The organism is Cellulomonas sp. Root137 (assembly GCF_001426725.1).
GTDB lineage: Bacteria > Actinomycetota > Actinomycetes > Actinomycetales > Cellulomonadaceae > Cellulomonas.
This window is the reverse complement of sequence record NZ_LMFG01000001.1, coordinates 1-113,992: the sequence shown is the minus strand read 5'-3', so window position 1 is coordinate 113,992 and position 113,992 is coordinate 1. Positions and strand designations below refer to the sequence as shown.

Genomic DNA, 113,992 nt, shown 5'->3' with positions numbered 1-113,992 from the left:
GCGGTGGTGCCGGTCGGCTCGACGCGGTCCCCGTAGGGCCACTCGGCGTCGTCGTACGGGGTCGTCGCCACGGACGCCAGCACCCGGCCGTCCGACTCCTGCACCCCGCGCAGCCGGAGGCTCGCGACGTCGGCCCCGCCCGCCAGGTCGACCGACTCGACGCAGAGCACCTCGGGACCGCGCTCGACCACGACGCAGCCGCGGACCGCGTCGATGCGCGGGTCCGCGCTCGAGACCCGGGGCGCCATCGGCAGGTGCAGCTCGACCACGTCGCCCGCGGCGAACCGCCGGGTGACCGCGACGGTCCCGGCAGGTGCCGGCTGCTCACCCTCGGGCGTGACCATTGTCGCGCCCTGCGCCCACGCGGGCACCCGCAGGCTCAGCGTCCAGGGCCGGTCCTCGGTCGCCACGACGCTCACCCGCACGACGCCGTCGTGGGGGTACCCGGTCTCGACGTCGAGCTCGATGCGGCGGCCGTCGGCCAGGCTCGTGCGGATCCGGGACGGCGCGTACTGGTGCAGCTGGAGACCCTCGTCGTCGGTGGTCGCCACGTAGGCCGCGAGGCTGGCCAGCGTCCGGGCGACGTTCGGCGGGCAGCAGGACACGGCGAACCACGGCGCGCGCAGCGACGACGAGGCCCGGGGGCTCGCGACGTCCGTCGGTGGGACCGTGCCGGGGACCCGCTGGTGCAGGGTGTTCGTGTAATAGAACTCGGTGCCGGCGTGGGACGGGGACGTGGCGACGACGTTGAACAGCGTGCGCTCGATCAGGTCCGCGTACCGCGGCAGCCCTTGCGCCAGCAGCAGGCGCCACGAGAACATCACCGAGCCGACGCCGGCGCAGGTCTCGGAGTACGCGCGGTCCGGCGGCAGGACGAAGTCGTCGCTGAACGCCTCTCCCTCGTGCTGGGACCCCTGCCCGCCGGTGACGTAGGTGCGGCGGGCGACCGTGTTCTCCCACTGGGTGGTCAGCGCGGCGAGCAGACCGTCGTCGTCGGTCTCGACCGCCACGTCCACCGCGCCCGCCGCCAGGTAGTTGGCCCGCACGGCGTGCCCGCGCAGGACGGTCGCCTCCCGCACCGGCACGTCGTCCTGGTAGTACGCGCGGCCGAGCTCGATGTCCGCCAGGGTCCCGGTGCCGCGGCGCTCGACGAACAGTGCGGCCTGGTCGACGTACCGCCGGTCGCCGGTCACCCGGCCCAGCTCGGCCAGCGCCGGCTCGATCTCGGCGTGCCCGCACACGGACTCGATCCCGCCCGGGCCGAACGTCTCGACCACGTGGTCGGCAGCCCGGCGGGCGATCCCGAGCAGGCCGTCGTCGGCGTCGGGACGCGTCCGCGCCCGCGCGACCGCGGCCTGGAACAGGTGCCCGTAGCAGTACAGCTCGTGGCCCCACTCCAGGTCGCTGTACCGGGGGCGCTGACCCGTCCGGCCGAACATGGTGTTGAGGTAGCCGTCGGGCTCCTGCGCGGCACCGATGCGTCCGACGAGTGCCCGGAAGCGGCCGTCGAGGTCGGCGTCGCCGCCGCGGCCGATCTCCCACGCCATGGCCTCGAGCAGCTTGTAGACCTCCGAGTCGGAGAACTCCCGCCCGCCGCGGTCGAGCGGCAGCGCGCCGGCCACCGCCCGGTCGAAGTTGCCGATCCAGCCCTCGCGCTCCATCCAGTGCTCGATGTGCGCGAGGCTCGCGGTCGCGTTGACGGCCTGCCGCTGCGCCCAGAACCCGCCCGTGATCTCCACCTCGCGCAGGCCCAGGGGGCGCAGGGTGCCGCGGGACGGGGCGACGGGGGTGGCGGCGGTCGTGGTGGTGGTGGTCATCGTCATCCCTTGAGCGCACCCGACATGAAGCCGCGCACGTAGTGTCGTTGGAGCAGGAGGAAGAGCACGATGCAGGGCAGCGCCAGGACGACGACGCCCGCCTCGGTGGCGCCGTAGTCCACGACGCCCTGCACCTGCACGCGCAGGTTGGCCACCGCGAGCGGCAGAGTCAGCTTGTTGGAGTCGTTGATGAGGATCAGCGGCGCGAAGAAGTCGTTCCAGGCGGCCAGGAACGCGAACAGGCCGACGGTGATCAGGCCGGGCCGGACCGCGGGCAGCAGCACCCGCCAGAGCGCGGAGAACGACGAGCAGCCGTCCACCATCGCGGCCTCGTCGAGCTCCCGGGGGATCGACTCGAACGAGATGCGCATCATGAACGTGGAGAACGGCAGCTGGAACATGGTGAGCACGAGGGCCACGCCGACCAGCGAGTTCTGCAGGCCGAGCGTGTTGAGCAGCACGTAGAGCGGGATCAGCAGGGTGGCGTACGGGACCATGAGGATGGCCAGCGTCAGCATGAACAGCGCGTTGCGGCCGGGGAACCGGAACCGCGCGAACGCGTACCCGCCCAACGTGGAGATGGCGAGCGTGAGGATCACGCACAACCCGGAGACGATCACCGAGTTGGCGAGGTACTGCCAGATGCCGGCCTGGTAGTGGGCGAGCGTGACGTAGTTGCCGAAGCCCCAGCCGTCGACCTGACCCGTCCCGGGTTTCGGCGACACCGAGGCCACCGACGTCCAGACCAGCGGGAACAGGAAGATCACGGCGAGCGCGCCGGAGAAGACCCAGAAGGGCGTGCGCAGCGCGAGGCCGGCGATCGTGGTCGGCGGAGCGGACCGGCGGACCGGGGGCAGCTCCGCGGTGGGGTCCGCGTGCGTGACGGTGGCGATGGTCATGTCGGCCCCTCAGCTCTCGTCCGAGCCGCGGAACGCGCGCAGCTGGACCACGTTGATGACCACGAGCGCGGCCAGGACGAGCACGGAGAGCGCCGCGGCGACGCCCAGGTCGTTCTGGCCCTGGAACGCGACCGAGTAGATGAGCTGGACCACGGTGATCGTGCTGTTGTCCGGACCGCCCTTGGTGAGGATGTAGAACTGCTCGAACGCCAGTAGCGACCCGGTGACGCACAGGATCGTGGTCAGCGCGAGGGTCGGCTTGAGCAGCGGGATCGTGATCTTGCTGAACGTGTGCCACCGGTTGGCGCCGTCCATGCGGGCCGCCTCGTAGATGTCGCCGGGGATCGACTGGAGCCCGACGAGCATGAGCAGCATGTAGAACCCGGCGTACCGCCACACGATGAGGAACAGGGTCGAGGCCAGTGCCGCGTCGGGCGAGCCGAGGAAGCTCCAGCCCATCCGCTCCATGAAGGGCGCCAGCGGCCCGGCCAGCGGGGAGTACAGCACGTAGAAGAGCAGCGACGCCGACGCCAGGCCGAGGGCGCTGGGCACCAGGAACGACGTGCGCAGCAGCCCCTTCCAGCGCGACGACTCCTGCACCATGAGCGCCAGCCCGAGGCCGAGCGCGATCAGCAGGATGGTCGCCAGGATCGTGTACTTCAGCGTGAACACCACGGAGTCGACGAAGAACCGGTTGTCGACGGCGGCGGTGAAGTTGTCGGGGAAGTTGATCCCCTGGTCGCCCGAGAGCAGCGGCCACTTCGACGCGCTCATCCGGAACACGAGGGCCAGCGGCACCACGAACAGGACGAGGACGAACAGGGCGGTCGGGGAGGCGTAGGCCCAGCCGCGCAGGCGGTGGCCGTTCGTGCGTCTGCGGGTGGGGGGTGGTGCCGGGCTGGTGGCCGTCTGGACGGTCATCGGAGGAACCTCTCGAGCGTGGTCGGTCGGGCGGAGAGGTGGGGTGCCGCAGTGCCCTCCGGCACCCCACCGGTCGCGGGCTACTGCCCGAGCACCGCCGTGATCTCGTCGTTGTCCGCGTCGACGTTCGCCCCGTCGCCGAGGACCGCGCCGCGCACCAGGGTCAGCCAGGGGCTGCTCGGCGCGTTGAACGCCTGCTGGAAGTTCAGCGCGACGGGGGTGTCGCCCTGGCCGGCGACCTCGTTGATGGTCACGAGTCGGGGGTCCTTGGCGGCGTACTCGTTGTCCGCGAAGTCGGCGCGCGACACGACGTCGTTGTTCTTGGCCAGCACACCGACCTGCGCGTCCTCGGACATCATCCAGGACAGGAAGTTCCAGGCCTGGGCCGCGTTCTCGGAGTCCTTGGAGACGCCGATGCCGTCACCGCCGACGAACGTGGAGGCGCCGCCCTCGGGTCCGGGGATGCCGGCGACGCCGACGTCGAAGCCGGTGGTCGACGACAGCAGCGTGGCCGGGTAGAACATCAGGCCGACCTTGCCCTCGGTGAAGCCGGCGGTCCACGTCGGACCCGCCTCGTCCTCGGACGACGGGAGCACCGCGCCGGAGTCCCAGAGGTCCTTCCAGGTGGAGTAGATCTCCTTGGCCGTGTCACTGTTGAGCAGCGACTCGGTGCCGTCCTCGTTCATGACCTGCTCGCCGTCGGCCCAGACCGACGGGAACCAGGTGAACACCAGGCAGCCGCCGCAGTTCAGGCCGGTGGCCGTGCCGTAGGTGTCGGGCTTGTTCAGCGCCTGCACGGCCTTGGCCGCCTCGGCGTACTCGGTCATGTTCGCCGGCGCCTTCTCCGGGTCGAGCCCGGCCTCGGCGAACAGGTCCTTGTTCCAGAACAGCATCGACAGGTCGAGCACGAACGGCAGGACGTGCTCCTTGCCGTCGGCGGTCCCGGCCGCGAGGTGGCCCTTGTTGATCTGGTCCTTGAAGTCCAGCCCGTCGATCTGCGCGGTGAGGTCCTGGAACAGGCCCTGCTGCACCCAGTTGGGCACGTAGACGATGTCGGCGGCGAACAGGTCCGGGAGGCCGTCGGAGCCGGCGGCGGCGCCGACCTTCGCGACGTAGTCGTCGTTGGGCACGACGGTCAGCTCGACCTGGTTCTCGTGCGAGTCGTTGTAGGCCTCGACCAGCAGCTTGGCCTGCTTCTCCAGGGGGGCGCGGGTCCAGAGCGTGAGCGTGGTGCCGTCGTCGGTCCCGTCGGGGCCGGCCGAGACGGCGGGCCCGTCGTCGCCGCTGTCGTCGGCACTGCTGCACGCCGCCAGGCCGACCAGCAGGCCGGCCGTCACGATCCCGGCGGCCAGGCGGGCCGATCGGGTGCGGGTGATCCTCATGGGCATCTCCTCGTGCTCTTCGTCGAGCGGGTGCCGTCGTCGGCACCGCGGGGGTCCAGGGGCGAAACCCTTGTCGGTGAGCGAGTCCGAGGAGGCGGAGCAAGCGGGTCCACGACGAGCCGGCGACGCCACGACGTGCACGTCGACGAGCAGGTCAACGGACCGACCGTTTCCCGAAACTCACCGAAAAGGTTTTCTGAACGTAGTGGGGCGCGGCTGGCGCGTCAACGGGTTCCGGCAGTTACAGTTCGATCACGAACGGCACGAGGAAGCACGAGGAGGTGGTCCCGTGGCACGCTCCGAACCCGGTCGCGCGGTGACCCTCACGGACGTCGCGCGCCTCGCCGGGGTCTCCGTCGCGACGGCCTCGAAGGCCCTCAACGGCCGCGACCAGGTCAAGGACAGCACCCGCCAGCGCGTCGTCGAGGCCGCGGAGCGACTGTCGTTCACCCCCAACCCGCTCGCCCGCGGCCTGCTCGCCGGCCGCACCGGCACCGTCGGCCTGCTCACCAGCGACCTCGAGGGCCGGTTCGTCATCCCGATCCTCATGGGAGCGGAGGACGCGTTCGGCGCCGGCCAGGTCAACGTGTTCCTGTGCGACGCCCGCGGCGACACCATCCGCGAGCAGTACCACCTGCGGGCCCTGCTCAGCCGGCGCGTGGACGGGCTCATCGTCGTCGGCCGGCAGACCGACCCCCGCCCGTCGCTCGGCCACGCCATCCCGGTGCCCGTGGTCTACGCGTACGCCCCGTCCGACGACCCCTCCGACCTGTCGATCACGCCCGACAACGTGAGCGCCGGTCGGCTGGCGGTCGAGCACCTGGTGGCCTGCGGGCGCACCCGGATCGCCCACATCACCGGCGAGCGCGCCTACGCGGCCGCCCGCGACCGGGCCGACGGGGTCCAGGCGGCCCTGCACGCGGCCGGCCTCGAGCTGGTCGGCGACGTGATGTACAGCGAGTGGTCCGAGCGGTGGGGGCGCGACGCCGCCGCGGTGCTGCTGGCCCGGCACCCCGAGATCGACGCGGTGCTCTGCGGGTCCGACCAGATCTCCCGCGGTGCGCTCGACACGGCCCGTGACCTCGGCCGGACGGTGCCCGACGACGTCGCGGTCATGGGGTTCGACAACTGGGAGGTGCTGACCACCAACGCGCGCCCGGAGCTGACCAGCATCGACGCCAACCTGCAGCAGCTCGGCCGCACCGCGGCGCAGCGGGTGTTCGCCGCGCTCGACGGCGTCGACATCGGGTCGGGCACGGAGTACGTGGCCGGCCGCCTGGTGATCCGCGGCTCGACGGTCGCGCGGCGCTAGGCCGCGCGGGAGGTCGGTGGCCGATGGCGCCCGAGCAGCCGGTCGAGGTACGGGTTGCTGAAGACGCCCTCGGGGTCCGCCTCCGCTCGGACGCGCTGCGCGTCCGCGAACCTGGGGTAGAGCTCCCCGAGCTTGTCGGCCTCGAGCCAGTGCATCTTGCCCCAGTGCGGGCGGCCGCCCACCTGGGCGACGATCCGCTCGACGGCGGCGAAGTACCGGGCGAACGGCAGGCGCAGGTACTGGTGCACGGCGACGTACGCCGTCTCGCGCCCGTGCGCCGTCGAGAGCCACAGGTCGTCCGCGGCGGCGAACCGCACCTCGACCGGGAACGGGACGCGCTCGCCGCTGCCCTCGATCCACGCGTCGATCTCCCGCAGCACCGGCACCAGGTCCTCGCGCGGGATCGCGTACTCCATCTCGCGGAACCGGACGCGTCGCGGGGAGACGAAGACCTCGGCGGACGGGGCGGTGTAGCGCCGCGAGGACAGCGCGCGCGCGGCGAACTCGTTGATCGAGGCCGTGGTCGACGGTGCGAGGGTGGCGATGCCGTTGGCCACCGAGAACAGGGCGTTGGACAGCAGCTCGTCGTCGACCCAGCCCCGCACCGGGTTCAGCGGGCGCACGTCGTCGTCGGGCACGCGGTTGTTGCGCTTGGTGAGCGCGCGGCGCGTGTGCGGGAACCAGTAGAACTCGAAGTGGTCGTTGCCCTCGACGAGGCCGTCCGGACCGTCCAGCCGCTCGAGGACGTCCTCCAGCGGCCACGGCTCCTCGCGGGCCTCCAGCCGGTACGCGGGCACCACCTCGAGCGTGACGGCGGCGAGCACGCCGACGCTGCCGAGGCCCAGGCGGGCCAGCTCGAACAGTTCGGGGTTCCGGGTGGGAGAGGTCTCGACGACGTCGCCGGTCGCGGTCACCAGCCGGGCGCCGACGACCTGCGTCGCCAGCCCGCCCAGCCGGGCGCCGGTGCCGTGCGTGCCGGTCGAGATCGCGCCGGCGATGGACTGCTTGTCGATGTCGCCGAGGTTGCGCATGGCCAGGCCGTGCTCGGCCAGCAGGGCGTTCAGGGCGCCCAGCCGGATCCCCGCGCCGACCGTGACGTGCGTGGTGCCGTCCGGCCGGGGCGCGACACGCTCGAACGCGTCGAACGCGTCGAGACGGATCTGGACGCCCTCGGTGACCGCGACGGGGGTGAAGGAGTGCCCACCGCCCACCGCCCGGACCCCGAGCCCGTCCCGGGACCCCTGACGGACAGCGGCGACGAGTTCCCCCAGGTCACGGGGGTGCTGCACGCGGCGCGGCGTGGCGCGCGCGGTGCGCGCCCAGTTCTGCCAGGTGCCGGCGGCCGACGATCGTCCCATAATGGTGAACCATCGTCCTGGGCGAATGTCCAAGTCAAGTGCTCAAACTCCTTGACTATCGTGACAAGTGCTATTGAACTGTGTGGTGGGGGAGGCATTGGCCTCGTTCGCCGGTCGGGGGTGGCCGGTGGGGCCGTCGCCAGAGGGAGGGGACCCTGTCATGAACCGCTTGCCTGTGGCCGAGAGACGCGAGCAGCTCATCGAGGCTGCGCTCGCCGTCGCGAGCCGGGACGGCATCGATGCTGCCACCGTGCGCGCCGTCGCCGCCGAGGCGGGTGTCTCGCTGGGGGTCGTGCACTACTGCTTCCAGGACAAGGACGAGCTCCTTCGCGCGATGGCCCATGCCATCACGACCGCCAACCTCGAGCGGAGCCTCGGCGAGCTCCCGCAGCAGGTCGCCGACCCCGAGACCGTCATCGAGGGCGTGCTCGACGCCCTGTGGGCAGGCATCCGTGACTCGCGCGGCCCCCAGCTGCTCAGCTACGAGCTGACCACGTCGTCGCTACGGCACTCCGAGCTCAACCAGGTCGCCATCGAGCAGTATCGCGGCCAATGGGCCGCCGCCGAGCAGGTGCTGGACCTCGTCGAGCGCACCGCCCACGTCGGCTGGTCGGCGCCGCGCGGGGCCATCGCGCGCGCCGTGGTCGCCGTCATCGACGGCTACTCCCTGGCGTGGCTCGTGGACGGGGACAGCGAGGCAGCCCGCGCGGGGTTGCTGGCCTTCGGCCGGTACCTGTCCACCATGGCGGTGCCCGTCGCGCTCGAGCCGGTCGGCGCGGACGCCGTCGGCTCCGGCGACGTCGCCGCGACCTCGGCGTGACCGCTCCGGCGTCGGACGTGTCGCCCGTGTCCACGGCGATCCGTCACGCCCGCCTCGCCACCTCCGCGGGCTTCGCCGCGCAGGGCTTCGTCTACGCGGTGCTCCTGACCAGCCTCGAGGGGTTCAAGGACCGGTACGGCGTCGACGACGGGCAGATCACGCTCGTCGTCCTCGGCGTGTGCGTCATGGCGGCGCTCGGCACGCTGGTGGCCGACCGGGTGGCCCGCTCGCGCGGGGGGAGCCGGGTGGTCCTCGGGGCCGGCCTCGTGATCGTCGCGGCGTCCGTCGTCGTGGCCGCCGTGGCGCCCGGCTTCGCCCTGCTGGCCGCCGGCTTCGCGGTCTACGGGGTCGGGCTTGGCATGGTCGACGCCGGCACCAACATGCAGGCCGTGGCGGTCCAGCGCGAGTACGGGCGGTCGCTGCTGACCGGGTTCTACGCCTCGTGGTCGGCAGGCGGCATCGTCGGAGCCGTCCTGGTCGCGGTCACCACCGGCCGCACACCGACGGATCCCGTGGCGGTGGCCCTGCTGTCCGGGACGCTCGTGGCGGGCCTCGCGGCCGTCTGGGTGCTCCGGAGCGCGTGGCGGGGTCGCGGCCCCGCCGGTGTGCACGCGGACGGCGTCGCCCGACCCGACGAGGCGCTGGCCGTGCCGGTCGGTGCGGGCGAGAAGCCCGTGGTGCCGTGGGGCGCCGTCCTGCTGCTCGGGCTCGGGGTGGTCGCCTACTACGTCGCGGACACGGCGATCTCCACCTGGAGCACCATCTACCTCGGTGACGTGCTGCTCGCGGCCGCATCGTTCGCGCCCCTCGGGTACGCCGCCTACCTCACGACGACGCTGGGCTCCCGGCTGGCCGGCGATCCCCTGGTGCGCCGGTGGGGCCGGGTGATCGTCCTGCGCGTCGCGGCGCTCGTCGGTGCCGTGGGGCTCGTGCTCGTCGTCGCGGCCCCCGGGCCCTGGGTGGCGCTCGCCGGCTTCGCGGTCGCCGGTGCCGGGCTCGGTGTCATCGCGCCCCTGTGCTTCTCGGCCGCCGGAGCGCTCGCTCCTGGGCACGCCGACGCGGTGGTGGCGCGGCTGAACATCTTCAACTACGTCGGCGCGGTGCTCGGCGGCGTGCTGGTGGGTGCCATCGGCAGCACCTCGTCGCTGCACTACGGGTTCCTGGTCCCGATCGTCCTGGTGGTCGCCGTGGCCGTGCTCGCGGGACGCTTCGGGGTGACCCGGGAAGAGGGTGCGCGGGCCACCGCCGACTCAGGAGCGGGTGCGTGACGCGCACCCTGGGCGACCGCCTCGACGAGGCGACGACGGGCCTCCCCGCGCCCCTCGCGGTGGTGGACCTCGACGCCCTGGACGCCAACGCGGCCGACCTGGTGCGCCGGGCCGGCGGGACCCCGATCCGCGTCGCCAGCAAGTCGGTGCGCGTGCGGCACGTCCTCGAGCGGGTGCTCGCGCTGCCCGGGTTCGCCGGCGTGATGGCCTACTCGGTGCGCGAGGCGCTGTGGCTCGTGGCGCAGGGCGTCGACGACGTGCTGCTGGGCTACCCGAGCGTCGACACCGGGGCGCTCGACGCCCTCGCCGCCGACCCCGTGGCCGCCCGCGCCGTGACCCTGATGGTCGACGACGTGACGCAGGTCGAGCTGGCTGCCCGCGCCGCGGACGCGCACGGGTCCATGCTGCGCGTCTGCCTCGATGTCGACGCCTCCCTCAAGCTGCGGCTCGGGCCGGTGGTCGCGCACCTGGGCGTGCGGCGCTCGCCGGTCCACACGGCCTCCGACGCGGGCGCGCTGGCCGCGGCGATCGCCCGCCGCTCCGGCGTCGACGTGGTCGGTGTCATGTTCTACGAGGCCCAGGTGGCCGGGCTGCCCGACTCGTCCCCGGCCGTCCGCGCGATCAAGCGCCTGTCCATCCGGGACCTGGCCGTCCGCCGGGCCGCCGTCGTCGACGCCGTGCAGAGCGCGGTCGGCCACGAGCTGACCCTGGTGAACTCCGGCGGCTCCGGCTCGGTGGAGACGAGTGCCGCGGACCCGGTGGTCACGGAGGTCACCGCGGGCTCCGGGCTCTTCGTGCCGACCCTGTTCGACGCCTACCGCTCGTTCACCCCCCGGCCGGCCGCGTTCTTCGGGCTCGACGTGGTGCGGATCCCCGGCCAGGGCTACGCCACGGCGTTCGGCGGCGGCTACATCGCCTCCGGTCCACCCACCGCGTCCCGCCAGCCGAAGCCGGTGTGGCCCGCGGGGCTGGCGCTCACCGGCCGCGAGGGCGCCGGCGAGGTGCAGACGCCGCTGCGGCTGTCCGGCGACGCGGACCTGCGCGTCGGCGACCGGGTCTGGTTCCGGCACGCCAAGTCGGGCGAGGTGATGGAGCGCTTCGAGCAGGTGCACCTGGTCCGCGGCACCACGATCGAGTCCACGGTCCCCACGTACCGCGGCGAGCAGCGCACGTTCGGCTGACCCACGACGTCCGAGCATCCGGTCGTCCCGACGCTCACTTCCTCGGACGTCACGGAAGGTCATCTGTAGCGTCCGAGCATGTGGTCGCCAGGGCGCTCAGATGCTCGGACGTCGGGGCTGATCGGCGTGTGAAAGGCGCGGGGGTTCCGCGCCGGTAGCCTTGACCAGTGACCCTGCGCCTCTTCGACACCGCGACCCGGACGGTGCGTGACTTCGTCCCGCTCGTGCCGAACGAGGTGGGCATCTACCTGTGCGGGGCCACGGTGCAGGCGCCGCCGCACATCGGGCACCTGCGATCGGCCATCGCGTTCGACGTCCTGGTCCGCTGGCTGCGCCGCACGGGGCACCGCGTGACGCTGGTGCGCAACGTGACGGACATCGACGACAAGATCCTCGCCAAGGCGGCCGACGCCGGTGAGCCGTGGTGGGCGTGGGCCACCGCGAACGAGCGCGCGTTCAGCGCGGCCTACGACGCGCTCGGTGTGCTGCCCCCCAGCCACGAGCCCCGTGCCACCGGCCACGTGCCGGCGATGATCGAGCTGATGGACCGCCTGGTCGAGACCGGGAACGCGTACACGACCGGCCCGGGCGACGTGTGGTTCGACGTCCGCTCCTACCCGGAGTACGGCGCGCTGACCAACCAGCGGGTCGACGACATGGTCCCGGCTCCCGACGGCACGGTCGACGACACCGCCAAGCGCGACCCCCGCGACTTCGCCCTCTGGAAGGCCGCCAAGCCGGGAGAGCCCGAGACGGCCGCCTGGGACACCCCGTTCGGCCGCGGCCGGCCGGGCTGGCACCTGGAGTGCTCCGCGATGGCGCAGCGCTACCTCGGCGACGCGTTCGACATCCACGGCGGCGGACTCGACCTGCGGTTCCCCCACCACGAGAACGAGCAGGCCCAGTCCCGGGCGGCCGGCTACGGGTTCGCGCAGTACTGGCTGCACAACGGCTGGGTCACGCAGGGCGGCTCCAAGATGAGCAAGTCGCTCGGCAACGGGCTGCTGGTCACGGTCGTGCTGGCCAAGGAGCGGGCGTCCGTGCTGCGGTACGCCATGACGGCCGTGCAGTACAGCTCGATGCTCGAGTGGTCCGACGACACCCTGCGCGAGGCCGAGGCGACCTGGGACCGGCTGGCCGGGTTCGTCGAGCGTGCCGCCGAGAAGGTGGGGGTGGCCGACGACGCCGAGGTGGCCGCGGTCGCCCTCCCCGACGAGTTCGTGACCGCGATGGACGACGACCTCAACGTGCCGGCCGCGCTCGCGGTCGTCCACGAGCACCTGCGGACCGGCAACTCCGCGCTCGCGCGCGGGGACCTGGGCGAGTCCCGGGACGCGATGGTCGTCCTGCGCGCGATGCTCGACGTGCTCGGCCTCGACCCGGGCGGCAGCCAGTGGCGCGCCCACGGCAGCGACGCCCGGTACGCCCGGGCGCTCGAGGCCGTCGTCGCCGCCGAGCTGGAGGCCCGCGCCCAGGCGCGCGCCGCCCGTGACTTCGCCACGTCCGACGCCATCCGGGACCGCCTCGCCGCGGCCGGCATCGTGGTCGAGGACTCGTCTTCCGGAGCGCGCTGGTCACTTGCCGCGCGCACCGACATTACTGAGGAGAACTGAACATGGCTGGAAACTCCGAGCGCCGCGGTGCCGTCCGCAAGGGCAGCTCCAAGAAGGTCGCGAGCGCGGGCACGGGCGGCAAGAACCGGCGCTCGCTCGAGGGCAGGGGACCGACGCCGAAGGCCGAGGACCGTGAGTACCACCCCGCACACAAGGCGAAGCTCGCCGCCGAGCGGCGCGCGGTCGCGGGCACCCGTGGCACGTCCGGTCGCCAGTCGGCCGGGGCGAGCCGCAGCGCCGCCGGGTCCAAGGGCGGTCGCAAGAGCTCGACGCACGAGATCGTCTCCGGCCGGAACTCGGTGGTCGAGGCCCTGCGCGCCGGCATCCCGGTGTCCACGGTGTACATCGCCTCGCGGCTCGAGGGCGACGACCGCACGCGCGAGATCATCAGCGCCGCGGGCAACTCGAACTACCCGCTCCTCGAGGTCAGCCGCGCCGAGCTGGACCGGCTGACCGACGGCTCGGTCCACCAGGGCGTCGCCATCCAGGTCCCGCCGTACGCGTACGCGGACGACGACGACCTCCTCGACGCGGCCGCGGAGTCGGACCGACCGGCGCTCATCGTCGCGCTCGACGGGGTGACGGACCCGAGGAACCTCGGTGCCGTGCTCCGGTCCGCCGGGGCGTTCGGCGCCCACGGCGTCCTCGTGCCCGAGCGGCGCGCGGCGGGTGTCACCGCATCGGCGTGGAAGGTCTCCGCGGGTGCGGCCGCACGCGTGCCGGTCGCCCGGGTGACCAACCTGGTGCGCACCCTGCAGAGCCTGAAGTCCGCGGGCGTCTTCGTCGTCGGCCTGGACGGCGGCGGCGACGTGTCGATCACCGACCTGCCCTACGCCTCCGACCCGCTGGTGCTCGTCGTCGGCTCCGAGGGCAAGGGCCTGTCGCGGCTGGTCCGCGAGCAGTGCGACGCGATCGCGTCCATCCCGATCACGTCGGCGGTCGAGTCGCTCAACGCCGGCGTCGCCGCGGGCATCGCCCTGTTCGAGGTGTCCCGCCAGCGCGCTGTCTAGGTGAGGGGACGCGTCAGCCGATGAGCTGGTCGCCCTCCGGGATCTCGCCCGCCTGCACGCCGAGGATCGCCTGCTCGTCGGGGCGCGTCGGCAGGATGTTCTTCACGTAGCTCTTCGCCGCGTTCTTCATCGCGACGTCCCGGCCCTGCTGCTCCGACAGGTACCAGCGGTGGTCGAGCAGCTCGTGGTAGATCTGCGCGGGCTCCAGCTTGCCGCGCAGGTCCCGCGGCACGCTGCGGACGGCCGGCTCGAAGATCTCGGTCAGCCAGTCGTGCGCCACGAACGACTCGTCGTCCCGCTGGCGGTCGGTGGCGGCGCGGAACTCGTCGAGGTCGTTGAGCAGGCGGCGCGCCTGGTTCTCCTGCACGTCGAGCCCGGTGAGCCGCATGAGCCGGCGGGAGTGGTGCCCGGCGTCGACGACCTTGGGCTGGATGCGCACGCTGGTGCCGTCGACGTCCGTGGTGATGTCGAGCTCGCCCACGTCGAAGCCGAGGTCGTTGAGCCGGTCGATGCGGGCCTGCACGCGCCAGCGGTCGCCGAACGTGAAGGACTCCGACTCGGTCAGCGCGCGCCAGAGCTCGCCGTACCGCTCCGCCAGGGCGTCCCCGATGGCGACGGCGTCGACGTCCTCCTCGAGGAACTCGCCGGCCTGCAGGTCCATGAGCTCGCCGATGATGTTCACGCGGGCGACCTCGAGGTCGTAGCCGCGCTGCCCGTCGGACAGCTTGTCGTGCAGGTCTCCCGTCTCGGCGTCCACCAGGTACGCGGCGAACGTCTCGGCGTCGCGGCGGAACAGGGTGTTCGACAGCGAGACGTCGCCCCAGTAGAAGCCGACCAGGTGCAGCCGGACCAGGAGCACGGCGAGCGCGTCGATGAGCCGGGTGGCGGTGTCGGGGCGCAGCGACTGGCTGAACAGCGCGCGGTACGGCAGCGAGAACGACAGGTGCTTGGTGATGAGCACGGCCTCGAGCCGCTCGCCGTTGACGTCGCTGCGTCCGGTGATGACTCCGACGGGCTCGACGCTGGGCACGTCCAGGCGGCGCAGCTGGCGCAGCAGCTCGTACTCGCGGTAGGCCACGGTCTCGCCGATCTCCTTGACCGCGACCACGCGGCCGGACATCTTGGCGAACCGCACGATGTGCCGGGAGATGCCGCGGGGCAGCGCGGCGAGCGTCTCGGCCGGCCACTCCTCCAGCGGGATGTGCCACGGCAGGTCGAGGAGGGCGGGGTCGGGCGAGGCCGCGGTGATCTGCAGGCGCTGCGGCGTCGGGCTCATGGTCCGATCCTCTCAGAGAACGCCCACAGCACATGCGACAGGGCGGCCCCGGCCGAAGCCGGGACCGCCCTGTCGGGACTGCTCAGATCAGACGGCGATCCGCTCGCCCGAGCCCGCGTGGAACAGGTGCTGCTCGTTGTCGCGGATGCGGATGTAGATCGTCTCGCCCTTGGCGGGCACCTGGCGGGGGTCGACGCGCACGATGACCTGCGCGTCGCCGGCACCGGAGTGCACCGCGTCCGCGCGGCCGAACTCGTTGGTGAGCGAGCCGTACACGAACGCGTCGGAGCCGAGCTCCTCGACGATGTTCACGATGACCGGGATGCCGTCCGGGGTGCCCTCGGGCACGACGTCCAGAGACTCGGGACGGAAGCCGACCGTGACGTGGTTGCGGTCGTCCTCGGTGAACTGGCCGATGACCGAGCGCGGCACGGCGACGCGGGCGCGGCCCAGGTTGGCGACGCCGTCGAGCACGGGGAACGTGCCGATGTTCATGGCGGGCGAGCCGATGAAGCCGGCGACGAACACGTTGGCCGGGGTGTCGTACATGTCGCGCGGGGTGCCGACCTGCTGCAGCAGGCCGTCCTTGAGGACCGCGATGCGGTCACCCATGGTCAGGGCCTCGGTCTGGTCGTGCGTGACGTAGACGGTGGTGACACCGAGACGACGCTGCAGCGACGCGATCTGCGTACGGGTCTGGACGCGGAGCTTGGCGTCGAGGTTCGACAGCGGCTCGTCCATGAGGAACACCTGCGGCGAACGCACGATGGCGCGGCCCATGGCGACGCGCTGACGCTGGCCACCCGAGAGGGCCTTCGGCTTGCGGTCGAGGTACTGGGAGAGGTCGAGGATCTTGGCAGCCTCCTCGACGCGCTGACGGATCTCCGCCTTCGGGGTGCCGGCGATCTTGAGCGCGAAGCCCATGTTGTCGGCGACCGTCATGTGCGGGTACAGCGCGTAGTTCTGGAAGACCATCGCGATGTCGCGGTCCTTCGGCTGGACGTCCGTGACGTCGCGGTCGCCGATGAGGATGCGGCCCGAGTTGACGTCCTCGAGGCCCGCGAGCATGCGGAGCGACGTGGACTTGCCACAACCGGAGGGGCCGACGAGGACGAGGAACTCGCCGTCCTCGATGTGCAGGTCGAGCGAGTCGACAGCGGGGCGCTCAGTGCCCGGGTAGACCCGGGAGGCCTTGTCGAAAGTGACCGTTGCCATGGCTGATCAATCCCTTCACCGGCAGGTACGTGCCGGACGATCCGTAGTGAAGAGTGTCAAGAGTGTCCTCGATGACACGGGCACCGGAAGGAGCGTCGTCCTTCGGTGACCCGGGGTCATCATGCCATACCGGTGTGGACCGTCCACACCGCGCAGTGACACGCACCACGTTCAGCCCAGCACGATCCCCGACCCGTCACGGAACCGGACCAGCAGGCGGCCGGCGTAGTCGGCGACCTGGTCGATGCCGGCCGGATCGCCCGGAGTCAGCCGGTTCAGGTCGACGCTGAGAGCCAGGCGACCGTCCGCGAGCTCGAGCCCGTGCAGCGTGCGGTCGGGGGTGACGACGACCACCAGCGACCCGTCCGTGCCCAGGTAGGCCGGTACGGCGCCCACGGGCACGGACCACCGGACCTCGCCGGATCGGGCGTCCCGCGCGACCACGTCGGCGCCCTGCGCGACGTGCACCACGCCGTCGACGAGCAGCGGTTCGCCTCGGACGCCGTCCGCGCGCCAGAGCTCGTCGCCCGTGACGGCGTCGCGAGCCACGAGGGCCACGCCGTCCCAGCCGCCGTCGTCCCCGGTGAGCAGGACGACCCCGGGCGCGGTGCCGTCGTCCACGGACAGCCGGGCGGGCAGCTCGCCCACCGCGACGCGCGCCCCCGCAGCGGTGACCAGGACGCCCGCGGGCACCGCGAAGTTCTGCCAGGGCATCCAGACCAGCGTGCCGGAGCGGCCCAGCTCCGCCCAGCCGTCGGTCGCGACCGTGACGTCGCCCCGAGGCGACCCGTCGGCGCCGAACAGCCAGGCGTGCCCGCTGTCGGTCAGGAGCACCCGGTCGTCGTCCGCGGCGAGAGCCGGCTCGGAGCGGAACACGTCGTCGCCGATCCGTACCTCGTGGACCTGCGGCACCACGGGCGTGCTGCTCCGCCACTGCACCGACCCCGTCGTGGGGTCGGTCGCGGTGAGCGTCCAACGCACGCCACCGCGCCCGTCCTCCGCAGGCGTGGCGCGCACCAGGAGACTGTCGGTCGCCGCCCAGAGGGTCCCGGCCGGCACGGTGGGTGTCGCGAGGACCGAGCCGGTGGCCGGGTCCAGCACTGCGAGCGGGGTCGCCGCACCCCCGGACGCGACAGGGGAGACCTCGGCGGCGCAGACCGCCAGCGGTGCGTCGTCCGACCGCACGACGGTGCAGCGGACCCAGACGGAGGGGAACTCGGAGCGACCGCCCGGCGGGAGCGCCGCGTCGAGCGAGAACGGCGCGGACCACCGCTGGTCGCCGGTGTCGGGGTCGGTGCCGCGCAGGGTCACTCCGCCCGGGTGGTAGTCGGCGCCGACCGCCCAGCCACCTGCGCTGTCGCCCGCCACGAGAGTGCCGACGCCGGGCGCCCACCGCCACAGCACCCCGGGTGGGTCCGCGAGGGCGCGCAGGACGCCGGGCACCTCCGCGAGGTACCGCAGCCGTGCGCGCTCCCGGGCGTCCAGCCACGACTGCACGCCGAGCAGGACCAGCACGAGGGCGACGACCGTCGCGGTCACCCGGGCCGCGGGGAACCGCCGGCTGCGGTCACCGCCGTCAGGGGCACGGAGCCCGTCGAGCTCGTCGAGCTCGACGGGTGCGAGGTGCGCGGCATGCCCGACCGGCGCGCTCATCGCTCACCCGAGGACGGCGACCGAGCCGCTGTCCATCCACACGTACAGCCGGGGGTCGTGCCAGCCCGACCGGAAGCCCTGCACGAAGACGGTCGACCGGTCCCCGGCCACCTCCTCGGACAGGTCGGTGCTCCACGCCAGCTCCCCATTGCGCAGCGAGTACGCCTCCAGCGTCACGCCCAGCCCGGGGACCAGCAGGTACGTGCCGTCGGTCGACAGCTGGTGCGCCAGGCGCTCGAGCGGGGTCCGCCACAGCACCTCGCCGGTCGCGGCGTCGAGCGCGCGCAGGGAGTCGCTGGTGGCCACGTAGAGCGTCCCGTCCAGCATCAGGGCGGCGACGATGGTCCCCGGCAGGTGCCAGAGGCGCTCGCCCGTGGTCGCGGAGCGGCCGCTGAGCCCGTCGGTCCCGTGCCCGCCCTCGCCCACGGTGAGCACCACGCCCGGCGCGGAGCCGTCGTCGACCGCGAGCCAGCCCGCCGCCTCGTCGACAGGGATCTCGGTCCCGTCCTCCAGCAGCAGGGTGCCCTGGTAGAGGTCCGACGACGTCCAGGTGCTCTTGATGAACACCCCCGCCCGGGCCGGCTGCAGCCACGACGCGGGCTCGAGCGGCACGTCCTGCACCAGCTCCCCGCCGGAGGTGAGGACCCAGGCGTGGTTGTCGACACCGACCACGATCCGGTTGTCGTACGTCTGCAGCGAGGCCACGGTCGTCCCGGACAGCCCTTCCGGGCCGTCGTCCCGGCTGACGACGTCGGTGGGCGGGGAGGTCCAGGTCCAGCGGGTGTCGCCGCTGACGAGGTCGGTGGCCGTGACCGCCCAGCGGACCGCGGCGCCGTCGTCGGTCGCCCTCGTGGCCAGCACCATCGCGTCGTCCGTGAACGCCAGCCCCGAGCCGCCGTCCACCACGCGCTCGGCCAGCAGGCTGCCGTCCTGCGGGTCGAGGATCCAGACCGACGACGGGGGGATGCCCTGCACACCCTCCCCGTACTGCTGCGAGACGCACGCCGCCACGTGCGCGCCCTCGTGGCGGACCGCGCTGCAGGCGATCCAGAGCTCGGGCGAGGCGCTCGTGGGTGTCGGCTGGGGCGTGGGCAGGTCCACCGGGGTGGCCCAGGCGACGACCCCGGTGTCCGGGTCGAGCCCGACGACCGAGGGGGCGCCGTCGGCGGCCTGGATCCCGCCGACGAGCACGCCGTCGACCATCGCCCCCGACTGCAGCGCGGCTGCCAGCTGGGGGTCCGCACGCCAGATCACGCCGATCGACGCGTCGGCCGGCGGCACGACGCCGGGGATGGCCGCGAGCGCGGCGAGGCGCGCGGCCTCGCGGCGGTCGATGACGAGCTGGGTGACCAGGAGAGTCGCGGCGAGGACGGCGGCGGTCGGCACGAGCGACCGGGCGTGGCGCCGCAGCCAGGTCCGGGCGGCCACCACCTCGTCGGGCCGCTGAGAGGGGGCGGCCTCGTCGAGCGTGACGTCGACACGCCGCCCCGGCACCCCGGCCGCGGACGACCGCACGGGCTCGTCCACGGTCTCGACGAGCTCGACCTGGTGCATCCGGCCGGGCATGTTTCGCACGCTACGCCTCGGTCGTGCGGCCGACCACAGGCCGTCGGCGGCTGCTCAGAGCCCGTCGGCGAGGACCGCGAGGGAGGCCACCAGCGCGTCCGGGCCGTCGACGCGGAAGCGCGCCGCCGTCTCCCCGGTTCCCACCTTCACGGTGAGGTCGTCGTCGCGGAGCGCCTCGAAAGCGTGCTCGTCGGTGACGTCGTCGCCGGCGTACAGGACCACCGGCGCCCCGAGCTCGTCGCGCAGCGCGGTGAGGGCTTCGCCCTTGCTCGCGCGCAGCACGGAGATCTCGACGACGTCCTTGCCGTGCAGGACCCCGGAGCCGAGCCGCTCCCCGAGCGCGATCGCCTCCTCCTCGGCCGGGCGGGCCACGGAGTCCTCGGCGAGCCGGGTGTGCACGACGACCGCGGTCGGCTTGGTCTCCACCCAGACGCCGTCCCGGCCCCGGGTGATCCGGGCGGCCTCCGCGCCGAGCGACGCCAGCCGGTCCGCCTGCTCGTCGGTCAGCCGGACGACGTCGCGGTCGAGGCCGAACGTCGTCACCCGCGCCCGCTCCGCGCCGTGGCTCCCGATGAGGAACGTCCCGGGCGGCACCTGGGCCAGCGTGTGCAGGTCGTGCATCGCGCGGCCGGACACCAGCGCGAGCGCCACGCCGGGCGTCCCGGCCAGCCGTTCGAGCGCGTCGATGCCGTCGGGCAGGATCCGGGACGCGGACGGGTCGTCCTGCAGCGGGGCCAGCGTGCCGTCGAAGTCGAGGGCGACCAGCAGCGGGCGGCGCGACGAGTCAGCCGCGAGGGCGCCGAGCGCGGCGGTGAGGTCCTCAGCCACGGCTGGCTCGCACGGGCACCGCGTTCAGGGCGGCCAGGAAGTCCTCGGACCAGGCCACCACGTCGTGCCCGAGCACGCGGCGGCGCAGGCGGCGCATCCGCTTGCGGGACTCGCGGCCGTCCATGTGCACGGCGTACGTGATCGCGTCCTTCATCCCGTCGATGTCGTGCGGATTCACCAGCACCGCTCCTGTCAGCTCGTCGGCGGCGCCCGTGAACTCGGAGAGCACCAGCGCGCCGCGGTCGTCGGACCTCGCGGCGACGTACTCCTTGGCGACCAGGTTCATGCCGTCGCGCAGCGCGGTGACCAGCATGACGTCGGCCGCCAGGTACAGCGCCGCCATCTCCTCCATGGGGAACGACTGGTGCAGGTACTGCACCGGGGCGTGACCCACCTGCCCGTAGTCGCCGTTGATGCGGCCGACCAGCAGCTCGACGTCGTCGCGCAGCGTCTGGTAGGCGCCCACGTTCTCCCGGCTCGGGCTGGCCACCTGCACCAGCGTGGTGCTCTGCGGGGACAGGCGCTCCTCGGAGAGCAGCTCGCCGTAGGCCTTGATCCGGTGCCGGATGCCCTTGGTGTAGTCGAGCCGGTCGACGCCCAGCAGCAGGTACTCGGGGTCGCCCAGCTCGCGGCGGATCTGCAGCGCGCGCTCGCGGACGGCGTCGGTGCGCGCCAGCTCGTCGAACGCGTGCGAGTCGATCGAGATGGGGAAGGCGGCGGCGCGCACGTGCCGACCCGGCCCGGTGTGCCCGTCGGGCTCCGCCAGGGTGACCATCTGCCCACGCGTCGTGAGGTCCGTGAGCCGACGCACGGTGCGGACGAAGTTCGCGGCGTCACCGGCCCGCTGGAACCCCACGAGGTCCGCCCCGAGCAGCCCCTCGATCACCTGCACGCGCCACGGCAGCTGCGCGAAGAGCTCCAAGGGCGGGAACGGGATGTGGTGGAAGTACCCGATGCGCAGGTCCGGCCGCAGCGCCCGCAGCAGCTGGGGGACCAGCTGGAGCTGGTAGTCGTGCACCCAGACCGTGGCGCCCTCGGCAGCCTGCGCAGCGGCGGCCTCCGCGAAGCGCTGGTTGACCTTCCGGTAGGAGTCCCACCACTGCCGGTGGAACGCCGGCGGTTCGATGACGTCGTGGTAGAGCGGCCACAGGGTGTCGTTGGAGAAGCCCTCGTAGAACTTCTCCAGGTCGTCCTCGGAGAGCACCACCGGGATCAGCTCGGTGCCGTCGACGTCGAACGGCTCGAGCTCCAGGTCGGGTGACCCGCCCCAGCCCACCCAGGCGCCGGACGTGGTCGCCATCACGGGAGCGAGCGCGGTCACCAGGCCGCCGGGGGAGCGCGTCCAGGTGGGTTCACCGTCGTCGTCGAGACTCACGTCCACGGGCAGCCGGTTGGCGACGACGACGAAGTCGTAGCCGTGCGCGGGCGCGTCGGTAGGCACCAGATCAACTCCTCGGGTCTGCGTCCGACCCTATCTGTGCTGGTCGGACCGCGCGTTGCCGGGCGGGGTGGCGAGGGCTCCGGCTACGGTGCGGGGATGGAGCGGATGGGGCTGGAGCCCGGGACGGAGATCGGCGGATACACCGTCGTCGCTCCCCTGGGCTCGGGCGGCATGGGGACGGTCTACCGCGCGGTCGACGGCGGCGGCGACGCGGTCGCGCTCAAGATGCTGCACCCGCACATCGGGTCCGACGCCGTCGCGCGGGACCGGCTGCGCCGCGAGGTGCACGCGCTGCAGAAGCTCCGGCACCCGGGCGTCGCCGCGATCCTCGACGCGGAGGCCGACTCGACCGAGGCGTTCCTGGTCACCGAGCTGGTGACCGGCGACAACCTCGAGGAGCACGTGCGCGAGCGCGGCACGCTGGACGCCGAGCAGCTGCTGGACCTGGCCGAGGGGCTGCGCGACGCCCTCGTGGCGGTGCACGGCGCCGGCGTGGTGCACCGCGACCTCAAGCCGTCGAACGTCATCGTCGGGGACGACGGACCGGTGCTGATCGACTTCGGCATCGCCCAGGCCGCGGACGACTCCAAGCTCACCGCCGAGGGCATGGTCCTCGGCACGCCGGGCTACCTCGCGCCCGAGCTGCTGGACGGCGACGAGCCCGACGAGGCCTCCGACTTCTGGGGCTGGGCGGCGATCCTGGCGTTCGCGGCCACCGGTCGGGACCCCTTCGGTACCCGCCCGCTGGAGGCCGTGCTCGCGCGGGCCCGCTCGGGGGACGTCGACCTCGCCGGGCTCGGGCCGCTGACCACCGCGGCGCTGCGGCGCGCGCTCGCACCGGTCGCGGCCGACCGCACGTCCCCGGACGACGTGCTCGCCGCGCTCACGGTGGTCGTCGCGGAGGGCGAGTCGATCGCCGACGAGACCGACACCGCGGTGCTCGTCGCCGACGACCTCGTCGGCACCACCGTCCTGGCACCCGAGCCGGCCACCGTGGCTGTCGCCGCGAGCGCCGTGCCTCCCGCGGTCGCCAACGACGGGCACACCCGCGCGTTCGACCCGACCGCCCTCGAGCCCGTCGGGGCTGACGAGGAGTGGGACGAGGACCCCGAGGACCCCGACGGGGTCGACTGGATCAACGACGACCTCGACGCGTCCGAGGAGCCCGAGCCCGAGGGCTCCGGCTACGAGCGCCCGCCCGCCCGCCGCCGCTGGGGCACGCTGCTGGCGGCCGCGCTGCTGCTGGGGTCGGCCGGTGCCCTGTACCCGGGCGTGACGCTCATCGTGTTCGCGGTGCTGGTGGTGGTCGTGCGGACCGTCGGGTCCACCGTCGAGGCCATGTACGGGCGCCGGGAGCGCGCCGGGGTGCGCCGCTCCGACCGGGCCGTCGCCGCCGCCACCCTGCCGTGGCACCTGCTGCGCTCGCTCGTCGGGCTGATCCCGTCGCTCGTCGTGGGGGCCAGCGTCGTCGTCATCCTGCTCGGACTGTCCTGGTGGCTGATCGGCGACGGCCGCTGGGTGATCGGCGACTCGCCCTCCGGGCAGGAGCCGCAGGGCCTGACCGCGGCGATCCTCGTCGGCTCGATCGTCCTGATCGGCGCGGCCGTCGTCTGGTGGGGTCCGCTGTCGCTGATGACCCGCATCGGCGCCCGCCGGGTGCTCGCCGTCGTGGCGCCGGGCCGCACCGGCGCGCTGGTCGCCACCGTGGTCCTGCTGGCGGCCTCCGCGGTGTTCCTCGCCCAGATCTTCAGCGGCAGCGAGATCACGTGGGCCCCGCTGCCCACCCCCGTCCTGCCCTGAGCCGTCTCGCCATGCGGGACCCTTCTGGCGCGCCGTCGCGTCACCCTCTTGGGTGAAGGCTCGGCGGTCAGGGGAGGAGCTCAGGCATGTCGCTGGAGGCAGAGGTCGACGTCGTCACCGGGCGGCGCAGCAACGGCGACCTGGTCCGGTTCGACCACCGCACGGGATCGCTCGGCGTCTACCGCGGCGACGTGATCGTGGCGTACTTCCGTCCCGACGAGGGCTACGAGTACTTCCTGCGCGAGATCGCCAAGTGACCTCGTTCGACGACGCCTTCACCGCGGTGGTCCGCGCCCGTGGCGTGTGGCGCGACGACACCCCGGCCTCGGTGCTCGAGCGCTGGTCCAGCTTCGTCGCCGAGTGCGAGCACGGCTACCGGGGCGACGAGTTCGCCTACGCCAACGAGGCGATGTCCCGCACCACGCTCCAGGCGGCGCTGACCGACCCGTCGCTGGCCGACCGTCCCGAGCTGGCACTCCTGCGGCGCCGGGTCGAGGCGGTCGACGCCCGGTTCCGTCCGCTGCTGGTCGAGCACGCGTTCCCGCGGATCGACCCCGACGAGTGGTGGCTGCGGGGGATCGTGCGGCGCGCCGGTGGGCGCCTGGCGCAGGACTGGAAGCGGTCGTTCGGGTTCGACATCGAGGTGGTCCGGCGGCCGCGTCCGTCGTGACGAGGCCCGGATCCTCAGCCGCGCCCCCTACGCTGTGCCGCATGACCGCGCGACGAGGGCCGCACCGCGCCGTCGCGCGCCTGTCGCTCGTGTGCGCGGTCGTCTTCGCCGGGCTGGCCGCCGCGGTCGCCGCCGAGGGTCGCGTGCTGCTGCACGACTGCGTGAGCGCCGGGGGAGTCCTCGGCCCGCTCGGGCTGCGCCTGTCCGTGCTCCGCGACGCCGCGGACTGCCCGGAGGGCGCCTACGGCCTGGGCACGATGTCGCAGGGCGCCGTCGTGCTGCTCAGCGTGGCGGTCCCCGTCGCGGCCCTGTACCTCCTGCTCACCGCGTGCGGCGTCGGGCTGTCCGCCCTGCTGGTCCGCGCGGCCCAGCAGGTCCGCCAGCTCGTCGGCCGTGCCCTGCGGGGCGGCCTGCGCGGCGCCCGACCGCTGCCCGTGGCGGTCCGGGTGCGCACGGTGCTCCAGCCCGTGGTGCCGGCGTGGACCGACCGGGTGCTCGTCGGAAGCATCGCCAGGCGGGGTCCACCCGCGGTGGCCTGACCCCCACCCACCCGCTGTCCCCCCCGTCCCACCAGGAGCACCCATGCCCACCAACGACCCCAAGCCCACCAAGGCGGTGCGGCGCGACGAGGCTCGCCTCAAGGCCGCGCAGATGCGCAAGGAGCAGGAGAAGAAGGCCAAGCGGAACCGGATCCTCGCGATCACCGGCCTCGCCGTCGCCGTCGTCGCGCTCGTCGCCGTCGCGTTCACGATCGTCAACCAGAACAAGGCCAACGAGGCCGCCAACTCCGACGTCGTCTACGGCCAGGGTGCCGAGAACGTCGTCGCACCCCTGCTCACCGACGTGACCTCACCGGCCCCGGCCAACGACAAGGGCGGCATCCCGGTCAGCGGCCCTGCCGCCGAGGACGTCGGGACCGTCGGCGACGACACCGTCGACCTGACCGTCTACTTCGACTACATGTGCCCTTACTGCGGGCAGTTCGACACCACGAACTCGGCCGACATGGAAGCCATGCTCGAGGAGGGTGGCGTGACCATCACGTACCACCCGATCTCGATCCTCGACCGGCTGTCCGCGGGCAGCTCGTACTCGACCCGCACGGCGAACGCGACCGCGATCGTCGCCGACCAGTCCCCGGAGCACCTCACCGCGTTCGTCACGGCCCTCTTCGAGGACCAGCCGGCGGAGGGCACCTCGGGTCGCTCCGACGCCGAGATCGCCGAGGTGGCTGAGTCCGTCGGTGTCCCGGCGGAGGTCACCGCGACGTTCACCGACACGGTGGACGGCACGTTCGCCACCCAGGACGAGGACGCGGTCGACGGCACGTGGCGGACGTTCGCCCCGTGGGTCGCCGCGGCGACCAACCAGGCCGGTCTCGACCTGCCGCAGCTGTCCACCCCTGCCGTGCTGATCAACGGCACCGCGTTCAACGAGTGGCAGACCCCGGGCGCCCTGAAGCAGGCGGTCGACGCCGCCAAGTCCTGACCCTCGGACGACCGGGCGCTCCCGCGGGGGCGCCCGGTTATCCTGGGCGCGCCCGCCTCCTTAGCTCAGTCGGCCAGAGCACCTGTCTTGTAAACAGGGGGTCATCGGTTCGAATCCGATAGGGGGCTCCATCGCCACGCCGCGGTCGTCCCGCGGTCGCCGGCCGTTCACCTGCACCGAGCACGATCGTCCCCATGCGCGTGGAACGAGCACGGTCCACCTCCCGGGCGATGTCGATCGCCGAGCCCGTCTACGTCGTCGAGTTCTGGACGAGCAGGGACGACGGCGAGCAGTGGCGGCTGCTGGACGCCGAGGACGTCGACGACGTCGTCGACTGGGCACGACGCCGGCAGCAGGGCCGCGTCCTGGCCGTGAGCGTCGAGCACCACGACGAGTACGGGACGTCCGTGCTGCGGCTGCTCGGACCTGCCCGCGCCGTGGGCGGGTCCCTGCGCTCGGCGTGACCGGCGGCGTCAGGACAGTCGCTCGAGGTACTGCAGGATCAGGCCCTCCCGCAGGGCCCAGGGCGACACCTCGAGCTCGTCGACGCCGAACGCCCGCATGGTCTCGGAGAGCACGATCCCGCCCGCCACGATCTGGAACGTCCGGTCGGCTGTGATGCCCGGGAGGGCCGGTCGCGAGTCGGCGGGGAGGCGGGCGAGGCGCGGGACCCAGTCGTCGAGGCCGGACCGACGCAGCAGCCGCCGGTCCTGTGGCCCGACCCCGTCCGCGAGCGAGCCCGCCAGCCGGGCCAGCGAGCGGATCGTCTTGGACGACCCGACCACGTGCGCCGGGTCGGGGCGGCCGGCGAAGTTCACGCGGGCCTCGGCCAGCTGCGCGCGGACGTGCGTGCGCAGGGCGGCGAGCTGGTCGGCCGTCGGGGGGTCGTCGTGCAGGAAGGACACCGTCGAGCGACCGGCCCCCAGCGGCAGGGAGAGGGCCACGTCCGGGTCCTCGCTGCCCCCGGCGGCCAGCTCCAGCGAGCCACCTCCGATGTCGAGCAGCAGGATCTCGCCCGCCGACCAGCCGAACCACCGCCGCACCGCCAGGAACGTCGAGCGCGCCTCGTCGTCGCCGGTGAGCACCTGCAGGCGGACACCCGTCGTGGACTCCACCAGGTCGAGCACCTCGGGACCGTTGCCGGCCTCGCGCAGGGCCGACGTCGCGAACGGCAGAAGCTCGTCGATCCCGGCCGTGGCACCCGCGGCGACGGCCGCGGCGACCGCGTCGACGACCGCGCGGACACCCTCGGGGCTGATGGACCCGGACGGCTCCAGGTAGCGCATGAGCCGCAGCACGGACCGGTGCGACGACTGCGCGACCGGTGGGCCGCCGCGGTGGGCGTCGACCACGAGCAGGTGCACGGTGTTCGATCCGACGTCCAGCACTCCGAGTCGCATGGGTCGCACGTTACGGGCGCGAGCGCACCCGGTGCAGTCACACGAGGTTCATACCGTGGTCATCCGGAACTTTCCGGAATGTCTGGTGCCGGTCGTCTGCGAGGAGTTCGCTGGATGCATGAGACGCACCGCAGCACTCTCTGTCCTCGCGGCGGCCGTGACCGCCGCCCTCCTTGCCCCGACGCCGGCGATCGCCGGTGACCGCGGTGGTGACCAGCACGGCCGGCACACCGTCGTCCAGCCCACCCTCGTCGCTCGCGCGACCCTCTCCGCCGACTTCCTCGCGCCGGGACCCCCGTCGGGAGCTCTGGCCACCCCGGCCAACGGTCGGCAGGGTCCGTTCGCCGGCCAGGTGATCCCCGGGTTCTCCGGCATGGTGGACGCGGGGGACGGCACGTTCTGGGCGCTGCCGGACAACGGGTTCGGGACCAAGGCCAACTCGGCGGACTTCCTCCTGCGGATCTACCACGTGACGCCGCAGTGGACGAGCGGGCAGATCGAGGTCGGCGAGTTCCTCTCGCTGCGCGACCCCGACCACAAGGTCGACTTCCCGATCGTCAACGACGCCACCCCCGACCGCCTGCTCACCGGCGCGGACTTCGACGTCGAGTCCGTGGTCCGCGCGAAGGACGGCAGCTTCTGGATCGGCGAGGAGTTCGGTCCGTTCCTGCTGCACGTCGACGCGACCGGGAAGCTCCTGGCCGCCCCCGTGCCGTTCGTCGGCGGCAAGTCGCCGCAGAACCCGTACCTGCAGGCGGGCGAGACGCCGAACGTCCGGGCCAGCCGCGGGTTCGAGGCGCTGGCCGGCTCGCGCGACGGTCGGTTCCTGTACCCGATCACCGAGGGCACGTTCGTCGACGACGCGCAGCAGCGCCGCCGGACGATCTACGAGTTCGACACGACCACCGGCGCATACACGGGCCGGACGTGGGCGTACCAGACGCACCAGGACGCGAACGTCATCGGGGATGCGTTCCTCACCGGCAAGCGCGAGCTCCTGGTCATCGAGCGCGACGACTTCCAGGGCGCCGCGGCGGTGATGAAGCGGGTCTACCGGATCGACCTCGACCGGACCGACGCCGACGGCTACGTGCGCAAGACGCTGGTGCTCGACGCCCTGAAGATCGCCAACCCGGACCACCTGGGCGCCGGCGACGGGTACGGCACGGACGACCCGTTCTCGCTGCCGGTGCAGTCGTTCGAGACCGTGGTGCAGCTGCGCGACGGCCGGCTGCTCCTCGCCAACGACAACAACTACCCCGGCAACGCGGCCCGGATCGCGGGCACCCCGGACGACACGGAGCTGGCCCTCGTCGATCTCCGGCAGGTGCGCGCGCCGAAGGCCGGGGACGTCACGGTGGTCGGTCACCGCGGTGCCAGCGGCTACCGCCCGGAGCACACGCTCGCGTCGTACGAGCTCGCGATCCAGCAGTGCGCGGACTACATCGAGCCCGACCTGGTCTCGACGAAGGACGGCGTGCTCGTCGCCCGGCACGAGAACGAGATCAGCGGGACCACCGACGTCTCCGCCCGCGCCGAGTTCGCCGACCGCCGGGCGACCAGGACGATCGACGGGCGCAGCGTCACCGGCTGGTTCACGGAGGACTTCACGCTCGCCGAGCTGAAGACCCTGCGGGCCAAGGAGCGGCTCCCCGCGGTGCGGCCCGCCAACACCGCGTTCGACGGGCTCTACGAGGTCCCGACGCTCGACGAGGTGCTCGACCTCGGCCGGCACTCGGTCAGCTGCGACGGGCAGGCGGTCGGGGTGTACCCCGAGACCAAGCACCCGACGTACTTCGACTCGATCGGGCTGTCGCTCGAGGAGCCGCTGCTCGCCCAGCTCACCGCCGCCGGGCTGAACGAGAAGCGGTCGCCGGTGATCATCCAGAGCTTCGAGACCGGCAACCTGCGCGAGCTCGACCGGCTGACGAAGGTTCGGCTGGCCCAGCTGGTCGACTGCTCGGGTGCGCCGTACGACCTGGTCGCCGCCGGTGACCCACGCACCTACGCGGACCTCGTGACGCGCACGGGCCTGCGGGAGATCGCCACCTACGCCGACGGTGTGGGCCTGTGCAAGGACAGGATGATCCCGCGGAACCCGGACGCGACCCTCGGGACGCCCACGTCGGTCATCCGGGACGCCCACAAGGTCGGGCTGGAGGTCCACGGCTGGACGTTCCGCCGGGAGAACCAGTTCCTGCCGGCCGAGTTCCGCAGCAGCGCGGACCCGAACGCCGTCGGTGACCTGGCCGGGGAGATCCGCGTGTTCGTCAGGGCCGGGATGGACGGGCTGTTCAGCGACAACCCCGACATCGCGGCGGCCACCGTGGGCTGACGCCCGGCGCGCGAGGGCCGGCTCCCGGAGACGTTCTCCGGGGGCCGGCCCTCGTCGCGCTGCCCCCAACGGGTGAATTCGGCGTGCGCACCAAACGTTCGTCTCCGGGAAATCTGACGGAAACGACACGTGTGTCACTCTCGAGAGCGAGCGTCCCGAGGCCCCGGTTCGAGCTTGGCTCCCGGGCCTCGGGGTGCCCCGCGAGACCCCACCCCCGATGCCGGTGAACTGAGGAAGCGATGAACCCACGACACGACGTCCTGGTGATCGGCGAGGCCCTGATCGACGTGCACGACGACGGCATGACCATCCGTGAGCGCGTCGGCGGCAGCGCCGGCAACATCGCCGTGGGGCTGGCCCGGCTCGGCCGGGACACCCTGCTGCACACCGCGATCGGGCGCGACGAGCGCGGCGACGACATCACCGCGTACCTGACGGCGTCGGGCGTCGGCCTCTCCGACTCGTCCGTGACCCAGGGGAGCTCGTCCGTGGCCCGCGCTGTGCTCCGCGTCGACGGCTCGGCGCGGCACGACTTCCGGATCCACTGGGCGCCCGCGGCGGACGCCGGCGACTCGACGGCACGCTGCGTGCACGCGGGCTCGGTCGCGGCCTACCTCGAGCCGGGCGCCGGGACCGTGCTGGACCTCGTGACCCACGCGTACGGCCGGTCGCTGATCACGTTCGACCCGAAGATCGAGCCCGCCCTCGTGGGCGCACGGGAGGACGCCCGGCGGCGCACGCTCCAGTTCGTCGAGCTGGCCGGCATCGTCAAGGCGAGTGAGAGCGATCTCATGTTCCTCTACCCGGACGACGACCCGGTCGACGTCCTGCGCGACTGGATCGGCCGCGGGCCCGACCTGGCCGTGCTGACCCGGGGTCCGCGCGGCGCCTCGGCCGTCACGGCACGCGGTGTCGTCGATGTGCCGGGCATCTCCGTGCTCTACGCCGAGGCCGGTGTGGGCGGGGGCGACGCCTTCATGTCGACGCTCATCGACAGCGCGCTGACCCTCGACGCCGACTCGAGCATGCGCTGGCTCCGCTCCGGGGCGCCGGTGGTGGAGCAGGTGCTGGAGCGCTCGGTGCAGGCCGCCGCGCTGACGGTCGCCCGCCTCGGTGCGGTTCCCCCCACCGCGGACGAGCTCGCGTCAGCCGGCGCCTGACCTCAGGCCTTCCAGACCTGCACGACGCTGGGCCGCGGCCCGCCCCACCGGCCGCCGGCCAGCGAGCCCGGCGCCACGTAGTCGGGGAAGAACGAGCGCTGCTGGGCCCAGGTCCCGTTCTCGCCGGGGTGCTGGACGGCCACGTAGACCATGTCGTCCGCGTCGCGCACCACCGGTCCGCAGGTCTCGGCCTCGGCCGGGACCGAGAGGAACTGCTGGACGCGGCCGCGCTGCGGGCCCTCGAGCGGCACCTTGAACAGGCCGTCGCCGTACCCGATGACGCCGGGTGCCCCGTCGGTGGCGAGCCACATGTTCCCGGCCGAGTCGAAGGTGACGTTGTCCGGGCAGGAGATGGGCGAGACCTGGTCGGCGGGGAACCCGGCGAAGTAGGTCGAGGTGTTCGTCGCGGGGTCGCCGCAGAGCAGGAGGATGCTCCAGCCGAAGCTGGTGGCGGCGGCGTCGTTGCCCGCCTCGGTGATCTCGATGACGTGGCCGTCGCGGTTGTTGGTCCGGGGGTTCGGCTCGACCGCGCCCTCCTTGCCGACCTTCCCGCGGTCGGTGTTGTTGGTGCACACGACGTAGACGCGGCCGGACGTCGGGTGGGGCTCGACGTCCTCGCAGCGGTCCATCTTCGTGGCGCCGGCGGCGTCCGCGGCGAGCCGGGTGTTGACGAGGACCTGCTCGGTGCTGAACCCGGGCACGTGGCTGACCCCGTCGACGACCAGCGGGATCCACTCGCCCGTACCGTCGAACGCCCCGTCCGACGGGAGCGCGCCGGTGCCGGTGATCTCCGCGGCGGGGGAGTCGCCGGTGAACCGGGCGACGTACAGGCTGCCGGCGGTCAGCAGCGTCTTGTTGTGCCGCCGGCTCCGCTGGCTCGCCCCGGGCTTGTAGCGGTCCGTGGAGACGAACTTGTACAGGTAGTCGAACCGCTCGTCGTCGCCCATGTACGCCACCGCGCGGCCGGTGCGGCCGATGACCACGTTGGCACCCTCGTGCTTGAAGCGGCCGAGCGCGGTGTGCTTGACCGGCGGGCTGTAGGGGTCCTGCGGGTCGACCTCGACGATGTACCCGAACCGGTTGGGCTCGTTCTCGTAGCCCGGGTTCCGTGCGTCGAACCGCGGGTCGACCGACTCCCAGCCGCGCGTCGTCGCCCTGTCGGCGAGGCCGTAGCGCAGGTCGGCCGCGCTGGTGCCGGCCGTGCGGAAGTAGCCGTTGAAGTTCTCCTCGCCGGACAGCACGGTGCCCCACGGCGTGGTCCCGCCCGCGCAGTTGCCGAGGGTTCCCCGCGCGGTCGTCCCGGTCGGGTCCTCGACCGTGCGGAGCAGCGCCGAGCCGGCGGCCGGACCGCTGAACGTGAACGGGGTGTTCCCGGTGATCCGACGGTTGAGCGGTGCACCGACGGCGTACGTCCACGGCTTGCGCTTGCGCGCGCGGTACAGCTGGACGATCGCCATGCCGTGGGCGGCGATCGCGATGCGTCGCTGCTCGTCGAGCTCCTCGGGCGTCGTCGCCGGGGGGAACATGATGTTCTCGTTCGTGTACTCCTGGTTGGCCACGAGGATCGCGCTGTAGCCGTGCGACCCCTCGATGATGTCCAGGTAGTCGTTGTTGTAGCCGAACTGCCGCTCCTGCCGCTGCGCGGTCTGGGCGTTCGGGTCGAACGTGTCACGCGCGGAGAACAGCGGGTCGCCCCAGCGGATGATCGGCGACCACCGGTAGCCCTCCGGCACGACGAACGAGTCGACGGCTGCGGGCACCGGGGCGATCGGCGTGAAGGCCAGCCGCGGGCTCGGGCGTCCCCACGCGGCCGCGGGCTGGGCGTCCCCGAGCGCCGAGCCGACGACGATCGCACCGCCGGCGGCGACCGCACCCCACAGCACGGACCGCCGCGTCATGCTCGCGCTGGCGATGTCCCGGAAGTACTCGTTCTCGCTGGTGTTCGGCACCGGGTGGAAGCAGGCGTCGGCGCACTTGAGGTGGCAGGTCACCGGGGAACGCTTGCCCGCGGTGTGCCCGGCCATGGGCAGCAGGAGTCGTCGGGGGATCCCGCGGCCGGTCTCCTGGTCGTCGGTCGTGGTCATCGAGGGAACCCTCCGTCGCCGTGCACAGTGGTGCTCCCACCGTGCCGGTCGGGCGGATGCGGCAGAACGGACACCGGGTGACGACGCGGTGAACGTCTCGGGAACGAGCCCGCGCCGTCACTCCACCCGCAGGTCCAGCCCCATCGCCTCGACGATCGTGACGGCCTGCGGGAGCGTGATGATCGCGCGGTCCAGCGTGACGGTGGCGGGGTCGATCCCCGTCAGGTCGCTCCCGCGCAGGTCGCACCCGGTCAGGTCGGCCCGGTGCAGCCACGCGCCGGCCAGGTCGCAGTCGCGCAGCGTGCCGCCCACCGCGCGGACCCCGGTGAGGTCGGCCTCGCGCAGGCGCACCCCCGTGAACGTCGCCGAGCGCAGGTCCGCGCCCGGGAGGCCGACGAAGGACCAGTTGCCGCCCTCGACCTTGGCGATGTCCCAGGAGCAGCCGTCGAACTTCGAGCCGATCAGCTTGCACCGCTCGAACCGCACGTCGAAGAAGTTCGAACGGTGGAAGGTGCAGTTCACGAACGCGGCGTCGGTGTGCACGGAGGCGTTGAGCTTGGCGTTCCGGAACACGCAGTCCTCGAACACGGCGCCGACGCCGAAGGCCTCGGTGAGGTCCAGGTCCAGGAACTCGACGTCCCGGAACTCCTGGCCGGACAGGTCGCGGGCGTACCAGTCCTCGCCTCGGATCACGGTGGTCGCGGCCATCTCAGAGGGCCGGGCCGGTCTCCTCGAGCAGCCGCAGCGCCGCGCTCACCCGCGGGTTGCGTTGCGGGTCGGCGTCGATGCCGAGCGTCGCGTACATCCCGTTGACATGGTTCTGTACAGACTTCTCGGTGATCCCCAGGCGGTCCCCGATGCCGGCGTTCGAGAGGCCCGCCGCCAGCAGGCGGAGCACCTCGTACTGCCGGTCGGTGAGCCGAGCGACGGCGGAGCCTGCCCGCGGGGTCATGCGCGCGATCAGCGAGGGATCGAGCACCGTCTCGCCGCGCGCCGCGGCCCGCACCGCGTTGACCAGCACCTCCTCGCTCGTCGACGAGGTCTTCGACAGGTAGCCCCAGCCGGCCGCGACGTCGGCGGGCAGGTCCAGGAGGAGGTCCATCGCGTCGTGCGCGGACAGGAGCAGGATGCCCAGCGTCGGCATCCGACGGCGCAGCGTGACGCCCAGCGAGATGCCGTTGCCGTCGGGCAGGTCGATGTCGAGGACCACGCAGTCGACGAGGCCCGGCCGCAGGATGCGCGCGGCCTCGGTCGCGGTGCCCAGGGCGGCGACCACATGCAGGCCGGGCGTGCCGGACAGCGTGTGCTCGAGCATCGACCGGAAGAGCGGCTGGTCCTCGACGACGGCGATGCGCAGGGGGTTGGTGCTGGGAACACTCATCGCCGCCAGTATCGTCTGCCGCTGGGTTCGACGCGCGACCACGCGCCGGGCGACCATGAACATCACACGCTCACGAGAGCGTGCCGACGACGGCGAACGGAGCGACAGCCCCATGACGACGTCGTCGAGCGACTCAGCTGCGGCCATCGCGACCCGACGGGGAGACAGCCGCAGGGACCAGATCACGCTGCTGCGCGGCACCGCGATCATCGCGCTCGGCTACGGCGTCGGCGCGGCCCTGCAGTCGGCGTACGTCTACGCGGAGTACGTCCCGGAGTGGGCGTACGTCTCGGTCTGGGCGCGTCTGGCCGCGAACTCCACCGCGGTGATCGTGCTGGTGCTGGTGCTCGCCGCCGTCCAGGCGCACCGCGCCACCCGCGTGTGGTGGATGGTCGCGTTCGTCACGCTCGCGGCCGCCCTGGCAGCCGCCGCCCGGTTCATCGTCCAGGTGGCGCTCGGGGTCCACTCCGACGTGGCCGACCCTGCGCGGGACGCGGAGGTCCTCAGCGGCTTCATCCTGGGGGCGATCTCCGGGGGGATCGGGATGTGGGCCATGGCCACGCGCCGGTCCGCCCGGATCCGCACCCGGTCCGCCACCCGGAACGCGGTGCACGTCGAGGTGGCGATCAAGGCGCTCGAGCAGGAGGAGATCCGCGTCCGGCGGGCGGTTGCCGAGGGCCTGCACGGCACGCTCCAGTCCAAGCTCGTGCTCGTCGATGCCCGCCTCGCGGACGTCATCTCGCGGGGGACGAACCACGGTCTGGACGTCGACGACATCGACTCACTGGCCTGGGTGCGCTCCGAGCTCGACGAGGCGCGCGAGACCGACGTGCGCGAGATGAGCCGGCTGCTCTACCCCGACCGGCTCGAGCTCGGGCTCGTTCCGGCCCTGCGGGCTCTGCTCGGCCGCATCCCCGCCAGCATCGCGACCCGCCTGACGGTGAGCGACGCGGTCCGGGCGCTCGACGACCCCACCGCATCCGCCCTGACGGTCAGCGAGCGGCTGCTCGCGGTCCGGGTGGTCGAGGAGGCGCTGACGAACGCGCTCAAGCACGGGCCGGCGTCGTCCCTCGCCGTCGAGCTGGACGTCACCGACGGAGTGCTGCACGTGAGCGTCGAGAACGACGGGGAGCTGTACGACCCGACCGTCGCCGGGACGCCGTCGGGGACCGCGCGCCTCGGGACGCGCCTGACGCTCGTCGGCGGTCGCCTGGCCCTCTCGCCCGGCTCGGAGAAGGGTGCTCGCCTCCAGGCCTGGCTCCCTCTGGGGGCCGGCGGCCAGTAGGACGTGTGTCCAGCTTGGGAGGTCCGTCGCAAACGCCCAGGGTGAAAGAAACGGGCATCCCGGGCCCCCCAGGTGCTGCCACCCAGACTTGGACGGGTGACCATGTCGATGACACCTACGTTCGCGGACGACCGCCTCTCTGGCGAGTCTCCGTGTGGGTCTCGGTGAGGTGCCGATGCCCGGCACCTAACCCTCAGGAGATCACCATGGCTTCCACCAAGTCCTCGAAGTCCCGCAAGGGCATCGCCGTCGCGCTCGCCGTCCTCGGTGTCGCCGGCCTCTCGCTCGCCTCCGCGTCGCAGCTCACGCTGACGGGCACCCCCCAGCTCCAGGCCGGGGTCAAGGACGTGGCGGGCTGCCAGACGACGTCCATCGCCGTCGCGTTCACCACCCCCGTCATCACGTCGGGCGACTACAAGTCGGCGTCGCTCACCCTGACCAGCTTCGACGCGGCGTGCACCACGGCCCTCGCGAAGTACAAGGTCGCGCTGCTCGACTCGACCGGCACCATCGTCCAGGAGACGACCGCCGCGAACGTCACCACCGGTGTCGCGACGATCGCGCTCACCACGGCCACGCCCGCCAACATCAGCAAGGTCGCCGTCACGATCTTCAGCTGATCGTGCCGCCGAGCACCTCGTCGTGACCGAGACCGACACGCCCGCCGCACCCGACGCCCTCGCGCGTCGGGTGTGGCGCGCTGCGGTCTCGGTCGCGTTCTGGGTGGGCATCGCCGCCGTCGCGTGGCTGCTCTGGCCGACGAGCCTCGGCGGTTGCACCACCTTGACCATCGTGTCGGGGCACTCGATGGAGCCGACGTACTACACCGGTGATCTCGTCGTCGCGCGCTGCGGCGCACCCGCGGTCGGCGACATCGTGGTCTACCAGCCGCCGGAGCTGGGCGGCGGTCGCATCATCCACCGGCTCGTGGCCGGCGACGGCGAGGCCGGCTGGCAGGCGCAGGGCGACAACAACAGCTGGATCGACCCGTTCACGCCCACCGACGCCGACGTCCTGGGCATCGCCGAGCTGCACGTCCCGAAGCTGGGCATGTTCGCCAGGGTCTTCGCGACCCCCTACGTCTGGCTCTCCCTGATCGTCATCGCCCTGGCGATCCTCGTGTGGCCCCGCAACGACGACGAGACCGACACCGATGAGTTCGTCGACACCGACGAGCCCGTCACCGCACCGGAGGGCGTCCCCGTGGCCGCCGTCGTGGGGGAGCAGCCGTGAGCCGCCGGCTGCCGCGGATCCGCCGCCGCCACGCGCTCGTCGCCGTCGTCGGGGCACTGCTGCTCGCCCTCGTCGGCGGCTCGCTCGCGCAGGCCTCGGCCCTGACCCTCACCGCACGCCTCAAGCCCTTCACGACCAGCCAGAGCCGCTGCACCTCGCAGACGGTGGCGGTCACCAACCCGGCCACCTCGGGCACCACGTCGAGCGTCGTGCTGAGCAACGTCGACACCGTCGGCTGCTCCGGCAGGGCGCTCGTCGTCACCGTGTACGACCCCACCGTCACCACCTGGCCCGCCGCGCGCCGGCTGGAGGCGACGGGCACAGTGACCACCGCCACGGCCACCCTGACGGCTGCGACCGGCAGCTTCACGCCCGCTGCCGGGCTCAAGGTGCACGTGACGATCGGCGGCTGGCAGGTCCCCGCGACCTGGACGTACACGCCCCCGGCGGGCCCGGTGAACGTGTGCCAGGTCCGGAACGCCAACGGCACCGTGGACGCCACGAAGCCGTGCAGCGTCGTCGGCGCGGCGTCGTCGAACTACTGGGGCACCAACGGGTCGGGCCAGGGCAACTTCGACATCGACTTCAGCGCGCCGGGCATCTCCAACTCGCAGTACGTGTCGTTCACGGTGACGATCCCGGGGGCGCCCGCCTGGTGGACCTGGTCGACCTCGGGGCTCACGTCGGCCAACAACGGTGCCCAGGTGACGTCGAGCTGCTCGGCCCTGCCGCAGCTCAGCGGTCGGCTGGCGGCCAACATCGGTGCGACGCCCGGCCTGTACGCCGCGTTCGTGGAGAACCGCGCCGGCCAGTCCGGGATCGTCTGCCAGATCCCCTGAGCGGTCAGTCCAGCGGTGACAGCTCCGGCCGCTTCGGCACACGCTCGTCGCCCGACGACCTGCCGCGCAGCCGACGGGTCGCCCAGGGGTAGACGTGCTCGCGCACCCAGGCGGCGTCCTCGCGGGCCTTCTGCATCCGCGGGGTCGGCGGCAGCGGCGTGAGCGGGTCGTCCCATGCGGGGTCGTCGGGCGTCAGCCCGAGCCCCACCAGGGCGCCCTGCGCCACGCGCGCGTGCCCGTCGGTGGTCAGGTGGATCCGGTCCTCGGCCCACATGCGCCAGTCGCGCAGCGACCGCATGCCCCACAGGTCCACCACGTAGGCACCATGCCGGCGCGCCATCGACCAGATCAGGGCGTTGTAGATGCCGACGCGGCTGCGCGTCGCCTTCACCAGCGGGCTGTCGGCGGCGTCGACTCCCGTGCCGAGCAGCACGTCGACCCCCGCCTCGCGGAGCCGGACGACGCCCGCCTCGAGGTTGCGGGCCAGCCGGTCGATGTCGGCCGTGGGCCGCAGGATGTCGTTGCCACCGCCGACGAGGCTCACCAGGTCCGGCTTCAGCGCGAGCGCCGCGGGCACCTGCTCGACCAGGATCGGGCGCAGCAGCCGGCCGCGGATGGCGAGGTTCGCGTACTCCAGGGGTGACTCGCCCGCTGCGGCGCGCCGCTCCGACAGGTGCGAGGCCAGCAGGTCCGCCCATCCGCGCTGCGGAGCCTCGGGGCCGTCGGGGGAGTCCCACAGCCCCTCGGTGAACGAGTCACCGATCGCCACGTACCGGGACCAGGGCGGGTTCTGGTTGCTCACCGGGACATTGTGCCCGCGTCCGCGGACTCCTCAACTCCCGGACGGACCGGTCGATGGGCCGGGTGAGGACCAGGTCCCGGCCTCGGGGCCCGGCGCGTCACGACGGCACCGCCGTGACGCCGGCGACGAGCAGGATGCTGGCGACGCCTCCACGCGCACGACCGCGCCCACGGAGGGGAGCGTCATGACGTCGACCCGAAGGCGTGTCGGCCCGTCGCCCGAGCGGCTGTTCTGGGCGGGATCACTGGTTGCGCTCGCCGTCGCGAGCATGGTCGCGTCCGCACGCTTCGCCGACCAGGCCGCGGCCGGAACCGGCGCCTCGCGGTGCGACACCTCGGCGGTGACCTGGGGATACGAGGTCGAGATCAGCCCGAGGACCGGCTCCTACTCGCTCGCCGGGGCCCGCTTCGACCGGGTGCCTGCGGAGTGCGCGGGCGCGGAGGCGGTGATCCTGTACCGCGACGCCGACCAGGTGCAGCACCGGTCGCGAGTGGTCCTCGTGGCGGGCCTGGTGGATCAGCTGGACCCGGGCGTCTGGACCGCGTACTCCTTGACCGCCGCGTCCTGGGGGATCGTCGACGACCTGTGAGGGCCGTCAGGTCAGCGACCAGTCGACCGGCTGCGCACCCTGCGCCACGAGCAGCGCGTTCACCCGGGAGAACGGGCGGGACCCGAAGAACCCGCGGCTGGCCGACAGCGGGCTGGGGTGCACGCTCTCGACCGTCGGCACCGACCCGAGGGCGGGCTTGAGCGACTGCGCGTCCCGGCCCCAGAGCACCGCGACGAGGGGGCCGCCGCGCTCGACGAGGGCCGCGATCGCCCGGTCGGTCACCGCCTCCCACCCGTGGCGCCGGTGCGACGCGGGCGCCCCCGGACGCACCGTGAGCACCCTGTTGAGCAGCATCACGCCCTGGTCGGCCCACGGGGAGAGGTCTCCGCTGGTCGGGGGTGCCACGCCGACGTCCGCGACCAGCTCGGTGAAGATGTTGGTCAGCGACCGCGGCAGGGGCCGGACATCGGGTTGCACCGAGAACGACAGACCCATCGGGTGGCCAGGCGTCGGATAGGGGTCCTGGCCGACGACGAGCACGCGGACCTCCGCGAGCGGCCGCCGGAACGCCCGCAGCACGGCGTCGCCGGCCGGCAGGTAGCCGCGTCCGGCGGCGACCTCGTCGCGCAGGAACTGCCCCGCCGCACGGAGCTGCGGCTCGACGGGGGCGAGGGCGACGGCCCAGTCGGGGGCGACGAGCTGGTCCAGCGGCGCGGCGGTCACGCCCGCGAGGTTACCGATCCGGCGCAGGGCGGACGACTCGCGCGGCACACGGGCGACGACGCGCCGACGGGAATGACACGTGTGTCATTACGGTCGTACGATGACGGCTGTCGGTCAGCATCCTCGGGTGCGGGCCGAGCCCCGCGAGAGCACAGGAGGACGCATGGACGCCGCGACGATCACCGTCGGTCACATCCCGGCACCCAGCACCCCGCGCCCGGACGGGCTCTCCGAGCGCGACGAGCAGGTCCTCGCGTTCGAGCGGCAGTGGTGGAAGTACGCGGGCGCCAAGGAGTCGGCCATCCGCGAGCTGTTCGACATGTCGGCCACGCGGTACTACCAGGTTCTCAACGCCCTGATCGACGACCCGGCGGCCCTCGCGCACGACCCGATGCTCATCAAGCGCCTGCGCCGCATGCGGTCCTCGCGCCAGCGGGCCCGCACCGCCCGCCGCCTCGGCGACGCCTGATCCACCCGTCTTTGCGTGCCGGCGTCCCCGTCGCTGCACGTGACACGGCCCACGTCCTGCCCCAGGTGGACCCGTCCCCATGGCCTGAGCCGTTAGCCTGTCCGCCGTGAGCAAGGCGGAGTACTCCTATCCCGAGGACGAGTTCGACGTCCCGTCGAACCCTGACGTCCCCCGAGGCGTGCATCGCGCCCCCCGCTCGGCGTGGAGCAGGTGGTGGCCGTTCCTGGTCGTCCTCGTCCTCACGCCGGTGCTCGCCTTCGCCGTGGTGAACTTCATGGCGCGCGACGGCAACCTCCCGACCCTCCCGGGCACCTCGACGTCCCCGGAGGCGCAGGAGACCCCCTCCGACACCGCGACCGAGGGCGAGCCGCCCACGGACACGGAGACGGAGCCGGTGGAGGAGCCGGTCGCGCCGACCCCCGTGATGGACACGCCGATCGTGGTGCTCAACGCCGCCAGCATCGGCGGCCTCGCCGCGGCGCAGGCCGAGAAGCTCACGACCGCCGGGTTCACCGCCGTCACCACCGGCAACACCGAGCCGACCACCGACGACTCCGTCGTGTACTACGCCACCGAGGACCAGGTGGCCACCGCCCAGCTCGTCGCCGACACCCTCGGCCTGAGCGCCCCGACGCTCTCCGCGGCGGACGCCGGGACCGGCATCTCCGTCGTGCTCGTCACCGACCCGGACGCCTGAGCCGTCCGCTCGGACGGCACCGAGACGACCCTGGTCGGCGCGGGAGCGCGGCCACTAGGCTCACGCGCACCGGGCGCCGGCGGAGCGTCCGGCACCGGACGTCAAGGAGCACGGCATGGCCCAGGGCATCGTGAAGTGGTTCAACGCGGAGAAGGGGTACGGCTTCATCACCCCGACAGGGGGAGGCCAGGACCTCTTCGTGCATTTCAGCGCGATCCAGTCGGACGGCTACCGGTCCCTCGAGGAGGGCCAGGACGTCGAGTTCGAGGTCGGGCAGGGCACCAAGGGCCCGCAGGCCGAGCAGGTCCGCGGTCTCTGACCCCGACGTGGACGGGCCGCGCTCCTCACGGGTGTGCGGCCCGTCGGCGTGTCACCCCTCGAGGGTGTCGAGCGCCAGCAGCACGCAGGCCGCGCTCCAGCCCAGGGGAGCGACCGCCGCGGGGGAGCCGTCGGCCAGCACCTTCTCGGGCAGCGATCCCGAGGGGGTGCGGTGGGTGTCCAGGAACGAGAGCCAGCCGTCGGCCAGGTCGGTGTGGCCGCTCTCCGCGGCCACCCACGCGTAGAGCGACGTCTGCGGCGTCCAGGAGACGCCGTCGTCGCGCCAGCCGGCTCCGGGCGCCAGGCCGTTGGCGGGGCGGACCATGGCCACGGCCGACGCCCGCCACGCCTCGTCGGCACCCGGGACCGCGGTGGTGAGGAAGGGCGGCAGCAGGAAGGCGCTGGCGGCGTCCGCGTGCCCGCCGTCCGCGTACCGCGCGAACCCGGTCGGGCCGAACGCGCGGATCACTGCCACCTTGGAGCGGATCGCGGCGTCGAAGGCGGACCCGGCCAGCGCGTCGTCGCCCGTCAGGGGCAGGAGGGTCGACGCCTGCTGCAGGCCGGCGACGAGCGGCGCGACCGTGCCGAGCGTGAGGGCGTCCTCGGGCACCTCCCAGTAGTCCGGTGACGCGGGCGGGAGACCGTCGCGCCCGACGAGCTCGATCGCGTGCCGGGTGGAGCGGACGATCAACGGCCGGAGCTCCTCGGCGGCCGCGGTGCGCTCGGCGGGATCGGCGATCTCCGCGAGGACCAGGCCGGCGGCCCACAGCGCCCACCCGGTGCCGTCCGTCTGCACGCCGCGGTCGTCGGGCGGCCCCGAGCCGTCGGGCAGGTACCGCGCCTGGAAGGAGCCGTCCGCGGACTGCACCCGGTCGAGGAAGCAGAGGATCTCGAGGGCGTCGTCGACGTGGCCGGTCCGGGCCAGCGCCACGGCCACGAACGAGGCGTCGCGCGGCCACACGTACCGCCACTTCTCCGACCAGGCCGCGACGGCCGCACCGTCCGGGAGCATGAGCGCGTGCAGGTCCAGCAGGGCGGCGCGAGCCATGTCCTCGTACGGCCCGCCGACGCCGGGGACGGTGCCGGAGGCGAGCCAGGCGCGCTGGCGGCCGGCGACCGAGGCGGCGGCGCGCGCGGTGGCACCGTGCCCGGCAGGGGCCGCTCCGGTGACCGCGCGAGCGAGGGTCGACGCCGCAGGGTCGACGACGTGGGTGCCGGCCAGGAACGTCGCGTCGGTGCCGGGCGCCAGGGGCACCCGGAGGCCGCCCGGGAGCGTGGTGAGGCCCTCGTGGTAGAGCGGGATCGACGCGTACTCCGGGGCGGGCGGGGCGGCGGCCGGCGGGGCCGGGGTCTCGGCGGCGCGCGCTCCGGCCGGCGCCGTGGCGACGATGGCGGTGGTGGCCGCGACCACGAACGCCACGGCGAGGGCGCCCCCCGTGCGCCGGCGGCGGTCCGCGTGCCGGGCACGACGCAGGGGCGCGACGACCGCGCCCGCGGTACGCCGACCGCCGGTGTCGACGTCCTCGTCGTGATCCTGCACACGCGCACGATAGCCCTGACGCGGCTCCTGGGGTGCCGCTCTGAGTGAACGCTGCTTGCACTCTCGGGGGTCGAGTGCTAACCATTGGACTTAGCACTCTCCGGTGGAGAGTGACAGAATCACCACGGCCGTCCGGTGAGGGCCGTCGCACGCGGGACAAGACCGCGGGTGACGTGCCCGTCCGTCGCGGGCACCCTCGGCCGACCCGAACCCAGTGAAGGATCACAGCCCCATGGCCAAGATCATTGCCTTCAACGAGGAGGCCCGCCGCGGCATCGAGCGGGGACTCAACATCCTCGCCGACACCGTCAAGGTCACCCTCGGCCCGAAGGGCCGCAACGTCGTCCTGGACAAGAAGTGGGGCGCCCCCACGATCACCAACGACGGCGTCTCCATCGCCAAGGAGATCGACCTCGAGGACCCCTTCGAGAAGATCGGTGCGGAGCTCGTCAAGGAGGTCGCCAAGAAGACGGACGACGTCGCGGGCGACGGCACCACCACCGCCACCGTGCTCGCCCAGGCGCTCGTGCGCGAGGGCCTGCGCAACGTCGCGGCCGGCGCCAACCCGATCGCGCTGAAGAAGGGCATCGAGAAGGCCGTCGAGGCCGTCACCGCTGCCCTGCTCGCGCAGGCGAAGGACGTCGAGACCAAGGAGGAGATCGCCGCCACGGCCGCCATCTCCGCCGGCGACCAGGCGATCGGCGACCTCATCGCCGAGGCGCTCGACAAGGTCGGCAAGGAAGGCGTCATCACCGTCGAGGAGTCCAGCGCGCTGGGCCTCGAGCTCGAGCTCACCGAGGGCATGCGCTTCGACAAGGGCTTCCTGTCGGCGTACTTCGTGACCGACCCGGAGCGCCAGGAGGCCGTCCTCGAGGACGCCTACGTGCTGCTCGTCGAGTCGAAGATCTCGAACGTCAAGGACCTGCTGCCGCTGCTGGAGAAGGTCATCCAGGCCGGCAAGCCGCTGTTCATCGTCGCCGAGGACGTCGAGGGCGAGGCCCTGGCCACGCTCGTCGTCAACAAGATCCGTGGCCTGTTCAAGTCGGTCGCCGTCAAGGCCCCCGGCTTCGGCGACCGCCGCAAGGCGATGCTGCAGGACATGGCCATCCTCACCGGTGGCCAGGTCGTCTCCGAGACCGTCGGTCTCAAGCTCGACACGGTGGGCCTCGAGGTCCTCGGTACGGCGCGCAAGATCGTCGTCACCAAGGACGAGACCACCATCGTCGAGGGCTCCGGCGACGCCGCCCAGATCCAGGGCCGCGTTTCGCAGATCCGTGCCGAGATCGAGAACTCGGACTCGGACTACGACCGCGAGAAGCTGCAGGAGCGCCTCGCCAAGCTCGCCGGTGGCGTCGCCGTCATCAAGGCGGGCGCGGCCACCGAGGTCGAGCTCAAGGAGCGCAAGCACCGCATCGAGGACGCCGTGCGCAACGCCAAGGCGGCCGTCGAGGAGGGCATCGTCGCCGGTGGTGGCGTGGCGCTCATCCAGGCCGGCAAGACCGCGTTCGAGGGCCTCAAGCTCGAGGGCGACGAGGCGACCGGTGCGCAGATCGTGAAGCTCGCGATCGAGGCCCCGCTCAAGCAGATCGCGATCAACGCCGGTCTCGAGGGTGGCGTCGTCGTCGAGAAGGTGCGCAACCTCCCCGTGGGTCACGGCCTCAACGCCGCGACCAACACGTACGAGGACCTGCTCGCCGCGGGCGTCAACGACCCGGTGAAGGTCACGCGCTCCGCGCTGCAGAACGCGGCGTCCATCGCCGCGCTGTTCCTCACCACCGAGGCCGTCGTGGCCGACAAGCCGGAGCGCAACAACGCGCCCTCCGGTGGCGGCGGTGGCGAGGACTTCGGCGGCGGGTTCTGATCCGCAGCTGAACCGCTGAGCACCATCTAGCACGGCCGAACGGGCCGGTCACCTCCGGGTGGCCGGCCCGTTCTGCTGCCCCGCGGTCGTCGGCCCAGGTGTGTCACAGGGGTGACGGTGGCGTCACGCCGATGCCCGACATGGCACCATCTGCACGTGCGCGACCGAATCGGCGCGCGTGTATCGGAGGAGTGTCACAGTGCCCCAGCCCACCCGGGCGACGGTCCGTATCGCGCTGCCCGTCGTGCTCGCGGTGCTCGCGTGCGTCGCGTGCAGCCCCGACGAGCCGCCGACGCCGGCGGACTCCCGGACCCCGAGCGCGAGCCCGAGCGCGATGACCGCCGGCACGGACCCGGTGACGGCGGAGGTCGTGCTCAAGGGCGACCGGGTGACGCTCGAGGTCGGTCCGGTCGTGGTCACCGACGACATCGGCATGCTGCGGATCGCCGGCCCCAAGGACGCGTCGCTGCAGACCGGGCTCTGGGACGTGTTCGTGTCCCTGAGCCCGGGCGCGAACGGCGTGCGGCTCGTCGACCTGACCGAGGGGACCGTCTCGCTGCCCGCGCGCACCGAGAGCGACGCCGTGTTCGCCTCGTGGGTGATGTCCGTGGGCGGCCCCGCGACGGACACCGCGGCCCAGGCGGCGGGCGAGCAGACCGAGGTGCTGTACGTGGCGTTCGCCGCGCCGAGCACGTCGACGGTCGACGTGCTCCTGCCCGGCGGCGGGGGCCTCGTCGAGGGCGTGCCCGTGGCCGACGCGGGGGACGCCGGGGTGCTCACGATCCCGACCTCCGAGATCCGCGAGGACCCCGTGGCGACGGCACCCGTGGTGCGGCTCGACTCCTACACCGAGCAGGTCGGCGGCCAGGTGCGCACCCGCACCACGTCGCAGACGGTCACGGTGGCCATCGGCTCGGACGTGCTCTTCGGAGTCGACTCCGCGGACCTCGGAGCGCAGGCCGACGCCGCGCTGACGGCGGCCGCGCAGCAGGTCCGTGCATACGAGGGTGGGGCGCTCGCGGTCGTCGGGCACACCGACGACGTCGCGGACGACGCGTACAACCAGGGCCTCTCGGAGCGTCGTGCGCAGGCCGTCGCCACACGTCTCGGGGAGCTCGCCGACCTGGCGGGGTTCGACGTGTCCGTGCAGGGCCGTGGGGAGAGCGAGCCGACGGCGACCGGGACCTCGGACGAGGCCCGGGCGGCCAACCGGCGCGTCGAGCTGGTGCTGACGACCGAGCAGGACGAGGTCGCGGAGGTGACCGAGCCCCCCGCCGGAGCGCTGCCGGAGACGACCGGACCCACGGCGGCCGGGCAGGGCGCCGTGACCATCGACTCGGGGAACAACGTGCCGGTCGACGTGCGGGTGCGGGAGGTCCGTCGCGTGGGCAGGTACCTCGTCGGGAGCCTGGAGGTCAGCAACACGGCCGGGGCGGCGAAGGCCGACGGCACCCTCTTCTCGACCGGTGCGTGGGACGCGCGAGGCTCGTTCGACGCGGGCCTGCAGCAGGCCGCCACGAACGTCACGCTGCTGCGCGGGGACCTGCGGCTCTACCCGGTCGACTACCTCACGGGCGAGGACCGCCGGGATCCGTTGGCCGACCGCGTCATCGACGGTCCCGAGCCGGGTAGCAGCATCCTGGTGACGGTGCTGTGGCCCGACCCGGGGACGGACACCGTCGTGGTGGACGCCCCGACGCGGTCGAAGCAGATCACGCAGTCCGCGGCCGTGGACATGGGCGTGCAGCCGTTCCGAATCACGGACGTCCCGGTCACCGAGGGTCGGTAGCGCTCACTGGCGGTAGCTGGCCAGGAAGTTGCCCATGCGTTCGATGGCCTCCTGCAGGACCCTGGCCTCCGGGAGCGTGACGATGCGCAGGTGGTCCGGGGTGGGCCAGTTGAAGCCCGTGCCCTGGACCAGCAGGATGTGCTCGCTGACCAGCAGGTCGTAGACGAGGCGGGCGTCGTCGCGGATCTCGTGGACGTCCGGGTCCAGGCGCGGGAACAGGTAGAGGGCGCCGTCGGGGCGGACGCAGTCGACGCCGGGGATGGAGGTCAGCCCGCGGTAGGCCACGTCGCGCTGCTCGTGCAGCCGGCCGCCGGGCGCGATGAGGGCGTCGATGCTCTGGATCCCGCCGAGGGCCGCCTGGACGGCGTGCTGCGCGGGGACGTTGGGGCACAGGCGGGTGGACGCGAGCAGGGTGATGCCCTCGAGGAACCCGGTGGCGTGCTCGCGGGGGCCGGTGACGACGAGCCAGCCGGAGCGGTAGCCGGCCACCCGATACGTCTTGGACAACCCGTTGAACGTCAGGCAGAGCAGGTCCGGGGCGACCGTGGCCATCGGGATGTGCTCGGCGCCGTCGAACAGGATGCGGTCGTAGATCTCGTCGGCGAGCAGCAGGAGGCTGTGCTCGCGGGCGATCGCGGCGATGCCCTCCAGCACGGTGCGTGAGTAGACCGCGCCGGTGGGGTTGTTCGGGTTGATGACGACGATCGCCTTGGTCCGCGGGGTGACCAGGGAGCGCAGGTGCTCCAGATCGGGCTCCCAGCCGGCGGACTCGTCGCAGCGGTAGTGCACGGGCACGCCGTCGGACAGCGAGGTCATCGCGGTCCAGAGGGGGTAGTCGGGGGAGGGGATGAGCACCTCGTCGCCCTCGTCGAGGAGTGCCTGCATGACCATGGTGATGAGCTCGGACACGCCGTTGCCCAGGTACACGTCGTCGACGTCGATCTCCGGGAAGCCGGGCTCGGTCTCGTACCGGGTGACCACCGCGCGGCGGGCGGACAGGATGCCGCGCGAGTCGGTGTACCCGTGCGCGTGCGGGATGGCCGCGATGACGTCGCGGACGATCTGGTGGGGTGCCTCGAAGCCGAACGCGGCGGGGTTGCCGGTGTTGAGCCGCAGGATCGTGTGGCCCTCGGCCTCGAGCCGGACGACCTCGTCCAGGGCGGACCCGCGGATCTCGTAGAGCACGTTCTTGAGCTTCGACGACTGGTCCAGCGGGCGCAGGTGCGGCATTCGTCGAGCGTATCGCCGCCTCGTGACTGAACCGGGACCGGTCCGAAACAGACCGTTTACGGGGGCTCGTCGCTGCCGGAAACACCCCGTCCCTAGGTTCGTCACCCATGGGCACAGGGATGTATACAGCGCGGGACACAGCGCGGTGTCGCGTACTGCCCGAGCCCGAGTCCGGATCTGCCCGTGAGCTCTTCCCCAGCGAAAGGCCCCTCCGTTGACCAGATCTCGCACGCGCGCACTCGCCTTCCCGGCGGCCGCTCTGGCCGTCGCCCTCGGCGTCGCCGGCTGTGGCGCCCGCACCTCCGACGACCCCGGCGCCGACAGCTCGGCGTCGTCGGCCTCGTGCGTCGACACGTCCGGCGACACCGTCAAGATCGGCTTCCTCAACTCGCTGTCCGGCACCATGGCCATCTCTGAGCAGACCGTCCGCGACTCCCTCGACCTGGCCGCCGAGGAGATCAACGCCGACGGCGGGGTCCTGGGCAAGCAGCTCGAGATCGTGGCGGAGGACGGCGCCTCGGAGCCGACCGTGTTCGCGGAGAAGGCCGAGAAGCTCATCTCGTCCGACTGCGTCTCCGCCGTGTTCGGCGGCTGGACGTCCTCGTCGCGCAAGGCCATGCTCCCCGTCTTCGAGGCCAAGGACTCGCTGCTGTTCTACCCGGTCCAGTACGAGGGCCTGGAGGCGTCGCCCAACATCTTCTACACGGGCGCGACGACCAACCAGCAGATCCTGCCCGGCATGGACTACCTCAAGGAGCAGGGCAAGTCGAAGATCTTCCTCGTCGGCTCCGACTACGTGTTCCCGCGCACGGCCAACAAGGAGATCATCGCGTGGGCCGGAGCCAACGACGTGGAGATCGTCGGTGAGGAGTACGCCCCGCTCGGGCACACCGACTTCGCGACGATCGTGAACAAGCTCAAGGGCTCGGGCGCCGACGCGGTGTTCAACACCCTCAACGGCGACTCCAACGTCGCGTTCTTCAAGGAGTACAAGAACGTCGGCCTCGCCGCGGACACGCTCCCGGTGGTCTCGGTGTCCATCGCCGAGGAGGAGGTCGGTGGCATCGGCATCGACAACATCGTCGGCCAGCTCACCGCGTGGAACTACTACCAGACGGTCGACAGCCCGGAGAACGCCACGTTCGTCGAGGCGTTCAAGGCCAAGTTCGGCGACGAGCGCGTGACGTCGGACCCGATGGAGGCGGCGTACACGTCGCTCTACCTCTGGAAGGGCATGGTCGAGAAGGCCGAGTCGTTCGACGTCGCGGACATCCAGGAGGCGGCCGGCGGCGTGACGTTCGACGCCCCCGAGGGCACGGTGACGGTGAACGGCGACAACCACCACATCGCCAAGACCGCGCTCATCGGCAAGATCGGCCCCGACGGGCTCATCTACACCGAGTGGTCGTCGGACGGCCCCATCGAGCCGGACCCGTTCCTCGAGGGCTACGACTGGGCCGAGGGCCTGTCCTGACCCACCCCTGACGCGGTGGCCCGGCGGCTCCTCTGTGACGCCGGGCCACCGCCCCCTCGCACGGACAGGAAGGCGGGTCCGGATGGATGCCCTCGTCTCACAGCTCTTCGCGGGCCTCAGTCTGGGGTCGGTGCTGCTGCTCGCGGCGCTCGGCCTGGCGCTGACGTTCGGTCAGATGGGCGTCATCAACATGGCGCACGGCGAGTTCATGATGGCCGGCGCGTACACGGCGTTCGTGGTGCAGAAGGTGATCGCCGACGCGGGGGTGTCCCTGCTGGTCTCGCTGGTCATCGGGTTCCTCGTCGGCGGCCTGCTCGGGCTGATCCTCGAGATCACGCTCATCTCGCGCATGTACACGCGCCCGCTGGACACGCTGCTCGTCACGTTCGGCGTCGCGCTGGTGCTCCAGCAGCTGGCGCGCGACGTGTTCGGCGCCCCCAACGTGGACGTCCGCGCGCCGGCCTGGCTGTCGGGGGCGGTGCCGATCCTCGGCGTCGGGATCCCACGGACGCGGCTGTTCATCCTGGCGCTCGCGATCGTCTGCGTGGTCGCCCTCGCGCTGCTGCTCAAGCTCAGCCCGCTCGGCCGGCGCATCCGGGCCACCGTGCAGAACCGCGACCTCGCCGAGACGTCGGGGATCTCGACGCGGGCCACCGACCGTCTGACCTTCTTCATCGGGTCCGGCGTGGCCGGCGTCGCGGGCGTGGCGCTCACCCTGCTCGGGTCGGTCGGTCCGACCGTGGGCACCAACTACATCGTCGACGCCTTCCTCGTGGTGGTGGTCGGCGGCATCGGCCAGCTCAAGGGTGCGGTGATCGCGGCGTTCGGCCTCGGACTCCTCTCGGCGGGCTTCGAGTACTCGACGACGGCCAGCCTGGCCAAGGTGCTCCTGTTCGTCGTGATCGTCGCGTTCCTGCAGGTCAGGCCGCAGGGGCTCGTCTCGGTGCGCACGCGGAGCCTCGCATGAGCCCCCGCGTCCGGGTCTGGGGCGGTCTCGTCCTCGCCGCGGTGGTGCTCTTCGGCGTCGCCCCGGCGCTGCTCTCCGACTTCCGGCTGAACCTGCTGGCCAAGTTCTGCTGCCTGGCCATGGTCGCGGTCGGCATCGGGCTGGCGTGGGGGCGCGGCGGGATGCTGGTGCTCGGGCAGGGCGTGTTCTTCGGCCTCGGCGGCTACCTCATGGCCATGCACCTCAAGCTGTCCGACGCCGGCCCCGGCGGGGTGCCCGACTTCATGCTCCTGTACGGCGACGGCACGGTGCCGGGCTGGTGGGAGCCGTTCCGGGACCCGGTCGTCACGATCCTCGCGATCCTGGTGCTGCCCGCCCTCGTGGCCACTCTGCTCGGCCTCGCGGTGTTCAAGCGGCGGGTCCGCGGCGCCTACTTCGCGATCCTGTCGCAGGCGCTCGCGGCGGCGTTCGCCATCCTGCTGATCGGCCAGCAGAAGGTCACCGGCGGCACGAACGGGCTGAACGGGTTCCAGTCGTTCTTCGGGTTCACGCTCTCCGACCCGGTGAACAAGCGGATGCTCTACTTCATCGCCGCGGGCGTGCTGCTCGCGATGGTGGCGATCGTGCGGCTGGTCATGAACTCCCGCTACGGCGAGCTGCTCGTGGCGGTGCGCGACCAGGAGAACCGCGTCCGGTTCCTCGGCTACGACCCTGCCCTGGTCAAGGTGGTCGCCTACGCGATCGCCGCCTGCTTCGCCGCGATCGGCGGGGCGCTGTTCACGCCCATCGTCGGGATCATCTCGCCCGCCGACGTCGGTGTGGTGCCCTCGATCGGGTTCCTGGTCGGCGTCGCGATCGGCGGGCGGGCGACCCTGCTCGGGCCGGTGCTCGGCGCGATCGGGGTGTCCTGGGCGGAGACCTCGCTGTCGGAGTCGTTCCCCTCGTTCTGGATCTACTTCCAGGGCGCGCTGTTCATCCTCGTCGTCGCGTTCCTGCCGAACGGGCTGGCGACGATCGGGCGGCTGTTCCGCCGCCGGGTGAAGGAGCCGGAACCCGTGCCTGACGCCGCGCCCGCCACCCTCGAGACCGCGGGGACGCCGACATGACCGACGAGACAGGATCGCTGGACCCCGAGGCGCTCGAGGCGGTCATCGCCGCCGACGAGTCCCGGTTCCGGCACGACTACCTCGAGATCCGCGACCTGCGCGTGGTGTTCGACGGGTTCGTCGCCGTGGCCGGTGTCGACCTCACCGTGACGCAGGGGGATCTGCGGTTCCTCATCGGCCCGAACGGGGCCGGCAAGACCACGATCGTCGACGCCATCACGGGGCTGGCGCCGGCGACCGGGTCGATCCGGTTCGGGGGTGTGGAGCTCGTCGGCAAGCCGTCGCACAAGGTCGCGCGCGCCGGGGTGGGCCGGACGTTCCAGACGGCCAGCGTGTTCGACGAGCTCACCGTGCTGCAGAACCTCGACATCGCGGCGGGGTCGTCGCGGAAGGCTCGGGTCATGCTGCGGCGACGGACGGGGATCCCCGAAGCCGTCGAGGCGGCGCTCGAGACCGTCGGGCTGACGCACCTGCGCGACCAGGCCGCCGGGGTGCTCGCGCACGGGCAGAAGCAGTGGCTGGAGATCGGGATGCTCCTGGTGCAGGACGCCCGGCTGCTGCTGCTCGACGAGCCCGTGGCGGGCATGAGCCAGGCGGAGCGCGAGGAGACCGGGCTGCTGCTCCAGCGGATCGGGGCGCAGCGCACGGTGGTCGTGGTCGAGCACGACATGGAGTTCCTGCGCAGCTTCGCCTCGTCGGTGACGGTGCTCCACCAGGGGGCGGTGCTCAGCGAGGGGACGGTGGCGCAGGTGCAGGCGGACCCGAAGGTGGTCGAGGTGTACCTGGGCCGCGGCGCGGGCGCACGAGGGACGGGGGCGACCGATGCTTGAGCTCACCGGGGTGCACGTGGGGTACGGGCGCACGTCCGTGGTGCACGGGGTCGACATCGCCGTGGCCGACGGCGGGGTGACCGCGATCATGGGCCACAACGGCGCCGGCAAGACGACCCTGCTCCGGGCGGCCGTCGGGCTCCTCCCGGTGCGCAGCGGCCGCGTCACGCTGTTCGGGGAGGACGTGTCGAGGCTGCGGCCGCACCAGCGCGTGCGCCGCGGGCTCGCGTACGTGCCGCAGGGCCAGCAGTCGTTCGGGCAGCTCACCGCGCGGGAGAACCTCCAGCTGGTCGCGGACGGTGCGGGGTCGGCGGGGGCCGCTCGCATGGACGACGCGCTCGACCTGTTCCCCGCGCTGCGCGACCTGCTCGGGCGGCGAGCGGGGCTCCTCTCCGGCGGCCAGCGGCAGCAGCTCGCCATCGCCCGCGCCCTGCTCACCGGCCCGCGCGTCCTGATCCTCGACGAGCCGACCGAGGGCATCCAGCCGTCCGTCGTCCAGGAGATCGAGGACGCCATCGGCACCCTGACCCGGACCGGCGGCCTGTCCGTGCTCCTGGTCGAGCAGCACGTCGGGTTCGCCCTGGCGGCGGCCGGTCAGTACTACGTGCTGGAGTCCGGCCGGGTGACCCGCTCGGGTGCGGGTGGGGCCGACCAGGAGGCCGACGTGCGGGCGGCGATGGCCCTGTGAGCGTCGGTGCGGTCCCGCTGGAGGTCTACGCTTCGTGACCATGAGCACGGAGGATCCCCGCTCCTTGCGGGACGTGGTCTATCAGCAGCTGCGCGACGAGATCCTCAACGGACGAGTCTCGCCGCGGGAGCGGCTGACGGAGCCCAAGCTCGGCAAGCAGTTCGACGTCTCGCGCACCCCGGTGCGGGAGGCGCTGTCGCGGCTGCTCTCCGACGGGCTCGTGGAGCGCACCGACTTCGGGTACGCCGTCGTCGTGCCCAGCCTGGAGGACCTGCGCAACCTGTACGAGCTGCGGATCACCCTCGAGCTGCGCGGGATCGCCCGGGCCATCGAGAACCCGCAGGTCCGGCACGACGAGGAGCTGCTGCGCACCGAGCGCGACAAGTGGGCCGAGCTGCGCGACGCCCCGCCCGAGCCGGACGCGAGCTTCGTGCTCTTCGACGAGGGGTTCCACCAGGTGCTCTCCCGGTCGTCGGGGAACACCCAGCTCACCGGAGCCCTGGTCACCGTGAACCAGAAGATCCGCGCGGTGCGCATGCACGACTTCGTGGAGCCTGACCGCATCACCGCCACCATCGACGAGCACCTCGAGATCCTGACCCTGGTGCTGGCGCGGGAGCTGCCGTCGGCCCTGACCGCCCTGCACAAGCACGTGGGGGAGTCGCTCGAGGTCGTCATGGAGCGCGCGACGAGGTCGATGACCCGGATGGCGCTCGCGGGCTGAGCGCTCGCCGCTGGTCGCCGGCGGAACGCAACGTCCGAGCATGTGGCTGCCGTGGCGCGCACTTCCTCGGACGTCCCGATCACCACCGCCGCGGCGTCCGAGCATGTGGTCGCCGTGGCGCGCACTTCCTCGGACGTCCGGCCCCAGCGACCTCGGGAGCACGCGTAACGCACCGTTTACCCGGGGGCGCGGGGCGGGAAACACGTTCTCCGTAGCGTGCCGGATACCGGGGTGTATACACCCCGCGCCGAGCGCCCCCGGGGGGCCCGGCCCGACCGCTCCCGGGGGACGCCGTGTTCGACACCCTGCTCGTGGCCAACCGTGGCGAGATCGCCGTCCGCATCCTGCGCAGCGCGCGCGAGCTCGGCCTGAAGACCGTCGCGGTCTACTCGGACGCCGACGCGGCAGCGCCGCACGTGCGGCTGGCTGATGTGGCCGTCCGCCTCGGCCCTGCGGCGGCAGGTGAGAGCTACCTGCGACCCGAGCTCGTGCTGCACGCCGCCGCGGAGAGCGGGGCGGGGGCGATCCACCCCGGGTACGGGTTCCTGTCCGAGAACGCGCAGTTCGCCCGGGAGGTCGAGGCGGCGGGGCTCGCGTTCGTCGGGCCGACGCCTGCGCAGCTGTCGGTGTTCGGCGACAAGCACCAGGCGCGCGAGGCGGCGGCGGCGGCGGGCGTGCCGCTGGTCGCGGGCAGCGGGCTGCTGGGGTCGGTCGAGGAGGCGCTCGCGGCGGCGTCCGTCGTCGGCTACCCCGTCATGGTCAAGGCGGTCGGCGGCGGCGGGGGGATCGGCATGCAGGAGTGTGCCGACGCCGACCAGCTGGTGGCCGCGTTCGACCGCGTGCAGCGGCTGGCGGCGGCGAGCTTCGGCAGCGCCGGGGTGTTCCTCGAGCGGTTCGTGTCCCGCGCGCGGCACCTGGAGGTGCAGGTGTTCGGCGACGGGCTGGGCCGCGTGGTCAGCCTGGGCGACCGCGACTGCTCGCTGCAGCGGCGCAACCAGAAGGTGGTCGAGGAGGCACCGGCGCCGGCGCTCCCCGACGAGGTCCGGTCGATGCTGCACGAGTCGGCGCGCGCGCTGACGGCGTCGGTGGCGTACCGGTCGGCGGGGACGGTCGAGTACGTGTACGACGTGGACCGCGGCGAGGCGTCGTTCCTCGAGGTCAACACGCGGCTGCAGGTCGAGCACCCGGTGACCGAGGCCGTGACGCGCGTCGACCTGGTGGCCTGGATGCTGCAGCTGGCGCAGGGCGACGACTCGTTCCTGGACGAGGTCCCGGACGACGGCCCGCCGATCCAGGGTCACGCGGTCGAGGTGCGCGTCTACGCGGAGGACCCGCGCAAGGACTACCAGCCCAGCGCCGGGCTGCTCACCGAGGTGGTCTACCCCGACGACCCCGCGGTGCGTGTCGACGCGTGGGCCGAGACCGGGCAGCAGGTGACCAGCCACTACGACCCGATGCTGGCCAAGGTGATCGTGCACGCGGCGGACCGTCCGGCTGCGTTCGCGGCGTCGGCCCGCGCGCTCGCGGCCACCCGGTTCACCGGGGTGCAGACGAACCTGCCGCTGCTGCGCGAGGCGGTCCGGCAGCCCGACGTGCTGGCGGCGGAGCACACCACGGGCACGCTCGCGGGGGTCACCGACGACGAGCCGTACATCGACGTCGTCCGGCCGGGCGTGATGACGACCGTGCAGGACTGGCCGGGCAGGCTCGGGTTCTGGGACGTCGGCATCTCGCCCTCGGGGCCGATGGACGACCTCTCGTTCCGGCTGGGCAACCGCGCGCTGGGCAACCCGGAGGGGGCGCCCGGGCTGGAGTGCACGCTGACCGGACCGCGCCTGCGGTTCAGCCACGAGACGGTCGTCTGCGTGACGGGGGCGCCCGCGCCGGTGACGGTCGACGGCGTCGCGGTCCCGCAGTGGGAGCCCGTGACGATCCCCGCCGGCGCCGTGCTCGACGTCGGCGCTCCGTTCGATGCCGGCCTGCGCACCTACGTCCTGCTGCGCGGTGGGCTGGACGTGCCGCTCTACCTCGGCTCCGCCTCGACCTTCTCGATGGGTGGCTTCGGCGGGTACACCGGCCGCGCGCTCGTCGTCGGCGACACGCTGGTGCCGGGCGTTCCCGTCGGACCGGACCCGGTCGCCGTGCCGGAGGACCTCCGTCCGCAGCTCGTGCACGAGTGGGAGGTAGCGGTCCAGGAGGGTCCGCAGCCGGCGCCGTCGTACTTCACGCCCGCGGACATGGAGATGTTCTACGAGGCCACGTGGCAGGTGCAGACGCACGCCAACCGCACGGGCATCCGGCTGACCGGGCCCAAGCCGCAGTGGGCGCGACCGGACGGCGGCGAGGCCGGCCTGCACCCGTCGAACCTGCACGACAACCCGTACTCGGTGGGCGCCCTGAACGTCTCCGGCGACACCCCGATCCTGCTCGGTCCCGACGGCCCGAGCCTCGGTGGGTTCGCCTGCCCGCTGACCGTGGTGGTCGGCCACCGCTGGAAGATGGGCCAGATCCGCCCCGGGGACACCGTGCGGCTCCTGCCCGTGCCCGACGCCACGGCGGACGCGCTGCGCACCGACGACGCCCTGCGCGCGTCGGCGCACCTGGGCCCGGACGTGCTCACCGGCCCCGACGGGGACGACGGCGTCCTTGCGCGGGTCGCGGGCACGCCCGACGTGGTGTACCTGCGCGGGGGCGACGACAACGTGCTCGTCGAGTACGGACCGATGGTGCTCGACCTCGGGCTGCGGATGCGGGTGCACGCCCTGGGGGAGGCGCTGAAGGGCACACCGGGCGTCATCGACATCACCCCCGGGGTCCGCAGCCTGCACGTGCACGTCGACCCGGCAGTGCTCGGCGTGCGTGCTCTGGTGGACGTGCTCGTCGGGCTCGAGGCGTCCTTGCCCGCCACCGAGGACCTCGTCGTGCCGAGCCGTCGCATCCACCTGCCCCTCTCGTTCGACGACCCGGTGATCGCCGAGGCGGTCGCCCGCTACCAGGCCGGGGTCCGCCCGGAGGCGCCGTGGCTGCCGTCGAACATCGAGTTCGTCCGCCGCATCAACGGCCTGCCGTCCACCGACGACGTGTTCGACACGATGATGGCCGCCGAGTACCTGGTGCTCGGCCTCGGGGACGTCTACCTCGGCGCCCCGCTGGCCGTCCCGCTGGACCCGCGGCACCGCCTGATGACCACCAAGTACAACCCGGCACGCACCTGGACCGCCGCCGACACGGTCGGGCTCGGCGGTCAGTACCTGTGCGTCTACGGCATGGACTCGCCGGGCGGGTACCAGCTGGTGGGCCGCACGGTGCCCATCTGGTCCGGGCACCGCCAGCGCGGAGTCTTCGAACCCGGCAAGCCCTGGCTGCTCCGGTTCTTCGACCGGGTGGTCTGGCACCCGGTCGCGGCCGACGAGCTGCTGACCCAGCGCGACGCGTTCGCCGCCGGGCGCCTGGACGTCGAGGTGGAGCACGGCACGTTCTCCTACCGCGAGCACCTGGAGCTCCTGGCGGAGCACGCCGACGACATCGCCGAGTTCCAGGCGCGCCAGGCCGCCGCGTTCGCCGACGAGCGCGCTGCCTGGGCGCTCGCGGGCGAGCTCGACTCCACCGACGACGGGGAGCCCGCGCACGCCGGGGACCTTGCCGCGGGACCGGGCGAGATCGAGCTGCTCGACGGCTGCGTGCTGATCGAGGCGCCGATGGTCGGGAGCGTCTGGCGGATCGAGGCGCAGGCCGGCGAGCAGGTCAAGGAGGGCGACCTGATCGTCGCGCTCGAGGCCATGAAGCTCGAGCTCGGGGTGGCCGCCCCGGCGGACGGCACCGTCCTCAAGGTGCTGGTCCAGCCAGGTCAGCACGTCGCCCCCGGCGCGCCGCTCGCGATCTTGGCGGTGGGTGCGTGACGGGGACGACGATGGACGGCGTGGCGAGCGAGACGCGGGTGTCGACAGCTGTCGGTGTGGCCGAGGCGCGCGTCCGTGCCGCGTACGCCCGGATCTCCGAGGTCGACCGGCCGGAGGTCTGGATCACGCTCCTCCCCGAGCACGTGGCGCTCGAGGCTGCCCGGACGGTCGATGCCCGCCGCGCAGCCGGCGCTGTGCTCCCGCTCGCGGGGCGCACGGTGGCGGTCAAGGACAACATCGACGTCGCGGGGGTCCCGACGACCGCCGCGTGCCCGTCCTACGCCACGGAGCCGGCGGGCAGGCCGGGGCCCGCGACCGTCACCGCGCCCGCGATCCAGGCGCTGGTCGACGCGGGCGCCGTGGTGCTCGGCAAGACCAACCTCGACCAGTTCGCCACCGGGCTCGTCGGGGTCCGCAGCCCCTACGGCGCGGTCCGGCACGCGACCCTTCCCGAGCGCGTCTCCGGGGGATCCAGCTCCGGGTCGGCGGTCGCGGTCGCGCTGGGCATCGCCGACATCGGGATCGGCACCGACACGGCCGGGTCCGGTCGCGTGCCGGCCGCGTTCGGCGACCTGGTCGGCATCAAGACGACCCTCGGTCTCGTGCCGACCACGGGGGTCGTCCCCGCCTGCCGCAACTACGACGTGGTCACCACGTTCACCCGCGACCTGGAGCTCGGCGTCCTGGCCACCCGCACGATGACCGGTGCCGACCCGCTGGACCCCGTCCGACGCCCCTGGCCGGCGGGTGTGCGGCTGGGACTGCGGTCGGTGCCCGTGGTCGCCGTGCCGCGCGACGAGGACCTCGCGTCGCTCTCGCCGGGCTGGCGGGACGCGTTCGACGCCTCGGTTCTTGCCGTCCGAGCGGTCGGTGCGCAGGTCAGGCGCGTGGACATCTCCGGCATGCTGTCCGCCGCCCGGCTGCTCTACGACGGTGCGATCGTGGCCGAGCGGTACGAGGCGGTGGGCGCGTTCCTCGCCGACGCACCCGACGCCGACCCGACCGTGCGCTCGATCATCCTGGCCGGCCGCGACACCCCCGCCCACGCGTACGTCAGCGACCGGGCGCGGCTGGCGGTGGCGAAGGTGGAGGCCGCCGCGGTGCTGGACGGCTGCGACCTGCTCCTGCTGCCGACCACCACCGAGCACCCGACCATCGCCGCGGTGCAGGCGGACCCCGTGGCCATCAACCGCCGCCTCGGCACGTACACGAACTTCGTCAACCTCCTGGACATGGCAGCCGTCGCGATCCCCGCCGGCGCGGCCGACGGGGGACCGTTCGGGGTCACGCTGGTGTCGCGCGCCTTCGACGACCAGCTGGCGGTGGACCTTGCGGCACGGCTGCTGGGCGTCGAGAGCGCACCGCTGGTCGAGGCCGGCGTCGACGTCCTCGTCGTCGGCGCCCACCTGCGCGGCCAGCCCCTCAACCGCGAGCTGGAGGAGCTCGGCGCCCGGTTCCGCCGGTCCGTGACGACCTCCGACGCGTACCGTCTGGTCGCCCTCGACACGCAGCCTCGCAAGCCCGGCCTGCTGCGCGTGGGCCCGGGCGCGGGTGCGCCGATCGTCGGAGAGGTGTGGCGGCTCTCGGCGGGCGCGCTCGGCAGCATGCTCGCCGCGCTGCCCTCGCCGATGATGCTCGGGCAGGTCGAGCTCGAGGACGGGTCGTGGGTGGTCGGCTTCGGCTGCACCGCGGAGGCGGGCACCGCCGGGGCCGACATCACGGCGACCGGTGGCTGGGTGGAGGCCCTGCGGCGGGGCCTCTGACCACCCGACTCCTACCCGTGCCTCCGGCTGCGGTCCCGAGCGGGCACCCGCAATCCCGACGCCCGCAGCCGCCGGATCAGCTCCTTGGCGCTCACCAGCTCGGCGCCGAGCGCCACCAGCTCGTCGATCCGTTGGTCTGGCACGTCGTAGTGGTCGAGGTCGAACCCGCGCGGCGGGATCCCCGCCCGGGCCGCGAAGGCGTGCAGCTCCTCCAGGGACGAGTCGCTGACCAGGTGCCCCCAGAGCATGCCGTGGTTCGGCCACATCGGGGGGTCCACCAGCACCGTCACGGCCCGAGCGTAGGCACGGTGGGGCGGTCCTCACACGCTGAACAGCCGGGACGCCTGCGACTCGGCCTCGGCGTAGGTGCGCGCCGCCGACTGCATCGCGGCCACGATCTGCTCCAGGGACGCGTCGAGCCGAGCCTCCGTGGCCGACCAGTCGGCCAGCACGCCGGCGAACGCGGTCGCGGCGGCTCCTCGCCACGAGCCCTGCAGGTCGGCGAGCTGCCGGTGCATCGCGGCGACCTCGCTGCGGATGGTCCCCGCACGCGCCTGGACGCTCGCCGCCGCCGTCGCGACCTGCGCACTGTCGACCTCGTACCTGCTCATGCGACCTCCGTCGTCCTGCCGGGTGGTCCCGGCTCCTGGTCGAGGACGCTACGAGGGCGGGGGAGCCGGCCGGGCCGAGGATGCTCCCGTCGGGGGAGGCACGTGCAGGGCGGCGGGCTGTGGGCGGTTCGACGAGGCGGCGCGGGTGCGGGCAAGGGTCACGGCACCTCGCGGTCCGTCCCCGGTCGGGGTGCCGCTGCACCCCGACCCGGGACCGACCAGCTCTCAGTCAACACATTCGCAGCCCGACCAAGGACCAGCAGAACGGAGGCACGCGAGAGCGCTCCCACAGCGTACTACGCGGGTATCGCCGGCGGGACGGGTGACGACGACGCGCGACACCCGCCGCGCGTCACCAGCTCAGGAACGCGCCGCGTTCGAGTCCTCGGCGCTCGAGGAGGCGGGCGAGGAGGAGCCGGCGTTCGCGGCAGTGCTCGCCGCGGCGGCCTCGGCTGCAGCGGACGCCGCCTCCGCGTCGATCGCGCGCAGCTCCTTCTCCAGCCGCTGCAGCTCGCCGGACAGGTTCTGCCGCGCCGGCTCCTCCCAGGCGGACCCGAGCGGGCTGACGAACAGCGACGGGCGTGCCAGGAGCTTGTGCAGAATGCGCACTCGGGCGCGCAGGTAGTCCTCCACCGGCAGGTGCGAGTACTCGGTGCGGATGTCCTGGACGTAGGCCTTGTACTTCTGCGGCTCGGTGGCGAGCATCGCGAGGTCGGCGTCGCAGAGCACGGCGCAGTCGAAGTCCGACGGGTTGGGGGCGTGCCGGACCAGGGCGACGACGAGGTCGTGCACGCGCTGGGCGCGAGGCTCCGGGACGCCGAGGGCGATCAGCTCGTCGAACGCGAGCCGCGCGCTGGCGATCTCGTCCTCGCCGCCGCGGTTGGCATAGGCCTTGCGGTCGGCGGCGTCGAAGATGGCGCCGTGGTACCAGGCCGCCAGGCGGACGATGTCGGGCTGGTGGGTCTCCTCGACCAGCTCGTCGACCCGGCTCAGCACGTCGACCAGGTGCTTCAGGTTGTGGAACGACCGACCGGGCGAGCCCCATCGGTCCACCAGCGCTTGGCCGGCGTCGCGGATCTGCTCGGTCGAGGCGGTGGCGCCGGCGCCGACGGCGCTGCGTACGAACGCGGACAACAACCACTGCGGTGCGTCATGGACGCCCATGAATCAGCCTTCATCCGACGGTAGGAACCCGCCATGGTAGCCCTCAGGACTGTGACTCGGGGGTCGGGGGCGGCAGCGTGACACGGACCGTCGTCCCCCCTCCGGGTGTCTGCTCCAGGTGCACCGACCCGCCGTGCGCGTCGACGATCGCCGCGACGATGGCCATGCCGAGGCCCGCGCCCCCGGAGTCGCGCCCGCGGCTGGCGTCCACCCGGTAGAACCGCTCGAACACCCGGGCCGCGTGCTCCGGGTCGATGCCGGGGCCGTGGTCGCGCACCTCGAACGCGCCCTCGCCGGTCGGCAACGTCCCGACGGCGATCTCGACTGCGGTGCCGGGCGGGGTGTGCTGCACCGCGTTGCCGACGAGGTTGGCCAGCACCTGCCGCAGCCGCGACTCCTCGCCGAGCACCATGCAGGGCGCACCCGCGGCGCCGTCGACCAGCGGGACCAGCCTGGTGGGCCGGGACGGGTCGAGGGCGTGCAGGTCGCTGACCGCGTCGGCGGCGAGCACGGTGAGGTCCACGGGTCCCGTGTGCATGGGCCGGCCCTCGTCGACGCGCGCGAGCGCGAGCAGGTCCTCGACGAGCGCACCCATCCGGATCGCCGACTGCTCGATGCGGCGCAGGGTGTCGTCCACCTGGTCGGTCGTGGTCAGGGCGCCCATCCGGTACAGCTCGCCGTAGCCGCGGATGGTGGCCAGGGGAGTGCGGAGCTCGTGGGAGGCGTCGGCGACGAACCGGCGCATGCGGGCCTCGGACGCGCTCTGGGCGCCGAACGCCAGCTCGATCTGCGCGAGCATCCCGTTGAGGGCGGCACTGAGCCGTCCTACCTCGGTGTGCTCAGGCCCCGGCGGGACGCGTTGCGACAGGTCACCGGCGGCGATCGCCGCGGCCGTCGTCTCGATCTCGCGCAGCGGCTTCAGCGACCGTCGGACCGCCCAGGCGCCCGCCGCGGCACCGAGCAGCACGATCCCGAGCCCGCTGAGCAGCAGGACGAGGGTCATGTGCTTCACGGTCCGCTGGATGTCCCCGAGCGGGAGGGCGATGACCGCGGTGCCGACGCTCCCGTCACGCATCGAGAAGTTGTACGCGACGACGCGCCACTGCGAGCCCGGCTGCGTCGAGGGCACGGTGAACGGGACCCCGTGGCGGGCGGTCGCCTGCTCGATGCTCAGCGAGGGCACCGTCGGCGTGCCGTACTGGTCGCGGGTGGTGTCCGAGAGGATCGGCAGCTCGTCGTCGTCGACCGCGTAGCGCAGGTAGTAGTCGCTCGGCGTGTAGAACGGGTTGCCGGTGAGGTCGAGCTGGCTGAGCCGCTGCTGGGCCACCTGGGTGCCCTCGGTCTGCAGCTTCTTGTCGACCTGGCCCACGAGCGTGCCCTCGAGCAGCGCCGCGCTGGTGGCCCCGGCGAGGACCAGCCCGAACGCGAGCAGGACCGTGACGATGCCGACCAGGCGGGTGACCAGGGGGACGCCCGCCCACCGGTCCCGGAGCGTGGCGAGGGGCCGGGGAGCGGGCGGAGCCTCGCGTTCCGCGATCGTCGTGTCCGTGCTCACGTCGACTCGCGCAGCAGGTAGCCCACGCCGCGCTTGGTGTGGATGAGCGGAGGCAGCCGGGTGCCGTCCGGGCCGTCGATCTGGTCGATCTTGCGGCGCAGGTAGGAGATGTAGGACTCGACGATGTTGGCGTCGCCGCCCCAGTCGTACTGCCAGACGTGGTCGAGGATCTGCGACTTCGACAGCACGCGGCCGGGGTTGAGCATGAGGTAGCGCAGAAGCTTGAACTCGGTGGGGGACAGGTCGACCGGGTGGCCGGCGCGGACCACCTCGTGGGAGTCCTCGTCCAGCTCGAGGTCCGCGTACCGGAGCACGCTGCCGTCGTCGTCGAGACCCGGCCGGGTACGGCGCAGGACCGCGCGGATGCGGGCGACGACCTCTTCCAGGCTGAACGGCTTGGTCACGTAGTCATCGCCGCCGACCGTCAGGCCCTGGACCTTGTCGGCCGTGTCGTCGCGGGCGGTGAGGAACAGGACGGGGACGTGCTGGCCCTTCTCGCGCAGCCGCCGCGTGACCGTGAACCCGTCCATGTCGGGGAGCATGACGTCGAGCACCACCAGGTCCGGTTCGACCTCCCGGGCGAGGCGCAGCGCAGAGCCACCGTCGGCGGCCGCGTACACCTCGAAGCCGGCGAACCGCAGCGACGTGGCGAGCAGCTCGCGGATGTTCGGCTCGTCGTCGACGACGAGCAGACGTGCCTCCGGGGGAGTGGACATGCCCCGATTCTCCGCCCGGATCCTGGGAGTTCGCTGGGTGAATGCGGGGTCACCTCGGGTGTGATGACGCGCACGCGTGACAGATTCATCCGGTGCCCAAAGATGGACGAGCGACCTGGAAACGGACAAGTCGGGTACCAAGGTCCTTGCAGGATCCGGGTACCACGGGGGTACCGTCTGCGCGTGACCCTCCCCTTCTCCGGTGGCCCCCGACCGGTCGTCACCGTCATCCAGAGCTCCCCCGACGTCCCGCTCGACCGCTTCGGCGAGTGGCTCGACGCCGACCTGAAGGTCGTCGCGGCCTTCGCCGGTGAGAGCGTTCCCGCGGCTGGCGAGGTCGGCGACGGTCTCGTCGTCCTCGGCGGACACATGTCCGCCTACGACGACGCCACCGCCCCGTGGCTCCCCGCGCTGCGCGTGCTGCTGGCCGACGCGAGTGCCCACGGCGTTCCCACGCTCGGCATCTGCCTCGGCGCCCAGCTCCTCGCCGCCGCGCGCGGCGGTCGCGTGCAGGTGGCGGCACCTCCCGGGCGCGAGTCCGGCATCGTCGACGTCCGCTGGCGGCCCGAGGCGACCGGCGACGCCGTCGTCGGTGACGTCGCCGCGCTGGCCGACGGCCGGCACAGCACGCCGCAGCCGAGCATGCACGCGGACGCGGTCGTGGACCTGCCCCGCGGCGCGGTGTGGCTGGCGTCGTCGGCCATGTACCCGTACCAGGCGTTCCGGATCGACTCCGCATGGGGTGTGCAGTTCCACCCCGAGGCCGGCGCGGACACGCTGCGCGGCTGGGCCGACGGGCACGACGACGTCGACACCGAGGCCGTGCTCTCCGCCTACACCGCCCGCCAGGCCGAGGTCGAGGCCGTCGGCCGGACCCTCGCCGAGTCGTTCGCGGCGCACGTGCGCGCGACGGCGCAGGAGCCCGTCTCCGCCTGATCCGACACGAGAGCGCCCGACCCCTGCACCGGGGTCGGGCGCTCTCGTCGTACGTCAGGCCTCGATCTCCGGGGTGACCCGGGTGGTGCCCAGCTGCTGCGGCGCGTTGCCGGCCTTGAGGGCGGCGAGCCGCGCCTCGACCTCGATCTGCTCGGAGGACGCCTCGAGCTCCGAGAACTGCGAGTCGAGGGACGACGCCGCGATCTCCGCCTGACCGAGGGCCAGTGCCTCCTCGCGACGCACCTTGTCCTCGAACCGCGCGATCTCGCTGGTCGGGTCCAGCACGTTGATCGAGCTGATCGCCGTCTGCACGGTCTGCTGCGCCTCGGCGGACTTCTGCCGGGCGACGAGCGTGTCCCGGCGGGACTTCAGCTGGCCGAGCTTGTCCTTCATCATCGCGAGACCGGACTTCAGCTTCTCGACGGTCTCGCGCTGCGACGCGATGAGCGGCTCCGCCTCGCGGACCTCACCCTCCGCGGTGAGCTGCTTGCCGAGCGCGATCTTGGCGAGGTTGTCGAACTTGTCGGCGTTCGCGGCGTCCCCGGCGGTGCGGTACTGGTCCGCCCGGCTGGACGCGGCCAGCGCCTTGCTGCCCCACTCGCGCGCGGCGGAGACGTCCTCGTTGTAGTCCTGCTCGGCCAGGCGCAGGTTGCCGATGGTCTGGGCGATCGCCCGCTCGGCCTCCCCGATCGAGCTCGTGTAGTCGCGCACCAGCTGGTCCAGCATCTTCTGCGGGTCCTCGGCCTGGTCGATGAGCGCGTTGATGTTGGCGCGGGCCAGCTGGGTGATCCGCCCGAACACGCTCTGCTTCTCGGTCATCGCTCGTGCCTCTCGTCGTCAGTCGACCGGAGCATCCCGGCCGTCGTGCCCACTGCTGCTCTAGAAACCGCCGCCAAAGCCACCGTCGCCGAAGCCGCCGCCACCGCCTCCTCCGCCGCCACCGCCGCCCCAGCCGCCGCCGCCACCGAAGCCACCGCCGCCGCGCAGGACGCTGTCGAGCAGGATGCCGCCGAGCACCATCCCGCCCACGCCGTTCAGCCCGCCGCCACGGCCCCCCAGCTGTCCGCCGCCGACCTGCAGCTGGTCCGCGCGCTCGACGTCCTGCTGCGCGAGGTCCGCCGCCTCGCGTGCCAGCTGCTCGGCGCGCTGCGCCGTGGCCAGCGCCGCGGAGGCGTCCACCGGACGCTGGTCGAGGGCGATCACGCGCAGGCGCTCGGCCTCGGCCAGGCGCGTGCGCGCCTCGGGACCGACGGCCCCGCGGCGGGTGCTGAGGAAGTCGCCGGTGGCGCGCAGGGTGGACTCGAGCCGACCGAGGAGGTCGTCGAGCTGCCGCTGCGCGCGGCGGTCCTGCTCCTCGGCGTCCCGGGTGGGCGCAAGAGCAGCGTCGAGCGCGGCCTCGGCGTCGGTGATCGCGCGCATGGCCGCGAGGGGGTCCCCGGTGCCGGCGCGGGCGGCACGTGCCGCCTCGACCGCGGTGCGGGCCGTCTGCGCGGGTGCGGCGACCTCCGGCTTGTCGCGGGCGAGCCGGTCGACGTCGGAGAGGTCGGCGGAGATCGAGGCGATCGCCGCGTCGATGCGCGAGCCGATCACGGCGAGCTCCGGCCCGGCGCGGTCGACCGCGTCCAGCAGCGTCGACACCTGGCTGAGAGCTTCCTCCGCGGCACGGGCGTACCCGACGGCGGTGCCCCGCTGGCCGCTGCCCACCGCCTCCTCGCCCCGGCCGACGATGGTGTCGATCTCGTCGAGGAGCTGCTGCGCCTGGTCGGGGTTGCGGGCCACCGACGCGAGCGTCACGGGAGGGTAGGTCGCGGCCAGCGTGCCGACCGTGACGCGGGCCGGGTCGAGCCGCTGGCGCAGGGCGGCCGCCGAGCGGGCGTGGGACTCCAGGGCCTGCTCGACGTGGGCCTCGAGGTCGCGCAGGTGGTCGAAGCCGGCCTTCTGCGCGTCGAGCATCGCGGACACCGCGGCGCACGTCCGCAGGATGCGGGTGGCGGTCTCGCGGACCTGCGGCTCGGTGTCGGGGACGTTGTCGTCGAGCGTCTGGCGCAGCCGGAAGGCCTCGGTGACCTGCGCCTTCGCGTCGGCGAGCACGGTCTCGAACTCGCCGGTGGCGTCGGGTCCGAACTGCGCCTGCGCGAACCCGAGCTCCTCGTCGGAGGCCTTGACGGCGTCGTCGATCGCGACGAGCGCGGATGCGGAGCGGCGGTCCAGCTCGGCCGTCGGGAGGGCCGCCAGCTCGTCGCCGGGGGCCGGTGCTCCGGGTGCCACGACCCCGGCGGCCTGGCGTCGGCGGGACCGGAGCCACGAGAAGCCGAACAGCGCGGCGATGACGACCAGGCCGATGACGAGCACGGTGCCGAAGCCGCCGCCGCCACCGCCGCCGCCCGACGAGCCGGTGGCCGAGGCGCGCAGGGAGTCCGCCGTGGCGATCGCGGCGCCGGCCCAGTCGTCGCCGCGCAGCTGGTCTTCGGCGGCGGCGCTGGCGGCCTCGACCTGCGAGCTGGACAGGCCCTCGACGGTCTCCGGGGCGAGTGCGTACCGCCGTGCCTCGGTGGCGACGGCCAGGATGACGTCCTGCGGGCCGAGGCCCGACCTCTGCGCGGTCTCCTGCGCCCACTCGACGGGGTCGGCGCCACCGAAGTCGGCGACGTAGACGACGTACAGCTGGAGCGAGGTGTCCTGCGCGAGCTGGTCGAGCGCCGCCTGGACCTCCGACTCGCTGCCGTCGAGCGCCCCGACCTGGTCGGTGATCTCCCCCGTGAGGGACAGCGGGCCGACGGTCGGCAGGAGACCGGCACCGATCAGGAGCGGGGCTCCGAGCAGCAGCGGGACGAGCACGGACAGGCGACGTCGCAGGGCGGGCACGCACTGATCCTTCCGGTGGGCACTACCCGCCGCAACGGCTCACGCCCGCGGACGGTTCCCGCTCAGTCGCGCTCCGCCTCCGCGGCGGGATCCAGGTCCTCGGCGTCGACGATCGAGTACGCGTACCCCTGCTCGGCCAGGAACCGCTGCCGGTGGGCGGCGAAGTCCTGGTCCACGGTGTCGCGCGCGACCACCGTGTAGAAGTGCGCGGTCCGGCCGTCGCCCTTGGGGCGCATGATCCGGCCGAGCCGCTGCGCCTCCTCCTGCCGGGAGCCGAACGAGCCGGACACCTGGATGGCCACGGACGCCTCGGGCAGGTCGATCGAGAAGTTGGCCACCTTGCTCACGACGAGCTTGGTGATCTCGCCCGACCGGAACGCGTCGAACAGCCGCTGCCGCTCGTGCACCGTGGTCTCGCCGGTGATGAGGTCGGCGTTCAGGTGCTCCGCGAGCGTGTGGAGCTGGTCCAGGTACTGACCGATCACCAGCGTCGGGTCGCCCTCGTGCCTGGCGACCAGCTGCTCGACCACCTTGTTCTTGCCCTTCGCCGTCGCGGCGAGCCGGTACTTCTCCTCCGGCTCGGCGGTGGCGTAGGCCATGCGGTCGGCGTCGGGGAGCGTGAGGCGGACCTCGACGCAGTCGGCGGGGGCGATGTAGCCCTGGGCCTCGATGTCCTTCCATGGGGCGTCGAACCGCTTGGGGCCGATGAGGCTGAACACCTCGTCCTCGCGGCCGTCCTCGCGCACCAGGGTGGCGGTCAGGCCGAGCCGGCGACGCGCCTGCAGGTCCGCGGTCATCCGGAAGATCGGCGCCGGGAGCAGGTGGACCTCGTCGTAGACGACCAGCCCCCAGTCGCGGGCGTCGAGCAGCTCGAGGTGCGTGTAGACGCCCTTCCGCTTGGTGGTGAGCACCTGGTACGTCGCGATGGTGACCGGGCGGACCTCCTTGCGGGCACCGGAGTACTCGCCGATCTCGTCCTCCGTGAGCGAGGTGCGCTTGATCAGCTCGTCGCGCCACTGCCGGGCGCTCACGGTGTTGGTCACCAGGATCAGGGTGGTCGTCGACGAGCGCGCCATCGCCCCCGCACCGACGAGCGTCTTGCCGGCGCCGCACGGCAGCACCACCACGCCGGAGCCGCCGTGGAAGAACCCGTCGACGGCCTGCTGCTGGTACGGGCGCAGGTGCCAACCGTCCTGCACGAGGTCGATCTGGTGCGCCTCGCCGTTCACGTACCCGGCCAGGTCCTCGGCCGGCCAGCCGAGCTTGAGCAGGACCTGCTTGAGGTGGCCGCGCTCGGACGGGTGGACGATGACGTCGGTGGCGTCGATGCGTGCGCCGAGCAGCCCGGCGGTGCGCTTGGAGCGGACCACCTCGACCAGGACCGCCGGGTCCAGGGCGTGCAGGATCAGGCCGTGCACCGGGTCCTGGATCAGCTGGAGGCGTCCGTAGCGGGACATGATGTCCGCGACGTCGACCAGCAGGGCGTGCGGCACGGGGTAGCGCGAGTACTCGAGCAGGACGTCCACCACCTGCTCGGCGTCGTGACCCGCGGCGCGCGCGTTCCACAGGCCCAGCGGGGTCAGCCGGTAGGTGTGCACGTGCTCCGGGGCGCGCTCCAGCTCCGCGAACGGGGCGATCGCGCGCCGGCAGGCCTCCGCCTGGTCGTGGTCGACCTCGAGCAGCAGCGTCTTGTCGCTCTGCACGATGAGGGGGCCGTTGGTCACGAAGTCTCCTGACGATCGTCTTCGGTGGCACGCGTGACGCTCGCGATCCGGTGCACCGCGACGGTGAGCTCGGACTCGCGCGCGGTGTCGATCGCCCGCAGCCGGCCGCCCTCGACCCGCAGGGGTCGGAGCAGGCGCCGCTGCGGCACACCGTGCGAGCCCACCAGCTCGACCCACACCTCGGCCTTCTCGGCCGCCGCCTCGCGCAGCAGCACCAACGCATCCACGGGGTCGGCTGTTCCCGCCGCAGGCGCAGGGGGCGGAGCAGCGGGCTCGGCCGGGCGTCGGACCGGTGGCGGCAGGATCGCGCCGGGCAGCCGCTCGACCTCGTCGGCCTTGCGCTCCTGCTCGGCCCGGCGCAGCTGCGGCACCAGGGCGAGCAGGCGGTCGTCGCTCAGGACCTCCCGGGCGCCGCTGGGGGCCGTGTCGGACGCGCGTCGGCGGGCACCCGCGGTGGCGCGACGCCCGACCCGGCGCACCGCCGAGACGACGTGCAGCACCTGGCCGTCCGGCCCCTCCGCGACCGGCGCCAGCCCGTGCGCGCGCAGGGCCTCGACCAGCTCGCGGGCAGGCGCCTGGGACGCCAGGACGGTCGGCGCCAGCCGGATCAGGCCGAGCGACGCCAGCCGCGGGTCCTCCACGAGGCCGGCCAGCAGCGAGGGGTCGTCGGCGCGCACGTAGCCGGACGCCGAGCCGACCCGGAGCCTGCCGTGGCGGCGGGCCGCGTCCCGGACCAGGTACTCGAGGGGCTGCGGGACGCCCGAGCGGCTGTGGGAGGCCAGCTCGGCGAGGAGCCCGTCGGCGGTGGCACCGGCGTCGAGCGCGCGGCGGACGGAGTCGGGCGTGAACCGCACCGTGAGCGCGCCGCCGCGGGACTCGACGTGCGCGGTCCGGTCCAGGACGTCCTCGAGCTCGGGGCTGGGCCGTCCGGGGACGACGCCGGTGAGGTCGCCCTGGAGCAGGATCTCGCCGACCGCGGGAGGCAGGGCGGCGGCGAGGGCGTCGGCGGGGTCGGCTGCGTCCGCCCCGACCAGGGGGGCGGTCTCCAGCAGCAGGGCGCGTCCGGCGTCGGACAGGGCGCCCGCGCCGAGGATGCCGAGCCGGCCGGCCTCGACGAGCACCGCCTGGACCGCGGCGGGCGGCGGCACGGACCGCGGGGTCCGCCAGCGCAGGACGGCCACCACGTGCGGGGCGTCGAGGGCGCTACCGGGCGGGGTCTCGGCGAGGACGTCGAGCACCGACCGGCGCAGCCGGGGAGCCCAGGTGCGCTGGAGCTCGGGGTCGAGCGCGGCACGGACACCGCCGCGCTCGTCACGCCCGCCGACGAGCCACGGCGTGCGCAGCGTGGACCGCCAGGTGCGGGCCAGTGCGGCCCAGCGGTCGGGGACGTCGCGGACGGCCCACTCGTCGACGGCCACGGTCGGGGCGAACGACGGGTTGTCCTCGCCGTCGTCGGCGATGAAGGCCGCGGCCCCGGCGAGCTCGATGACGAAGGCGGCCTCGGACTCGTCGGTCTCCAGGGCCATCGCGACGCGTCGGAGCTCGCGGACGCCCAGGCCGCCGCCGCGCAGCACCCCGGGCGGGGTGTGCTCCCAGAGCCGCACCAGCCGGGCGACCAGGAGCACGATCCTCTCGCCGGCGGCCGCCGACTCGGCCGCGACCAGGCCATGGCTGCGGTGCGGGACGTCGTCGGGCAGCGCCGGGGGGAACGCCGGGGCGGCGTGGGTGCGGCCACCGCGGAGGGCGAGCGCGACCGCGCGGGGCATGACGACGTGCCGGGAGTCGCCCGCCAGGAGCAGGTGGCGGCGGACCAGCCAGTCGACGGCCGCAGCGGCGGCGGTGCTGTTGGAGGGCGCGAGCCCGACCGGCGGACCCCACAGCAGGGCGTCGAGCACGGGCCGGGCGCCCGTCGGGGCGGCGTCGAGGAGCGTCGGCAGGTCGTCGAGGCCGACCGGCTCCGGGGGTGTCCCGCGGCGGGTCCCCGCGTCCACCGGCGCCAGCCCGGCCGGGTACGGACCGAGGATCTCGGCGAGCCCGGGGGAGGGCAGCAGGGGGGCGTCGGCCGCGTCGGAGTCCGGGTAGACCAGGGTGCCGACGATCGCCAGCCGCAGCGCGCGCTCCACCAGGGCGACACCGGCGTCGTCCGTCGCGCCGAGCGCGCGGGGCAGGTCCTCCGCGGTGACCGGGCCGGGCTCGGACAGGGCGACGACCGCTTCCAGCACCTGCAGCACGCTGGCGTCGACCGCGGCGAGCGCGCGCTCGAGGCTCGACCGGCTGGTGGCGCGGACCGCCAGCGACGACAGGGTCGCGGGCGACGGCGACGCCAGGTCCGGTCGGCTGCGCAGGAGCGCGACGAGCTCGTCGTCGCTGCGTTCCCGCAGATAACCGGTGAAGGTGGGCATCCGCACAACCTTACGTGCCGTGGGTGGGGTACGGAGGCCTCGGCTACTGGTGGGTAACGGGCGCGGTGCCGCTCGGCTGGCCGACCGGGTCTGGCACTCTCGGACGGCCCGCACCTCTCAGCCGACCCGTGGAGGTCCACCCGTGCCCCTCTCCTCCGACCTCCTGGCCGGCCTCCGGTCCGACGCCGAGGCGCAGCTCCCGTCGCTCGTCGAGCTGCGGCGTGCTCTGCACCGCGCCCCGGAGATCGGTCTCGACCTCCCGACGACCCAGCGGCTCGTCCTGGACGCGATCGCCCCGCTCGGTCTGGAGGTGCGCACCGGCACCGGCCTCAGCTCCGTCGTCGCGGTCCTGCGCGGAGGGCGGCCCGGCCCGGCCGTCCTGCTGCGCGGGGACATGGACGCGCTGCCGGTCACCGAGGCCTCGGGTGAGCCGTTCGCCTCCGAGCGCGACGGGGTCATGCACGCGTGCGGCCACGACCTGCACGTGGCGGGGCTCGTCGGCGCGGCGCAGCTGCTGGCGTCCCGTCGCGACGAGCTCGCCGGCGACGTCGTCCTCATGTTCCAGCCCGGCGAGGAGGGCGACCACGGTGCGCGGCTGATGATCGACGAGGGCGTGCTGGACGCCGCGGGGTCACGGGTCGTCGCCGCGTACGGCCTGCACGTCCTGTCCTCCGTGCTGCCCGCCGGTCTGGTCGCGTCGCGGTACGGCACCGCGCTGGCCGCCGCCGACACCGTGCACGTCACGATCCACGGGCGGGGCGGTCACGGGTCGATGCCGCACCTCGCGGCCGACCCCGTCCCGGTCGCGGCCGAGATCGTCCTCGCGCTCCAAGCCATGGTCACCCGGCAGTTCGACGTGTTCGACCCCGTCGTCGTCACGGTCGGCAAGGTCGCGGCCGGCACCACCGACAACGTGATCCCGTCGACCGCGGTGCTGGAGGCGACGGTCCGCACCTTCTCCGAGACGACGCACGGGCTGGTGCCCGAGCGGCTGACGCGAGTTGTGGAGGGCATCGCCGCCGCGCACGGGCTGACCGCCACGATCGACTACCAGCGCGGCTACCCGGTGACGTCGAACACGCCTGCCGAGGTCGACCGGGCGGCCGGCGTGGTCCGCGGGCTGTTCGGAGAGCACGCGTACCTGACCATGCCGCAGCCGCTCTCCGGTTCGGAGGACTTCTCCTACGTGCTGCAGCAGGTGCCCGGTGCGTACCTCGCGCTCGGTGCCACGCCGGTCGGCGAGGACCCGGCGACCGCGGCGTACAACCACTCCGCGCACGCTCGGTTCGCGGAGGACGCGCTCGCGGTCGGCCCGGCGGTCCTGGCGGCGCTCGCGATGGACCGGCTGGCGGCGGGCGCGTAGCGGCGTCCGTCAGGGCTCACCCGGTCGGGCGGCGAAAAGGGACACGCAAAGAGCCCTCGTCCCTCAGACTCTGGCCATGGCACTCAGGATCGTGACCGTCGTCGACGCGGCCGATCTGTGCGACGCCATCGGGGCCGCCGGCCCACCGGACGCGGGAGCGGTCGTGGCGCTCGTCGGTCACGACAGCGCAGTGGTCCGCAAGGCGGTGGCGGCCCAGCTGCCCTACCTCACCGAGGACGAACCGAGCGCCGAGCTGCTCGCCACGGCGATCAGGCTGACCGCGGACCTCGACCCGGACGTGCGGGACTGGGCGTGCTTCGCGCTCGGCCAGCAGTGGCAGCAGATCGACACACCCGAGCTGCGCGACGCGCTCGCCGACCGGCTCGACGACATCGACGTCGCCACCCGTCACGAGGCGCTCGTGGGGCTGGCGCTCCGGCGGGACCAGCGGGCGTTGCCGTACGTGCGCGCCGGGCTCAGCCGCGCAGACGGGTCCGTCCACCGTCTCGCGATGGTCGCCGCGGGTGCACTGGGCGACCCGACGCTGCACGCCCTCACCCTGCGCCACCAGTCGCGGTGGGACGACCGGGCAGGTGAGAGCGTGGCGGACTGCGCGCGCCGCCTCACCGACCCGACCGGCCCCGGTGAGGACGTCCTCGACGGGGTCGCTGCGCTGCTGCGGCTCCGGGCCCACGGGTTCCACGGCGACGCGCAGCTGGTGTGGTGGCGGTGCATGACGCAGATGCTCGACATCGCACCCCACCGAGCGCGCGAGATCTACGACGCGGTCCGGTCCCGGCTCGAGGGCGACGAGCTGGCGCTGGCCGAGCTCCGCACCAGCGCGGCGCCCGCGGTCGACGCCGGGCTCCTGGACGCCGAGCTTCTCGACGCCGACTGAGACCAGCTCAGCGCGCGGCGGCACCGGCGCAGCCCACGCACGTCGTCGCGGTGGGTCGCGCCTCGAGCCGGGCCGCGGCGATCGGCTGCCCGCACACGGAGCAGATGCCGTACGTCCCGTCGTCGAGCCGTGCGAGCGCCGCGTCGACCGAGGCCAGCCGCTCGGCGGCGTCGCGCGCCAGGGCGTCGACCTGCGCGCGCTCGAACGCGATCGTCGAGCCCTCGGGGTCGTGCTCGTCGTCCGCGTTGCTGTCTCGGGAGGCGTCGACGACCGCGCGGTGCTCGCCCTGGAGCGCGGCGAGGCGTTCGAGCGTCGTCGTGCGCAGCTCGTCGAGCAGGGCGCGTGCAGAGGAGGTCATCCCCACCCCCAACGCACGGGGAGCCCGGTGGCTTCCGGTGCGGTGGGGTTTTCGCGTGCCACGCCCGGTAACCTTGTGGCCAGTACGTCTTTCTTCTCATGAACGGGGTTCACCGTGCCTACCGGCAAGGTCAAGTGGTTCGACACCGAGCGCGGCTTCGGGTTCATCGCCAGCGACGACGGCGGCGAGGTCTTCCTGCACGCCTCCGCCCTGCCCGAGGGCGTCACGGCTCCGAAGCCCGGCGCGAAGGTCGACTTCGGCGTCGCCGACGGTCGTCGCGGCCCCCAGGCCCTGTCCGTGAAGCTGCTGGACCCGGTGCCCTCTGTCGCCAAGGCGGCGCGGAAGCCCGCCGACGACATGGCCGTCATCATCGAGGACCTCATCAAGGTCCTCGACCGCGTCGGCAACGACCTGCGTCGTGGCCGCTACCCCGAGAAGGCGCGCGGGGAGCAGTACGCCTCGCTCCTGCGCGCCGTCGCGGACGACATCGAGGCCTGAGCATGCCTGCAGCTACCAAGGACGCGGTCCTCGGATCGGCCGTCGACCTGGCCCGTGAGGTTGCGATCGGCCTCGCGGAGGACCCCTCCGACGTCGGCGAGTACCTCGGCCTCGTCGTCGAGGGGGAGCGGCTGGTGTCGCACCGGTTCGCCTCCGCCGCCCGGGGCTACCGCGGCTGGGAGTGGACGGTCACCGTCGCTCGCGTGCCCCGCGGACGCACCGCCACGGTCTGCGAGGCCGAGCTGCTGCCCGGTCCGGACGCCGTGCTCGGCCAGGCCTGGCTGCCGTGGTCGGAGCGCATCCGCCCGGGCGACATCGGCCCCGGCGACGTGCTGCCCTTCAAGGCCGACGACCCGCGTCTCGAGCCCGGCTGGACCCCCACCGGGGACCCCGAGCTCGACGACGTGGCGATCGACGAGCTCGCCCTCGCCCGCGTGCGGGTGCTCTCGCCGCAGGGTCGCGACGAGGCCGCCGAGCGCTGGTACCGCGGACCGCACGGTCCGACGAGCGCCGGCTCGCTGGCGTCCGCCGCGGCGTGCGGCAGCTGCGGGTTCCTGGTCCCGATCCAGGGCTCGCTCGGCACCGTGTTCGGCGTCTGCGCCAACCAGTGGTCGCCCGACGACGGCACCGTGGTGAGCGTCGACCACGGCTGCGGCGCCCACTCCGAGACCGACTCCGAGGCCCCGCCGACCGACTGGCCCGCCGCCGACCCGCTGATCGACGAGCTCAGCCTGGAGCTGGTCAACCTCGCGCAGTCCGCCGCACAGGCCGCCCCGCAGGCGTCGGCGCCCGAGGAGACGATCGACGCGCCGGTCACCGACGACGCCGTCGAGGCAACGGTCGATGACGACACCGTCGACGCCCCTGTCGAGGTCGACGCTGTAGACGCCACCGAAGCCGACGTCGCGGAGCCGGTCGACGAGCCCGACACCGCTCCCGAGCCCGACGCGCCCGTCGACCCCGACGCGGCCGCCGCGGACCAGCCCGCCGCACGCCCCGACCCGGAGCCGTGACCACCGACGCCTTCGGGACGGCCGCCCTCCGCGCGGCCGTCCTGGGGGCGTGGCGGGCTTCCCCGGCTCGACTGCGGGAGGACGCCAACACCGAGGAGGACCACGCCCGCGGGTACTACCGCGACCGGGTCCTGGTCGAGCTGGCGCAGAACGCCGCCGACGCCGCCACCCGCGCGGACGTCCCGGGCCGGCTGCTCCTGCGGCTCGCGCACGCGGACGACGGCACCACCGCGCTGGTCGCCGCCAACACGGGCAGCCCGCTCGACGCCGACGGTGTGGCGTCGCTCTCGTCCATGCGGGCGTCGTCCAAGCGCGACAGCCACGAGGGCGTGGTGGGCCGGTACGGCGTCGGCTTCGCGGCCGTTCGCGCGGTGGCCGACGAGGTCTCCCTGCTGTCGACGACGGGCGGCGTGCGGTTCTCCGCCCGCGACACCGCGGAGCTGTTGAGCGAGGCCTCCGCGGACGTCCCGGCGCTCGCCGAGGAGGTCCGCCGGCGCGACGGCTCGCTCCCGGCCCTGCGCCTCCCGCTCCCCGCGGACGGTCGCCCACCCGCGGGCTACGACACCGCCGTGGTCCTGCAGCTGCGCGACGAGGTCGCGGCCGACGAGGTCCGCGCGCTGCTGCGCGAGGTCGGCGACCCGCTGCTGCTGGCCCTGCCGGGTCTGGTGGAGATCGTGGTCGAGGACCACACGTCGGACGCCCCCTCGCGCCGGTTCGCGGACGTCGAGGACCGGTGGGTGGTCGTGGCGGCCGAGGGCGACCTGCCCTTCGAGGTCGTCGCCGACCGCCCGGTCGAGGAGCGCAGTGCCCGCGCATGGCGGGTGACGTGGGCGGTGCCGCGCGTCCCGGGCGTGAGCTGGCCGGCGGTGGTGCACGCCCCCACGCCCACCGACGAGCCGTGCAGCGTCCCCGCCCTCCTCGTCGCCACCCTCCCGCTGGACCCCACGCGGCGGCACGTGGCGCCCGGCCGGCTGGCGGACACCGTGCTCGAGCACGCCGCGACGGCGTACGCGCGGCTGGCGCACGAGCGGGCCGAGGCCGACCACGACCCGCTGGCCCTGGTGCCGACCGGTCTGGCGGAGGGCTCCCTCGACGGCACGCTCCGGGACCTGGTCGTCGAGCGGCTCTCACGGACCCCCCTGCTGCGCCGTGCCGCGGGGTCGACCGACGACACCCCTCACCCGCTCGTCGCCCCCGACCGCGCGGTGATGCTCGCGGACGGTGCCGGCAACCACCCGCGTGCGATGGCGGCGCTGGGCCGGCGGGTCGCGGGGCTGGTCGTCGTGCCGGTGGGCCGGGAGGGTCAGGCGCGGGCGCTCGGGGTGGAGGAGCGCAACCTCGCGGACGTGGTGGAGGAGCTGCCCGCCGTCGACGACGGAGCGTGGGCCGAGCTCTACGACGCGCTGGACCCGCTGGCGGACGACGCCCGGGCGCGCGAGGCCCTCGGTGCGCTGCCGGTGCCCCTCGCCGACGGCCGCGTGGTGCGGGGCGCGCGCGGCCTGACCCTGCTCGACCCGGCGGAGGTCGACGCGGTGGGCACGGAGGCGCTGCGCACGCTGGGGCGCTGGGGCCTGCGCGTGGTCGACGCCGCGGCGTCGCACCCGCTGCTCGGTCGGCTGGGCGCGGACGCACCGGACGCGCGCGGGCTCCTGGAGCACCCCGCGCTGCGGGCGGCCGTGCTGGAGCAGGCCGACGACGACGACCTCGCGCTGGCCGACGAGGTCACCGACGCGGTCCTCGCCGTCGTGCGTGCGGCGATCGGCGACGCCGGCCCCGGCACCGGGCACGCGCCCTGGCTGGGCCTCCTGACCCTCCCCGCCGTCGACGGCGAGCCGACGCCCGCGCACGGCCTGGTGCTCCCGGACGGACCCGCGGCCGACCTGCTGGACCCGCGCGTGCTGGCGCCCGTGACCCTCGAGGCGGTCGAGCGCTGGGGTGCGGCGACCCTCGTCGCCGTCGGGGTGCGCGACGACCTCGCCGTGGTCCACGTGGCCGACGTGGTCGCCGAGCCCGCCGCGATCGACCCGGACGGGACCGACGACGCCAGCCTGGCCGCGCAGTCGCTCGACGCCTGGCCCGACTACCTCGCGCACCTGTCGACGACGCTGGGCGGTGGCGAGTACGTGGGCGACGTCGACGCGGTGGCCGACCTGGACGCGGTGGAGGAGGGCCGCTGGCCCGACGTCCTCGCGCGGCTCGCCTCCGTCCCGGCGCTGCGGCGGGCGCTGCTGGACCGGGTGCGCGGCGAGCGCGGGGCGACTGCGGCGTCGTACACCGCCTGGTGGCTGCGCGAGCGGGGGCCGGACCGGCTCGGCGGCATCTTCGCGATCGACGGCGACGAGACCGAGCCGACCCTGCGGGACGTGCTGCCGGCGGTGCCGGACGTCCTCCGAGGTCTCGACGGGGGGATCCAGCGGGCGCTCGGCGGGGTCGGCCGGTTCGACGAGCTCGGCGCCGACGCCTGGGTGCAGGTGCTCGACGCGCTCGGGCACCCCGGGTCCCCGGTGGACGAGCGGACGGCGGTGGCGCTCTGGCGGGGGATCGCGGCCGCGGCCGCACGCTCGGACGGCGGACCGGTGGCGCGTCCTGCGGAGCGGATCCCTGCGCTCGTCGCCCCGGCGCAGGTGGCGGTGGTGCACGCCGACGACGCGGCCGTCGCCGAGCAGCCCATGTGGTGGCAGCGCACGGACGTGGCGGCCATGGTGCCGGCCACGCCGGCGCACGCGGACGCCCTGGCGGCGCTGCTGGACCTGCCGCTGGCCACGGAGCTGGCGGCCGGTGAGATCGACGACGCGGACCGCTGCGTGGAGCAGCCGGTGCCGGCGGAGGTCTCCGCGCTCCTCGACGACGCCCCGGTCACCTGGTGGGAGCACGAGGAACTGACCGTCGACGGAGCGCCGGTGGACTGGTGGGTGACGGGCGCCGGCGTGCAGGCGGTGGTCCGTGCCGTGCACGCGGCGGGGCTGGCCGCGGGGTTGGCGCAGGCGGGCGGGCGCTGGTCGGCGCGGCACGCGATCGAGGCGGTGCTCGTGGCCCCCGAGCGCGCGGCGGAGCTGGTGATCGGGACGGTGCTCGACGAGACCGTCGACCCCCGCTAGTCCTGAGCGGGCGGCTCGTCGGTCGTCGTCGCGGGGGGAGCGGGTCGGTGCCGGCGGGCCCAGGCGGCCCCGAGCAGGCCGAGGACGACGCCCGTCGCGCACACCCACACGATGTCCCACTCGACCTCGCCGGTGAACGCGAGGACCCCGGTCACCAGCATCGCCACCAGCCAGATCCCGGTGCCCACCAGAACCACCCGCTGGAGGTCGATGGCGACCGGAGGGGGAGTGGTGCGGGTGGGGTGCAGCAGGGTGGCGAACGGCGAAGGCACGGGAGAAGCGTAGTCGCCTCCGCCGGAGGGTCAGGCGGTCGGAGAGACCGCGAGCGCCGTCGCCGTGGCGTATGCCTCGGACACGGCGGCCAGGTGGGCCTGTGCCACGTCGCGAGGGACGAGCCCGGTCGCAGCCACACCCTCGGTGTCGTTCTCCTCGTGCGCCAGCACGGCGGCCAGGACCGGCCCGTACACCCCGGTCTGGTCCCGCAGGGCGTGCGCGATCTGCTCGGACACGCCCGAGCGCTCCACGAGCGAGTCCACCGACAGGTGCTCCTGCGCGGCGACTGCGGAGAGGAGGCCGACGGTGTACCCCGCGTCGGAGCCCGTCAGGGTCCCGCACGTCAGTGCGCGTGCGAGGACGGACCAGAGTGCGGCCACCGTCGCCGGCCGCGCGTCGACCAGCGAGGCGATGGCCAGCGCGCTCAGCTGCCGCGGGCCCAGGAGGACGACCGCGTGGCGCACGGAGTCGATGTGGCGCCGCACCCCGGTCGCGCTCGAGTTCACCATGGCCAGCACGCGCATGCTCAGCTCGGGGTCCGACTCGACCGTGTGGACGACGGCCTCGTGGTCCGGCGAGTCTGTCGACAGGAGGCGCACCAGCGTCAGGCACTGGATCTCGCCGGCCCGGAAGTCGCGGCCCGTGCCGTCGGGGTGACGCTCGAACATGGGGCCCTGCAGGAGGTCGACGCCCAGGGCGAGGGCGAACGCGATCGACTCGGTCGAGGCGACGCGCTCCCCGATGACGCGGATGTCGGGGTGCTGGTGCGCACGACGGACCAGGTCCAGGAGCCGGTCCTGGGAGCGGCCCATGTGGACCTTCACCACGTCGACGAGGGGGAGCAGCGCGTCCTGCGCGGCCGTGCCGGTGTAGTCGCCGAGCGCCAGGCCGTAGCCGAGCAGACGCAGCTCGATGAGCCGTTCGACGGTGTCGGGCAGCCCTGCGAGCAGCGCCGGGACCTCGAGGGCGATGCCTGCGGAGGCGGCGGGTGCGGGGACCCGCCCGAGGAGCAGGCCGGTGGTCGCGCGGAGCATGAGGGGCCGGTCACCGGCGATCGTCGAGGGGTCCAGCGTGGCGTACTCCTCGTCGGCCAGGTCCTCGACCAGGCTCTCCGGGATCAGCGCTCCGTCGGCGTCGTGCACCTCGGCCCGGACCGCGTACCCGAAGACCGATCGGTCCGGGTGCACGATCGGCTGGCGCAGCAGGGTGGCGCCGCGCGTGAGGCGGTCGTGGTCGTTCAGCACGCTCATGTCTCTCCCCGGTGATGTCCGTCGCTCCACCCATCGGACGGAGCGGGGCGGACCTGAGGTGTCGGGGGGAGTCGGCTCAGCCGACCGGCGCGCGCAGCGGCCAGTCCCCGTCCAGCACCACCTGGGCGGCGTGTCCCGAGCGGGTGTCGACCACGATCGGGGCGAGCAGGTTCACGGTCGGACCGCCCTGCGCACCCTGCCCGGGGTGGACCACGGCGAGCACGGCCGTGTGCTCCGCGTCCGCGTCCCAGGTGAGCGCGTCGGAGTCGATCGTCGGCTCGTAGTCCGGGAAGTGCGCCACGGGGCTCACGACGAAGAGGCGCACGGGGGCGTCGGACGCGTCGGCCGGGACGCTGCGCAGTGCGAACAACACACCGTGCTCGTCGAGCGCCTCGAGCGAGTACCGGACGTGCCCCGGCAGCCCGAGCAGCGGCGTCGACAGCTCCAGGAGCACGGGGACGTCGACCGAGAGGTCGCCGCTGCCGGCCACGCGGACCGTGGACGTGCTCATCGCAGGAAGTCCAGGAGCGAGGGCTGCAGGACCTTGCTGGCTGCGCCGAGCGCGCCCTGGTAGGCGACCTCCTGCATCTGCAGCTCGAGGATCACCTCGGCGAGATCGATGTCCTCGATGCCGGAGAGCTGCGACTTCACGGTGAGCTCCTGGTCCTTCAGCGAGCTCGTCACGGCGATGACCTGCGCGTGCCGGGCACCGACCGACGAGACCTCGGTGAGCATCGCCTCCATGCGGGAGTCGATGGCGTCGAGGTGCGTGGTCGGGTCGCCGCCGGACCGCAGCGTCGCGGCGACGGTGTCCAGCAGCGCGAACACCGAGCCTGCGCCGGTGCCGAAGACCGCCGCGCCGTCGGAGTCCACGCGGACCGTGTTGTTCGGGCCGATCCTGCGCTCGACGGGGAGCGCGGTGGGGCTGCCCGTGAACGCGTAGCCAGTGCCGAACGCCGCGCCGGCGTCGGACGTGCCGGCGAACACGGAGCGGCCCACGTAGCTCGAGTTGGCCTGGTCGAGCAGCGAGTCGCGGACCCCCTCGATCTCGGCGGCCAGGGCTTCGCGGGACGTCGCGCCGAGCGCACCGTCGCCACCCTGGATCGTGAGGTCGCGCGCGCGGCGCAGGGCGGCGAGCGACGAGCCCAGCGCCGAGTCCACGGTGGTCAGCCACGAGTCGCCGTCGGAGGCGTTGCGGGCGTGCTGCGTGACGGACCGCTGGTCGCCGCGCAGCCGGAGCATGTCCGACGCCCCCGCCGGGTCGTCGGACGGCACGCTGATCTTCTTGCCGCTGGACATCTGCGCCTGCAGCGATGCCATCGCGGACAGGTTGCCCTGGAGGTTGGCCAGCGTCTGGCGCTGCACCGTCTGATGGGTCACACGAGCGATCATTGCGACTACCTCCCCACGAGGCCGGTGCGGTTGATGAGGGTGTCCAGCATCTCGTCGATGGCGGTGAGCACGCGTGCCGCACCCTCGTACGCGCGCTGGTACGCGAGCATGTTCACGGTCTCCTCGTCGGTGTCGACGCTCGCCTGGGCGAGCTGCTGCGCGGCGGCGGTCGCGCGGGCGGACTCCGCCACCTTCGCACGCGAGCCCGCCGACGCGGTGCGCACCCCGAGCTCCACCACGGCCGCGGCCCACGTGGAGTCGGGGCCGTCGGCCGCGGTGGCCAGCTGGGCGATGGCGTCGCCGATCGAGCCGTCGAGCGCCCCGCCGCCGGGCGCGGCGACCGCCACGCCCGCAGGGTCGCTGATGGCGACGGTGAGCCCGAGCGCAGCGGGGCGTCCCGCCGCGAACGTGAAGAAGTCGCCGCCGGGAGCGCCGGTCCCCGACGTCACCGCACCCGAGTGCAGCGCGTTGACCTGGGTGGCGATCGTCGTCGCGAGCGCGTCGTAGCGCGCCGCCACCTCCGTGAGGATGCCGCCGGTGCCGGAGCCGTCCGTGGGGGCGAGGACCGAGAGAAGTCCGGCGACGCGACCACCGTCGAGTCCCGCGGAGCGTGTGGGGTGCGCGGCCCAGACCACGGTGACGGCCTCGCCGTCGACCGGGGGCACCGCCGTGGCGTCGCCGGCTGCCTGCGCGAAGCTGGTGGCTCCCTGCACGGCCAGCGCCTGTGCGCGGTTCCCCGACACGAGCGCGTTGCCGCCGACGAGCAGGTCGACCTGTCCGTCGGGTCGCACCGAGATGGCGGCGCCGACCAAGGAGGACAGTGCGGTGACGAGCTGGTCGCGCTGGTCGGCGAGCTCGTGGGCGGTGCCGCCGCTGTTGGTGATGGCGAGGATCCGGCCGTTGAGGTCGGCGACGCTCTCGGCGGTCGTGTTCACCTGGTCCACGAGCGCGACCGTGGAGGAGCGGGCCTGCGTCCACTGCGTCCGCGCCGCCGTGTAGAGGGTGCCGATCCGGTCGACGACCGCGCGGGCGTCCTCGAGCAGCACGGCCTTGGCCGACCCCTTGTCGGGGGTGTTGGCGACGTCGTGCCACGCACCCCAGAACGTGGAGAGCTGGCTGGACAGACCCGTCGCCGCCGGTTCGCCGACGCTGGTCTCCAGCGCGGTGTAGGCCTCGGCCCGCGCAGAGAGGTACGAGGCTCCGGACGTCTGCGTGCGCAGGCGGGCGTCGAGGAACATGTCGGCGAGGCGGTCGATGCTCGAGACGCGGGTCCCCTCGCCGGTGCCGTCCGACGTCGAGAACATCGACGGCACGGTCGCTGCGGGCAGGGCCGCGAGCGTCGCGCGCTGACGCGTGTACCCGACGGTGTTGGCGTTGGCGATGTTCTGCCCAGCGACGTCGAGCGCCTGCCGCTGCGCGATGAGCGAGCTGAGCGCGGTGCCGAGACCGGAGAAGGTGCTCACGGGTCCCCTTACAGCGATCGGTCGACGAGCTGGGCCGTGGGTGCTGCACCGGCGGCGTGACCGGAGCCGTCGTACGTGTGCACCTCCTGCAGGGACAGGAGCGTCTCCTGGGTGGCGCGGTGGGACATGGCGAGCAGCTCGCGGTTGCCGTCGGCGAGCATGGAGATCTCGGTGGTGAGCGAGGCGAACGCGTCGCGGTGCGCCCGAAGGAGCTCGTCCCACGGGGCGGGCGCGTGCTCGGCGAGCTCGGCGAGGCTGGCGCCGGGCGCGAGACCGAGCATGGCGGCGACGGCGTCGGCCTCCGCGGCGCGGCCGAGCTCGGCCGTGCGGATCTCGTCGAGGACGCTCTCCACCTCGCGCGTGGCGTGACCGAGCCAGCGGCTGCGGCCGCTGGACAGGATCATCTGCTCCTCCTCCAGCTTGAACAGGAGCAGCTCCAGCAGCGTCCGCTCGCGCCAGAGCACGTCGGAAAGCCGGGTCAGTGCCATCGGGGTCGCCTTCCTTCCTTCCCGGGCGGGGGGTCACGTGCGTCTGTAGCCACCTATCGGATGGTGACCCCCGCATGGTGACTGTTCCGGACCCACGAGTTCTGCCACAAGTGCCCGCATTTGTGATGCAGGACCAATGACCCATTGAGTCGGCACCCATGACAGTGGGGGTGTCGAAGCGCTTCCAACCTGGACGATCGTCCGACTTTCGTGCGTCACGATGTGACCACGCTCCCATGACTGTGATCTGCATCACATCCCCACTGAGGGGTGGTAGCACCCTTGGCGGATGTGCCGCGTGATCACGGGGATCGGGGTCGAAAAACGATTCAGTCGTCGCACAGCGCGCTCACATGTTGACGCGAGCAATCACTAAAGAGAGGGCCCAAGGCGACCGAGCGAGTCCGGGTGACCAACCCCGCCGCCTCCGTCGACGACCTCGTCCTCGCGAATCTGCCCCTCGTCGGGTACGCCGTCAGCGAGCTGCTGCACCGCGTCCCGCCGAGCGTGTCGCGCGACGAGCTCGCCTCGGCCGGCAGCCTCGCGCTGGTCATGGCGGCCCGCGCGTACGACCCCACGACCGGGGTGCCGTTCGCGCGGTACGCGTCCTTGCGGATCCGGGGCGCGCTGCTCGACGAGCTGCGGTCCATGGACTGGGCGTCGCGCGGAGCCCGGCAGCGTGTCCGTGAGCTGGCGTCCACCTCCGAGCGCCTGACCGCCACACTGGGGCGCGCACCGAGCCGCACCGAGCTGGCCGGCGCCATGGGCACCGACGTCGCCGCCGTCGACCGCGCCGCGCAGGAGACCGCCCGCCGCGTGCTGAGCATCGACGCCGCCGACCCCGCCATCACGGACATGGTCCGCGACGACGCGCCCAACCCGGAGGAGGCCCTGCTCACCGCGGAGCGCCTGCACTGGCTGCGCGCGGCGGTGCACACGCTCCCCGAGCGGCTGCGCGTCGTGGTCGAGGGCGTCTTCCTCCAGGACCGTTCCGTCGCGGAGCTCGCCGACGAGCTGGGCGTCACCCAGTCCCGCATCAGCCAGCTGCGCACCGAGGCGCTCAGCCTGCTGCGCGACGGGCTGAACGCCAACCTCGAGCCCGACCTCGTCCCGGCGGGCGAGCGCCCCGACGGCGTGGCCGAGCGTCGCCGCCACTCGTACTTCGCCGCGATCGCCGCCCGCGCGGCCATGGCCGCCACCCCGACCGCGGCGCCGGGCCTCGTGCCGGAGCAGCGCCCCGCCGTCAGGGCCATGCCGTCCGTCTCCGCCTGACCGAAAACTTGTCCCAGGAAACTCCTCAGACCGGCGCCGGGCAGCCGATGGGCAGGGCAAGCCCATGGAGGGGCTGTTCGGACCCGACTCAAGGAGGAAGATCACGATGGGTCTCTCGATCAACCAGAACATCGCGGCAGTCAACTCGTACCGCAACCTGTCCAACACGCAGAACGACCTGAGCAAGTCGCTCGAGAAGCTGTCCTCGGGCTTCCGCATCAACCGCGCGGCCGACGACGCTGCCGGTCTGGCCATCTCCGAGGGCCTGCGCTCGCAGGTCGGCGGCCTGAAGGTCGCGGCCCGCAACGCGCAGGACGGCATCTCGGTCGTGCAGACCGCCGAGGGCTCCCTGACCGAGGTGCACGCGATCCTGCAGCGCGTTCGTGACCTTGCCGTCCAGGCCGGTAACGACTCCAACAACGCGGACGCCCGCGCCAACATCACGACGGAGGCGACGAGCCTCGTCTCCGAGCTCGACCGGATCGGCAACTCGACGAACTTCAACGGCACCAAGCTCCTCGACGGCTCCGCCGGCGGGGGCTCGGGCAAGATGACGTTCCAGGTCGGGGCGGACGGCGACGCCAACTCCCAGATCGTGGTCGACCTGTCCGGCGCCGACATCAAGTCGCTCGCGGCCGACCTCAAGACCGGTGCGCTGGCGACGTCGGGCACGCAGTTCAACATCGCGGCAGCGGGCGTCAGCGCGCTGGCCACGACCGCTGCGACCTTCACGACCACCAAGGGCGGCGTCGCCACCACGATCACGACCGGCACGCTCGGCGACACGGCCGACGGCTCGGCCGCCAACTTCCAGTCGGTGGACGAGTACGCCGGTGCCCTGCGGGCCGACGCCGCGTTCGCGGCCAACTTCACGGTCTCGGTCGTGAAGGACGCCAACGGTGCCGGCACCGGCATCGTCGTCTCCGCCCTCAACGGCGGCGCGGTCGGCACGGCCGACCCCGACGGCGCGGGCGCGGGCTTCACCGCCGTCGGTACCGCTGGGGCGACCTCGACGGTCGGCCTCAAGTTCGACAGCGCGACCAACGCCCAGGCGTCGATCAAGCTGCTCGACGACAAGATCAAGGGCGTCTCCACCGCTCGCGCCAACCTCGGTGCGATGCAGAACCGCCTCGAGCACACCATCAAGAACATCAACGTCTCGGTCGAGAACCTGTCCGCGTCGGAGAGCCGGATCCGCGACACGGACATGGCCTCGGAGATGGTGTCCTTCACCCGCGCGCAGATCCTGTCGCAGGCCGGCACGGCGATGCTCGCGCAGGCCAACCAGATCCCCCAGGGCGTCCTCTCGCTCCTGCGGTGATCCTGACCTGGGCCGCGGGTGATCCCCTGCGGCCCAGGGTTCGACCCACCGGTGGCGGGCCGGCGCACAGCCGCCCGCCACCGGTGCACCACCCGGAATCCCCGCACCTGATCGGACGGACGGCTCATGGCATCCCTCGGCATCGACGGCCTGGTGAGCGGTCTCGACACGACCTCGCTCATCAACAGCCTGATGTCCGCCGAGGCCATGCCGCAGTCCCTGCTCAAGACGAAGCAGAGCTCCACCACGTCGCTGGTGACGGCGCTCCAGGCCCTGAACACCAAGGTCGCCTCGCTCGCCGAGTCCGCGACCAAGGCCGCCACCGCTGCGTCCTGGAACGCCACGAAGGCCGTCGCGTCGAGCACGTCGGTCACCGCCACCACCACGACCAGCGCGCAGCCCACCGCGCTGAGCTTCACCGTCGACGCCGTCGCGCAGGGCCAGGTCTCGCTCACCAGCCCTGCTGACCTCGCGGCGTTCACCGGCGGCGCGTCCACCCTGACGATCCGCAAGGCGGACGGCACGCTCACCGAGATCGCCGTCGGCACGGATGCCGCCGCGACGGCCCGCGCGATCTCCTCGTCGGCCGCGGGCGTCTCCGCGGTCGCCGTGACGGTGGGTGGCGACACCCGGCTGCAGCTCTCCGGGACGTCCACCGGAGCCGGCGCCGCGTTCACGGTCTTCGCCGGCACCAAGGCGGAGGTCGAGGCGGGCACCGCCACGTCGGTCGGGCTCACGCCCACCCGCACCGCGCAGGACGCGACGATCACGCTCTGGCCGGGCAGCGGGGCCGCGCAGCAGGCGACCTCCGCCACGAACACGTTCTCCGACGTGCTGACCGGCACGAGCATCACGGTCTCCAAGGTCGAGACCGAGCCGGTCACCCTCACGGTCGCGCGGGACACCGCAGCGCTCACCGCGCTCGCCTCGGGCCTCGTGGGTTCGCTCGGCGTGGTGCTGTCGGAGATCTCGTCCCGCAGCGCCACCACGACCACCACGGACAGCGACGGCCGGACGATCGTCACGGGCGGGCTCTTCTCCGGCGACAGTGCCGTGCGGGGACTCCAGCAGCAGCTGTCCACCGCCGCGTCCTACGGCGTGGACGGCGTCTCGCCCTCCGCCGTCGGCATCACCGTGAACCGCGACGGCACCTTCGCGTTCGACAGCACGACGTTCTCCGCCGCCCTCGCCGCGGACCCCGACAAGGTGCAGAAGGTCGTCGCCGGCCTCGCGCAGCGGGTCGCGGACGTCGCCACGAGCACCAGCGACTCCATCGACGGCTCGCTGACCCGCAAGATCACCGGCCAGCAGGGGGTGGTCACCGAGCTCGGCAAGCAGATCGAGAACTGGGACACGCGGCTCGCCCTGCGCCGCGAGTCGCTGCAGAAGACCTACTCCGCCCTCGAGGTCACCCTCTCGGGCCTGCAGTCGCAGTCGTCCTGGCTGTCCAGCCAGCTCGCCTCTCTGTCGGCCTCGAGCTGACCCCGAACGTCCGACCGATCGAAGGGCACCTCTCATGCACAGCGTCCGCTCCCGGTACGTGACCTCCGCGGTCGAGACCGTCGGCCCCGCCCGCCTGCTCACCATGCTGTACGACCGCATGCTGCTGGACGTCGACCGCGGCGTCGAGGCGCTGCAGTCCGGCGACCGGGTCGGCGGCAGCACGCACCTGCAGCACGCGCAGGAGATCGTGGCCGAGCTCATGGTCAGCCTCCAGCCGGACGGCTGGGAGGGCGGCGAGCAGCTCATGGCGATCTACCGGTACCTCCTGGCCGAGCTCATCGGTGCCAGCGCACACGGCGACGCCGACCGGGCGCGGGCGTGCCGGGACCTCGTGCTCCCGTTGGCCGACGCCTGGCACGCGGCCGCGGAGGAGCTCACCCGGGCAGCAGCCCCGGCCGTCACCACGGTCCCCGTCGCGACGACCGACGCCGCGATGGGTGCCAGGCTCCTCGGCGTCGGCTGAGATGGCCACCGCCGCGTCGGGCACCGATCTGTGGGTCGTCGCCTGGTCGGAGGCTCTCGACGAGCTGGAGCTGGATCTCGCGACCGCCGAGGCCGCGCTCCGCGACGCCCACCTCACCAGCGTCGGTGAGGTCGCCCGCTCCGCCGCATGGCACCCCCGAAGCGACCTCGGTCCGCTGCCCGCCGCGCTGCACGTCCGCGCGCAGGCTCTCCTGGACCGCCAGCTCGACACCGCCCGGCGCACCGCCGAGGCCATCACGCGCAGCCGCCGCCAGATCGCCGCGACGCGCGCCCTGCAGGGCCGTCCGGCGGATGCCGCGGCCGTCTACGTCGACGCCGAGGCCTGACCCCCGCACCCGAACGGGTGAAGCCGGATCGGGTCGCAGGAAGTCCTCCACACCACGGCGTCGCGGCCGATGGGGACAGTGAGCACGGATCGCTCGCACAGCAGGCCACGGATCGGCCGACCTCGTCTCCTCGTCGGTGAGGGTGGTCCGTCATGGGCATGTTCGACTCCGTGAGCTCCGTCGCGCTCAACAGCGCGCTCGACGGTCTCGCCCTGCGCCAGCGCGTCATCGCGAACAACGTCGCGAACATCCAGACGCCCGGCTTCCAGGCGCAGCGCGTCTCGTTCGAGGACGAGCTGAGCCAGGCCGTCCGGCACGGCAGCGGCGCGGTCACGGCGCAGGTGGCCCGGTCGTTGGAGCCGACGCGCGAGGACGGCAACAACGTCAACCTCGACACCGAGACGCTGCTCAACGTCGACACCAACCTGCGCTACCAGCTGGCGACCCAGGCGATCTCCGGCCAGTTCTCGTCGGTGCGCGCCGCGATGCGGACCAGCTGATGACGATCTTCGGCGCGATCGGGATCGCGAGCACGGGTCTGACCGTGCACCGCAAGTGGCTCGACGCGGTCAGCGACAACCTGGCGAACGTCAGCACGGTCCGCGCGACCAGCGAGGACGCGTTCCGGCAGAAGTACGTGGTCGCCCAGGAGATGCAGAACGGGGGCGGCGTCCAGGTCGCCGGCATCGTCGAGGGTTCCGCGGAGGGCCGGCTCGTCTACGAGCCGGACAACCCGCTGGCCGACGACGAGGGCTACGTGCGCTACCCCGACATCGACATGTCGAGCCAGATGACGCAGCTGATCATGGCCCAGCGCGGCTACCAGGCGAACGCCGCCGTGGTGGACCGCGCCAAGGAGACCTACGCAGCGGCCCTCCAGATCGGACGATGAGCATGAGCTTCCCCGTCACCGCGGTGTCCGCGGTCACCCCCACGTCCTTCGTCGGCCCGACTGCCGCGACCACGGCGACCGACCCCGCGTCCGGCGCCGGCTTCGCCTCGGTGCTCGGCTCGATCGACCAGCTCCAGGGGCTCCAGGCGACGTCGAACAACCTCGCCGTGCAGGCGGTGACCGGTGACCTCGACGACATCCACGACTACACGATCGCCGCGGCCGAGGCGTCGACCGCGATCGAGCTGACCGCCGCGGTGCGCAACAAGGCCGTCGAGGCGTTCTCCGAGATCATGCGGATGCAGGCCTGATGCCCGCGCAGATGCAGGCGGCGATGAGCCGGATGACGGCGGCGGCCAAGGAGTTCTCGCTCGCCCAGCGCACCCTCGTGATCATCGGCGTCGCGGTGCTGGTGCTCGGTGCCGTGGCGCTGAGCAGCTGGCTGTCCAAGCCGACCATGAGCCCGCTGTTCACCAGCCTGTCGGGGGCGGACGCCAGCGCGGTCGTCGACGAGCTCGAGTCCGCGGGTGTCTCCTACCAGCTGGCCGACGGCGGCTCCACCGTGATGGTGCCGGCCGACCAGCTCTACAACCAGCGCATCAAGCTCGCCGCCGCGGGGTTGCCGACCAACGCGGACGGCGGCGGGTACTCGCTGCTCGACGAGATGCCGATGACGTCCTCGGAGTTCCAGCAGCAGAAGACCTACCAGCGCGCGCTCGAGGGCGAGCTGGCCAAGACGATCGGTGCGATCGACGGCGTCGACGCGGCGACCGTGCGGCTGGCCATGCCCGAGGACTCGGTGTTCGTCTCCGAGAAGGCGGACCCGACGGCGTCGGTGTTCGTCCGCACCCGTGCCGGTGTCACCCTCGGCGCCGACCAGGTGCAGTCGATCGTGCACCTGGTGTCCGCGGGCATCGAGGGGATGGAGCCCACCGACGTCGCCGTCGTCGACTCCACCGGCCAGGTGCTCTCCGCCGTGGGCACGGGCGCGACAGGGGGCGGGCTCGCGGGCCGGCAGACCAACGAGTACGAGGAGCGGGTGCGCGGCGCGGTCCAGGCGCTGCTCGACCAGGTGGTCGGCGCGGGGCACTCCGCGGTCACGGTGACCGCCGAGCTGGACTACGACGAGACCCAGCGCACCGTGGAGCAGTTCTCCGCCACCGAGGGGACACCGCCGCTCGCGTCGTCCACCACGACGGAGGACTACACGGGCTCCGGGGGCACGGCCACGGGCGTGCTGGGCCCCGACAACATCGCCGTGCCCGAGGGCGCCTCCGGCACGGGCACCTACACGTCGACCACCGAGGACGTCACCAACGCGGTGAACAAGAGCACCGAGGTCACCACCGCGGCGCCGGGCGCCGTCGAGCGCCAGTCGGTCGCCGTCGCGGTCGACACCGAGGCCGTCGCGGGGATCGACATGGCGGACCTCTCGCAGATGGTCGCGGCCGCCGCGGGCATCGACACCGAGCGCGGCGACACGATCGCGGTGCAGAGCATGGCGTTCGACACGTCGCAGGCGGAGACGGCGGAGGCGGCTCTCGCTGCGGCGGACGCCGAGGCCGAGGCGGCCGCCAGCACGTCGTTCGTCCGGCAGGCCGCGATCGCGGGAGCCGCCCTGCTGCTCGTCATCATCGTGGTGATCGCCGTCGCGCGGCGGTCCGGCAGGTCCCGGCGGACGGCGATCGACCTGGGCGAGATCCCGCTCGGTCCCGGCCCGCACGACCCGCTCGGGATCGAGGGCGTGTCCGCCGACGACCTGCCGGCCCTCCCGGCCGGTCCGCAGCAGCTCGCCCCCGACCCGGTCGCGGTCAAGCGAGCGGAGATCGGAGCGCTCGCGGACGACCAGCCCGACGAGGTCGCCGACCTGCTGCGCGGCTGGCTCGTGGGCTCCGGCGCGTCGTCGGGACGTGGCCGATGAGCACGCTGACGGGGTCGCAGAAGGCGGCGATGCTCCTGGTCCAGCTCGGTCGCGACCGCGCGGCACGCGTGATGGCCCGGCTGGACGTCGCGGAGATCGAGGAGCTGACCGCGGAGATCATGCGGCTGGACCGCGTCGACCAGGCGATGGCTGACGAGGTGCTGGAGGAGTTCTACGCCGCGTCCGTCATCGGTCCCGGGGTCGGCGGTGGGATGGGCCTCGCGCAGCACCTGCTCGAGGCGTCGCTCGGCGCCGACCAGGCGGCCGGCGTGATGGAGCGGCTCCAGACGAGCATGGCCGGTCAGCCGTTCGAGTTCCTCCAGCAGGCCGACGCCCGCCAGGTGATCTCGCTGCTGTCCGGCGAGCACCCCCAGGCGATCGCCCTGGTGCTGGCCCACCTGCGACCCGAGCACGCGTCGGCCATCCTCGCCGGCCTCGAGCCGGGACTGCAGGGCGAGGTCGCGCACCGCATCGCGCTCATGGAGCGGGCGTCGCCCGACGTGGTCGCCGTGATCGCCGACTCGCTCCAGCGCAAGGCCTCGACCGTGCTGGCGCCGCGCGAGCTGGCTCCCGTCGGTGGCGTGCAGCCGCTCGTCGAGATCATCAACCGCGCTGACCCCACCACGGAGAAGCTGATCCTCGAGGGGCTGTCCAGCCGCGACGAGGCGCTGGCGGAGGAGGTCCGCAGCCGGATGTTCGTCTTCGGCGACATCGTCCTGCTCGAGGACCGGGCGATGCAGCTGGTCCTGCGGCAGGTGGAGACCTCCGAGCTCTCCGTGGCGCTCAAGGGCGTCTCGGTCGAGGTGCGCGACACCGTGCTGCGCAACCTGTCCGAGCGTGCCCGGGAGAACCTGGTCGAGGAGATCGACCTGCTCGGTCCGGTCCGTCTGTCGCAGGTGGAGGACGCCCGCGCCGGGATCGTCCAGGCGATCCGCCGGCTCGAGGAGAGCGGGCAGATCGTCATCCGTCGCGACGGGGAGGACGAGTTCGTTGCGTGAGCAGCTGTCGTTCGTGCCCCTCGGCGCGCCCGCCTCGCAGGCGCGCTCGCAGGCCGCCGTCGCCACCGCCTTCCGGCCCGCGGTCCTCGACGTGCCCGTGGTGGACGTCGCGGTCCGTGAGGCCTCGCGGGCGGCGGGCTTCGCGGCCGGGTTCGCCGCCGGAGCCCGCGAGGCAGCCGCGACCGCCGCGGCGGAGGCCGCCCGCGTCGCCGCCGCGCGTGCCGTGGCCGACGCGGCCGCGTCCGCGGCCCTGGCGCACGCGCTCGACGTGCTCGCGGCGGCCACGGCCGCTGCCCAGGCGCGCACCGCACCGGTGCTCGCGGAGGCCGAGGCGCTCCTGCACGCGGGTGCCCTGGAGCTGGCCCGGGCCGTGCTCGGTGTCGAGCTGGACGACGCGGAGCGCTCCGCGACCGCGGCGCTGGCCCGGGTCCTGCGCCGCTCGGTCGCACCCGAGACCGTGACCGTCCACCTGCACCCGCGCGACCTCGACGCACTGCGCGTCGCCGGTGCCGCCGAGGTGCCCGACGGCGTGGAGCTCGTGGCGGACGCAGCGCTCGCGCCCGGCGACGCCGTGGCGCGGCATGCCGACGGGTACCTCGACGCGCGCATCGGCGCGGCGCTGGACCGCGCGGCTGCCGCTCTCTCGCGGGACGTCGCATGACGACCGCGCTGCGCAGCCGCTGGGACGACGCGCTCGACGCCGTCGCGCCCGAGGTCGTGGGCACGGTGAGAGCAGTGGTGGGCCTCTCGATCGAGGTCGCCGGGACGGGCGCCGCCGTGGGCGAGCTGCTGCGGATCGACGGCGGAGCGGTCGACCCGTCGTCGGCGGGCGTGCTCGCCGAGGTCGTGGCCACGACCGGCAGCACCGTGCGGTGCATGCCGCTCGGCGCCACCCGCGGCATGCGCGCCGGCATGCCGGTCCGCCCGTTGGGCACCGCGCTGCGCGTCCCCGTGGGCGCCGGGCTGCTGGGCCGGGTGCTCGACGGTCTCGGGCGGCCGATCGACGGCCTGGGTCCGCTGCGCGCGGACGCGTGGGTCCCGGTGGACGGCCAGGCGCCGCACCCGCTGGACCGGGCGCGCGTCGACGCCCCGCTGGACCTGGGCGTCCGCGTCCTCGACACGCTGGTGACGGTGGGACGCGGTCAGCGTCTCGGGCTGTTCGCCGGGTCCGGCGTCGGCAAGTCCAGCCTGCTGTCGATGATCGCGCGCGGCACCGACGCCGAGGTGTCCGTGATCGCGCTGGTGGGGGAGCGCGGGCGCGAGGTGCGCGAGTTCCTCGAGGACGACCTCGGCCCGGAGGGGCTCGCGCGCAGCGTGGTCGTCGTCGCGACCTCCGACGAGCCGCCGCTCGTGCGGCTGCGCTCGGCTTTCGTCGCCACCCGGATCGCGGAGCACCTGCGCGACGGCGGGGCGCACGCCGTCCTGATGATGGACTCGCTCACCCGCGTCGCCATGGCGCAGCGGGAGATCGGGCTGTCGGTCGGCGAGCCGCCCGCCACCCGCGGGTACCCGCCGAGCACGTTCGCTCTGCTCGCCCAGCTGCTGGAGCGTGCCGGCACCGGCGCGACCGGCTCGGTCACCGGGCTCTACACGGTCCTCGTCGACGGGGACGACCACAACGAGCCGATCGCCGACGCCGCCCGCTCGATCCTCGACGGGCACGTGGTCCTCGACCGCCGGCTGGCCGTCGCGGGCCACTTCCCGAGCGTGGACGCGCTCGCGTCGATCAGCCGCGTCGCGTCCCGGGTCTCCTCGACCGAGCGCCAGCTGCTCGCCCGCCGGTTGCGCGCGGTGATGGCTGCCCGCCGCCAGGCGCAGGACCTCCTCGACGTCGGCGCCTACGTGGCGGGCTCCAACCCGCTCGTCGACGCGGCCGTCACGCACGGCCGGGCGATCGACGCGTTCCTGCGCCAGGGCATGGACGAGTCCGCGCCCGCCGAGCAGTCGTGGGCCCACCTGGCCGCGCTCGTGCACGGCCTCGGAGACCTGTCGTGACCCGCGCCTTCCCGCTGGCCGGGCTGCTGCGCCTGCGCGCGCTGGCCGAGGACCAGGCGGCGTCCGAGCTGGCCCTGGCGCGCCGCGAGCAGGCGTCCGCCGAGCGCCGCGCCCGGGAGACCGCCGAGCGCCTCTCGGGGTCGACCATGCCCGCCGTGGGCGACCGCCTCGCCTGGCACGCCGCGGTCGCCGGCCGGGCTGCGCTCGGAGCGCTGCTGGTCGAGCGGCGCACCGAGGTGGTGCACGCCGAGGCGGCGACCGACGACCGCGCGCAGACGTGGACCGACGCGCGCCAGCGGGTGCGGGCGCTCGAGCGGCTCGAGGAGCGGCACGACGAGGCCGAGCGTGCCGAGGAGGCGCGTGCGGAGCAGAAGGTGCTCGACGAGGTGGCCGGCCGGCGTGTCGCCGAGGACCGGGGGTCGGACGCATGACCGCCGGGATCATGGCCGTGCAGGCCCGGATCGGGGAGCTGCGCCGGCTGGTCGAGGGGCCGACGGTCACCGCGAAGGTCGCCACGACGACGCCGAGCGTCTCCTTCGACGCCGCGCTCGCCGCAGCCACGACCGTGTCGACGGGCACGCAGTCGAGTCCTGCACCCACCGGGCAGGACCTCGTCGCCGCGGCCACGACGTACCTCGGGGTGCCCTACGTGTGGGGCGGGGAGTCGCTCGACGAGGGAGGCCTCGACTGCTCCGGGCTGGTGCAGCGCGCGCTGGCCGACATCGGCGTCACGGACGTGCCGCGGGTCGCCCGCGAGCAGATGACCCTGGGGACCGCGGTCCCCTCGCTCGACCAGGCGCTGCCCGGGGACCTCGTCGTCTTCGGCGGCGGCAGCCACATCGGGATCTACGTGGGAGACGGCAAGATGATCGACGCCCCCAAGCCGGGCAAGGCGGTGATCGTCCGCGACGTCTACACGGAGCCGACGGCCATCCGCCGCATCCTGCCGCAGGCCGGAGCCGCAGCGGCCGCGACCACGGACAGCCGTACGGCGGTCGCCGCCGCGCAGCGTGCCGCACTCCAGGCGCTCGCCGGACTGGGCGCCACCGCATGACCGCCGCCCTCACGGCACTGCCGCTGGCCGCCGCGCGACCCGCCCGCACCGTCGCGACCGCGCCGCAGGGCGACTTCGCCCAGGTGCTCGAGCAGGTGTCCGCGCGGGCCGACGCCCCGAGCACCCGCGACCGGTCGACGAACGAGCCCCCGCAGCCGACGACCGTACGGACAGGCTCGCCGACGACGCGCGACGGCGCGACGACGGAGGCCGAGGCCGGTGCGGTGGACGACGAGACCGCCGCGGCAGCCGCCGGGGCGACCGGCACCACGACCGCGACCGACGTCTCGGCCACCGTTCCGGTCGTCATGACCGATGTCTCCGCCCTGATCCCGCCGACCGCCACCCCGGTGCCCGCGCCCGCGGCCGTCGCGCCGACCCTCCCGGTCGCCCCGGACACCGCAGCGCCCGTGCCCACCACCGGCCCCGCACCGGCCACCCCGGCACTCCCGACCGCCGCGCCGGCCGGCCGGCCCGCCGTCGCCCCGACGGTCGCGGTCGACCCGCCCCAGCCGACCGCGGCCGGCGTCGACAGGGTGGCCGCGGGCATCGACCGTCCCGCGGCCGGCCCCGCGCAGGCGTCGGCGCCGGTGTCCGACGACCAGGTCACCCTCCCGACCACCCCGGCCGGCACGACGCCCCCCATGCCCGCGGCGGACCAGCCGACGGTCGTGAGCCCGACCCCGACCGCGGTCCCGACGGCGGCCGTCGTCGCGCCGACCGCGCCCGCACCCACCACCCCGACCGCCCCGACCGTGCCCGCCGTGCCGGCCCAGCCGACCCCGCCGCCGCTCGCCGAGCAGCTCGGCGCACGGCTCACGGCCCTCACCGGTCCCGGCGGGCTCGGTCGCGGGCGGCACATCCTCACGGTCCCGGTCGACCCGGAGAACCTCGGACCGGTGCGGATCGTCGCCCACATCGGGCCGGAGTCGGTCCGCGTGGAGCTGGTGGGCGCCACCGAGGCGTCCCGCGAGGCGCTGCGCGGTGCCCTGTCCGACCTGCGCCGGGACCTCGCGGCGAGCGGGCTCACGGTCGACGTGGGCCCCGAGGGCGGGCGGTCCGACGGACGCGAGCCGGACGCACGCGGTGCGCTGCCCCGGCCGCCGGCCGGGGTGCCGGTCCACGAGCCCGGCACCCCGGTGCCCGTGACGCCCGACCGGCCACCGTCCCGAGGGCTCGACCTCCTCGCCTGACACCCACCCGACCGTCCCCCAGAACCCCGGAGGAAGCATGTCCATCGACGTCTCGTCGTTCGGCGCGGCACGTGCCGCGACCGGCACCGGCACCGCCGGCTCCAGCACCGCCAGCAACGGTGAGCTGGACAAGCAGGCGTTCCTCGACCTGCTGGTCGCGCAGCTGCGCAACCAGGACCCGAGCAGCCCCATGGACTCGTCGCAGCTCATGGCGCAGACCACCCAGCTCACCACGATGGAGAAGCTCGTCGAGCTCTCCGACACCTCGCGCGAGTCCTTCGCACTGCAGATGCGCATGGCTGCCGCCTCCCTGGTGGGGCAGCAGGTCACCTGGGCCGACGCCGACGGCGGCGGTCACACCGGCACGGTCTCCGGCGTCTCCTACGCCGGCTCCGTGCCCACAGTGACGGTGGGCGACCAGACCGTCGCGCTCGACGCCGTCTCGTCCGTCACCAAGCCCACCCCCGCCTGACGTTCTCGAAGGGAACCTGACATGCTCCGCTCGCTCTTCTCCGGCATCAGTGGCCTCCGCAGCCACCAGACCATGCTCGACGTCACCGGCAACAACATCGCCAACGTCAACACGACCGGCTTCAAGTCGTCGCAGACCCAGTTCCAGGACACGCTCAGCCAGGTCCTGCAGAACGCGGGCGGCGCCCAGGCGGGCACCGGCGGCACCAACCCTGCGCAGGTCGGCCTCGGTGTGCGCGTCGCGGGCATCACCACCAACTTCACGCAGGGGGCGTCCCAGATCACCGGGCGCAGCACGGACATGATGATCCAGGGCGACGGGTTCTTCGTCGTCCGCAAGGGCGCCGAGACCTACTACACGCGGGCCGGTTCCTTCGACTTCGACGCCACCGGCCAGATGGTGCTCCCGGGCGAGGGCGCGCTGGTGCAGGGCTGGGCGGCGGTCAACGGCGTCGTCGACACCAACGGCCCGCTCTCCGACCTGCGTGTCCCGGCGGGCGCGATCATGCCCGCGGTCGCGACGACGTCGGCCACCTACGAGGGCAACCTCGACGCGGACGCCGCGGTCGGCACCGTCCTGGAGCGCACGGTGGGCGTGTTCGACGCCATCGGCAACGAGCGCGAGCTGGCCCTCACGTTCACCAAGACCGCCACCGGCTGGTCCCTGTCCGCCACGGACGGCACCGCGACGGTCACCCCTGGGGCCCTCACGTTCGCTGCCGACGGCTCGCTGGCCACGCCCACCACCCTCACGGTCGGCGGCGTCGCGGTGGACATCTCCGGGCTGTCCGGGTTCGCAGGCTTGGACACCGCCAAGGCGAAGACGCAGGACGGGCAGGCCGCGGGCACGCTGCAGAGCTTCGCGCTCGGCGCCGACGGGACGATCACGGGCTCGTTCAGCAACGGTCTCAAGCAGACGATCGGCCGCCTGGCGCTCGGCTCGTTCACCAACCCCTCGGGTCTGGAGAAGGCCGGCGGCTCGCTGTTCCGCACGTCGGTGAACTCCGGCGACCCGCAGGTCGGCGCGGCCGGCACGGGCGGTCGCGGGTCGCTGGCCGGTGGGTCGCTCGAGATGTCGAACGTCGACCTGTCCGCCGAGTTCACCTCGCTGATCATCGCGCAGCGCGGGTTCCAGGCGAACTCGCGGGTCATCACCACCTCCGACGAGGTGCTGCAGGAGCTCGTCAACCTCAAGCGCTGACGGTTCGTCCGGGAAGGGGCAGGCTCATGCAGGGGATCGCCGCGATCGCGCAGCGCATGGCGCAGATCCAGGCACTCGTGGCGCCGCCGGTGGTGGTCCCGACGACCACGACCGGCGGTGCGACGACGGGCACCTCGTTCGCGGACGCCCTGGCCGTGGAGGTCGCCCGCACCACGCCGGCCCCCGCGGCCGCGCGTCTCAACGGCGACGGGGTGCCCGCCGAGCTCGCCGCGTACGGCAACGGGAAGATCCCCGCGTCGGCCCTGCAGGAGGTCGGCACCACGGGCCATCGGCTCTGGGCACCCGCCGCGCAGGCGCTCACCGGCCTGATCTCCGCCGCGGCGGCCGACGGGGTGACCGTCGGCATCTCCGACTCGTACCGCTCCTACGCGGGGCAGGTGGACGTCGCACAGCGCAAGGGCCTGTACAGCCAGGGTGGTCTCGCGGCCGCACCCGGCACCAGCGACCACGGCTGGGGGATGGCCGTCGACCTCGACCTCGGCCCGGCGGCTCAGGCGTGGATGCGGGCGCACGGGGCGGAGCACGGCTTCGTGGAGGACACCCCGCGCGAGCCGTGGCACTGGGCCTACACCCCGTAGCTGCCCGACAGCCGTCGGGGACGACTCCTCAGATCCCCGGGGTGCCGGTCGATCGGAGGGTCATGCGGGCCCACGGACGGGACCGAGCAGCGGCACCAGCCGCTGCAGGAGCAGGTGACCAGGGACGGGTATCGCCGTGATTGTCGTGACGCGCCTTGCCGGAGGGCAGTTCGGGGTGAACCCCGACCTCATCCAGCGCATCGACAGCGCGCCGGACACGATCCTCACCCTCATCGACGGCACCAAGTACATCGTCGCCGAGTCCATGCCCGAGGTCATCGACCGCATCCAGGAACAGCGCGCGCAGATCCTCGCCCGCGCCCAGGAGATCCAGGTCCAGCCGCGGATGGAGCTGGTGCCGGATCTTCCGTCCGAGCCCGACGACACCGACGAGCCCGCCCCGGGTGGCACGTTCACGCCGCCCGTCCCCTTCCGACCGAGGAGCGGCTGATGGACCCCGCCGGCCTGATCGGCATCGGCATCGCGTTCGCCGCCATCTTCGGGGCGCTGTTCCTCGAGGGCGCGGACCCGATGTCGATCTTCCTGCCCGCCCCCCTGCTGCTCGTCTGGGTGGGGACCGTCGGCGTCGGCATCGCCGGCCACACCATCAAGGACGTCGTCGGGTCGTTCGCCGCCGTGCCGCGCGCGCTGCGCAGCAAGGCGCCGGACCCCGCCGCCACCGTGGACACCGTGGTCGAGCTGGCCGACCGCGCGCGGCGCGAGGGCCTGCTGGCGCTCGAGGACGCGACGCGCACCATCGACGACCCGTTCCTGCGCGGCGGCCTGCAGGCGGCGATCGACGGCACCGACCCGGACGACCTGCGCACGATCCTCGAGGACAAGATCTCGACCAAGCGGACGCGGGACCGGGTGCACGCCAAGTACTTCGTGGACATGGGCGGGTACGCGCCGACCATCGGCATCATCGGCACGGTCATCTCGCTGGTGCACGTGCTGGAGAACCTGTCCAAGCCGGCCGAGCTGGGGCACTCCATCGCCGCCGCGTTCGTCGCGACGCTGTGGGGGATCCTGTCCGCGAACGTGGTCTGGCTCCCGCTCGGGGCGCGGATCCGCCGCATCTCCGACCTCGAGTGTGCGCAGATGGAGGTCACGCTCGAGGGCCTGCTGGCCGTGCAGGCGGGTGCCAACCCGCGCCTCGTGGGTGAGCGGCTGCGCAGCCTGCTGCCCGAGGAGCCGCCCGCCAAGTCCGCCAAGGCCGCCGCATGAGCACCGCCACCGCGCACGGCGCCAAGCGCGGACGAGGCGCCCGCGGGGGCGGCCACGAGGAGGAGCATGTCAACCACGAGCGCTGGTTGATCAGCTACTCGGACATGATCACCGTGCTCATGGCCCTGTTCATCGTCCTGTTCGCGATCAGCCAGGTGGACCAGGACAAGTACGTCGCCCTGCGGGACAGCCTCTCGGCGGGGTTCCAGGACACGACGACGTCCCCGTCAGTGCTCGACGGGAGCGCGGGGACCATGGACGGCACGAGCGTCGTGCCGGACACCAGTCCCGCCGCCGGCACCGCCGGCATGGTGAGCGCCGACAACGGCCTCGGGATGCAGGGCTCCGAGCCCGTGCCGCAGCCCACCACGACCGCGACCACGTCTGTGGACCCGGCGGTGCTGGCGGCGGCCGAGAAGGAGGCCGCGCACCTGCAGGAGCTGCAGGCGATGATCGCCGCGAACCTGGCGGCCAACGGGCTCGACGGCACGGTCCGGTTCCGGATCGACGAGCGCGGGCTGGTGCTCGGCCTGGTCGCCGACGACGTGTTCTTCGCCGCCGCGAGCGCCGAGATGACGGAGACCGCGCGCCGGGTGCTGGACGTGGCGGCCCCGTCGCTGGTGGGCCTCGGGGAGCAGATCTCCGTCGAGGGCCACGCCAACGTGATCCCCGTCTCGGGTCGGTACGCCACCAACTGGGAGCTCTCGACCGACCGCGCGACGCAGGTGCTGCGGCACCTCGTCGAGCGTGACGGCATGCCCGGCGCTCGGATCATGGCGATCGGCTTCGGGGACACCCGTCCGCTCGTCGCCGACGGGTCGGCCGACGCCCTCGTGCAGAACCGCCGCGTCGACCTCGTCATCCTCAGCGCCGCACCCGAGCAGGTGCGTGCGCTCCTCCCCGCCCTGACCGCGAAGGGATAGCGCCATGCCCATCGAGCAGCGAGTGGTCTCCGGAGCCAAGATCGGCGGCAACAAGATCGGCGGGGGGTCGGCCTCGTCGACCCCCGCGGTCGAGGCCGAGCAGCCCGCCAAGAAGACCAGGAAGAAGCTCCTCCTCGTCGTCGGCGCGGTGGTGCTGCTGGCCGGGGGTGCCGCCGCGTACCTCCTGCTGGGCAAGGGCGGCGGGGAGCCCGCTGCCGAGCCCGCGCCGGTGCCCGGTGCCGTCCTCACGGTCGAACCGGTGAGCCTCAACCTCGCCGAGGGCCACTACCTGCGCCTCGGCCTCGCACTGCAGCTCACGGAGGAGGCCGGCGAGGAGGCTCCGGACACCGCGCGAGCACTCGACCTGGCCATCGCCCTGTTCTCGGGCCGCACCGTCGCCGAGGTCTCCGACCCGGCGACGCGCGACGCCCTGACCGCCGAGCTGGCGCACCAGCTCGCCGAGGCCTACGAGGGTGAGGTGATGGACGTCTACCTGACGAACTACGTCACGCAGTAGGCACGGCCGCAGGCCGAGGCCTGCACAGTTCGGGGCGCCACGGAGGGCGCCACACCGCTCCGCACAGCACGACATACCGACCCAGGACGGGTCGGTGCGGAGAAGATCCAGCGACAACCGCTCACAAGCTGTGCGCGCCCGCCGATGGGCAGCACGTGACGGTCCAGGACACGATGCCCGCGCGCTCGGCGACAGCTTCGGCGTCGGCCGTGCGTCGCAGTCGCACCGCCGAGCCAGAGCCCTACGACTTCCGTCGTCCGCTCACGCTCCCGCGAGAGCACGCGCGGCACCTGGAGATGGCGTTCGAGCGATTCGGCCGGCAGTTCGGCAACCAGCTCACCGCCCGCCTGCGCACCTTGACCCACCTCACGCTGGACGAGCTGTCGCTGAGTACGTACGACGAGTACGTCAACCTCCTGCCGACGCCCACCGCGATGGTGCTCTGCACGATCGCGCAGACCCGTCAGACGGCGATGCTCCAGCTCCCGGTCGCGGCGACGATGGTGTGGATCGACTACCTGTTCGGCGGCGACGGGCGCGGCGACGACCGCGAGGGCCGCGAGCTCACCGAGATCGAGCTCACGCTCGTGCGCGACCTGCTCCAGCACTCGCTCAGCGACCTGGAGTACGCGTTCGCGGGGCTGGCCCCGCTGGGGGTCACCGTGCGCGGCGTGCAGTACAACCCGCAGTTCGTGCAGGCCGCCGGGGCTTCTGACACGGTCCTCGTCGCGTCCTTCACCCTGCGCGTCGGCGAGCGCGAGGACGCCCTGACCCTCATGCTCCCGGCCGACACCATGCTCGCCACGCTGCGCGCCGCGGACGGCCCCGTCGCCCGCTCCGAGGACGAGCGCCGGGCCGCCGCGCTCGCTCACATCGACCTCGAGCGCGCGGTGCAGGACGTCCCCGTCGAGGTCTCCGTGCGCTTCCGCCCGGTGGTCATCCACCCGCGCGACGTCGTCCACCTCACGGTGGGGGACGTGCTGCCCCTGTCCCACCCGTCGACCGAGCCGCTGGACGTGGTCGTCGACGGGGTCGTGCTCGCCCAGGCCGCCGCCGGCAGCCACGGGTCCCGGCTTGCCTGCCGCGTCGTCACCGTCGAGGAGAACCCCGCATGAACGTCACCGAAGTCCCGACGGCTCGCAGCGCGGCCGACGTCGACGCCGCCGCGACCGCGCTCGCGGCAGCGTCCGCCGCGGCTCAGCTCGTCCCGTCCGCCGTGTCGCTCGTCGCGGTGCCGGCGGACCACACCGACGTCCCGACGGGCGCGACCGCCCTGGTCGCCTCGTTCGTCGGCTCGCCCAGTGCCGAGCTGGCCCTGGTCGCGGCGGACGTGATCGAGGACGCCCTCGTGTCCGGCGCGGCCGCGGGGACGCCCCTCGCGCTCGCCGACGCTCTGCGTCCCGCGCTCGAGGCCGCGGCCGAGGTGCTCGGTGCCGGAGTCCTCGAGCCCGGCAGGTCCGAGCCGGTCGCCGGTGTGCTCGGCCCGGACACCCACGTCGTCGCGCTCCAGCAGGCGGGTGTGCCGGTCGCCTGGTTCGCGCTGCGCGTCCGCGGCCCCCGGGTGACCGCTCCCACCACCACCGCGCCGACCCCGCGCGCCAACCTGCGCATGCTCTACGACGTCGAGATGACCCTCACGGCCGAGATCGGCCGCACCCGGCTGCCCGTGCGCCAGGTGCTCGAGCTCGCGCCCGGCGCCGTGCTGGAGCTGGACCGCACCGCCGGCAGCCCCGCCGACGTCCTGGTCAACGGCCGGCTCGTCGCGCGCGGGGAGGTCGTCGTCGTCGACGAGGCCTACGGCATCCGGGTGACGGAGATCGTGCCGGGCACGGAGCCGGTCGTCTGATGGTCTCGACGATGCTCGTGCTGCGGGTGCTGCTGGCCCTGACCTGCGTGGTCGGGCTCATCTGGTTCATCGGCCGCCGGTTCGGTGGCGGTCAGCCGCAGCGGTCGTCGCGCGAGCACGTCGTCAAGCTCGTCGGCCGCCAGTCGGTCGGCCGGCACACCGGTGTCGCGGTCGTCGCGGTGGGCAACCGCCGGCTGCTGCTGGGGTACGGCGACCAGCAGGTCACGCTGCTCACCGAGCTGGGCCCCGTGGTGGAGCTCCCGCCCGAGCCGGTGGCCGAGCAGACCGGTCCGCGCCGCGACTGGGTGGCGTCCGCACTCTCCGCGACCGGTCGCGTCCCCGCGCCACGCCCGGCGCCGTCGCTGGAGACCGCGTCCCCGGAGCCCGCTGCCCTCGAGCCCGCTGCCCTCGAGCGCGCGGCTCTCGAGACCGCCCCGACGTCGACGCTGCAGGGCTCGATCCTCGCGCCCGAGACGTGGCGTCACGCCGTCCGCACGCTGCAGGACCGCACGGTGCGCCGATGATCTTCGCCCCCACGCCGCCCACGCCGCCGGACGTCCCTGCGCTGGGCGACACCGTCACGCTCGCGGTCAACGGTGTGAACGGCGCGCCGAGCAGCTCGATCGTCGTCCTGCTCGCGATCACCCTGCTCTCGGTGGCACCCGCGCTGCTGCTGATGACCACGAGCTTCACCAAGATCTTCGTCGTCCTGTCCTTCACCCGGAACGCGCTCGGCCTGCAGGGCGTGCCGCCCAACCAGGTGCTCGCGGGACTGGCGCTCTTCCTCAGCCTGTTCATCATGGCGCCCGTGATCGGGGACGTGAACGAGCTCGGGGTGCAGCCCTATCTCGCCGGGGACGCGACGTTCACCGAGGCGGTCGACGTGGGCAAGGGCCCGCTCCAGGCGTTCATGCTCGAGCACACGCGCGAGGAGGACCTCGCCCTGCTCACCCGCGCAGCGGGGCTGGAGAACCCGGAGGACCCGTCGGCCGTCCCGTTCGGCACCCTGGTCCCCGCGTTCCTGCTGTCGGAGCTGCGGTCGGCGTTCATCATGGGCTTCGTCATCTTCGTGCCGTTCCTGGTCATCGACCTGGTGGTCTCGGCGTCGCTGATGTCGATGGGCATGATGATGCTGCCCCCCGTGATGATCGCCCTGCCGTTCAAGCTGCTGCTCTTCGTGCTCGTCGACGGCTGGGGCCTGGTGGTCACCGCCCTCGTGGGCTCGTACACCGGGGCGGGGTAGCGATGGACACCAACGCCGTCCTCGACGTCGGCATCGACGCGCTCGTGCTCGCGGCGAAGCTCTCCGCGCCGGTGCTGGTCACCGCCCTAGTGGTCGGGTTCATCGTCTCGCTGGTGCAGTCGGTGACCCAGATCCAGGAGGTCACGCTCAGCTTCGTGCCCAAGGCCGTCGCGGCGGGGATCGCGCTCATCGTCTGCGGGCACTGGATGATCTCGGAGCTGGTCGCGTTCACCCACGACCTGTTCGCGCGCATCCCCATGCTCGTCGGCGGCTGACGTGGACCCGATCTCCGTCGCGCTGCCGCTCGCGGGCGTGCAGACCACGATGCTCGCCGGCGTGCGCATCGTCGCGTTCCTCATGATCGCCCCGCCGTTCTCGCAGCGCGCGGTGCCCAGCATCGTCAAGGTGACCCTCGCCCTGGCCCTCGCGCTGGCGGTGACGCCGCGGCTCGAGCCCGTGGCGGTCGACGGGACCGGTGCCTTCGTCGGCTCGCTCGTGATGCAGGCGGTGGTCGGCGCCGCGTTCGGGTTCCTCGTGATGCTCGCGTTCTCGGCCGTCCAGTCGGCCGGCACGCTGATCGACCTGTTCGGTGGCTTCCAGATGGCGGCGGCGTTCGACCCGATGAGCATGACCAGCGGTGCCCAGTTCCAGCGGCTCTACCAGATGGCCGCCCTGGTCCTCCTGTTCGTCACCGACGGGTACCAGGTGGTGATCGCGGGGGTGGTCCGCACGTTCGAGGCGCTGCCGCTGGGTGCGGTGCTCGACCTGGGCGCGCTCGGCGAGGCAGTGACCACCGGCCTGTCGCAGATGTTCGTCGGGGCGATGCAGATCGCCGGACCCCTGCTCGTGGTGCTCTTCCTCGCGGACGTCGGCCTCGGCCTGCTCACCCGGGTGGCTCCTGCCCTCAACGCGTTCGCGATGGGCTTCCCGCTGAAGATCTTGCTCACCCTGTCGTTCGGCGCGTTCGCGTTCCTCGCGCTGCCGGCGGTCGTGGAGGGCCTGACCGGGCGCTCGGTCGAGGCGATGCTGGGGGTGGCGCGGTGAGCGAGAGCGGCGAGCGCAGCGAGAAGGCCACCGCGCAGCGGATGAAGGAGGTGCACCGCAAGGGCAAGCTCGGGCGGTCGCAGGACCTCTCGGCCTGGATCGGGATGGGTGCCGCCGTGCTCACGCTGCCGATGGTGGTCACCCGGGGCCAGGACGCCGCGCTCGACCAGCTGGCGGCGGTCCGCGACGTGGCCCGGAACCCCACCGCCGCGGGTGCCGTGCAGGTGCTCGACGACGCGCTGCGCTCGCTGCTGACCACGCTCGCCCCCCTGTTCGTCGTGCTGGTGCTCGTCACGGTGGCGGTGGGCATGGCGCAGGGCGGGGTCCACCCGCGCCGGTTCACCATCCACGTGGACCAGTTCAAGCCCGTGAACGCCGCCAAGCGGCTGGTCGGTGCGCAGGCCTGGTGGCAGGGCGCACAGACCCTGCTCAAGACCGGTGCCGTCGCGCTCGTGCTCCTGGCCGGGCTGCAGGCGCTGGTGCCCACCCTCATGGCCTCCGGCCAGCTGCCCCTGTCGCACCTGCTCGGCGTGGCGGGCGACGGCACCGCCTCGCTCCTGCGGACCGGGATCGCGGCGGGCATCCTGCTGGCGGTCGCCGACGTGGTGGTCGTGATGCGGCGCAACCGCAAGCAGACGCGGATGACCCTCCAGGAGATCAAGGAGGAGAACAAGCGCACCGAGGGCGACCCCATGCTCAAGGGCGCCATCCGGTCCAAGCAGCTCTCGATGAGCCGCAACCGGATGATGTCGGAGGTCGCCACGGCCGACGTCGTGCTGGTCAACCCGACCCACGTGGCGGTCGCGCTGCGCTACGAGCCAGGCTCGGGAGCACCCAAGGTCGTCGCCAAGGGGGCCGGCGCGGTCGCGGCGCGCATCCGCGCCGAGGCGACCGAGCGCCGGGTGCCGATGGTCGAGGACATCGCGCTGGCGCGCGCCCTGCACGCCGCGTGCGAGCTGGGCCAGGAGGTCCCGGCCCACCTGTTCACCGCGGTCGCCCGGGTCCTCGCGTTCGTGATGGCCCTGCGTCGCCGTGGCGCAGGCGCCGGCCAGCACCGCGTCCCCGGCGGCTCCACGCTCCCGGCCGACGACACCACCGACCACCGGTCCACGGCCCGCGCCGCCCGCCGGCCGGCCCGGGCACCCCGCCCGCCGGCCCCGTCCGCCTCCTCGTCCGAGAAGCAAGGGTCCTGATGAAGAACCGCTCCGTCGCCCAGATGGCCGTGCCCGCCGGTGTGGTGGGCATCGTCCTGATGCTGGTGGTGCCGCTGCCCGCCGCCCTGCTCGACGTGCTCATCGCGATCAACATCACGGTGTCGCTGGTCATCCTGCTCACCAGCATGTACGTCAAGCGACCGCTGGACTTCTCGGTGTTCCCGTCGCTGATCCTGGTGTTCACCCTGTTCCGGCTGGGGCTCAACGTGGCCTCGACCCGGCTGGTGCTCCGGGACGGGTACGCGGGTCAGGTCATCGACGCGTTCGGGCACATCGTCGTCGGCGGCTCGCTCGTCATCGGCCTGGTGATCTTCCTGATCCTCGTGGTGATCCAGTTCGTCGTCATCACCAACGGCGCCGGCCGCGTGGCGGAGGTCGGGGCGCGGTTCACGCTCGACGCCATGCCCGGCAAGCAGATGGCCATCGACGCCGACCTGAACTCGGGGCTCATCGACGAGGACACGGCGCGGCAGCGGCGGGCGGACGTCGCTGCGGAGGCGGACTTCTACGGCGCCATGGACGGCGGGTCCAAGTTCGTCAAGGGTGACGCGATCGCCGGCATCATCATCACGGTCATCAACCTGGTGGGCGGGTTCGCCATCGGGATGCTGCAGATGGGCATGTCCCCGGCGGAGTCGCTGCAGCGGTTCAGCCTGCTGACCATCGGCGACGGCCTGGTCACCCAGATCCCCGCGCTGCTGCTCTCGGTGTCCACGGGCATCGTGGTCACGCGCGCCACGGCCGAGGGGGACATGGGCACCGCCGCGGCCAAGCAGCTGGGCCAGTCCCGGACCGCGCTGGTGATCGCGGGTGTCGGCGCCATCGCGCTGGCCCTGCTGCCGGGGATGCCGAAGCTGCCGTTCCTCCTGGTGGGCGCCGCGCTCCTGCTCGTGGCGCAGCGGTCCCGCGCCACCGAGGCCAAGGAGTCGGCCGCCGAGCAGGCCGGTGCGGTCACCGCCGCGACCGCGCCGGCCAGCGACAGCCCCGAACAGCTCATCGAGCAGATGCGCGTGCACACGCTCGAGATCCTGCTGGCGCCGGACCTGGTCGACCTCGTCGGCTCCGGACCGGACCAGGACCTGCTCGCCCGCGTGCGTGGCCTGCGGCGCAAGACCGCCCTCGAGCTGGGGATCGTCGTGCCGCCCGTGCGCACCCGGGACAGCGTCGACCTGCCGCGCTCGACCTACGTGGTGCGCATCGCGGGCGTCGAGGTCGGCCGGGGCGAGGCGCCCGCGGGGCGGATGCTCGCGCTCGGTGACGACCTCGGATCCCTGCCCGGCACCACCGTGCACGAGCCGGTCTTCGGCCTGCCGGGCAAGTGGATCCCGTCGGAGCTGCGGCACGCGGCGGAGATGTCCGGCGCGACCGTCGTCGACCGGGTGTCCGTGCTCATCACCCACCTGGGCGCGCTCATCAGCCAGCACGCCGCCCGGCTGCTGGGCCGCGAGGACGTGCGGGTGCTCACCGAGGGCGTGAAGCGCGTCAACCCGTCGGTGGTCGAAGAGCTCATCCCCACCCTGCTGAGCCTGGGCGAGGTGCAGCGGGTGCTCCAGGGCCTGCTGGCCGAGGAGGTGCCGATCCGCGACCTGGGCCGGATCTACGAGTCGCTGACCCTACGGGCGCGCGTCAGCACCGAGCCCGAGGGCCTGGTCGAGGCCGCCCGCGCGGCGCTGGGCCCGGCGCTCGGCTCGCTGTACGTGCAGGACGGCTCGCTGCGCGCGATCACGCTGGACGCCGTGCTCGAGCAGCAGCTGGTCGAGTCGCTGCGTCCGGGCGAGCAGGGCACGCACCTGCTGGTCGACCCGGCCCGGCTCGAGTCGGTGCTCGCGCAGCTGCGCGACGCGGTGGCGACGGCCGAGCAGGACGGCCGGACGGTCGTGCTGGCCTGCGCGCCCGCCATCCGGCCCGCCCTGCGCCGCCTGGTCGCGATGGGCCTGCCGCGTCTGCCCGTGCTCTCGTACGCCGAGGTCACGGGCGTGGGCGCCCTGGTGGAGACCGTCGGGGCGGTGAGCGGTGGCCACGCGATTGCTGCTTGAGGGCGGTGACCTGGCGCGGCTCATGGCGCAGGTGCGCGACGAGCTGGGTCCCGGGGCGCGGATCATCAGCGCCGAGCGGGTGCGCAGCGGCGGGGTCGCGGGCTTCTTCGCGCGGGAGCGGTTCGAGCTGACGGTCGACGTGCCCGAGCCGCCCGCCGCTCGCCCCCGTGCCCGCCGCGCGCCGATGGCACCCGCCGCCGGCATCGAGGCCCTGCTCGACGCTGCCGACGCCTCCGACGCACTGCCGGACGGCTCGACCGCCGAGGTCGGTCCCGGGCCCACAGGTCCCACCGTCTCCACCGGAGACCCCTCGTTCGCGGCGATCCTGGACCAGATGCGGTCCATGGCCGGAACTCCGGAGCCTGCCGACATCGAGATCCCGGCGCCTGCCCCCGAGGACCCGCTGCGGGTCGCGCTGCGCACCCTGGGCGTGCCGGACCGGCTGCTCGGCGGCGAGCCGCTGACCCTCCCCTCGGTGCTCGCCCGCGTGCCCGCCGCGCCGGTCGCCCCGCGCGGGGCGGGACAGGTGATCGCGGTGGTCGGCACCCAGGAGGACGTCGATGCCGTGGCCCTCCTGCTCGCCGAGCGGCTGCGCCTCGAGCGTTCCGCCGTGGTGGCGACCGGTGCGCGCGCGGGCAGGTCCACCGGCCTGGCGCGGGCCGCGGGCGCCCACGAGCTGTCCACCTGGCGCGAGCGGGCGACGCTCGCACCGCACCCGGGGATCGTCGCGATCGCCGTGGGGCCTGACCCGGCGGACCGGGCCGATGCCGCAGCACTTCTGCGCGCGGCCCGAGCCGACCAGGTGTGGGCCGTGGTCGACGCGCGGACCAAGACGGTCGACGCCGCGACGTGGATGGCCCAGGTGGGTGGCGAGGGCGGTGTCGACGCGGTCGCCGTGCGCGGGCTCTTCGACACGGCCCAGCCCGGCACCGTGCTGGACCTGGGTGTGCCGGTCGCCTGGGTCGACGGCGTGCCCGCGACCACCGTGGCCTGGGCCGCGGCGCTGGGGCAGGCCCTCGGACCTGCGGGCGAGGCGCCTCGCGGTGCACGGGGGATCGCGGGGTAGGGTCACCGCATGCTCGTGCTCAGCCGTCGCGTGGGGGAACGGCTCGTGATCGGTGACGACATCGTCGTCACGGTCATCGAGGTCCGCAGCGACGGCGTGCGCATCGGGATCGACGCTCCCCGGCACGTGCGTGTGCACCGCGCGGAGGTGCTGGACGCCCTCACCGCCGCCAACGTGGACGCGGTCGCCGCGGACGACCGGACGGCCGCGGCCCTGCGGCGCCTCGTGTCACCCGCCCCGGCCCAGCCGGACCCCTCAGGAACCCCGCCGACCGACCGATGAGGTCGGACGCCGGGGACGCGAGGTCCACGGCGGGCGGGAGGACACCGTGGAGGACGTCGACGAGATCGTCCGTGAGTTCCTGGTCGAGAGCTACGAGAACCTCGACCAGCTGGACCGCGACCTCGTGGCGCTCGAGGAGTCGCCCGGGTCGCGTCCGCTGCTGAGCAGCATCTTCCGGACCATCCACACGATCAAGGGCACCAGCGGGTTCCTCGCGTTCGGCCGCCTGGAGCGCGTCGCGCACGCCGGTGAGAACCTGCTGGTCGAGCTCCGCGACGGGCGCCGGTCCATGGACCAGCCGACCACCGACGTGCTCCTGCGCCTCACCGACGTCGTGCGCGAGATCCTCGCCGCGATCGAGGCCGACGGCACCGAGGGTGACGTGAGCGTCGACGCCGTCATCACGGCGGTCGAGGCGGTCCGCGACGGACGCACGGCTATCGTCCCCGAGCCCACACCCGCGCCTGAGCCCGTCGCCGAGCCCGTCGTCGCGCCCGCGCCGAGCATCATCGTCGCGCGCACCGCCGTGCCCGAGCCGCCCGCCCCCGTCCTCCCCACCCAGCCCGCCGCACCCGTCGCCGAGCACCTGCCCGAGGAGGTCGGCGCGCTGCGCAGCGCGGCCGACACCTCCATCCGCGTGGACGTGGAGCTGCTGGACGCGCTCATGCGTCAGGTGGGCGAGCTGGTCCTCGCGCGCAACCAGATCAGCCGTCTCTCCTCCGGGACCGACGACGTCGACCTCGCGCGGTCGGCGCAGCGCCTCAACCTCATCGCCGGCGAGCTGCAGGAGGGCGTCATGAAGACGCGGATGCAGCCCATCGAGCACGTGTGGTCCAAGATGCCGCGGATCGTGCGGGACCTGGCGGCCGCGTGCGGTCGCGAGGTGCAGCTGGAGATGACCGGTGGCGACACCGAGCTGGACCGCAGCCTGCTGGAGGCGGTCAAGGACCCGCTGACCCACCTGGTGCGCAACGCCGTGGACCACGGGATCGAGCCCTCCGACGCGCGCGTCGCCGCCGGTAAGGCGCCCCGGGGCGTGCTGTCGCTGCGGGCGTACCACGCGGGCGGCCAGGTCGTGGTCGAGGTCGCCGACGACGGTCGGGGCATCGACCCCGAGCGGGTCGCGGCCAAGGCCGTCGAGAAGGGCCTGCGCACCGCGGACCAGCTCGCGGCGGTCAGCCACGCCGAGCTGCTCCAGCTGCTCTTCCTGCCGGGCTTCTCCACCGCCGAGGCGGTCACCAACGTGTCCGGCCGCGGGGTCGGCATGGACGTCGTCCGCACCAAGGTGGAGGCGATCGGCGGCACCGTCGACGTGGACTCCACCGTCGGCCGCGGCACCGTGTGGCGCCTGCGCATCCCGCTGACGCTGGCGATCATGCCGGCGCTCACGGTCGAGTGCTCGGGCGACCTGTACGCCGTGCCGCAGGTCAACCTGCTCGAGCTCGTCGCCCTGGACGGGCAGCGCTCGGGCTCCGGGATCGAGTACGTGCACGCCGCCCCCGTCTACCGGCTGCGCGGCGAGCTGCTGCCGCTGGTCTCGCTCGCGTCGGTGCTCGGCGTGGAGGACGGCCCGACGGAGGGCTCGAGCGTCATCGCGGTCGTGCAGGCGGACCACCAGCGCTTCGGGCTGCTGGTGGACCGGGTGCTCAACACCGAGGAGATCGTGGTCAAGCCGCTGTCGGCGCGACTGAAGTCCATCGGCGCGTACGCAGGGGCCACCGTGCTCGGGGACGGGCGCGTCGCGCTCATCCTCGACGTGCAGGCGATCGCGCGTCGTGCGCTGGTCGGCGTGCTGGAGCAGGTGAGCGCCGAGGCCGCCCGGCGTGCGCAGGAGGCTGCCACGCGTACCGCTCCGATGGAGCAGGTGCTCGTCGTCGGCATCGGCGGTGGTCGTCGGGTGGCCATGCCGCTCGCGTCCGTGGCCCGCCTGGAGCATGTCAGGGCCGCGCACGTGGAGCTCGTCGGGGGGCGCGAGGTGGTCCAGTACCGCGGGACGATCCTGCCGCTGGCCCGGCTCGACCGCGTCCTCGGCGGCTACGGCGACGAGCTGGGCGAGGAGCTGCTGGTGGTCGTCTACAGCCGGGCCGGACGCAGCGTCGGCCTGGTGGTGCACGAGATCGTCGACATCGTCGACGACGACGTCACGCGCCACTCGGACATCGAGGACCACGGCCTGGTCGGCTCGACGGTCCTCGGCGAGCGCGTCACCGAGCTGCTCGACGTCCGGACCGCGATCCTCGCGGCCGACCACGCCTTCTACGACACCGCACCGACGTCGTCCGACGAGCTCGACGAGCTCGCCGGACTCCCCGGGCACCCCGACCTGGTGGGAGCCGCACGATGAGCCAGTACGTGACGTTCACGCTGGACGGCAGCCTCTACGGGATCGACGTGGTGCGTGTGCAGGAGGCCCTGCGCTCGCACGCCCGTACCCGGGTGCCGCTGGCGCCGCCGACGGTCGCCGGCCTGGTGAACCTGCGTGGCCAGGTGGTCCTCACGATCGACCTGCGCACCCGGCTGGGACTGTCCCGCCGCGCCGACCTGACCGAGCCGATGATGGTCGTGGTCCAGGTGGACGGCGAGCCCGTCAGCCTGCTGGTCGACGAGATCGGTGACGTGGTCGAGGTAGGCCCGGGCTCGTTCGAGGGACCCCCCGACACGCTCGACGCCGCGCTGCGCCCGCTCATCCTGGGCGCCCACAAGCTCGAGGCGGGCCTGCTGCTGGTGCTCGACGTCGACCAGGCCGCCGCGGCCTGACGCATGCCTGGGGCAAGTCAATTGTCCGGGTCTTCACCCGGCTGACTGCTCACCGCAGGGGCGTGCCGACCGATCGGCGGAGTGCAGGCCCACCGGGGGTCATGCGCGAAGAGAGGCACCCCATGTCGACGACCCAGCCCGCGGCCGAGGGCCGGACGACGCGCCGTGGCGCGTGGTTCGCCGACCGGTCCGTCCGCACCAAGATCCTCGCCCTCACCGCGATCTTCGCGATCACGTCCGCGGGGTCCGGCGTCTACGCGCTGATCACCATGGAGCAGATGGCGGGCCAGACCGAAGAGCTCTCGACGACCGTGACGACGATCATGGCGCCGCTGAGCACGGTCCACCAGGACCAGCTCAAGGCCCGCATGATCGTCGCCCAGCTGGGCGCGACGCGCAGCCCCGAGGCCCAGGAGCACTGGCTCCAGGAGCAGGTGGACAACGACGCCGAGATCGACGCGGCCATCGCGGAGTTCGAGGCGGCGGGCGGCGACGTGGTGCCCACGTGGGCCGACTTCCGCACCGGCTTCGACGCCTGGCGCGCCGCCCGCGACGAGCAGCTGGTGCCGGCCGCGACGAGCGGCGACACCGCCCTGTACGAGCAGGTGCTGAACGACGTCACCGAGCCGCTGAAGTCCACCTACGTGGACGCGCTCGACGCGGCGGCGCTCGCCGGCGACGAGTACGCGGAGAGCATCGCGCACGAGGCGCGCACCGAGGCGGACCGCGCCTCGACCGTGCTCATCGCGACCCTCCTGCTGGCGATCATCGGGGTCACCGCGCTCGGCGCCGTCGTCGCCGGGGCCATCCGGAGGTCGGTGCAGCGCGTGCAGGGGTCGCTCGAGGCGCTGGCCCGCGGTGACGTCACCCTGCGCGCCGACGTGCACAGCCGCGACGAGATCGGTCGCATGGCCAGCTCGCTGACCATCGCGCAGGACTCGCTCCAGCGCACCCTGGCCGGTGTGGTGGAGACCTCGGAGACGGTGGCGGCGGCGGCGGAGGAGCTGTCGGCGTCGTCGGACCAGGTGGCGGCGGGGTCGGATGAGACGTCNCTGGCCGGTGTGGTGGAGACCTCGGAGACGGTGGCGGCGGCGGCGGAGGAGCTGTCGGCGTCGTCGGACCAGGTGGCGGCGGGGTCGGATGAGACGTCGGCGCAGGCGGGTGTGGTGGCKGCKGCGGCGGAGCAGGTGTCGCGCAACGTGCAGGCGGTGGCGGCGGGTGCGGAGCAGATGGGTGCCTCGATCCGGGAGATCGCGCAGAACGCGAACCTGGCGGCGAAGGTGGCGGGTCAGGCGACGGCGGCGGCGGAGTCGGCGAACGATCAGGTGGCCCGGTTGGGGGAGTCGTCTCAGCAGATCGGGAACGTGGTCAAGACGATCACGTCGATCGCGGAGCAGACGAACTTGTTGGCGTTGAACGCCACGATCGAGGCGGCGCGTGCGGGGGAGGCCGGCAAGGGGTTCGCGGTGGTCGCGGGGGAGGTCAAGGAGCTGGCGTCGGAGACGGCGCGGGCGACGGAGGACATCGCGCGGCGGGTGGAGGCGATCCAGGCGGACACCACGGGGGCGGTGGCGGCGATCGGGCAGATCGCGGCGATCATCGCCTCGATCAACGACTACCAGCTGACGATCGCCTCGGCGGTCGAGGAGCAGACCGCGACGACGAACGAGATGTCGCGGGGTGTGGCGGAGGCGGCGACGGGGTCGGGGGAGATCGCGGTGAACATCGGCGGGGTCGCGTCCTCGGCGGCGTCGTCCTCGGAGGTGCTCGGTCAGATGGGTCAGGCCGTGGGCGAGCTCGCCCGGCTGTCCACCGACCTGCGCACCCGCGTGGTCGAAGCCGGCCTCGCGGACCCAGGACAGCAACTTGCGACCGGCGTTGGCGTCGGCCTCGTTGG

The 113,992-nt window shown here is 73.3% G+C and carries 108 protein-coding genes, 1 tRNA gene and 1 pseudogene (1 of these 110 cut by a window edge); 75 read left to right on the top strand and 35 right to left on the bottom strand.

The genetic code is table 11. The features are described from left to right. From ASD18_RS00540 to ASD18_RS00525, 4 genes are all read right to left on the bottom strand, one after another. Positions 1-1,823 carry the 5' portion of a glycoside hydrolase family 127 protein gene (locus ASD18_RS00540; protein WP_056085718.1) on the bottom strand. 79 nt of this gene lie to the left of the window's left edge, so the window shows 1,823 of its 1,902 coding nt (coding positions 1-1,823); its start codon is at positions 1,821-1,823; its stop codon lies off the left edge, out of view. Then, on the bottom strand, positions 1,820-2,716 hold the full coding sequence (locus ASD18_RS00535) for a carbohydrate ABC transporter permease (protein ID WP_082573399.1): 897 nt from the start codon (positions 2,714-2,716) through the stop codon (positions 1,820-1,822). Before ASD18_RS00535 ends, ASD18_RS00540 begins: the two co-directional genes overlap by 4 nt. Positions 2,717-2,725: 9 nt before the next feature. Beyond that, positions 2,726-3,637 (bottom strand): carbohydrate ABC transporter permease, encoded by a 912-nt coding sequence (locus tag ASD18_RS00530; protein ID WP_056085717.1) that lies wholly within the window; start codon positions 3,635-3,637, stop codon positions 2,726-2,728. Positions 3,638-3,717: 80 nt separating this feature from the next. Beyond that, a complete protein-coding gene (locus tag ASD18_RS00525) occupies positions 3,718-5,019 on the bottom strand; it encodes a sugar ABC transporter substrate-binding protein (RefSeq protein ID WP_056085716.1) in 1,302 nt (433 codons plus the stop codon). 289 nt (positions 5,020-5,308) lie between these two features. On the opposite strand from ASD18_RS00525, the gene ASD18_RS00520 reads away from it, so the two are divergent. Further along, on the top strand, positions 5,309-6,331 hold the full coding sequence (locus ASD18_RS00520; RefSeq protein WP_056085715.1) for a LacI family DNA-binding transcriptional regulator: 1,023 nt from the start codon (positions 5,309-5,311) through the stop codon (positions 6,329-6,331). Here the strand turns inward: ASD18_RS00520 and ASD18_RS00515 are convergent. Further along, positions 6,328-7,689: a D-arabinono-1,4-lactone oxidase gene (locus ASD18_RS00515; protein WP_056085714.1), complete on the bottom strand. Its 1,362-nt coding sequence runs from the start codon at positions 7,687-7,689 to the stop codon at positions 6,328-6,330. The genes ASD18_RS00520 and ASD18_RS00515 overlap by 4 nt on opposite strands. Before the next feature lie 160 nt (positions 7,690-7,849). On the opposite strand from ASD18_RS00515, the gene ASD18_RS00510 reads away from it, so the two are divergent. The 5 genes from ASD18_RS00510 (at position 7,850) to rlmB (ending at position 13,581) form a co-directional block, all read left to right on the top strand. Further along, on the top strand, positions 7,850-8,509 hold the full coding sequence (locus tag ASD18_RS00510; protein ID WP_056085713.1) for a TetR/AcrR family transcriptional regulator: 660 nt from the start codon (positions 7,850-7,852) through the stop codon (positions 8,507-8,509). Positions 8,510-8,535: 26 nt separating this feature from the next. Continuing rightward, entirely contained in the window at positions 8,536-9,777 is a 1,242-nt protein-coding gene (locus ASD18_RS00505; RefSeq protein ID WP_235522202.1) for an MFS transporter, read from the top strand. Further along, positions 9,774-10,958 carry an amino acid deaminase/aldolase gene (locus tag ASD18_RS00500; RefSeq protein ID WP_056085711.1) on the top strand — a complete coding sequence of 395 codons (1,185 nt, stop codon included), beginning with the start codon at positions 9,774-9,776 and terminating at the stop codon, positions 10,956-10,958. The genes ASD18_RS00505 and ASD18_RS00500 overlap by 4 nt, the downstream gene beginning before the upstream one ends. 167 nt (positions 10,959-11,125) lie before the next feature. Then, entirely contained in the window at positions 11,126-12,571 is a 1,446-nt protein-coding gene (gene cysS, locus ASD18_RS00495; protein WP_056085710.1) for a cysteine--tRNA ligase, read from the top strand. A gap of 2 nt (positions 12,572-12,573) precedes the next feature. Beyond that, entirely contained in the window at positions 12,574-13,581 is a 1,008-nt protein-coding gene (gene rlmB / locus ASD18_RS00490; protein ID WP_056085709.1) for a 23S rRNA (guanosine(2251)-2'-O)-methyltransferase RlmB, read from the top strand. A 13-nt stretch (positions 13,582-13,594) separates the two neighbouring features. Here rlmB and ASD18_RS00485 read toward each other — a convergent pair whose 3' ends face one another. The 6 genes from ASD18_RS00485 to ASD18_RS00460 all read right to left on the bottom strand — a co-directional run bounded on the left by ASD18_RS00485 (position 13,595) and on the right by ASD18_RS00460 (position 21,560). Beyond that, on the bottom strand, positions 13,595-14,857 hold the full coding sequence (locus ASD18_RS00485; protein ID WP_056085708.1) for a DUF4032 domain-containing protein: 1,263 nt from the start codon (positions 14,855-14,857) through the stop codon (positions 13,595-13,597). Between the two features lie 87 nt (positions 14,858-14,944). Further along, positions 14,945-16,072: an ABC transporter ATP-binding protein gene (locus tag ASD18_RS00480; protein WP_056085707.1), complete on the bottom strand. Its 1,128-nt coding sequence runs from the start codon at positions 16,070-16,072 to the stop codon at positions 14,945-14,947. 171 nt (positions 16,073-16,243) lie between these two features. Further along, complete coding sequence (locus ASD18_RS00475; RefSeq protein WP_056085706.1) at positions 16,244-17,725, bottom strand: PQQ-binding-like beta-propeller repeat protein; 1,482 nt, start codon at positions 17,723-17,725, stop codon at positions 16,244-16,246. Between the two features lie 3 nt (positions 17,726-17,728). Next, on the bottom strand, positions 17,729-19,291 hold the full coding sequence (locus tag ASD18_RS00470) for a PQQ-binding-like beta-propeller repeat protein (protein WP_156387819.1): 1,563 nt from the start codon (positions 19,289-19,291) through the stop codon (positions 17,729-17,731). A 54-nt stretch (positions 19,292-19,345) separates the two neighbouring features. Next, positions 19,346-20,119 carry a trehalose-phosphatase gene (otsB, locus tag ASD18_RS00465; RefSeq protein WP_056085704.1) on the bottom strand — a complete coding sequence of 258 codons (774 nt, stop codon included), beginning with the start codon at positions 20,117-20,119 and terminating at the stop codon, positions 19,346-19,348. Next, on the bottom strand, positions 20,112-21,560 hold the full coding sequence (locus ASD18_RS00460) for a trehalose-6-phosphate synthase (protein WP_056085703.1): 1,449 nt from the start codon (positions 21,558-21,560) through the stop codon (positions 20,112-20,114). The genes otsB and ASD18_RS00460 overlap by 8 nt, the downstream gene beginning before the upstream one ends. A gap of 96 nt (positions 21,561-21,656) precedes the next feature. Here ASD18_RS00460 and ASD18_RS00455 point away from each other — a divergent pair, with 96 nt between their 5' ends. From ASD18_RS00455 to ASD18_RS00430, 7 genes are all read left to right on the top strand, one after another. Next, on the top strand, positions 21,657-23,360 hold the full coding sequence (locus ASD18_RS00455; RefSeq protein WP_056085702.1) for a serine/threonine-protein kinase: 1,704 nt from the start codon (positions 21,657-21,659) through the stop codon (positions 23,358-23,360). 86 nt (positions 23,361-23,446) lie between these two features. Continuing rightward, the gene (locus ASD18_RS20915; RefSeq protein ID WP_156387817.1) at positions 23,447-23,617 is read left to right on the top strand and encodes a hypothetical protein; all 171 of its coding nucleotides are present in this window, start codon (positions 23,447-23,449) and stop codon (positions 23,615-23,617) included. After that, a complete protein-coding gene (locus tag ASD18_RS00450) occupies positions 23,614-24,030 on the top strand; it encodes a hypothetical protein (protein WP_056085701.1) in 417 nt (138 codons plus the stop codon). The genes ASD18_RS20915 and ASD18_RS00450 overlap by 4 nt, the downstream gene beginning before the upstream one ends. Positions 24,031-24,071: 41 nt before the next feature. After that, the gene (locus ASD18_RS00445; protein WP_056085700.1) at positions 24,072-24,569 is read left to right on the top strand and encodes a hypothetical protein; all 498 of its coding nucleotides are present in this window, start codon (positions 24,072-24,074) and stop codon (positions 24,567-24,569) included. Positions 24,570-24,612: 43 nt separating this feature from the next. Further along, positions 24,613-25,518: a thioredoxin domain-containing protein gene (locus tag ASD18_RS00440; RefSeq protein WP_056085699.1), complete on the top strand. Its 906-nt coding sequence runs from the start codon at positions 24,613-24,615 to the stop codon at positions 25,516-25,518. A gap of 54 nt (positions 25,519-25,572) precedes the next feature. Continuing rightward, positions 25,573-25,649, top strand: a tRNA-Thr gene (locus ASD18_RS00435). 63 nt (positions 25,650-25,712) lie between these two features. Next, positions 25,713-25,982, top strand: a complete 270-nt coding sequence (locus ASD18_RS00430; protein WP_156387815.1) for a hypothetical protein — start codon at positions 25,713-25,715, stop codon at positions 25,980-25,982. Positions 25,983-25,991: 9 nt separating this feature from the next. On the opposite strand, the gene ASD18_RS00425 is transcribed toward ASD18_RS00430, so the two are convergent. Beyond that, positions 25,992-26,918 carry an exopolyphosphatase gene (locus ASD18_RS00425; protein WP_056085697.1) on the bottom strand — a complete coding sequence of 309 codons (927 nt, stop codon included), beginning with the start codon at positions 26,916-26,918 and terminating at the stop codon, positions 25,992-25,994. A gap of 118 nt (positions 26,919-27,036) precedes the next feature. Here ASD18_RS00425 and ASD18_RS00420 point away from each other — a divergent pair, with 118 nt between their 5' ends. Both ASD18_RS00420 and ASD18_RS00415 read left to right on the top strand, forming a co-directional pair. Continuing rightward, a complete protein-coding gene (locus tag ASD18_RS00420; RefSeq protein WP_056085696.1) occupies positions 27,037-29,253 on the top strand; it encodes an esterase-like activity of phytase family protein in 2,217 nt (738 codons plus the stop codon). Positions 29,254-29,492: 239 nt separating this feature from the next. After that, positions 29,493-30,413: a PfkB family carbohydrate kinase gene (locus tag ASD18_RS00415; RefSeq protein ID WP_056085695.1), complete on the top strand. Its 921-nt coding sequence runs from the start codon at positions 29,493-29,495 to the stop codon at positions 30,411-30,413. 2 nt (positions 30,414-30,415) lie between these two features. Here ASD18_RS00415 and ASD18_RS00410 read toward each other — a convergent pair whose 3' ends face one another. The 3 genes from ASD18_RS00410 to ASD18_RS00400 form a co-directional block, all read right to left on the bottom strand. After that, positions 30,416-32,497, bottom strand: a complete 2,082-nt coding sequence (locus ASD18_RS00410) for a PhoX family phosphatase (RefSeq protein WP_056085694.1) — start codon at positions 32,495-32,497, stop codon at positions 30,416-30,418. A 117-nt stretch (positions 32,498-32,614) separates the two neighbouring features. Further along, on the bottom strand, positions 32,615-33,205 hold the full coding sequence (locus tag ASD18_RS00405) for a pentapeptide repeat-containing protein (RefSeq protein ID WP_056085693.1): 591 nt from the start codon (positions 33,203-33,205) through the stop codon (positions 32,615-32,617). Between the two features lies 1 nt (position 33,206). Beyond that, positions 33,207-33,878: a response regulator transcription factor gene (locus ASD18_RS00400; protein WP_056091254.1), complete on the bottom strand. Its 672-nt coding sequence runs from the start codon at positions 33,876-33,878 to the stop codon at positions 33,207-33,209. Positions 33,879-33,990: 112 nt separating this feature from the next. Here ASD18_RS00400 and ASD18_RS00395 point away from each other — a divergent pair, with 112 nt between their 5' ends. The 4 genes from ASD18_RS00395 (at position 33,991) to ASD18_RS00380 (ending at position 37,235) form a co-directional block, all read left to right on the top strand. Then, positions 33,991-35,163: a sensor histidine kinase gene (locus ASD18_RS00395; RefSeq protein ID WP_056085692.1), complete on the top strand. Its 1,173-nt coding sequence runs from the start codon at positions 33,991-33,993 to the stop codon at positions 35,161-35,163. Positions 35,164-35,369: 206 nt separating this feature from the next. After that, positions 35,370-35,783, top strand: a complete 414-nt coding sequence (locus ASD18_RS00390; RefSeq protein WP_056085691.1) for a hypothetical protein — start codon at positions 35,370-35,372, stop codon at positions 35,781-35,783. Positions 35,784-35,805: 22 nt separating this feature from the next. Then, a complete protein-coding gene (locus ASD18_RS00385; RefSeq protein ID WP_056085690.1) occupies positions 35,806-36,396 on the top strand; it encodes a S24/S26 family peptidase in 591 nt (196 codons plus the stop codon). Continuing rightward, on the top strand, positions 36,393-37,235 hold the full coding sequence (locus ASD18_RS00380) for a hypothetical protein (protein ID WP_056085689.1): 843 nt from the start codon (positions 36,393-36,395) through the stop codon (positions 37,233-37,235). The genes ASD18_RS00385 and ASD18_RS00380 overlap by 4 nt, the downstream gene beginning before the upstream one ends. A 4-nt stretch (positions 37,236-37,239) precedes the next feature. On the opposite strand, the gene ASD18_RS00375 is transcribed toward ASD18_RS00380, so the two are convergent. Then, positions 37,240-38,037, bottom strand: a complete 798-nt coding sequence (locus ASD18_RS00375; protein ID WP_056085688.1) for an SGNH/GDSL hydrolase family protein — start codon at positions 38,035-38,037, stop codon at positions 37,240-37,242. A 184-nt stretch (positions 38,038-38,221) separates the two neighbouring features. Between ASD18_RS00375 and ASD18_RS00370 the strand changes: the two genes are divergently transcribed. Then, the gene (locus ASD18_RS00370; protein WP_056085687.1) at positions 38,222-38,626 is read left to right on the top strand and encodes a hypothetical protein; all 405 of its coding nucleotides are present in this window, start codon (positions 38,222-38,224) and stop codon (positions 38,624-38,626) included. A 6-nt stretch (positions 38,627-38,632) separates the two neighbouring features. Here the strand turns inward: ASD18_RS00370 and ASD18_RS00365 are convergent, their stop codons facing one another. Beyond that, entirely contained in the window at positions 38,633-39,310 is a 678-nt protein-coding gene (locus tag ASD18_RS00365; protein ID WP_056091252.1) for a uracil-DNA glycosylase, read from the bottom strand. 163 nt (positions 39,311-39,473) lie between these two features. Between ASD18_RS00365 and ASD18_RS00360 the strand changes: the two genes are divergently transcribed. The 3 genes from ASD18_RS00360 (at position 39,474) to ASD18_RS00350 (ending at position 40,795) form a co-directional block, all read left to right on the top strand. Next, positions 39,474-39,779, top strand: a complete 306-nt coding sequence (locus ASD18_RS00360) for a DUF3263 domain-containing protein (RefSeq protein ID WP_056085686.1) — start codon at positions 39,474-39,476, stop codon at positions 39,777-39,779. A gap of 106 nt (positions 39,780-39,885) precedes the next feature. After that, on the top strand, positions 39,886-40,476 hold the full coding sequence (locus tag ASD18_RS00355; protein WP_056085685.1) for a LytR C-terminal domain-containing protein: 591 nt from the start codon (positions 39,886-39,888) through the stop codon (positions 40,474-40,476). Between the two features lie 115 nt (positions 40,477-40,591). Continuing rightward, positions 40,592-40,795, top strand: a complete 204-nt coding sequence (locus tag ASD18_RS00350; RefSeq protein WP_056085684.1) for a cold-shock protein — start codon at positions 40,592-40,594, stop codon at positions 40,793-40,795. A gap of 51 nt (positions 40,796-40,846) precedes the next feature. On the opposite strand, the gene ASD18_RS00345 is transcribed toward ASD18_RS00350, so the two are convergent. Next, positions 40,847-42,334 carry a glycoside hydrolase family 15 gene (locus ASD18_RS00345; protein ID WP_200938411.1) on the bottom strand — a complete coding sequence of 496 codons (1,488 nt, stop codon included), beginning with the start codon at positions 42,332-42,334 and terminating at the stop codon, positions 40,847-40,849. 232 nt (positions 42,335-42,566) lie between these two features. Between ASD18_RS00345 and groL the strand changes: the two genes are divergently transcribed. Beyond that, entirely contained in the window at positions 42,567-44,195 is a 1,629-nt protein-coding gene (groL, locus tag ASD18_RS00340; RefSeq protein WP_056085683.1) for a chaperonin GroEL, read from the top strand. 199 nt (positions 44,196-44,394) lie between these two features. Then, positions 44,395-45,984: an OmpA family protein gene (locus ASD18_RS00335; RefSeq protein ID WP_056085682.1), complete on the top strand. Its 1,590-nt coding sequence runs from the start codon at positions 44,395-44,397 to the stop codon at positions 45,982-45,984. A gap of 3 nt (positions 45,985-45,987) precedes the next feature. Here the strand turns inward: ASD18_RS00335 and ASD18_RS00330 are convergent, their stop codons facing one another. Next, positions 45,988-47,214: a pyridoxal phosphate-dependent aminotransferase gene (locus ASD18_RS00330; RefSeq protein ID WP_056085681.1), complete on the bottom strand. Its 1,227-nt coding sequence runs from the start codon at positions 47,212-47,214 to the stop codon at positions 45,988-45,990. A 214-nt stretch (positions 47,215-47,428) separates the two neighbouring features. On the opposite strand from ASD18_RS00330, the gene urtA reads away from it, so the two are divergent. The 8 genes from urtA (at position 47,429) to atzF (ending at position 58,644) form a co-directional block, all read left to right on the top strand. Then, complete coding sequence (gene urtA / locus ASD18_RS00325) at positions 47,429-48,688, top strand: urea ABC transporter substrate-binding protein (RefSeq protein WP_056085680.1); 1,260 nt, start codon at positions 47,429-47,431, stop codon at positions 48,686-48,688. A gap of 82 nt (positions 48,689-48,770) precedes the next feature. Further along, positions 48,771-49,655: an urea ABC transporter permease subunit UrtB gene (urtB, locus tag ASD18_RS00320; protein WP_056085679.1), complete on the top strand. Its 885-nt coding sequence runs from the start codon at positions 48,771-48,773 to the stop codon at positions 49,653-49,655. Beyond that, a complete protein-coding gene (gene urtC, locus ASD18_RS00315; RefSeq protein WP_056085678.1) occupies positions 49,652-50,740 on the top strand; it encodes an urea ABC transporter permease subunit UrtC in 1,089 nt (362 codons plus the stop codon). Before urtB ends, urtC begins: the two co-directional genes overlap by 4 nt. After that, a complete protein-coding gene (urtD, locus tag ASD18_RS00310) occupies positions 50,737-51,570 on the top strand; it encodes an urea ABC transporter ATP-binding protein UrtD (RefSeq protein ID WP_082573397.1) in 834 nt (277 codons plus the stop codon). Before urtC ends, urtD begins: the two co-directional genes overlap by 4 nt. Further along, positions 51,563-52,258 carry an urea ABC transporter ATP-binding subunit UrtE gene (urtE, locus tag ASD18_RS00305; protein ID WP_056085677.1) on the top strand — a complete coding sequence of 232 codons (696 nt, stop codon included), beginning with the start codon at positions 51,563-51,565 and terminating at the stop codon, positions 52,256-52,258. The genes urtD and urtE overlap by 8 nt, the downstream gene beginning before the upstream one ends. A gap of 40 nt (positions 52,259-52,298) precedes the next feature. Next, the gene (locus tag ASD18_RS00300; RefSeq protein WP_056085676.1) at positions 52,299-52,982 is read left to right on the top strand and encodes a GntR family transcriptional regulator; all 684 of its coding nucleotides are present in this window, start codon (positions 52,299-52,301) and stop codon (positions 52,980-52,982) included. A gap of 293 nt (positions 52,983-53,275) precedes the next feature. Continuing rightward, positions 53,276-56,881 carry an urea carboxylase gene (uca, locus tag ASD18_RS00295; protein WP_056085675.1) on the top strand — a complete coding sequence of 1,202 codons (3,606 nt, stop codon included), beginning with the start codon at positions 53,276-53,278 and terminating at the stop codon, positions 56,879-56,881. Further along, the gene (gene atzF / locus ASD18_RS00290) at positions 56,878-58,644 is read left to right on the top strand and encodes an allophanate hydrolase (RefSeq protein ID WP_235522201.1); all 1,767 of its coding nucleotides are present in this window, start codon (positions 56,878-56,880) and stop codon (positions 58,642-58,644) included. The genes uca and atzF overlap by 4 nt, the downstream gene beginning before the upstream one ends. 11 nt (positions 58,645-58,655) lie before the next feature. Here atzF and ASD18_RS00285 read toward each other — a convergent pair whose 3' ends face one another. From ASD18_RS00285 to ASD18_RS00265, 5 genes are all read right to left on the bottom strand, one after another. Continuing rightward, on the bottom strand, positions 58,656-58,934 hold the full coding sequence (locus tag ASD18_RS00285; protein WP_056085673.1) for a DUF4031 domain-containing protein: 279 nt from the start codon (positions 58,932-58,934) through the stop codon (positions 58,656-58,658). 30 nt (positions 58,935-58,964) lie between these two features. Continuing rightward, positions 58,965-59,255 carry a WXG100 family type VII secretion target gene (locus ASD18_RS00280; RefSeq protein WP_056085672.1) on the bottom strand — a complete coding sequence of 97 codons (291 nt, stop codon included), beginning with the start codon at positions 59,253-59,255 and terminating at the stop codon, positions 58,965-58,967. 360 nt (positions 59,256-59,615) lie between these two features. Next, on the bottom strand, positions 59,616-60,419 hold the full coding sequence (locus ASD18_RS00275; protein ID WP_056085671.1) for a hypothetical protein: 804 nt from the start codon (positions 60,417-60,419) through the stop codon (positions 59,616-59,618). Between the two features lie 43 nt (positions 60,420-60,462). Beyond that, positions 60,463-61,974, bottom strand: a complete 1,512-nt coding sequence (locus ASD18_RS00270) for a cell wall metabolism sensor histidine kinase WalK (protein ID WP_056085670.1) — start codon at positions 61,972-61,974, stop codon at positions 60,463-60,465. After that, the gene (locus tag ASD18_RS00265; RefSeq protein WP_056085669.1) at positions 61,971-62,690 is read right to left on the bottom strand and encodes a response regulator transcription factor; all 720 of its coding nucleotides are present in this window, start codon (positions 62,688-62,690) and stop codon (positions 61,971-61,973) included. Before ASD18_RS00265 ends, ASD18_RS00270 begins: the two co-directional genes overlap by 4 nt. A 183-nt stretch (positions 62,691-62,873) precedes the next feature. Between ASD18_RS00265 and ASD18_RS00260 the strand changes: the two genes are divergently transcribed. Continuing rightward, positions 62,874-63,626 (top strand): type 1 glutamine amidotransferase, encoded by a 753-nt coding sequence (locus ASD18_RS00260; RefSeq protein ID WP_056085668.1) that lies wholly within the window; start codon positions 62,874-62,876, stop codon positions 63,624-63,626. A gap of 54 nt (positions 63,627-63,680) precedes the next feature. Here ASD18_RS00260 and ASD18_RS00255 read toward each other — a convergent pair whose 3' ends face one another. The 4 genes from ASD18_RS00255 to ASD18_RS00240 form a co-directional block, all read right to left on the bottom strand. Next, positions 63,681-64,445: a PspA/IM30 family protein gene (locus ASD18_RS00255; protein WP_056085667.1), complete on the bottom strand. Its 765-nt coding sequence runs from the start codon at positions 64,443-64,445 to the stop codon at positions 63,681-63,683. A gap of 60 nt (positions 64,446-64,505) precedes the next feature. Next, positions 64,506-66,491, bottom strand: a complete 1,986-nt coding sequence (locus ASD18_RS21715) for a TPM domain-containing protein (RefSeq protein ID WP_056085666.1) — start codon at positions 66,489-66,491, stop codon at positions 64,506-64,508. Between the two features lie 62 nt (positions 66,492-66,553). Continuing rightward, positions 66,554-68,215, bottom strand: a complete 1,662-nt coding sequence (locus ASD18_RS00245) for a DNA repair helicase XPB (RefSeq protein ID WP_056085665.1) — start codon at positions 68,213-68,215, stop codon at positions 66,554-66,556. Next, a complete protein-coding gene (locus tag ASD18_RS00240; protein WP_056085664.1) occupies positions 68,212-70,617 on the bottom strand; it encodes a helicase-associated domain-containing protein in 2,406 nt (801 codons plus the stop codon). The genes ASD18_RS00245 and ASD18_RS00240 overlap by 4 nt, the downstream gene beginning before the upstream one ends. A 142-nt stretch (positions 70,618-70,759) precedes the next feature. Between ASD18_RS00240 and ASD18_RS00235 the strand changes: the two genes are divergently transcribed. Together ASD18_RS00235 and ASD18_RS00230 are read left to right on the top strand one after the other, a co-directional pair. Next, positions 70,760-71,980, top strand: coding sequence for a M20 family metallopeptidase (locus ASD18_RS00235; RefSeq protein ID WP_200938410.1), 1,221 nt, complete (start codon positions 70,760-70,762; stop codon positions 71,978-71,980). Between the two features lie 76 nt (positions 71,981-72,056). Beyond that, on the top strand, positions 72,057-72,878 hold the full coding sequence (locus tag ASD18_RS00230; RefSeq protein WP_156387813.1) for a HEAT repeat domain-containing protein: 822 nt from the start codon (positions 72,057-72,059) through the stop codon (positions 72,876-72,878). Positions 72,879-72,885: 7 nt separating this feature from the next. Here ASD18_RS00230 and ASD18_RS00225 read toward each other — a convergent pair whose 3' ends face one another. Next, entirely contained in the window at positions 72,886-73,236 is a 351-nt protein-coding gene (locus ASD18_RS00225) for a TraR/DksA C4-type zinc finger protein (RefSeq protein ID WP_056085662.1), read from the bottom strand. 114 nt (positions 73,237-73,350) lie between these two features. Here ASD18_RS00225 and ASD18_RS00220 point away from each other — a divergent pair, with 114 nt between their 5' ends. The 3 genes from ASD18_RS00220 to ASD18_RS00210 are packed head-to-tail and all read left to right on the top strand — an operon-like array spanning position 73,351 to position 77,845. Next, positions 73,351-73,734, top strand: a complete 384-nt coding sequence (locus tag ASD18_RS00220; protein WP_056085661.1) for a cold-shock protein — start codon at positions 73,351-73,353, stop codon at positions 73,732-73,734. Between the two features lie 2 nt (positions 73,735-73,736). Then, the gene (locus ASD18_RS00215) at positions 73,737-74,747 is read left to right on the top strand and encodes a DUF3027 domain-containing protein (RefSeq protein ID WP_056085660.1); all 1,011 of its coding nucleotides are present in this window, start codon (positions 73,737-73,739) and stop codon (positions 74,745-74,747) included. Further along, the gene (locus ASD18_RS00210) at positions 74,744-77,845 is read left to right on the top strand and encodes a sacsin N-terminal ATP-binding-like domain-containing protein (protein ID WP_056085659.1); all 3,102 of its coding nucleotides are present in this window, start codon (positions 74,744-74,746) and stop codon (positions 77,843-77,845) included. The genes ASD18_RS00215 and ASD18_RS00210 overlap by 4 nt, the downstream gene beginning before the upstream one ends. On the opposite strand, the gene ASD18_RS00205 is transcribed toward ASD18_RS00210, so the two are convergent. The 6 genes from ASD18_RS00205 to flgN form a co-directional block, all read right to left on the bottom strand. Beyond that, the gene (locus ASD18_RS00205) at positions 77,842-78,117 is read right to left on the bottom strand and encodes a DUF2530 domain-containing protein (RefSeq protein WP_056085658.1); all 276 of its coding nucleotides are present in this window, start codon (positions 78,115-78,117) and stop codon (positions 77,842-77,844) included. The genes ASD18_RS00210 and ASD18_RS00205 overlap by 4 nt on opposite strands. 30 nt (positions 78,118-78,147) lie before the next feature. Further along, positions 78,148-79,368 carry an EAL and HDOD domain-containing protein gene (locus ASD18_RS00200; RefSeq protein ID WP_056085657.1) on the bottom strand — a complete coding sequence of 407 codons (1,221 nt, stop codon included), beginning with the start codon at positions 79,366-79,368 and terminating at the stop codon, positions 78,148-78,150. Between the two features lie 76 nt (positions 79,369-79,444). Continuing rightward, positions 79,445-79,879 (bottom strand): flagellar assembly protein FliW, encoded by a 435-nt coding sequence (locus tag ASD18_RS00195; RefSeq protein WP_056085656.1) that lies wholly within the window; start codon positions 79,877-79,879, stop codon positions 79,445-79,447. Next, a complete protein-coding gene (gene flgL / locus ASD18_RS00190; RefSeq protein ID WP_235522199.1) occupies positions 79,876-80,748 on the bottom strand; it encodes a flagellar hook-associated protein FlgL in 873 nt (290 codons plus the stop codon). The genes ASD18_RS00195 and flgL overlap by 4 nt, the downstream gene beginning before the upstream one ends. A gap of 17 nt (positions 80,749-80,765) precedes the next feature. Beyond that, positions 80,766-82,223, bottom strand: a complete 1,458-nt coding sequence (gene flgK / locus ASD18_RS00185) for a flagellar hook-associated protein FlgK (RefSeq protein WP_056085654.1) — start codon at positions 82,221-82,223, stop codon at positions 80,766-80,768. An 8-nt stretch (positions 82,224-82,231) separates the two neighbouring features. After that, positions 82,232-82,711 carry a flagellar export chaperone FlgN gene (gene flgN / locus ASD18_RS00180; RefSeq protein WP_056085653.1) on the bottom strand — a complete coding sequence of 160 codons (480 nt, stop codon included), beginning with the start codon at positions 82,709-82,711 and terminating at the stop codon, positions 82,232-82,234. 408 nt (positions 82,712-83,119) lie between these two features. On the opposite strand from flgN, the gene ASD18_RS00175 reads away from it, so the two are divergent. From ASD18_RS00175 to ASD18_RS21370, 36 genes and pseudogenes are all read left to right on the top strand, one after another. Beyond that, entirely contained in the window at positions 83,120-83,983 is an 864-nt protein-coding gene (locus ASD18_RS00175) for a sigma-70 family RNA polymerase sigma factor (RefSeq protein ID WP_056085652.1), read from the top strand. A 106-nt stretch (positions 83,984-84,089) separates the two neighbouring features. Beyond that, positions 84,090-85,304 (top strand): flagellin, encoded by a 1,215-nt coding sequence (locus tag ASD18_RS00170; protein ID WP_056085651.1) that lies wholly within the window; start codon positions 84,090-84,092, stop codon positions 85,302-85,304. Between the two features lie 126 nt (positions 85,305-85,430). Beyond that, positions 85,431-86,786 carry a flagellar filament capping protein FliD gene (gene fliD / locus ASD18_RS00165; protein WP_056085650.1) on the top strand — a complete coding sequence of 452 codons (1,356 nt, stop codon included), beginning with the start codon at positions 85,431-85,433 and terminating at the stop codon, positions 86,784-86,786. Positions 86,787-86,820: 34 nt separating this feature from the next. After that, positions 86,821-87,270, top strand: a complete 450-nt coding sequence (fliS, locus tag ASD18_RS00160) for a flagellar export chaperone FliS (RefSeq protein ID WP_056085649.1) — start codon at positions 86,821-86,823, stop codon at positions 87,268-87,270. Position 87,271: 1 nt separating this feature from the next. Continuing rightward, positions 87,272-87,616 (top strand): hypothetical protein, encoded by a 345-nt coding sequence (locus ASD18_RS00155; RefSeq protein WP_056085648.1) that lies wholly within the window; start codon positions 87,272-87,274, stop codon positions 87,614-87,616. Positions 87,617-87,774: 158 nt separating this feature from the next. Further along, a complete protein-coding gene (gene flgB / locus ASD18_RS00150; protein ID WP_056091237.1) occupies positions 87,775-88,116 on the top strand; it encodes a flagellar basal body rod protein FlgB in 342 nt (113 codons plus the stop codon). Then, the gene (gene flgC, locus ASD18_RS00145) at positions 88,116-88,508 is read left to right on the top strand and encodes a flagellar basal body rod protein FlgC (RefSeq protein WP_056085647.1); all 393 of its coding nucleotides are present in this window, start codon (positions 88,116-88,118) and stop codon (positions 88,506-88,508) included. The genes flgB and flgC overlap by 1 nt, the downstream gene beginning before the upstream one ends. Before the next feature lie 2 nt (positions 88,509-88,510). Further along, complete coding sequence (fliE, locus tag ASD18_RS00140) at positions 88,511-88,819, top strand: flagellar hook-basal body complex protein FliE (protein ID WP_056085646.1); 309 nt, start codon at positions 88,511-88,513, stop codon at positions 88,817-88,819. After that, the gene (gene fliF, locus ASD18_RS00135; protein WP_056085645.1) at positions 88,819-90,429 is read left to right on the top strand and encodes a flagellar basal-body MS-ring/collar protein FliF; all 1,611 of its coding nucleotides are present in this window, start codon (positions 88,819-88,821) and stop codon (positions 90,427-90,429) included. Before fliE ends, fliF begins: the two co-directional genes overlap by 1 nt. Then, on the top strand, positions 90,426-91,427 hold the full coding sequence (gene fliG / locus ASD18_RS00130; protein WP_056085644.1) for a flagellar motor switch protein FliG: 1,002 nt from the start codon (positions 90,426-90,428) through the stop codon (positions 91,425-91,427). Before fliF ends, fliG begins: the two co-directional genes overlap by 4 nt. After that, positions 91,420-92,088 (top strand): FliH/SctL family protein, encoded by a 669-nt coding sequence (locus ASD18_RS00125; RefSeq protein WP_056085643.1) that lies wholly within the window; start codon positions 91,420-91,422, stop codon positions 92,086-92,088. The genes fliG and ASD18_RS00125 overlap by 8 nt, the downstream gene beginning before the upstream one ends. Continuing rightward, positions 92,085-93,422: a FliI/YscN family ATPase gene (locus ASD18_RS00120; RefSeq protein WP_056085642.1), complete on the top strand. Its 1,338-nt coding sequence runs from the start codon at positions 92,085-92,087 to the stop codon at positions 93,420-93,422. Before ASD18_RS00125 ends, ASD18_RS00120 begins: the two co-directional genes overlap by 4 nt. Further along, positions 93,419-93,853: a flagellar export protein FliJ gene (gene fliJ / locus ASD18_RS00115; protein WP_056085641.1), complete on the top strand. Its 435-nt coding sequence runs from the start codon at positions 93,419-93,421 to the stop codon at positions 93,851-93,853. The genes ASD18_RS00120 and fliJ overlap by 4 nt, the downstream gene beginning before the upstream one ends. Further along, on the top strand, positions 93,850-94,476 hold the full coding sequence (locus tag ASD18_RS00110) for a C40 family peptidase (RefSeq protein ID WP_056085640.1): 627 nt from the start codon (positions 93,850-93,852) through the stop codon (positions 94,474-94,476). Before fliJ ends, ASD18_RS00110 begins: the two co-directional genes overlap by 4 nt. After that, the gene (locus ASD18_RS00105; RefSeq protein WP_056085639.1) at positions 94,473-95,669 is read left to right on the top strand and encodes a flagellar hook-length control protein FliK; all 1,197 of its coding nucleotides are present in this window, start codon (positions 94,473-94,475) and stop codon (positions 95,667-95,669) included. Before ASD18_RS00110 ends, ASD18_RS00105 begins: the two co-directional genes overlap by 4 nt. A 37-nt stretch (positions 95,670-95,706) precedes the next feature. Then, on the top strand, positions 95,707-96,141 hold the full coding sequence (locus tag ASD18_RS00100; protein ID WP_056085638.1) for a flagellar hook assembly protein FlgD: 435 nt from the start codon (positions 95,707-95,709) through the stop codon (positions 96,139-96,141). A gap of 21 nt (positions 96,142-96,162) precedes the next feature. After that, the gene (locus ASD18_RS00095; RefSeq protein ID WP_056085637.1) at positions 96,163-97,341 is read left to right on the top strand and encodes a flagellar hook protein FlgE; all 1,179 of its coding nucleotides are present in this window, start codon (positions 96,163-96,165) and stop codon (positions 97,339-97,341) included. A gap of 26 nt (positions 97,342-97,367) precedes the next feature. Then, positions 97,368-97,940: a D-alanyl-D-alanine carboxypeptidase family protein gene (locus ASD18_RS00090; RefSeq protein ID WP_056085636.1), complete on the top strand. Its 573-nt coding sequence runs from the start codon at positions 97,368-97,370 to the stop codon at positions 97,938-97,940. A gap of 145 nt (positions 97,941-98,085) precedes the next feature. Beyond that, a complete protein-coding gene (locus ASD18_RS00085; protein WP_235522198.1) occupies positions 98,086-98,391 on the top strand; it encodes a flagellar FlbD family protein in 306 nt (101 codons plus the stop codon). Next, positions 98,391-99,167 (top strand): motility protein A, encoded by a 777-nt coding sequence (locus ASD18_RS00080; RefSeq protein ID WP_056085634.1) that lies wholly within the window; start codon positions 98,391-98,393, stop codon positions 99,165-99,167. The genes ASD18_RS00085 and ASD18_RS00080 overlap by 1 nt, the downstream gene beginning before the upstream one ends. Continuing rightward, positions 99,164-100,090 carry a flagellar motor protein MotB gene (locus tag ASD18_RS00075; RefSeq protein WP_056085633.1) on the top strand — a complete coding sequence of 309 codons (927 nt, stop codon included), beginning with the start codon at positions 99,164-99,166 and terminating at the stop codon, positions 100,088-100,090. The genes ASD18_RS00080 and ASD18_RS00075 overlap by 4 nt, the downstream gene beginning before the upstream one ends. A gap of 4 nt (positions 100,091-100,094) precedes the next feature. Then, entirely contained in the window at positions 100,095-100,607 is a 513-nt protein-coding gene (fliL, locus tag ASD18_RS00070; protein WP_056085632.1) for a flagellar basal body-associated protein FliL, read from the top strand. Positions 100,608-100,780: 173 nt separating this feature from the next. Then, a complete protein-coding gene (locus ASD18_RS00065) occupies positions 100,781-101,722 on the top strand; it encodes a flagellar motor switch protein FliM (RefSeq protein WP_056091236.1) in 942 nt (313 codons plus the stop codon). Beyond that, entirely contained in the window at positions 101,719-102,453 is a 735-nt protein-coding gene (fliN, locus tag ASD18_RS00060; protein ID WP_056085631.1) for a flagellar motor switch protein FliN, read from the top strand. Before ASD18_RS00065 ends, fliN begins: the two co-directional genes overlap by 4 nt. Further along, on the top strand, positions 102,453-102,977 hold the full coding sequence (locus ASD18_RS00055) for a flagellar biosynthetic protein FliO (protein ID WP_056085630.1): 525 nt from the start codon (positions 102,453-102,455) through the stop codon (positions 102,975-102,977). Before fliN ends, ASD18_RS00055 begins: the two co-directional genes overlap by 1 nt. Then, positions 102,929-103,696 carry a flagellar type III secretion system pore protein FliP gene (gene fliP, locus ASD18_RS00050; RefSeq protein WP_369817238.1) on the top strand — a complete coding sequence of 256 codons (768 nt, stop codon included), beginning with the start codon at positions 102,929-102,931 and terminating at the stop codon, positions 103,694-103,696. Before ASD18_RS00055 ends, fliP begins: the two co-directional genes overlap by 49 nt. A 2-nt stretch (positions 103,697-103,698) precedes the next feature. Continuing rightward, positions 103,699-103,971: a flagellar biosynthesis protein FliQ gene (fliQ, locus tag ASD18_RS00045; RefSeq protein ID WP_056085628.1), complete on the top strand. Its 273-nt coding sequence runs from the start codon at positions 103,699-103,701 to the stop codon at positions 103,969-103,971. A gap of 10 nt (positions 103,972-103,981) precedes the next feature. Then, the gene (locus ASD18_RS00040) at positions 103,982-104,740 is read left to right on the top strand and encodes a flagellar biosynthetic protein FliR (RefSeq protein ID WP_056091232.1); all 759 of its coding nucleotides are present in this window, start codon (positions 103,982-103,984) and stop codon (positions 104,738-104,740) included. Further along, positions 104,737-105,933 (top strand): flagellar biosynthesis protein FlhB, encoded by a 1,197-nt coding sequence (locus ASD18_RS00035; RefSeq protein WP_056085627.1) that lies wholly within the window; start codon positions 104,737-104,739, stop codon positions 105,931-105,933. The genes ASD18_RS00040 and ASD18_RS00035 overlap by 4 nt, the downstream gene beginning before the upstream one ends. Then, complete coding sequence (locus ASD18_RS00030; protein ID WP_056085626.1) at positions 105,933-107,990, top strand: flagellar biosynthesis protein FlhA; 2,058 nt, start codon at positions 105,933-105,935, stop codon at positions 107,988-107,990. Before ASD18_RS00035 ends, ASD18_RS00030 begins: the two co-directional genes overlap by 1 nt. After that, on the top strand, positions 107,968-109,056 hold the full coding sequence (locus ASD18_RS00025) for a hypothetical protein (RefSeq protein WP_156387811.1): 1,089 nt from the start codon (positions 107,968-107,970) through the stop codon (positions 109,054-109,056). The genes ASD18_RS00030 and ASD18_RS00025 overlap by 23 nt, the downstream gene beginning before the upstream one ends. A gap of 9 nt (positions 109,057-109,065) precedes the next feature. Beyond that, positions 109,066-109,338 (top strand): carbon storage regulator CsrA, encoded by a 273-nt coding sequence (gene csrA, locus ASD18_RS00020; protein ID WP_056085624.1) that lies wholly within the window; start codon positions 109,066-109,068, stop codon positions 109,336-109,338. Between the two features lie 46 nt (positions 109,339-109,384). After that, a complete protein-coding gene (locus tag ASD18_RS00015) occupies positions 109,385-111,682 on the top strand; it encodes a chemotaxis protein CheA (protein ID WP_056085623.1) in 2,298 nt (765 codons plus the stop codon). Next, a complete protein-coding gene (locus ASD18_RS00010) occupies positions 111,679-112,095 on the top strand; it encodes a chemotaxis protein CheW (protein ID WP_056085622.1) in 417 nt (138 codons plus the stop codon). Before ASD18_RS00015 ends, ASD18_RS00010 begins: the two co-directional genes overlap by 4 nt. 101 nt (positions 112,096-112,196) lie before the next feature. Further along, positions 112,197-113,146 (top strand): annotated as a pseudogene (locus ASD18_RS21375) (MCP four helix bundle domain-containing protein); the annotation flags it as partial. A gap of 1 nt (position 113,147) precedes the next feature. Then, positions 113,148-113,992: methyl-accepting chemotaxis protein (locus tag ASD18_RS21370; protein ID WP_235522190.1), on the top strand; the 845-nt coding region annotated here is incomplete at both ends.

Coding starts and splice junctions, on each gene's coding strand:
- ASD18_RS00535 (WP_082573399.1), bottom strand. CDS start 2,716: ATGACCATCGCCACCGTCACGCACGCGGACCCCACCGCGGAGCTGCCC.
- ASD18_RS00530 (WP_056085717.1), bottom strand. CDS start 3,637: ATGACCGTCCAGACGGCCACCAGCCCGGCACCACCCCCCACCCGCAGA.
- ASD18_RS00525 (WP_056085716.1), bottom strand. CDS start 5,019: ATGAGGATCACCCGCACCCGATCGGCCCGCCTGGCCGCCGGGATCGTG.
- ASD18_RS00515 (WP_056085714.1), bottom strand. CDS start 7,689: ATGGGACGATCGTCGGCCGCCGGCACCTGGCAGAACTGGGCGCGCACC.
- ASD18_RS00510 (WP_056085713.1), top strand. CDS start 7,850: ATGAACCGCTTGCCTGTGGCCGAGAGACGCGAGCAGCTCATCGAGGCT.
- rlmB (WP_056085709.1), top strand. CDS start 12,574: ATGGCTGGAAACTCCGAGCGCCGCGGTGCCGTCCGCAAGGGCAGCTCC.
- ASD18_RS00485 (WP_056085708.1), bottom strand. CDS start 14,857: ATGAGCCCGACGCCGCAGCGCCTGCAGATCACCGCGGCCTCGCCCGAC.
- ASD18_RS00480 (WP_056085707.1), bottom strand. CDS start 16,072: ATGGCAACGGTCACTTTCGACAAGGCCTCCCGGGTCTACCCGGGCACT.
- ASD18_RS00475 (WP_056085706.1), bottom strand. CDS start 17,725: ATGAGCGCGCCGGTCGGGCATGCCGCGCACCTCGCACCCGTCGAGCTC.
- ASD18_RS00470 (WP_156387819.1), bottom strand. CDS start 19,291: ATGCCCGGCCGGATGCACCAGGTCGAGCTCGTCGAGACCGTGGACGAG.
- ASD18_RS00455 (WP_056085702.1), top strand. CDS start 21,657: ATGGAGCGGATGGGGCTGGAGCCCGGGACGGAGATCGGCGGATACACC.
- ASD18_RS20915 (WP_156387817.1), top strand. CDS start 23,447: ATGTCGCTGGAGGCAGAGGTCGACGTCGTCACCGGGCGGCGCAGCAAC.
- ASD18_RS00445 (WP_056085700.1), top strand. CDS start 24,072: ATGACCGCGCGACGAGGGCCGCACCGCGCCGTCGCGCGCCTGTCGCTC.
- ASD18_RS00440 (WP_056085699.1), top strand. CDS start 24,613: ATGCCCACCAACGACCCCAAGCCCACCAAGGCGGTGCGGCGCGACGAG.
- ASD18_RS00430 (WP_156387815.1), top strand. CDS start 25,713: ATGCGCGTGGAACGAGCACGGTCCACCTCCCGGGCGATGTCGATCGCC.
- ASD18_RS00425 (WP_056085697.1), bottom strand. CDS start 26,918: ATGCGACTCGGAGTGCTGGACGTCGGATCGAACACCGTGCACCTGCTC.
- ASD18_RS00420 (WP_056085696.1), top strand. CDS start 27,037: ATGAGACGCACCGCAGCACTCTCTGTCCTCGCGGCGGCCGTGACCGCC.
- ASD18_RS00415 (WP_056085695.1), top strand. CDS start 29,493: ATGAACCCACGACACGACGTCCTGGTGATCGGCGAGGCCCTGATCGAC.
- ASD18_RS00410 (WP_056085694.1), bottom strand. CDS start 32,497: ATGACCACGACCGACGACCAGGAGACCGGCCGCGGGATCCCCCGACGA.
- ASD18_RS00405 (WP_056085693.1), bottom strand. CDS start 33,205: ATGGCCGCGACCACCGTGATCCGAGGCGAGGACTGGTACGCCCGCGAC.
- ASD18_RS00400 (WP_056091254.1), bottom strand. CDS start 33,878: ATGAGTGTTCCCAGCACCAACCCCCTGCGCATCGCCGTCGTCGAGGAC.
- ASD18_RS00395 (WP_056085692.1), top strand. CDS start 33,991: ATGACGACGTCGTCGAGCGACTCAGCTGCGGCCATCGCGACCCGACGG.
- ASD18_RS00390 (WP_056085691.1), top strand. CDS start 35,370: ATGGCTTCCACCAAGTCCTCGAAGTCCCGCAAGGGCATCGCCGTCGCG.
- ASD18_RS00370 (WP_056085687.1), top strand. CDS start 38,222: ATGACGTCGACCCGAAGGCGTGTCGGCCCGTCGCCCGAGCGGCTGTTC.
- ASD18_RS00360 (WP_056085686.1), top strand. CDS start 39,474: ATGGACGCCGCGACGATCACCGTCGGTCACATCCCGGCACCCAGCACC.
- ASD18_RS00350 (WP_056085684.1), top strand. CDS start 40,592: ATGGCCCAGGGCATCGTGAAGTGGTTCAACGCGGAGAAGGGGTACGGC.
- groL (WP_056085683.1), top strand. CDS start 42,567: ATGGCCAAGATCATTGCCTTCAACGAGGAGGCCCGCCGCGGCATCGAG.
- ASD18_RS00330 (WP_056085681.1), bottom strand. CDS start 47,214: ATGCCGCACCTGCGCCCGCTGGACCAGTCGTCGAAGCTCAAGAACGTG.
- urtB (WP_056085679.1), top strand. CDS start 48,771: ATGGATGCCCTCGTCTCACAGCTCTTCGCGGGCCTCAGTCTGGGGTCG.
- urtC (WP_056085678.1), top strand. CDS start 49,652: ATGAGCCCCCGCGTCCGGGTCTGGGGCGGTCTCGTCCTCGCCGCGGTG.
- urtD (WP_082573397.1), top strand. CDS start 50,737: ATGACCGACGAGACAGGATCGCTGGACCCCGAGGCGCTCGAGGCGGTC.
- urtE (WP_056085677.1), top strand. CDS start 51,563: ATGCTTGAGCTCACCGGGGTGCACGTGGGGTACGGGCGCACGTCCGTG.
- ASD18_RS00300 (WP_056085676.1), top strand. CDS start 52,299: ATGAGCACGGAGGATCCCCGCTCCTTGCGGGACGTGGTCTATCAGCAG.
- ASD18_RS00280 (WP_056085672.1), bottom strand. CDS start 59,255: ATGAGCAGGTACGAGGTCGACAGTGCGCAGGTCGCGACGGCGGCGGCG.
- ASD18_RS00275 (WP_056085671.1), bottom strand. CDS start 60,419: ATGGGCGTCCATGACGCACCGCAGTGGTTGTTGTCCGCGTTCGTACGC.
- ASD18_RS00265 (WP_056085669.1), bottom strand. CDS start 62,690: ATGTCCACTCCCCCGGAGGCACGTCTGCTCGTCGTCGACGACGAGCCG.
- ASD18_RS00255 (WP_056085667.1), bottom strand. CDS start 64,445: ATGACCGAGAAGCAGAGCGTGTTCGGGCGGATCACCCAGCTGGCCCGC.
- ASD18_RS00240 (WP_056085664.1), bottom strand. CDS start 70,617: ATGCCCACCTTCACCGGTTATCTGCGGGAACGCAGCGACGACGAGCTC.
- ASD18_RS00230 (WP_156387813.1), top strand. CDS start 72,057: ATGGCACTCAGGATCGTGACCGTCGTCGACGCGGCCGATCTGTGCGAC.
- ASD18_RS00225 (WP_056085662.1), bottom strand. CDS start 73,236: ATGACCTCCTCTGCACGCGCCCTGCTCGACGAGCTGCGCACGACGACG.
- ASD18_RS00215 (WP_056085660.1), top strand. CDS start 73,737: ATGCCTGCAGCTACCAAGGACGCGGTCCTCGGATCGGCCGTCGACCTG.
- ASD18_RS00200 (WP_056085657.1), bottom strand. CDS start 79,368: ATGAGCGTGCTGAACGACCACGACCGCCTCACGCGCGGCGCCACCCTG.
- ASD18_RS00195 (WP_056085656.1), bottom strand. CDS start 79,879: ATGAGCACGTCCACGGTCCGCGTGGCCGGCAGCGGCGACCTCTCGGTC.
- flgN (WP_056085653.1), bottom strand. CDS start 82,711: ATGGCACTGACCCGGCTTTCCGACGTGCTCTGGCGCGAGCGGACGCTG.
- ASD18_RS00170 (WP_056085651.1), top strand. CDS start 84,090: ATGGGTCTCTCGATCAACCAGAACATCGCGGCAGTCAACTCGTACCGC.
- fliD (WP_056085650.1), top strand. CDS start 85,431: ATGGCATCCCTCGGCATCGACGGCCTGGTGAGCGGTCTCGACACGACC.
- fliS (WP_056085649.1), top strand. CDS start 86,821: ATGCACAGCGTCCGCTCCCGGTACGTGACCTCCGCGGTCGAGACCGTC.
- ASD18_RS00155 (WP_056085648.1), top strand. CDS start 87,272: ATGGCCACCGCCGCGTCGGGCACCGATCTGTGGGTCGTCGCCTGGTCG.
- flgB (WP_056091237.1), top strand. CDS start 87,775: ATGTTCGACTCCGTGAGCTCCGTCGCGCTCAACAGCGCGCTCGACGGT.
- flgC (WP_056085647.1), top strand. CDS start 88,116: ATGACGATCTTCGGCGCGATCGGGATCGCGAGCACGGGTCTGACCGTG.
- fliE (WP_056085646.1), top strand. CDS start 88,511: ATGAGCTTCCCCGTCACCGCGGTGTCCGCGGTCACCCCCACGTCCTTC.
- fliF (WP_056085645.1), top strand. CDS start 88,819: ATGCCCGCGCAGATGCAGGCGGCGATGAGCCGGATGACGGCGGCGGCC.
- fliG (WP_056085644.1), top strand. CDS start 90,426: ATGAGCACGCTGACGGGGTCGCAGAAGGCGGCGATGCTCCTGGTCCAG.
- ASD18_RS00120 (WP_056085642.1), top strand. CDS start 92,085: ATGACGACCGCGCTGCGCAGCCGCTGGGACGACGCGCTCGACGCCGTC.
- ASD18_RS00110 (WP_056085640.1), top strand. CDS start 93,850: ATGACCGCCGGGATCATGGCCGTGCAGGCCCGGATCGGGGAGCTGCGC.
- ASD18_RS00105 (WP_056085639.1), top strand. CDS start 94,473: ATGACCGCCGCCCTCACGGCACTGCCGCTGGCCGCCGCGCGACCCGCC.
- ASD18_RS00100 (WP_056085638.1), top strand. CDS start 95,707: ATGTCCATCGACGTCTCGTCGTTCGGCGCGGCACGTGCCGCGACCGGC.
- ASD18_RS00095 (WP_056085637.1), top strand. CDS start 96,163: ATGCTCCGCTCGCTCTTCTCCGGCATCAGTGGCCTCCGCAGCCACCAG.
- ASD18_RS00090 (WP_056085636.1), top strand. CDS start 97,368: ATGCAGGGGATCGCCGCGATCGCGCAGCGCATGGCGCAGATCCAGGCA.
- ASD18_RS00080 (WP_056085634.1), top strand. CDS start 98,391: ATGGACCCCGCCGGCCTGATCGGCATCGGCATCGCGTTCGCCGCCATC.
- ASD18_RS00075 (WP_056085633.1), top strand. CDS start 99,164: ATGAGCACCGCCACCGCGCACGGCGCCAAGCGCGGACGAGGCGCCCGC.
- fliL (WP_056085632.1), top strand. CDS start 100,095: ATGCCCATCGAGCAGCGAGTGGTCTCCGGAGCCAAGATCGGCGGCAAC.
- ASD18_RS00065 (WP_056091236.1), top strand. CDS start 100,781: ATGCCCGCGCGCTCGGCGACAGCTTCGGCGTCGGCCGTGCGTCGCAGT.
- fliN (WP_056085631.1), top strand. CDS start 101,719: ATGAACGTCACCGAAGTCCCGACGGCTCGCAGCGCGGCCGACGTCGAC.
- ASD18_RS00055 (WP_056085630.1), top strand. CDS start 102,453: ATGGTCTCGACGATGCTCGTGCTGCGGGTGCTGCTGGCCCTGACCTGC.
- fliQ (WP_056085628.1), top strand. CDS start 103,699: ATGGACACCAACGCCGTCCTCGACGTCGGCATCGACGCGCTCGTGCTC.
- ASD18_RS00030 (WP_056085626.1), top strand. CDS start 105,933: ATGAAGAACCGCTCCGTCGCCCAGATGGCCGTGCCCGCCGGTGTGGTG.
- csrA (WP_056085624.1), top strand. CDS start 109,066: ATGCTCGTGCTCAGCCGTCGCGTGGGGGAACGGCTCGTGATCGGTGAC.
- ASD18_RS00010 (WP_056085622.1), top strand. CDS start 111,679: ATGAGCCAGTACGTGACGTTCACGCTGGACGGCAGCCTCTACGGGATC.